At 50.1% G+C, this 115,343-nt stretch carries 104 protein-coding genes, 1 tRNA gene, 3 rRNA genes, 1 other RNA gene and 1 other annotated feature (2 of these 110 running past the window's edge); of the genes, 54 read left to right on the top strand and 55 right to left on the bottom strand.

All coding sequences use genetic code 11. The annotated features are described in order from the left end of the window. Positions 1-1,019 carry the 3' portion of a glutamate--cysteine ligase gene (gene gshA, locus AB3G37_RS20485; RefSeq protein ID WP_369788935.1) on the top strand. 538 nt of this gene lie to the left of the window's left edge, so the window shows 1,019 of its 1,557 coding nt (coding positions 539-1,557); the start codon falls outside the window, past its left edge; it ends in the stop codon at positions 1,017-1,019. Between the two features lie 172 nt (positions 1,020-1,191). Next, the gene (luxS, locus tag AB3G37_RS20480; RefSeq protein WP_009639229.1) at positions 1,192-1,707 is read left to right on the top strand and encodes an S-ribosylhomocysteine lyase; all 516 of its coding nucleotides are present in this window, start codon (positions 1,192-1,194) and stop codon (positions 1,705-1,707) included. Positions 1,708-1,837: 130 nt separating this feature from the next. Here the strand turns inward: luxS and AB3G37_RS20475 are convergent, their stop codons facing one another. Together AB3G37_RS20475 and AB3G37_RS20470 are read right to left on the bottom strand one after the other, a co-directional pair. Beyond that, complete coding sequence (locus AB3G37_RS20475) at positions 1,838-3,124, bottom strand: HlyC/CorC family transporter (protein ID WP_009639228.1); 1,287 nt, start codon at positions 3,122-3,124, stop codon at positions 1,838-1,840. A gap of 84 nt (positions 3,125-3,208) precedes the next feature. Then, positions 3,209-4,000, bottom strand: a complete 792-nt coding sequence (locus tag AB3G37_RS20470; RefSeq protein ID WP_009639227.1) for an inner membrane protein YpjD — start codon at positions 3,998-4,000, stop codon at positions 3,209-3,211. Between the two features lie 179 nt (positions 4,001-4,179). On the opposite strand from AB3G37_RS20470, the gene ffh reads away from it, so the two are divergent. The 7 genes from ffh to tyrA all read left to right on the top strand — a co-directional run bounded on the left by ffh (position 4,180) and on the right by tyrA (position 10,333). Beyond that, positions 4,180-5,541, top strand: a complete 1,362-nt coding sequence (gene ffh / locus AB3G37_RS20465; RefSeq protein ID WP_009639226.1) for a signal recognition particle protein — start codon at positions 4,180-4,182, stop codon at positions 5,539-5,541. A 181-nt stretch (positions 5,542-5,722) separates the two neighbouring features. Beyond that, positions 5,723-5,971 carry a 30S ribosomal protein S16 gene (gene rpsP, locus AB3G37_RS20460; RefSeq protein WP_009639224.1) on the top strand — a complete coding sequence of 83 codons (249 nt, stop codon included), beginning with the start codon at positions 5,723-5,725 and terminating at the stop codon, positions 5,969-5,971. A gap of 18 nt (positions 5,972-5,989) precedes the next feature. After that, complete coding sequence (gene rimM, locus AB3G37_RS20455) at positions 5,990-6,538, top strand: ribosome maturation factor RimM (RefSeq protein ID WP_009639223.1); 549 nt, start codon at positions 5,990-5,992, stop codon at positions 6,536-6,538. Positions 6,539-6,604: 66 nt separating this feature from the next. Then, positions 6,605-7,348, top strand: coding sequence for a tRNA (guanosine(37)-N1)-methyltransferase TrmD (trmD, locus tag AB3G37_RS20450; RefSeq protein WP_009639222.1), 744 nt, complete (start codon positions 6,605-6,607; stop codon positions 7,346-7,348). Between the two features lie 77 nt (positions 7,349-7,425). Then, positions 7,426-7,788, top strand: coding sequence for a 50S ribosomal protein L19 (gene rplS, locus AB3G37_RS20445; protein ID WP_009639221.1), 363 nt, complete (start codon positions 7,426-7,428; stop codon positions 7,786-7,788). Positions 7,789-8,127: 339 nt separating this feature from the next. Continuing rightward, entirely contained in the window at positions 8,128-9,204 is a 1,077-nt protein-coding gene (locus AB3G37_RS20440) for a 3-deoxy-7-phosphoheptulonate synthase (RefSeq protein ID WP_009639220.1), read from the top strand. 7 nt (positions 9,205-9,211) lie between these two features. After that, a complete protein-coding gene (gene tyrA, locus AB3G37_RS20435) occupies positions 9,212-10,333 on the top strand; it encodes a bifunctional chorismate mutase/prephenate dehydrogenase (RefSeq protein WP_009639219.1) in 1,122 nt (373 codons plus the stop codon). A 72-nt stretch (positions 10,334-10,405) separates the two neighbouring features. Here tyrA and pheA read toward each other — a convergent pair whose 3' ends face one another. From pheA to bamD, 4 genes are all read right to left on the bottom strand, one after another. Further along, positions 10,406-11,563: a bifunctional chorismate mutase/prephenate dehydratase gene (gene pheA, locus AB3G37_RS20430; protein WP_009639218.1), complete on the bottom strand. Its 1,158-nt coding sequence runs from the start codon at positions 11,561-11,563 to the stop codon at positions 10,406-10,408. 70 nt (positions 11,564-11,633) lie between these two features. Continuing rightward, positions 11,634-11,756 (bottom strand) — a sequence feature (Phe leader region). Beyond that, positions 11,708-11,755 carry a hypothetical protein gene (locus AB3G37_RS20425; protein ID WP_193791627.1) on the bottom strand — a complete coding sequence of 16 codons (48 nt, stop codon included), beginning with the start codon at positions 11,753-11,755 and terminating at the stop codon, positions 11,708-11,710. (Overlaps the previous feature by 48 nt.) A 139-nt stretch (positions 11,757-11,895) precedes the next feature. Further along, positions 11,896-12,234 carry a ribosome-associated translation inhibitor RaiA gene (gene raiA, locus AB3G37_RS20420; RefSeq protein ID WP_009639217.1) on the bottom strand — a complete coding sequence of 113 codons (339 nt, stop codon included), beginning with the start codon at positions 12,232-12,234 and terminating at the stop codon, positions 11,896-11,898. Positions 12,235-12,477: 243 nt separating this feature from the next. Further along, a complete protein-coding gene (gene bamD / locus AB3G37_RS20415) occupies positions 12,478-13,209 on the bottom strand; it encodes an outer membrane protein assembly factor BamD (RefSeq protein WP_009639216.1) in 732 nt (243 codons plus the stop codon). Positions 13,210-13,338: 129 nt separating this feature from the next. Here bamD and rluD point away from each other — a divergent pair, with 129 nt between their 5' ends. The 8 genes from rluD (at position 13,339) to AB3G37_RS20375 (ending at position 25,057) form a co-directional block, all read left to right on the top strand. Next, positions 13,339-14,316, top strand: coding sequence for a 23S rRNA pseudouridine(1911/1915/1917) synthase RluD (gene rluD / locus AB3G37_RS20410; RefSeq protein WP_369788934.1), 978 nt, complete (start codon positions 13,339-13,341; stop codon positions 14,314-14,316). Beyond that, positions 14,316-15,050 carry a purine nucleoside phosphorylase YfiH gene (yfiH, locus tag AB3G37_RS20405; protein WP_369788933.1) on the top strand — a complete coding sequence of 245 codons (735 nt, stop codon included), beginning with the start codon at positions 14,316-14,318 and terminating at the stop codon, positions 15,048-15,050. Before rluD ends, yfiH begins: the two co-directional genes overlap by 1 nt. A gap of 131 nt (positions 15,051-15,181) precedes the next feature. Then, positions 15,182-17,755, top strand: coding sequence for an ATP-dependent chaperone ClpB (gene clpB / locus AB3G37_RS20400; protein ID WP_369788932.1), 2,574 nt, complete (start codon positions 15,182-15,184; stop codon positions 17,753-17,755). A gap of 528 nt (positions 17,756-18,283) precedes the next feature. Continuing rightward, positions 18,284-19,826 (top strand): 16S ribosomal RNA (locus tag AB3G37_RS20395). Between the two features lie 139 nt (positions 19,827-19,965). Continuing rightward, positions 19,966-20,041: transfer RNA gene (locus tag AB3G37_RS20390), tRNA-Glu, on the top strand. A 257-nt stretch (positions 20,042-20,298) separates the two neighbouring features. Then, positions 20,299-23,205 (top strand): 23S ribosomal RNA (locus AB3G37_RS20385). A gap of 123 nt (positions 23,206-23,328) precedes the next feature. Then, positions 23,329-23,444: ribosomal RNA gene (gene rrf, locus AB3G37_RS20380) — 5S ribosomal RNA — on the top strand. The 16S, 23S and 5S rRNA genes sit together here with 1 tRNA gene alongside, the layout of an rRNA operon. 314 nt (positions 23,445-23,758) lie before the next feature. Further along, the gene (locus AB3G37_RS20375; RefSeq protein WP_369788931.1) at positions 23,759-25,057 is read left to right on the top strand and encodes an MFS family transporter; all 1,299 of its coding nucleotides are present in this window, start codon (positions 23,759-23,761) and stop codon (positions 25,055-25,057) included. Positions 25,058-25,134: 77 nt separating this feature from the next. On the opposite strand, the gene pssA is transcribed toward AB3G37_RS20375, so the two are convergent. From pssA to trxC, 4 genes are all read right to left on the bottom strand, one after another. Next, positions 25,135-26,490 carry a CDP-diacylglycerol--serine O-phosphatidyltransferase gene (gene pssA, locus AB3G37_RS20370; protein WP_037378319.1) on the bottom strand — a complete coding sequence of 452 codons (1,356 nt, stop codon included), beginning with the start codon at positions 26,488-26,490 and terminating at the stop codon, positions 25,135-25,137. A gap of 127 nt (positions 26,491-26,617) precedes the next feature. Next, the gene (locus AB3G37_RS20365) at positions 26,618-29,266 is read right to left on the bottom strand and encodes a bifunctional acetate--CoA ligase family protein/GNAT family N-acetyltransferase (RefSeq protein WP_369788930.1); all 2,649 of its coding nucleotides are present in this window, start codon (positions 29,264-29,266) and stop codon (positions 26,618-26,620) included. Between the two features lie 30 nt (positions 29,267-29,296). Beyond that, the gene (locus AB3G37_RS20360) at positions 29,297-30,001 is read right to left on the bottom strand and encodes a tRNA-uridine aminocarboxypropyltransferase (protein WP_369788929.1); all 705 of its coding nucleotides are present in this window, start codon (positions 29,999-30,001) and stop codon (positions 29,297-29,299) included. A 158-nt stretch (positions 30,002-30,159) separates the two neighbouring features. Continuing rightward, on the bottom strand, positions 30,160-30,579 hold the full coding sequence (gene trxC / locus AB3G37_RS20355; protein WP_037378341.1) for a thioredoxin TrxC: 420 nt from the start codon (positions 30,577-30,579) through the stop codon (positions 30,160-30,162). A gap of 223 nt (positions 30,580-30,802) precedes the next feature. On the opposite strand from trxC, the gene AB3G37_RS20350 reads away from it, so the two are divergent. Further along, the gene (locus AB3G37_RS20350) at positions 30,803-31,939 is read left to right on the top strand and encodes a tRNA/rRNA methyltransferase (protein WP_369788928.1); all 1,137 of its coding nucleotides are present in this window, start codon (positions 30,803-30,805) and stop codon (positions 31,937-31,939) included. Positions 31,940-32,038: 99 nt separating this feature from the next. On the opposite strand, the gene AB3G37_RS20345 is transcribed toward AB3G37_RS20350, so the two are convergent. Beyond that, on the bottom strand, positions 32,039-32,980 hold the full coding sequence (locus AB3G37_RS20345; protein ID WP_369788927.1) for a cupin domain-containing protein: 942 nt from the start codon (positions 32,978-32,980) through the stop codon (positions 32,039-32,041). A gap of 116 nt (positions 32,981-33,096) precedes the next feature. On the opposite strand from AB3G37_RS20345, the gene AB3G37_RS20340 reads away from it, so the two are divergent. Further along, positions 33,097-34,110, top strand: a complete 1,014-nt coding sequence (locus AB3G37_RS20340) for an NAD(P)-dependent alcohol dehydrogenase (protein WP_369788926.1) — start codon at positions 33,097-33,099, stop codon at positions 34,108-34,110. Positions 34,111-34,167: 57 nt separating this feature from the next. Here the strand turns inward: AB3G37_RS20340 and emrB are convergent, their stop codons facing one another. The 5 genes from emrB to AB3G37_RS20315 all read right to left on the bottom strand — a co-directional run bounded on the left by emrB (position 34,168) and on the right by AB3G37_RS20315 (position 40,695). After that, positions 34,168-35,706, bottom strand: coding sequence for a multidrug efflux MFS transporter permease subunit EmrB (gene emrB, locus AB3G37_RS20335; protein ID WP_369788925.1), 1,539 nt, complete (start codon positions 35,704-35,706; stop codon positions 34,168-34,170). 17 nt (positions 35,707-35,723) lie between these two features. After that, positions 35,724-36,902, bottom strand: a complete 1,179-nt coding sequence (gene emrA, locus AB3G37_RS20330; protein WP_369788924.1) for a multidrug efflux MFS transporter periplasmic adaptor subunit EmrA — start codon at positions 36,900-36,902, stop codon at positions 35,724-35,726. Between the two features lie 26 nt (positions 36,903-36,928). Continuing rightward, positions 36,929-38,383: an efflux transporter outer membrane subunit gene (locus AB3G37_RS20325; protein ID WP_009636945.1), complete on the bottom strand. Its 1,455-nt coding sequence runs from the start codon at positions 38,381-38,383 to the stop codon at positions 36,929-36,931. A 27-nt stretch (positions 38,384-38,410) separates the two neighbouring features. Then, entirely contained in the window at positions 38,411-38,926 is a 516-nt protein-coding gene (gene mprA / locus AB3G37_RS20320) for a transcriptional repressor MprA (protein ID WP_009636946.1), read from the bottom strand. Between the two features lie 566 nt (positions 38,927-39,492). After that, the gene (locus tag AB3G37_RS20315) at positions 39,493-40,695 is read right to left on the bottom strand and encodes an MFS transporter (RefSeq protein ID WP_369788923.1); all 1,203 of its coding nucleotides are present in this window, start codon (positions 40,693-40,695) and stop codon (positions 39,493-39,495) included. Between the two features lie 124 nt (positions 40,696-40,819). Between AB3G37_RS20315 and AB3G37_RS20310 the strand changes: the two genes are divergently transcribed. Further along, positions 40,820-41,704, top strand: a complete 885-nt coding sequence (locus tag AB3G37_RS20310) for a LysR family transcriptional regulator (RefSeq protein WP_009636948.1) — start codon at positions 40,820-40,822, stop codon at positions 41,702-41,704. Positions 41,705-41,767: 63 nt separating this feature from the next. Here the strand turns inward: AB3G37_RS20310 and proX (AB3G37_RS20305) are convergent, their stop codons facing one another. The 6 genes from proX (AB3G37_RS20305) to AB3G37_RS20280 all read right to left on the bottom strand — a co-directional run bounded on the left by proX (AB3G37_RS20305) (position 41,768) and on the right by AB3G37_RS20280 (position 49,157). Further along, a complete protein-coding gene (gene proX / locus AB3G37_RS20305) occupies positions 41,768-42,763 on the bottom strand; it encodes a glycine betaine/L-proline ABC transporter substrate-binding protein ProX (RefSeq protein WP_369791004.1) in 996 nt (331 codons plus the stop codon). Between the two features lie 90 nt (positions 42,764-42,853). Continuing rightward, complete coding sequence (gene proX, locus AB3G37_RS20300) at positions 42,854-43,870, bottom strand: glycine betaine/L-proline ABC transporter substrate-binding protein ProX (protein ID WP_369788922.1); 1,017 nt, start codon at positions 43,868-43,870, stop codon at positions 42,854-42,856. Between the two features lie 11 nt (positions 43,871-43,881). Next, positions 43,882-45,075, bottom strand: coding sequence for a glycine betaine/L-proline ABC transporter permease ProW (gene proW, locus AB3G37_RS20295; RefSeq protein ID WP_369788921.1), 1,194 nt, complete (start codon positions 45,073-45,075; stop codon positions 43,882-43,884). Then, entirely contained in the window at positions 45,072-46,271 is a 1,200-nt protein-coding gene (gene proV / locus AB3G37_RS20290) for a glycine betaine/L-proline ABC transporter ATP-binding protein ProV (RefSeq protein WP_009636952.1), read from the bottom strand. Before proV ends, proW begins: the two co-directional genes overlap by 4 nt. Before the next feature lie 521 nt (positions 46,272-46,792). Next, a complete protein-coding gene (locus tag AB3G37_RS20285) occupies positions 46,793-47,506 on the bottom strand; it encodes a response regulator (RefSeq protein ID WP_369788920.1) in 714 nt (237 codons plus the stop codon). After that, complete coding sequence (locus tag AB3G37_RS20280; RefSeq protein ID WP_369788919.1) at positions 47,499-49,157, bottom strand: ATP-binding protein; 1,659 nt, start codon at positions 49,155-49,157, stop codon at positions 47,499-47,501. The genes AB3G37_RS20285 and AB3G37_RS20280 overlap by 8 nt, the downstream gene beginning before the upstream one ends. Before the next feature lie 205 nt (positions 49,158-49,362). Here AB3G37_RS20280 and AB3G37_RS20275 point away from each other — a divergent pair, with 205 nt between their 5' ends. Next, positions 49,363-50,754, top strand: a complete 1,392-nt coding sequence (locus AB3G37_RS20275; RefSeq protein ID WP_369788918.1) for a 2-hydroxycarboxylate transporter family protein — start codon at positions 49,363-49,365, stop codon at positions 50,752-50,754. 74 nt (positions 50,755-50,828) lie between these two features. Here AB3G37_RS20275 and nrdF read toward each other — a convergent pair whose 3' ends face one another. From nrdF to AB3G37_RS20250, 5 genes are all read right to left on the bottom strand, one after another. Then, positions 50,829-51,812: a class 1b ribonucleoside-diphosphate reductase subunit beta gene (nrdF, locus tag AB3G37_RS20270; RefSeq protein ID WP_009636956.1), complete on the bottom strand. Its 984-nt coding sequence runs from the start codon at positions 51,810-51,812 to the stop codon at positions 50,829-50,831. Positions 51,813-51,838: 26 nt separating this feature from the next. Continuing rightward, positions 51,839-53,989, bottom strand: a complete 2,151-nt coding sequence (gene nrdE, locus AB3G37_RS20265) for a class 1b ribonucleoside-diphosphate reductase subunit alpha (protein WP_369788917.1) — start codon at positions 53,987-53,989, stop codon at positions 51,839-51,841. Continuing rightward, a complete protein-coding gene (nrdI, locus tag AB3G37_RS20260; RefSeq protein ID WP_009636958.1) occupies positions 53,971-54,375 on the bottom strand; it encodes a class Ib ribonucleoside-diphosphate reductase assembly flavoprotein NrdI in 405 nt (134 codons plus the stop codon). The genes nrdE and nrdI overlap by 19 nt, the downstream gene beginning before the upstream one ends. A gap of 7 nt (positions 54,376-54,382) precedes the next feature. Next, entirely contained in the window at positions 54,383-54,622 is a 240-nt protein-coding gene (gene nrdH, locus AB3G37_RS20255; RefSeq protein WP_017491423.1) for a glutaredoxin-like protein NrdH, read from the bottom strand. A 458-nt stretch (positions 54,623-55,080) separates the two neighbouring features. Further along, on the bottom strand, positions 55,081-55,392 hold the full coding sequence (locus AB3G37_RS20250) for a DUF883 family protein (protein WP_009636960.1): 312 nt from the start codon (positions 55,390-55,392) through the stop codon (positions 55,081-55,083). A gap of 358 nt (positions 55,393-55,750) precedes the next feature. Between AB3G37_RS20250 and AB3G37_RS20245 the strand changes: the two genes are divergently transcribed. Both AB3G37_RS20245 and AB3G37_RS20240 read left to right on the top strand, forming a co-directional pair. After that, positions 55,751-56,947 carry an MFS transporter gene (locus AB3G37_RS20245; RefSeq protein ID WP_009636961.1) on the top strand — a complete coding sequence of 399 codons (1,197 nt, stop codon included), beginning with the start codon at positions 55,751-55,753 and terminating at the stop codon, positions 56,945-56,947. A 141-nt stretch (positions 56,948-57,088) separates the two neighbouring features. Continuing rightward, positions 57,089-57,424, top strand: coding sequence for a DUF2002 family protein (locus tag AB3G37_RS20240; protein ID WP_009636962.1), 336 nt, complete (start codon positions 57,089-57,091; stop codon positions 57,422-57,424). A gap of 67 nt (positions 57,425-57,491) precedes the next feature. On the opposite strand, the gene AB3G37_RS20235 is transcribed toward AB3G37_RS20240, so the two are convergent. Continuing rightward, positions 57,492-57,935, bottom strand: a complete 444-nt coding sequence (locus tag AB3G37_RS20235; RefSeq protein ID WP_009636963.1) for a DUF1198 domain-containing protein — start codon at positions 57,933-57,935, stop codon at positions 57,492-57,494. Between the two features lie 147 nt (positions 57,936-58,082). Between AB3G37_RS20235 and AB3G37_RS20230 the strand changes: the two genes are divergently transcribed. Further along, on the top strand, positions 58,083-58,610 hold the full coding sequence (locus AB3G37_RS20230; protein ID WP_369788916.1) for a class IV adenylate cyclase: 528 nt from the start codon (positions 58,083-58,085) through the stop codon (positions 58,608-58,610). A 53-nt stretch (positions 58,611-58,663) separates the two neighbouring features. Beyond that, the gene (locus tag AB3G37_RS20225) at positions 58,664-59,548 is read left to right on the top strand and encodes a PhzF family phenazine biosynthesis protein (RefSeq protein ID WP_369788915.1); all 885 of its coding nucleotides are present in this window, start codon (positions 58,664-58,666) and stop codon (positions 59,546-59,548) included. A 1-nt stretch (position 59,549) separates the two neighbouring features. On the opposite strand, the gene AB3G37_RS20220 is transcribed toward AB3G37_RS20225, so the two are convergent. Continuing rightward, positions 59,550-60,827, bottom strand: a complete 1,278-nt coding sequence (locus tag AB3G37_RS20220) for a lysine N(6)-hydroxylase/L-ornithine N(5)-oxygenase family protein (RefSeq protein ID WP_369788914.1) — start codon at positions 60,825-60,827, stop codon at positions 59,550-59,552. Between the two features lie 66 nt (positions 60,828-60,893). Then, positions 60,894-61,748, bottom strand: a complete 855-nt coding sequence (locus AB3G37_RS20215; protein ID WP_009636967.1) for a LysR family transcriptional regulator — start codon at positions 61,746-61,748, stop codon at positions 60,894-60,896. Between the two features lie 188 nt (positions 61,749-61,936). Here AB3G37_RS20215 and AB3G37_RS20210 point away from each other — a divergent pair, with 188 nt between their 5' ends. The 3 genes from AB3G37_RS20210 (at position 61,937) to AB3G37_RS20200 (ending at position 65,678) form a co-directional block, all read left to right on the top strand. Beyond that, positions 61,937-63,124: a M20 family metallopeptidase gene (locus AB3G37_RS20210; RefSeq protein ID WP_369788913.1), complete on the top strand. Its 1,188-nt coding sequence runs from the start codon at positions 61,937-61,939 to the stop codon at positions 63,122-63,124. A 62-nt stretch (positions 63,125-63,186) separates the two neighbouring features. Beyond that, on the top strand, positions 63,187-63,984 hold the full coding sequence (locus tag AB3G37_RS20205; RefSeq protein ID WP_369791003.1) for a transporter substrate-binding domain-containing protein: 798 nt from the start codon (positions 63,187-63,189) through the stop codon (positions 63,982-63,984). Further along, positions 63,984-65,678, top strand: coding sequence for a M28 family peptidase (locus AB3G37_RS20200; RefSeq protein WP_369788912.1), 1,695 nt, complete (start codon positions 63,984-63,986; stop codon positions 65,676-65,678). The genes AB3G37_RS20205 and AB3G37_RS20200 overlap by 1 nt, the downstream gene beginning before the upstream one ends. A gap of 6 nt (positions 65,679-65,684) precedes the next feature. On the opposite strand, the gene AB3G37_RS20195 is transcribed toward AB3G37_RS20200, so the two are convergent. Both AB3G37_RS20195 and AB3G37_RS20190 read right to left on the bottom strand, forming a co-directional pair. After that, complete coding sequence (locus AB3G37_RS20195; RefSeq protein ID WP_009636972.1) at positions 65,685-66,155, bottom strand: GNAT family N-acetyltransferase; 471 nt, start codon at positions 66,153-66,155, stop codon at positions 65,685-65,687. Between the two features lie 9 nt (positions 66,156-66,164). After that, positions 66,165-66,719, bottom strand: coding sequence for a helix-turn-helix domain-containing protein (locus AB3G37_RS20190; RefSeq protein ID WP_369788911.1), 555 nt, complete (start codon positions 66,717-66,719; stop codon positions 66,165-66,167). 74 nt (positions 66,720-66,793) lie between these two features. Here AB3G37_RS20190 and AB3G37_RS20185 point away from each other — a divergent pair, with 74 nt between their 5' ends. Together AB3G37_RS20185 and ada are read left to right on the top strand one after the other, a co-directional pair. Continuing rightward, the gene (locus AB3G37_RS20185) at positions 66,794-67,315 is read left to right on the top strand and encodes an N-acetyltransferase family protein (protein WP_369788910.1); all 522 of its coding nucleotides are present in this window, start codon (positions 66,794-66,796) and stop codon (positions 67,313-67,315) included. A 76-nt stretch (positions 67,316-67,391) separates the two neighbouring features. Beyond that, positions 67,392-68,486: a bifunctional DNA-binding transcriptional regulator/O6-methylguanine-DNA methyltransferase Ada gene (ada, locus tag AB3G37_RS20180; protein WP_369788909.1), complete on the top strand. Its 1,095-nt coding sequence runs from the start codon at positions 67,392-67,394 to the stop codon at positions 68,484-68,486. Between the two features lie 59 nt (positions 68,487-68,545). On the opposite strand, the gene AB3G37_RS20175 is transcribed toward ada, so the two are convergent. Further along, positions 68,546-69,259 carry a GNAT family N-acetyltransferase gene (locus AB3G37_RS20175; protein WP_369788908.1) on the bottom strand — a complete coding sequence of 238 codons (714 nt, stop codon included), beginning with the start codon at positions 69,257-69,259 and terminating at the stop codon, positions 68,546-68,548. Between the two features lie 151 nt (positions 69,260-69,410). Between AB3G37_RS20175 and AB3G37_RS20170 the strand changes: the two genes are divergently transcribed. Continuing rightward, on the top strand, positions 69,411-70,190 hold the full coding sequence (locus tag AB3G37_RS20170) for a 2OG-Fe(II) oxygenase (RefSeq protein ID WP_369788907.1): 780 nt from the start codon (positions 69,411-69,413) through the stop codon (positions 70,188-70,190). A gap of 54 nt (positions 70,191-70,244) precedes the next feature. Here the strand turns inward: AB3G37_RS20170 and AB3G37_RS20165 are convergent, their stop codons facing one another. Together AB3G37_RS20165 and AB3G37_RS20160 are read right to left on the bottom strand one after the other, a co-directional pair. Further along, positions 70,245-71,348 (bottom strand): DUF2817 domain-containing protein, encoded by a 1,104-nt coding sequence (locus AB3G37_RS20165; RefSeq protein ID WP_369788906.1) that lies wholly within the window; start codon positions 71,346-71,348, stop codon positions 70,245-70,247. A 59-nt stretch (positions 71,349-71,407) separates the two neighbouring features. Further along, positions 71,408-72,187: an ABC transporter substrate-binding protein gene (locus AB3G37_RS20160; RefSeq protein WP_009636979.1), complete on the bottom strand. Its 780-nt coding sequence runs from the start codon at positions 72,185-72,187 to the stop codon at positions 71,408-71,410. Positions 72,188-72,397: 210 nt separating this feature from the next. Here AB3G37_RS20160 and AB3G37_RS20155 point away from each other — a divergent pair, with 210 nt between their 5' ends. Beyond that, the gene (locus tag AB3G37_RS20155; protein WP_369788905.1) at positions 72,398-72,874 is read left to right on the top strand and encodes a GNAT family N-acetyltransferase; all 477 of its coding nucleotides are present in this window, start codon (positions 72,398-72,400) and stop codon (positions 72,872-72,874) included. Positions 72,875-72,915: 41 nt separating this feature from the next. Here the strand turns inward: AB3G37_RS20155 and AB3G37_RS20150 are convergent, their stop codons facing one another. From AB3G37_RS20150 to AB3G37_RS20130, 5 genes are all read right to left on the bottom strand, one after another. Beyond that, entirely contained in the window at positions 72,916-74,256 is a 1,341-nt protein-coding gene (locus AB3G37_RS20150; RefSeq protein WP_369788904.1) for a histidine-type phosphatase, read from the bottom strand. A gap of 61 nt (positions 74,257-74,317) precedes the next feature. Further along, positions 74,318-74,752 carry a GNAT family N-acetyltransferase gene (locus AB3G37_RS20145; RefSeq protein WP_369788903.1) on the bottom strand — a complete coding sequence of 145 codons (435 nt, stop codon included), beginning with the start codon at positions 74,750-74,752 and terminating at the stop codon, positions 74,318-74,320. Positions 74,753-75,140: 388 nt separating this feature from the next. Beyond that, a complete protein-coding gene (locus AB3G37_RS20140; protein WP_369788902.1) occupies positions 75,141-75,905 on the bottom strand; it encodes an isocitrate lyase/phosphoenolpyruvate mutase family protein in 765 nt (254 codons plus the stop codon). Beyond that, positions 75,889-76,980, bottom strand: coding sequence for a bifunctional transcriptional activator/DNA repair enzyme AdaA (locus AB3G37_RS20135; protein WP_369788901.1), 1,092 nt, complete (start codon positions 76,978-76,980; stop codon positions 75,889-75,891). Before AB3G37_RS20135 ends, AB3G37_RS20140 begins: the two co-directional genes overlap by 17 nt. Before the next feature lie 214 nt (positions 76,981-77,194). Further along, on the bottom strand, positions 77,195-77,443 hold the full coding sequence (locus tag AB3G37_RS20130; protein ID WP_369788900.1) for a hypothetical protein: 249 nt from the start codon (positions 77,441-77,443) through the stop codon (positions 77,195-77,197). A gap of 611 nt (positions 77,444-78,054) precedes the next feature. Between AB3G37_RS20130 and AB3G37_RS20125 the strand changes: the two genes are divergently transcribed. Beyond that, a complete protein-coding gene (locus tag AB3G37_RS20125; RefSeq protein ID WP_369788899.1) occupies positions 78,055-78,315 on the top strand; it encodes a DUF1471 domain-containing protein in 261 nt (86 codons plus the stop codon). Between the two features lie 493 nt (positions 78,316-78,808). Here the strand turns inward: AB3G37_RS20125 and ssrA are convergent. Together ssrA and smpB are read right to left on the bottom strand one after the other, a co-directional pair. Continuing rightward, positions 78,809-79,189: a transfer-messenger RNA gene (gene ssrA, locus AB3G37_RS20120) on the bottom strand. A 49-nt stretch (positions 79,190-79,238) separates the two neighbouring features. After that, complete coding sequence (gene smpB / locus AB3G37_RS20115) at positions 79,239-79,721, bottom strand: SsrA-binding protein SmpB (RefSeq protein ID WP_009636986.1); 483 nt, start codon at positions 79,719-79,721, stop codon at positions 79,239-79,241. A 156-nt stretch (positions 79,722-79,877) separates the two neighbouring features. Here smpB and AB3G37_RS20110 point away from each other — a divergent pair, with 156 nt between their 5' ends. Together AB3G37_RS20110 and AB3G37_RS20105 are read left to right on the top strand one after the other, a co-directional pair. Further along, entirely contained in the window at positions 79,878-80,312 is a 435-nt protein-coding gene (locus tag AB3G37_RS20110; protein ID WP_009636987.1) for a type II toxin-antitoxin system RatA family toxin, read from the top strand. Then, positions 80,305-80,589 carry an RnfH family protein gene (locus AB3G37_RS20105; RefSeq protein ID WP_009636988.1) on the top strand — a complete coding sequence of 95 codons (285 nt, stop codon included), beginning with the start codon at positions 80,305-80,307 and terminating at the stop codon, positions 80,587-80,589. The genes AB3G37_RS20110 and AB3G37_RS20105 overlap by 8 nt, the downstream gene beginning before the upstream one ends. Positions 80,590-80,670: 81 nt before the next feature. Here the strand turns inward: AB3G37_RS20105 and bamE are convergent, their stop codons facing one another. The 3 genes from bamE to nadK form a co-directional block, all read right to left on the bottom strand. Then, positions 80,671-81,012 carry an outer membrane protein assembly factor BamE gene (gene bamE / locus AB3G37_RS20100; protein WP_009636989.1) on the bottom strand — a complete coding sequence of 114 codons (342 nt, stop codon included), beginning with the start codon at positions 81,010-81,012 and terminating at the stop codon, positions 80,671-80,673. Between the two features lie 112 nt (positions 81,013-81,124). Next, positions 81,125-82,786, bottom strand: coding sequence for a DNA repair protein RecN (recN, locus tag AB3G37_RS20095; protein ID WP_009636990.1), 1,662 nt, complete (start codon positions 82,784-82,786; stop codon positions 81,125-81,127). A 98-nt stretch (positions 82,787-82,884) separates the two neighbouring features. Next, positions 82,885-83,763, bottom strand: a complete 879-nt coding sequence (gene nadK / locus AB3G37_RS20090; RefSeq protein ID WP_009636991.1) for an NAD(+) kinase — start codon at positions 83,761-83,763, stop codon at positions 82,885-82,887. A gap of 137 nt (positions 83,764-83,900) precedes the next feature. On the opposite strand from nadK, the gene grpE reads away from it, so the two are divergent. Beyond that, positions 83,901-84,488: a nucleotide exchange factor GrpE gene (gene grpE / locus AB3G37_RS20085; protein ID WP_009636992.1), complete on the top strand. Its 588-nt coding sequence runs from the start codon at positions 83,901-83,903 to the stop codon at positions 84,486-84,488. Positions 84,489-84,578: 90 nt separating this feature from the next. Here grpE and ung read toward each other — a convergent pair whose 3' ends face one another. Beyond that, entirely contained in the window at positions 84,579-85,259 is a 681-nt protein-coding gene (ung, locus tag AB3G37_RS20080; RefSeq protein ID WP_009636993.1) for a uracil-DNA glycosylase, read from the bottom strand. A gap of 440 nt (positions 85,260-85,699) precedes the next feature. Then, the gene (srmB, locus tag AB3G37_RS20075; protein WP_009636994.1) at positions 85,700-87,016 is read right to left on the bottom strand and encodes an ATP-dependent RNA helicase SrmB; all 1,317 of its coding nucleotides are present in this window, start codon (positions 87,014-87,016) and stop codon (positions 85,700-85,702) included. Between the two features lie 160 nt (positions 87,017-87,176). Between srmB and AB3G37_RS20070 the strand changes: the two genes are divergently transcribed. After that, positions 87,177-87,920 (top strand): tRNA1(Val) (adenine(37)-N6)-methyltransferase, encoded by a 744-nt coding sequence (locus AB3G37_RS20070; RefSeq protein WP_369788898.1) that lies wholly within the window; start codon positions 87,177-87,179, stop codon positions 87,918-87,920. Here the strand turns inward: AB3G37_RS20070 and nadB are convergent. Next, the gene (nadB, locus tag AB3G37_RS20065; RefSeq protein WP_369788897.1) at positions 87,914-89,548 is read right to left on the bottom strand and encodes an L-aspartate oxidase; all 1,635 of its coding nucleotides are present in this window, start codon (positions 89,546-89,548) and stop codon (positions 87,914-87,916) included. The two genes, AB3G37_RS20070 and nadB, sit on opposite strands and share 7 nt — an antisense overlap. Before the next feature lie 214 nt (positions 89,549-89,762). Here nadB and rpoE point away from each other — a divergent pair, with 214 nt between their 5' ends. Genes rpoE through rseC form a run of 4 tightly spaced genes read left to right on the top strand, consistent with a single transcriptional unit; the run spans position 89,763 to position 92,473 of the window. Continuing rightward, the gene (gene rpoE, locus AB3G37_RS20060) at positions 89,763-90,338 is read left to right on the top strand and encodes an RNA polymerase sigma factor RpoE (RefSeq protein ID WP_009636997.1); all 576 of its coding nucleotides are present in this window, start codon (positions 89,763-89,765) and stop codon (positions 90,336-90,338) included. A gap of 30 nt (positions 90,339-90,368) precedes the next feature. Further along, on the top strand, positions 90,369-91,016 hold the full coding sequence (gene rseA / locus AB3G37_RS20055) for an anti-sigma-E factor RseA (protein WP_369788896.1): 648 nt from the start codon (positions 90,369-90,371) through the stop codon (positions 91,014-91,016). Further along, positions 91,016-91,972, top strand: coding sequence for a sigma-E factor regulatory protein RseB (rseB, locus tag AB3G37_RS20050; protein WP_009636999.1), 957 nt, complete (start codon positions 91,016-91,018; stop codon positions 91,970-91,972). The genes rseA and rseB overlap by 1 nt, the downstream gene beginning before the upstream one ends. 21 nt (positions 91,973-91,993) lie before the next feature. Then, positions 91,994-92,473, top strand: coding sequence for a SoxR-reducing system protein RseC (gene rseC, locus AB3G37_RS20045; protein WP_369788895.1), 480 nt, complete (start codon positions 91,994-91,996; stop codon positions 92,471-92,473). A 153-nt stretch (positions 92,474-92,626) separates the two neighbouring features. Here rseC and AB3G37_RS20040 read toward each other — a convergent pair whose 3' ends face one another. Both AB3G37_RS20040 and AB3G37_RS20035 read right to left on the bottom strand, forming a co-directional pair. Continuing rightward, a complete protein-coding gene (locus tag AB3G37_RS20040; RefSeq protein WP_369788894.1) occupies positions 92,627-93,448 on the bottom strand; it encodes a DUF6585 family protein in 822 nt (273 codons plus the stop codon). 217 nt (positions 93,449-93,665) lie between these two features. Beyond that, complete coding sequence (locus tag AB3G37_RS20035) at positions 93,666-94,052, bottom strand: carboxymuconolactone decarboxylase family protein (RefSeq protein WP_369788893.1); 387 nt, start codon at positions 94,050-94,052, stop codon at positions 93,666-93,668. Between the two features lie 114 nt (positions 94,053-94,166). Here AB3G37_RS20035 and AB3G37_RS20030 point away from each other — a divergent pair, with 114 nt between their 5' ends. The 8 genes from AB3G37_RS20030 (at position 94,167) to acpS (ending at position 101,767) form a co-directional block, all read left to right on the top strand. After that, positions 94,167-95,066, top strand: a complete 900-nt coding sequence (locus AB3G37_RS20030) for a LysR family transcriptional regulator (RefSeq protein WP_369788892.1) — start codon at positions 94,167-94,169, stop codon at positions 95,064-95,066. Positions 95,067-95,203: 137 nt separating this feature from the next. Beyond that, positions 95,204-97,003, top strand: a complete 1,800-nt coding sequence (lepA, locus tag AB3G37_RS20025; RefSeq protein ID WP_009637004.1) for a translation elongation factor 4 — start codon at positions 95,204-95,206, stop codon at positions 97,001-97,003. Positions 97,004-97,033: 30 nt separating this feature from the next. Then, on the top strand, positions 97,034-98,011 hold the full coding sequence (gene lepB / locus AB3G37_RS20020) for a signal peptidase I (RefSeq protein ID WP_009637005.1): 978 nt from the start codon (positions 97,034-97,036) through the stop codon (positions 98,009-98,011). A 212-nt stretch (positions 98,012-98,223) separates the two neighbouring features. Next, positions 98,224-98,904: a ribonuclease III gene (rnc, locus tag AB3G37_RS20015; RefSeq protein WP_009637006.1), complete on the top strand. Its 681-nt coding sequence runs from the start codon at positions 98,224-98,226 to the stop codon at positions 98,902-98,904. Further along, entirely contained in the window at positions 98,901-99,806 is a 906-nt protein-coding gene (era, locus tag AB3G37_RS20010; protein ID WP_009637007.1) for a GTPase Era, read from the top strand. The genes rnc and era overlap by 4 nt, the downstream gene beginning before the upstream one ends. Positions 99,807-99,817: 11 nt before the next feature. Continuing rightward, positions 99,818-100,555, top strand: a complete 738-nt coding sequence (gene recO, locus AB3G37_RS20005; protein WP_009637008.1) for a DNA repair protein RecO — start codon at positions 99,818-99,820, stop codon at positions 100,553-100,555. A 100-nt stretch (positions 100,556-100,655) separates the two neighbouring features. Continuing rightward, positions 100,656-101,387 (top strand): pyridoxine 5'-phosphate synthase, encoded by a 732-nt coding sequence (gene pdxJ, locus AB3G37_RS20000; protein WP_369788891.1) that lies wholly within the window; start codon positions 100,656-100,658, stop codon positions 101,385-101,387. Then, a complete protein-coding gene (acpS, locus tag AB3G37_RS19995) occupies positions 101,387-101,767 on the top strand; it encodes a holo-ACP synthase (RefSeq protein ID WP_009637010.1) in 381 nt (126 codons plus the stop codon). Before pdxJ ends, acpS begins: the two co-directional genes overlap by 1 nt. Before the next feature lie 39 nt (positions 101,768-101,806). On the opposite strand, the gene AB3G37_RS19990 is transcribed toward acpS, so the two are convergent. From AB3G37_RS19990 to AB3G37_RS19980, 3 genes are all read right to left on the bottom strand, one after another. Further along, positions 101,807-102,067, bottom strand: a complete 261-nt coding sequence (locus AB3G37_RS19990; RefSeq protein WP_369788890.1) for a YfhL family 4Fe-4S dicluster ferredoxin — start codon at positions 102,065-102,067, stop codon at positions 101,807-101,809. A 124-nt stretch (positions 102,068-102,191) separates the two neighbouring features. Continuing rightward, complete coding sequence (locus tag AB3G37_RS19985; protein WP_369788889.1) at positions 102,192-104,171, bottom strand: acyltransferase family protein; 1,980 nt, start codon at positions 104,169-104,171, stop codon at positions 102,192-102,194. A 141-nt stretch (positions 104,172-104,312) separates the two neighbouring features. After that, the gene (locus AB3G37_RS19980) at positions 104,313-105,161 is read right to left on the bottom strand and encodes a MurR/RpiR family transcriptional regulator (RefSeq protein WP_369788888.1); all 849 of its coding nucleotides are present in this window, start codon (positions 105,159-105,161) and stop codon (positions 104,313-104,315) included. Positions 105,162-105,284: 123 nt separating this feature from the next. Here AB3G37_RS19980 and murQ point away from each other — a divergent pair, with 123 nt between their 5' ends. The 4 genes from murQ to tadA all read left to right on the top strand — a co-directional run bounded on the left by murQ (position 105,285) and on the right by tadA (position 108,945). Further along, positions 105,285-106,178 (top strand): N-acetylmuramic acid 6-phosphate etherase, encoded by an 894-nt coding sequence (gene murQ, locus AB3G37_RS19975; protein WP_369791002.1) that lies wholly within the window; start codon positions 105,285-105,287, stop codon positions 106,176-106,178. Positions 106,179-106,199: 21 nt separating this feature from the next. Then, on the top strand, positions 106,200-107,639 hold the full coding sequence (locus AB3G37_RS19970) for a PTS transporter subunit EIIC (RefSeq protein ID WP_369788887.1): 1,440 nt from the start codon (positions 106,200-106,202) through the stop codon (positions 107,637-107,639). 4 nt (positions 107,640-107,643) lie between these two features. After that, positions 107,644-108,282: a phosphatidylglycerophosphatase C gene (yfhb, locus tag AB3G37_RS19965; RefSeq protein WP_009637016.1), complete on the top strand. Its 639-nt coding sequence runs from the start codon at positions 107,644-107,646 to the stop codon at positions 108,280-108,282. An 81-nt stretch (positions 108,283-108,363) separates the two neighbouring features. Beyond that, the gene (tadA, locus tag AB3G37_RS19960) at positions 108,364-108,945 is read left to right on the top strand and encodes a tRNA adenosine(34) deaminase TadA (RefSeq protein ID WP_369788886.1); all 582 of its coding nucleotides are present in this window, start codon (positions 108,364-108,366) and stop codon (positions 108,943-108,945) included. A gap of 21 nt (positions 108,946-108,966) precedes the next feature. On the opposite strand, the gene mltF is transcribed toward tadA, so the two are convergent. Then, positions 108,967-110,433, bottom strand: coding sequence for a membrane-bound lytic murein transglycosylase MltF (mltF, locus tag AB3G37_RS19955; RefSeq protein ID WP_369788885.1), 1,467 nt, complete (start codon positions 110,431-110,433; stop codon positions 108,967-108,969). A gap of 281 nt (positions 110,434-110,714) precedes the next feature. Here mltF and purL point away from each other — a divergent pair, with 281 nt between their 5' ends. Next, entirely contained in the window at positions 110,715-114,605 is a 3,891-nt protein-coding gene (gene purL, locus AB3G37_RS19950) for a phosphoribosylformylglycinamidine synthase (protein ID WP_369788884.1), read from the top strand. 20 nt (positions 114,606-114,625) lie between these two features. Here purL and AB3G37_RS19945 read toward each other — a convergent pair whose 3' ends face one another. Beyond that, positions 114,626-115,343 carry the 3' portion of a hypothetical protein gene (locus AB3G37_RS19945; RefSeq protein ID WP_369788883.1) on the bottom strand. The gene runs 197 nt beyond the window's last position, so the window shows 718 of its 915 coding nt (coding positions 198-915); its start codon lies beyond the right edge, outside the window; its stop codon occupies positions 114,626-114,628.

Raw genomic sequence — 115,343 nt, 5'->3', positions numbered from 1 at the left:
ACTTGAATGTGATCCGCAATTATTACCGTTTTGGCTGGGTTATCCCCTATTTGTTCGGCGCTTCTCCGGCGATCTGCTCTTCATTCCTTAAGGGACATGAAACAAATCTGCCGTTTGAGTATACCAAGAACGGATTATGTTACCTGCCTTATGCGACTTCACTGCGCCTGAGCGATTTGGGATATACCAGTAAATCGCAAAGTAATCTGGGCATTACTTTTAACGATCTCGATACTTATATCGCTGGCGTTAAACGTGCCACGCGGACTCCCTGGGAGGAGTATGCGGCGATAGGCCTGAAAAAAGACGGAGAATATCTGCAACTGAACACCAATGTGTTACAGATTGAGAACGAGCTTTATGCTCCTATTCGTCCTAAACGCGTCACTAAATCGGGCGAAACGCCTTCAGATGCTTTGCTGCGCAGTGGGATCCAGTACATCGAGGTTCGTTCACTCGATATTAACCCATTCACCCCGATTGGCATTGATGCCTCGCAGGCACGTTTCCTCGACCTATTTTTGATATGGTGTGCATTGGCGGATGCGCCGGAAATGAATAGCGAGGAGATTCTTTGCACGCGTCAAAACTGGAATCGTGTGATTCTGGAAGGGCGCAAGCCGGGCCAGACGATTGGTATTGGCTGCGATGATGTCAGAGAGCCGCTTGAAAAAGCCGGTAAATCTCTTTTTGCCGATCTGCGTCGCGTGGCTGAGGTTCTGGATACTCAGAATGGCAATAAAGAATATCAAGATGTCAGTGATGAGCTTGTTGCCGCATTCGACAATCCTGAACTGACTTATTCGGCGCGCATCCTCAAGGCGATGAAAGCTGAGAGCAATCTTGGTGTGAAATTGGCCGAAAAATACCGTCAGATGCTGATTGAGGAGCCGTTGGAGGTTCTGAGCGAGCAGCAATTGGATAATGAGCGTGATGCGTCCTGGGAGCGTCAGCGCACCCTTGAAGCAAATGATAAGCTAAGCTTTGATGAGTATCTGGCCGCTCTCGCCGCAAAATAGGGCAGGGTGCCAGAAAAGAAAAAGGCCACAATCAATGTGGCCAAAACAAACATCTCTGTTTACAGGGATGATGATAACAAATGCGCGTCTTTCATATATTCAGACTCGCGTTATGGGAAAAGGTTTCCTGAGTTCGATAAAAAAATAATTTTTTTTAGGAGAGGTGACGATTATGCCACTGTTGGATAGCTTTACCGTAGACCATACTCGAATGGCCGCCCCTGCTGTTCGCGTTGCTAAAACCATGAAAACCCCTAATGGGGACACCATCACCGTGTTCGATCTGCGCTTTTGCCGCCCGAACATTGAAGTGATGACCGAGCGCGGTACTCATACTCTTGAGCACCTGTTTGCTGGTTTTATGCGTAACCACTTGAATGGTAACGGCGTTGAGATTATCGATATTTCTCCAATGGGTTGCCGTACCGGTTTCTACATGAGCCTGATCGGTGTGCCTGATGAGAAGCTGGTTGCCAGTTCCTGGAAATCGGCGATGGCTGACATTCTGAAAGTTAAAGATCAGAATCAAATTCCTGAGCTGAACATCTATCAATGTGGTACTTGCGATATGCACTCATTGAAAGAAGCTCAGGAAATCGCTCAGCACATCGTTGATAGCGAAATTGGCGTTAACCACAACGATGAGCTGGCGCTGCCACCTGAAAAACTGACTGAACTGCACATCTAGCAATAGCAGTTTTAGCTTCACTAGCACGTTAACCGACAGGTTAACGGCATAAAAAAAGACGCGATGATTGATTATCGCGTCTTTTTTATTGGCCGTTGGTCTTGGATAGGCAGTTACCTATCCTGGCCTTTTAATGATCTTTATTGCTACGCAACGTTTTCAACGGCCTGACTTTAACCTGTTTGATCATGTTGTCCTGCACGTCGAGTATCTCGACCTCGTAGCTTTCAATGCGCAGGCTAACGCCAATCTTCGGAATGTCTTCCAGCACTTCAAGCAGCATGCCGTTAATTGTGCGCGGTCCGTCGGTAGGGAGGTTCCAGTTGAAGGCCTTGTTAAGTTCGCGCACGTTGGCGCTGCCTTCAATCAGCACGGTACCGTCGCTCTGCGGCGTGACTTCTTCTGCAAGCGTAGGAGACATCGAGGTTGTAAAGTCCCCGACGATCTCTTCAAGAATGTCTTCAACCGTTACCAAGCCCTGAATATCGCCGTATTCATCGACCACAATCCCGACTTTCTTCTTGTTACGCTGGAACTTTACCAACTGAATATTCAGCGGCGTACCTTCCGGAATATAGTAAATCTCGTCGGCAGCGCGCAGCAGATTCTCTTTGGTGAACTCACGCTTTTCCGTCATCAGGCGATAGGCCTCGCGCAGTCGCAGCATGCCAATCGCATCATCGAGCGAACTCCGATAAAGCACGATGCGGCCATGCGGGGAGTGAGTCAGCTGACGAATAATCGATTTCCAGTCATCGTTGATATCGATACCAACGATTTCATTACGCGGCACCATGATGTCATCAACGGAGACTTTTTCGAGATCCAGTACAGACAGCAGCATGTCCTGATTGCGACGGGAAATCTGCGAGCGTGACTCGTTAACAATCGTGCGCAGCTCTTCTTTGCTCACCGCGTCGCTGATACCGACGTTGGTTTGGATACCAAACATGCGCATCAGGATCTTCGACAGGCTGTTAAGCAGCCACACCAGCGGCATCATGATGGTTTGTAACGGGCGCAACAGCACGCTGCTGGGAAAAGCCACGCGCTCAGGGTGGAGCGCAGCATAGGTTTTAGGCAACACTTCGGCGAACAGCAGAACCACAAAGGTCAGGATACCGGTAGCGATCGCCACACCTGCATCGCCATAAAGGCGCATGCCCACGATAGTTGCAAGCGCAGAGGCAAGAATGTTAACCAGATTATTGCCAATCAGCACCAGGCTGATTAGCTGATCGGGACGCTTGAGCAGCTTCTCCACGCGGCGTGCTGCGCGATTGCCCTGCTTGGCGAGATGGCGCAAACGATAGCGGTTGAGGGTCATCATTCCGGTTTCGGAGGCCGAAAAATAGCCGGAAACTACCACCATGACAACCAGGATGATAATGAGGGTAGTTGTAGAGACGTGCTCCAACGGGTAATTCCTTATAGATTAAAAATGCTGCTTTGGTGAATAACGGTATCAACCCACGAGTGCAGAGGATACCGATTCTTGAGATTAATGCGTCGTGAATTGCTGGATCAGACGGCTGCCAAAATAAGCCAGGGTCAGCAAGATGGCACCTGCCATGCTAAACCACACCACGCGGCGACCGCGCCAGCCTTCGTGGTAGTGTCCCCACAGCAGAACGATATAAACCAGCCAGGCTAGAATTGATAACACGGCTTTGTCGATATTTTCACGGCTGAACAGGTTTTCCATGTACAGCAGGCCGGTACAAAGCGTCAGGGTAAGCAAGATAACGCCGCCCTGAGTAATGTGGAACAGCTTGCGTTCGATGCTCATCAAAGGAGGCATATCCGCAGAGAAAGACAGTTTTTTGTTTTTCAGCTGGTAATCAAGCCAGGCCAATTGCAAGGCATAAAGTGCCGCGATGATAAGTGTCGCATAAGAAAACAGCGCCAGACCTATGTGTACCAACAGCCCTTTGCTGGCTTCAAGATGGGTGATGAACTCGCCCGGCAAAAAGGCAACCAGTGCCAGATTGATTAATGCAAAGCAGTAAACGATCGGCAAAATAAACCAGCCGCGGCTGCGCGATGCGACAATGGTCATCACGGTACAAATGATCAGGCTGACTATCGAACCAATATTGACCAGACTGAGATTTTGCCCGGTACTGACGTCAAACACCCGTTGCTCAAGGGTTATCGCGTGGCAAACCAGAGCAACCACAGCTGAAAGTAACGCAATGCGCCGATAGGTGCCATTCTTGCGGATCAGGCTGGGAATGATCAATGAAAGGCTTAACAAATAGGCGATCATGGCGACAAGAGCGAAAGCTGGCATATTGTGTCATTTGCGTTGAAAAATGAATGAGAAAGCCAGTATAGCGTCCCCTGCGTCGTGCTCCAACAACTCTCCTGATTTTACCTTTATATATCGGGCAGAGATTGTGCGGACATCTCGTGTTATAATCCCGCAATTGTGTCGCAAAGGCGGCCTGTCATTACGTTGAGCAAGAGACGATGTTTGATAATTTAACCGATCGATTGTCGCGCACACTGCGCAATATCAGCGGCCGTGGGCGGCTGACCGAAGAAAATGTAAAAGAAACCCTGCGTGAAGTTCGCATGGCGTTGCTGGAGGCTGACGTTGCCCTGCCGGTAGTGCGCGACTTCATCAACCGTGTGAAAGAAGCGTCGGTTGGCACTGAAGTCAACAAGAGCCTTACACCGGGTCAAGAATTCATAAAAATCGTCCAGAAAGAGCTGGTTACAGCGATGGGCGAGGCGAATTCCGAGCTTAACCTTGCCGCGCAACCGCCAGCAGTGGTGTTAATGGCCGGTTTGCAGGGTGCGGGTAAAACCACCAGCGTTGCCAAGCTTGCGAAATTCCTGCGAGAAAAACGCAAGAAAAAAGTTTTGGTCGTCTCTGCCGACGTTTACCGTCCTGCGGCGATTAAACAGCTGGAAACCTTGGCCGAGCAGGTTGGGGTTGAGTTTTTCGCCTCCGATGCCAGCCAGAAGCCTATTGATATCGTTAACGCTGCGTTGCAGCACGCGAAACTGAAGTTCTTTGATGTGCTGCTGGTGGATACCGCCGGCCGTTTGCACGTTGACGAAGCGATGATGGACGAAATCAAGCAGGTTCACGCGGCTATCAAGCCGGTTGAAACGCTGTTTGTAGTCGATGCCATGACCGGTCAGGATGCGGCCAATACTGCAAAAGCCTTTAACGAAGCGCTGCCGCTAACCGGTGTGATTCTGACAAAAGTAGACGGCGATGCGCGCGGTGGTGCGGCATTGTCTATTCGTCATATCACGGGCAAACCTATTAAATTCCTGGGCATGGGTGAAAAAATCGATGCTCTTGAGCCTTTCCATCCGGACCGCGTGGCTTCACGTATTCTGGGGATGGGCGACGTGCTTTCCCTGATTGAAGATATCGAAAGCAAGGTAGACCGCGCACAGGCCGAGAAGCTGGCCAACAAGATGAAGAAGGGCGACGGTTTTGACCTCACCGACTTCCTCGATCAGCTCAAGCAGATGCGTAATATGGGCGGTATGGCGAGCATGATGGGCAAGCTACCGGGCATGGGTCAACTGCCTGACAACGTCAAGTCTCAGATGGACGACAAAGTTCTGGTGCGCATGGAAGCAATCATCAACTCGATGACTATCAAAGAGCGCGCCAAGCCTGAAATCATCAAGGGTTCCCGCAAGCGCCGTATCGCGCTGGGTGCCGGAATGCAGGTGCAAGACGTCAACCGACTGCTCAAGCAGTTTGACGACATGCAGCGCATGATGAAAAAAATGAAGAACGGCGGCATGGCTAAAATGCTGCGTGGCATGAAAGGTATGATGCCACCAGGTTTCCCTGGCCGTTAAGACGCTGTTCAACATGATAATAAGTACCGCGAATTAGCCGCTGGCCAAAAGTAGTTTGAGCTTATCTACGCTTTCGATTGCTTTTTGCGCCAAAATGAGTAAAATTTTCGGGCTTTTTATATAGCAACCAGACCCCGTTCCCCGATGGGGTCTGGTTGTTTTATTCACTAAAGAGGATGTTATGGTAACAATTCGTTTGGCACGTGGCGGCGCAAAAAAGCGTCCGTTCTATCAAGTAGTAGTGACCGACAGCCGCAATGCTCGTGATGGTCGCTTCATCGAGCGCGTAGGCTTCTTCAACCCATTGGCTTCTGGCCAGGCTGAAGCACTGCGTCTGGACCTGGATCGTATTGCTCACTGGCAAGATCTGGGTGCAACCGTTTCTGATCGCGTTGCTACGCTGATCAAAGACGCTAAGAAAGCAGCTTAATCCGTCGCGGTGGTGACAATGAGCAAGCAACTCAATCCAGTGACGCCTGAAGAACCGATAGTTCTCGGTAAAATGGGCTCAACTTACGGTATTCGCGGTTGGCTCAGAGTGTTTTCATCCACCGAAGACGCTGAAAGCATTTTCGAATACCAGCCGTGGTTTATCCAGCAGGCAGGTAAGTGGCAAGCTGTAGAGCTGGAAAGCTGGAAGCGCCACAATCAGGACCTGATCATCAAAGTCAAAGGCGTTGAAGATCGGGATGCGGCTAATCTTCTGACTAATCGCGAGATTGTTGTAGATTCAAGCCAGCTGCCAGACCTCGGCGATGGTGATTACTACTGGAAAGACCTGTTCGGTTGCCAGGTAGTAGCCTCCAACGGATACGAACTGGGTAAAGTCATCGATATGATGGAAACCGGTTCTAACGACGTCATGGTAGTTAAAGCAAACCTGAAAGATGCATTTGGCATCAAGGAGCGGTTGATTCCGTTCCTCGATGGGCAGGTTATCAAGAAAGTCGATCTCACTACTCGTATTATCGAAGTAGATTGGGATCCTGGTTTTTGACCTCCGTAATGTCTATTCGTTTAGATATCCGAGGGATGAGTGGAACAGCGTTATGAGGATTAGGCTATGTGGATTGGTATAGTTAGCCTTTTCCCCGAGATGTTCCGCGCAATCACCGATTACGGGGTAACTGGCCGGGCAGTTAAGAATGGCCTGCTGAGCGTAGAGTGCTGGAGTCCTCGTGACTTCGCCTACGATCGGCATCGTACCGTGGACGAACGCCCTTACGGCGGCGGACCGGGAATGCTTATGATGGTGCAACCTTTGCGGGAAGCGATTCATACAGCTAAAGCAGCGGCAGGCGAAGGCGTGAAAGTGATTTATCTTTCACCACAAGGACGCAAACTTGACCAGCAAGGCGTTTGCGAACTGGCGGCTTACCAGAAAATTGTTCTGGTATGTGGTCGCTATGAAGGGATCGACGAGCGCGTAATCAAAACCGAAATTGATGAAGAATGGTCAATTGGCGATTACGTACTTAGCGGTGGGGAGTTGCCAGCTATGACGTTGATTGATTCAGTGTCCCGTTTTATACCGGGCGTTCTGGGTCATCATGCTTCGGCAGAAGAAGATTCTTTCGCCGATGGATTGCTGGATTGTCCCCATTATACCCGTCCTGAAGTGTTGGAGGGCATGGAAGTACCGCCGGTTTTACTGTCGGGAAACCATGCAGAAATACGTCGCTGGCGTTTGAAGCAGTCGTTGGGTCGTACCTGGCTTAGAAGACCTGAACTTCTGGAAAACCTAGCTCTGACTGACGAGCAACAGGTGTTACTGAAAGAGTTCCAACGGGAACATCGCATCAGTTAACAAAACTAATAAGAGAATATTTGAGCCTGGCTCAGGATTCTCTCGATTATCAGTTTACCTAGGGTAAGAGATATATTATGAGCAATATCATTAAGCAAATTGAACAAGAGCAGATGAAGCAAGACGTACCTTCATTCCGTCCGGGTGACTCGGTCGAAGTGAAAGTATGGGTTGTTGAAGGAAGCAAGAAGCGTCTGCAGGCATTCGAGGGCGTGGTTATCGCTATCCGTAACCGCGGTCTGCATTCTGCATTCACTGTTCGTAAAATTTCCAACGGCGAAGGTGTTGAGCGTGTATTCCAGACTCACTCACCTGTAATTGACAGCATCACTGTTAAACGTCGTGGTGAAGTTCGTCAAGCGAAACTGTACTACCTGCGTGAACGTACCGGTAAATCAGCGCGTATCAAAGAGCGTCTTAACCGCGTTAACGCACGATAATATTCTCAAGTGTTATATAAACGGCCCGCCTAGCGGGCCGTTTTTTTTTGCCTGAAAAGCATAAAGTTGAGGATGAGGTAGTGATGTGTAATGATTTATTTACACGCAGTGTGTGGTTGAAATTAAATTCAAGTCCGATAAATGGGTTTTATTGCTATTTTGGTGCTGTTTTATATGGTTTTTTGAGTTTTTCGCCCTGCTGTAAACTTTGTCGCGTATTTTTGGCTTGTTGGTAATTTAAAGTTTACACCTGATGTTTGAAAAGTTTACAGGCTGTGTTATCTTTGACCGCAGTGCTGCACAACAGCAAAAAATTTAAATTTCTCGTGGATATCCATCATGCAAAAAGACGCCTTGAACAACGTGCACATCAGCGCAGAAGAAATACTCATCACGCCGGAAGAGCTGAAAAACAAGTTTCCATTAAGTGTGGAAAACCAAACCAGCATCGAGCAGTCACGCCAGACTATCGCCAACATCATCCATGGTCGCGATCCACGCCTGCTGATAGTTTGTGGTCCGTGCTCCGTTCACGACCTTGATGCCGCAATAGATTACGCACGTCATTTGAAAACCCTTTCTGAAGAACTCAGCGATCGCTTGTACATCGTAATGCGCGTTTACTTCGAGAAACCGCGCACTACCGTGGGATGGAAAGGGCTAATCAACGATCCGCACATGGATGGCACCTTCGACGTCGAAGCCGGTTTACACATCGCGCGTAATCTTTTGCTGCAACTGGTGAGCATGGGCCTGCCAATCGCGACAGAAGCGCTGGATCCGAATAGCCCGCAGTACCTGGGCGATCTGTTCAGCTGGTCCGCTATTGGTGCGCGAACTACCGAATCACAAACGCACCGCGAGATGGCCTCGGGCCTGTCGATGCCGGTGGGCTTTAAGAATGGCACTGACGGTAGCCTGGGTACCGCAATCAATGCCATGCGTGCAGCCGCAATGCCGCACCGTTTTGTGGGCATTAATCAGGCCGGTCAGGTTTGTCTGTTGCAGACGCAAGGGAATCCAGACGGTCACGTGATCCTGCGCGGCGGTAAAACACCAAACTACAGCGCCGAAGATGTGCAAGACTGTGAAAAACAGATGCAGGATGCGGGACTCCGCCCGTCCTTGATGATAGATTGCAGCCATGGCAATTCAAACAAAGACTATCGCCGCCAGCCGCTGGTTGCCGAATCGGCCATCAGCCAGATTAAAGCCGGAAATCGTTCAATTACCGGGTTGATGTTGGAGAGCCATCTTAATGAAGGCAATCAATCTTCAGAGCAACCGCGTGCCGAGATGCGTTACGGCGTATCAGTGACCGATGCCTGCATTAACTGGGAAACCACGCAAACCCTGTTGCGTAAAATGCATCAGGAACTGGGTGATTCGCTGGCAGCAAGAATTTCAGGAGAATAAACGTTTTATGGTGGCCGAACTAAACGCATTGCGTGACCAGATAGATGAAGTCGATAAGGCGCTATTGGATCTTTTAGCTAGACGCTTGCATCTGGTTGCAGAAGTCGGTGAAGTTAAGAGCCGCTATGGCTTGCCGATTTATGTGCCCGAGCGTGAGGCTGCGATGCTGGCTTCTCGTCGCCAGGAGGCGGTTAATCTTGGCGTTCCGGCCGACCTGATTGAAGACGTTTTGCGCCGCGTGATGCGCGAATCTTATTCCAGTGAAAATGATAAAGGTTTTAAAACGCTTAATCCTGCGCTGCGCCCTGTGGTTATCGTTGGTGGCAAAGGGCAAATGGGGCGTCTGTTTAACCGCATGCTCGAACTTTCCGGTTATCAGGTGAAAATTCTGGAACAGGAAGACTGGCCGCAGGCTGAAAGCTTACTCGCCGATGCGGGGATGGTGATTGTCAGCGTTCCCATTCATTTAACTGAAAAGGTCATTGCGCGCCTGCCGAAACTGCCGGGCGATTGTATTCTGGTTGATTTGGCCTCGATCAAGAATAAGCCGTTGCAGGCGATGCTTGCTGCGCACGAAGGTCCAGTCGTTGGACTGCACCCGATGTTTGGACCTGATGTCACCAGTCTGGCTAAACAGGTGGTGGTCTACTGTGATGGACGCGAACCAGAAGCTTACCAATGGCTACTTGAGCAGCTACAGGTTTGGGGCGCGAGACTGCATAAAATCAGCGCCGTTGAACACGATCAAAATATGGCATTCGTGCAGGCATTACGCCACTTTGCAACTTTTGCCTATGGCCTGCATTTGTCGGAAGAGAATGTCGAGATTGAGCAACTGCTAGCGCTGTCTTCGCCAATTTACCGATTAGAACTCGCAATGGTAGGGCGGCTATTTGCGCAGGACCCTCAGCTTTACGCAGACATTATTATGTCATCAGAGAATAATATCTCGTTGATTAAACGCTACTATCAGCGTTTTGGTGATGCGCTGGCACTGCTGGAAACTGGCGACAAGCAGGCATTTATCGAGAAATTCCGTAAGGTTGAAGACTGGTTTGGCGATTATGCGCCGCGTTTCTTGAAAGAGAGCGGTTCATTGCTGCGTCAGGCCAACGATATTCGTCGTTAATGCTCCGCATGTGATAAATAAAAAGGCCAGGCGATTAAACGTCTGGCCTTTTTGCTTTTAATTTTTCAAAGATTATTCTGGGTTGACCGCGACCACGTTTTCACTCGGATAGCAGCCCAGTACCTTGAGCGAGCGGGTAATTGGACTCAGATTACGTAGTGCTTTTTCCATGGCTTCGGAACGCAGATTGGCCTGCACATCGACATAAAACATCTCTTCCCACGGGTTACCGTTGATTGGGCGTGATTCCAGCTTAGTCATGATGATCCCTTGTTCGCGGAACACCATCAAAGCATCAACCAGCGCGCCCGACTGTTGTCCGGTGGCCATAATTAGTGTGGTTTTTGCCGGAACTTGCTCCGTCACATCGATAGATTTGCGCGCCAGCACGATAAAGCGGGTGATGTTCTGCTTCTGGTTAGCCAGGTTATGCTCAAGCACTTGCAAGCCATACAAAGCGCCACCGGCTTCACTGCCCAGCGCCGCAACGTGAGGTGATTTAGCCGCGGCCACTTTTTCCATTGCTGCTGCGGTACTCTCGCAGTATTCAATTTTCCAGTGTGGGAAGCGATTAATAAACTGGCTACACTGCTGAAAAGGCTGAGGATGGCTATAAACGGTTTCAATTTTCGACAGGTCGGTGTCGGCAGATACCAGCACGCAGTGATCTATAACGTTAGTTAGCTCGCCGACGATAGATAGGCTGGTGTGTTGCAGCAAGTCGTAAACGTCATTGATAGAACCTGAGCTGGTATTTTCAATTGGCAAAACGGCATATTCCGCCTGGCCGGTTTCGACTTGGGTAAAGATGTCCTGAAATTTCAGGCAACCGCATTCGATAAACTGGTCGAAATGACGAGCGGCGTATTGGCGGGCAGCCAGATGAGAGTAAGAGCCTTTTGGACCAAGAAATGCGATACGCGCGGAGCCGGAAGCTGTGTTGTTCAAATGTTGTTGCAGCAACGCCTGTTGGGTCAGCACCGAATCTTCAATGATCAACTGAAATACGCGAGTGATGTAATGGCCATCGAGATCGTGCTGCTTTCCCTCAATAATCAGTCGGTTAAGCAGTTCGCGTTCGCGTTCAATATCACGAATAGGGCGGTGGGTATGCATTTTAGCCTGGGCAACTTCAATTGCCATGCCGCGTCTCTCGGCCAGCAACGCCAGCAGCTTGACGTCGAGGGCGCTGATGCGCTCACGCAGATCCAGTAACGGGTTTTCACTCATCGGTTATGCCTTTTTAATTGTCTGGTCTGAAGGCGATTAGCGCTTCAGTTTTACCTGTCTCAAAACATATAAAAAAAAAGCCTCCCGGTGGGAGGCTTTTTGTTCGTCTTCGCATTCTTTCTTATACGACGAAACGCCTCCCAGTCAGGGGAAGGTAAAAAAGAATGCGAAGAAAAACGGTTTGATGCTCATCTGCTGCTGGCGACTCTATAGGTTGTAAGCCTTTAAGGTACCCTCTGGCTTTAAATGCTGTCAATAAGATTTAAAAAAAACGCGCTCGTGTGAGCGCGTTGGTTTCATTGCAGGGCCGTGACCCGGTCGAGCGTAGAGAGCTATTCCTCCTCTAATGGCAGCAAGTTGATGTCTTTGACACAACTTTCAGCTCTGCGTGCTTCGCCTTTATGCTGAACCTTGTTCAGTTGGCGCTCGAGTTTTGCAATCAGCTCATTCACCGCGGCATACATGTCGTCGTGTGATGCGCTGGCAACCAGAGGGCCATTGGCGGTGCCAATTGTCGCATCTGCAACAAAACCCTGTGGTTCTTTAGAAAGAACGATGTGTGGATTAATTAACTGAGTCTGCCACTTTTCCAGTTTTTTTAGACGGTCTTCGACGTGTTCCCGAATCGCAGTAGTGATGTCCATTTGCTTGCTGGTAATGTTTACGATCATATTAACTTCCCTCTTTGTCTTTCCGTCTGGGTAGAACCAGCATACCGTCCTTGGCGACAAAATGTGTGATCTTAATCACACTTTTTTGTCACTTTTTGTCAATAACAACTAAATTGTGATTTCGGTAAGTTATGTGGTGAAAGGGGGTTGAAGACGCTGGCAGATTGCCGCATTATCAAAGAGATAAATGCAAAAAAAAACGGCAGCCGCGGCCACCGTTTTAAACACACAGGGGAAAAATTATCAGGCAGGATTCTGCGCGATGACTTTAGCAACCTTGTCTGCTTCGGTATTCAATTGCAATTCTCTGTAAGCATTTTCCATCAGCGGCAGCGCATCACGCGTTGCTTTAGTATCCGGATAATTCTTCATCATTTGCTCAACACGATTAACAACGGCGACGTAAGCCTGACGTTTAGTGTAGTATTGCACCACTGACAATTCATATTTAGACAAACGGTCTTTCAGGAACACCAGACGCTTGTTGGCATCTGCTGCATACTGACTGTTTGGATATGAATGGAGCAGCTGGCTAAAATCGCGGAACGCAGCGATAGCATGCTGCGGATCACGGTCTGAGCGATCGACACCAAAGAATCCTTGCAGTGCATTTTCATCCAACGCCATATCTGTCAGGCCACGCATGTATATGACGTAGTCGATGTTTGGATGAGTTGGATTCAAACGCATGAAGCGATCGATAGAGGCTTGGGCAAGTGGCAAATCTGGCGACTTGTAATAAGCATAAATCAGATCCAGCTGCACTTGCTGTGAGTACGGCCCAAACGGATAGCGGTTATCCAACGCTTCCAGTTGCGCAATCGCACCTTTGAAGTTACCGTCCTGCAATTTCTGCTGGGCGGTCGCGTAAAGGACGTTTGGCGGGTTATCGGGGACCGCTTCTTTGGTACTGGAGCAACCTACCAGCGCCAGACTCAACGTGGCTGCTGCCACCAGATATTTCACACGCGTCATGACGTTTTGATTATCCTCAGGTGTTATTCTGGGAGACTGTCCGTTAAGCTCCCGACAAAGACCAGCTACAATAGCACATTATTTTAAACGGCATCGCCGTGAAAACCCAAGGTTACCCAAGAGCACCATATGGCACAACAAGTAGAACTCACGGCGACGGTTGCCGAAACACAACTCGGTCAACGGTTAGATCAGGCTTTGGCCGAATTGTTCCCTGATTATTCAAGATCTCGAATAAAAGATTGGATTCTTGAAGAAAGGGTCACAGTTAATGGCAAAACTGTCTCGAAACCTAAAGAAAAAGTGTTGGGTGGCGAGATTATCGCAATCAATGCACAAATTGAAGAGGAAGCTCGCTGGCTGCCTCAGGACATTGCGCTTGAAATCGTTTATGAAGATAGCGATATTTTAGTCATTAACAAACCGCGCGATCTGGTTGTACACCCTGGTGCCGGTAATCCAGATGGTACCGTGCTTAATGCTTTGCTGCACTACTATCCCGAGATAATTGATGTCCCTCGTTGCGGTATCGTTCATCGTCTGGACAAAGATACTACTGGCCTGATGGTCGTAGCGAAAACCGTGCCGGCACAAACTCACTTGGTTGATGCTTTGCAACGTCGCGAAATTACCCGCGAATATGAGGCCGTGGCGATTGGTAACATGACAGCAGGGGGAACGGTGAATCAACCTATCTCCCGCCACAGCACCAAGCGCACGCACATGGCAGTCCACCCGATGGGCAAACCGGCCACCACGCACTACCGCATTATGGAGCATTTCCGGGCACACACGCGTTTGCGTTTGCGCCTGGAAACTGGCCGTACTCACCAGATCCGTGTACACATGGCGCACATTGACCATCCTCTGGTCGGCGATCAGCTTTACGGTGGCCGTCCTCGCCCGCCGAAAGGCGCATCCGATAACTTTATCCAGCAGTTGCGTACCTTTGACCGCCAGGCGCTGCACGCGACTATGCTGCGTCTATTCCACCCGGTTACAGGTATCCAGATGGAGTGGCACGCGCCATTGCCACAGGATATGGTTGATCTGATCAGTGCACTAAAAGCCGATACCGAAGAGTTCAAGGACCAGATGCATTGGTAATGCCTGCATTGATCTTTCCCCAGTGGCCGCAGCCAGATTCGGTGCGGTCCTGTTCAACGACGCGACAGGGCGGTGTGAGTTTGCCGCCTTACGCGTCATTGAATCTTGGCTCTCACGTTTCCGACGTCCCCGAACATGTGGCAATTAACCGCCAACGTCTGATTGAACTCGCCTCGTTGCCTGCAGCGCCCCATTGGCTTGAACAGGTTCACGGCACCGACGTGGCTCGCCTGACTCGACAAACTCCTCATCAAAACATTCGTGCTGACGCGGCCTATACCGATGAACCGGGCGTAGTTTGTGCGGCAATGAGCGCAGATTGTCTGCCGGTACTGTTTTGCAGCAGGGAAGGGGATGAAGTTGCCGCGGCGCATGCCGGATGGCGGGGGCTTAACGCAGGCGTGCTCGAAAACACTATTTCGGCATTTCGCGCCAAACCCGAGCATCTCATGGCCTGGTTCGGTCCGGCGATTGGCCCACAGCAGTTTGAAGTGGGCGGCGAGGTCAAAGAAGCGTTTATGGCTTCCGATCCTCTTGCGGCTTCGGCCTTCACGCCTTTTGGTGAAAAATATCTAGCTGATATCTATCAGTTGGCTCGCCTGAGGTTACAGGCTGCAGGTGTCTCACTAATCTTTGGCGGCGATCGCTGCACCGTTGGCGAATCCTCTCATTTCTTCTCTTATCGACGCGATGGTATTACCGGACGTCTGGCAAGTTTGATTTGGCTGAGATAACCTAATAAATCAAGGCGATCCAGAAAAGCATGACGTTGTATTCATAATATACTGACAAAATAACCTTGAAATCGTGAGGGATGACCTCATCTAATCTCCAGTAGCAATTTTGTTCAGTATTTGGAGGTGTTATGCGTCTGGATCGTCTTACCAGTAAATTCCAGCTTGCCCTCGCCGATGCCCAGTCTCTCGCACTTGGGCGCGACAACCAATTCATCGAACCTGTCCACCTGATGAGCGCTCTGCTCACGCAGGAAGGGGGAACTGTTCGTCCTTTATTGACCTCTGCGGGCGTTGACGCTCAACGAGTTCGCACGGACGTCGATCAGGCATTGGCGCGTTTACCGCAAGTTGAAGGAACCGGTGGTGATGTTCAACCATCAAGCGAACTGGTTCGTGTTTTAAATCTGTGTGACAAATTATCGCAGCAGCGTGCTGATAAATTTATCTCTTCCGAGCTTTTCCTGCTGGCGGTGTTAAAAGACCGCGGCGTATTGACTGACCTGTTGAAGGCTAGCGGTGCAACGGCAGAAAAACTCGACGCGGCTATCGATCAAATGCGAGGTGGTGACAAAGTGGATGATCAGGGAGCCGAAGACTCGCGTCAGGCTTTAAAGAAATTCACCATTGATCTGACCGAGCGTGCCGAGCAAGGCAAGCTGGATCCGGTTATTGGTCGTGATGAAGAAATTCGTCGCACCATTCAGGTCCTGCAGCGCCGTACTAAAAACAATCCGGTGCTGATAGGTGAGCCGGGAGTCGGTAAAACTGCGATCGCCGAAGGTCTCGCACAGCGCATCATTAATGGTGAAGTGCCAGAAGGCCTGAAAAATAAACGTGTCCTTTCTCTGGACATGGGCGCGCTGGTGGCTGGTGCCAAATACCGCGGTGAGTTCGAAGAGCGTCTGAAAGGGGTGCTTAACGATCTGGCCAAGCAGGAAGGCAATGTCATTCTATTTATAGATGAACTGCATACTATGGTCGGCGCGGGTAAGGCAGACGGCGCGATGGATGCCGGTAATATGCTCAAGCCTGCACTGGCGCGTGGTGAACTGCACTGTGTCGGCGCGACTACGCTGAACGAGTATCGTCAGTTTATCGAGAAAGATGCAGCGTTAGAGCGTCGTTTCCAAAAAGTGTTTGTAGCCGAGCCATCTGTCGAAGATACCATTGCGATTCTGCGTGGCCTGAAAGAGCGCTATGAGCTTCATCACCATGTGCAAATAACTGACCCGGCTATTGTGGCGGCAGCAACCTTGTCTCATCGCTATATTTCCGATCGTCAGTTACCCGATAAGGCTATCGACCTTATAGATGAAGCGGCATCCAGTATTCGCATGCAGATGGACTCCAAACCAGAATCTTTGGATCGTCTTGACCGTCGTATCATTCAGCTGAAGCTTGAACAGCAGGCATTAAAGAAAGAGTCGGATGATGCCAGCATCAAGCGTCTTGAAATGCTGAATACCGAACTTGAGCAGAAAGAGCGCGAATACTCGGGGCTTGATGAAGAGTGGAAAGCCGAGAAAGCATCTCTGACCGGCACGCAGAATATCAAAGCCGACCTCGAGCAGGCGAAAATAACGCTCGAGCAGGCACGCCGCGTTGGTGACCTTGGGCGCATGTCCGAGCTGCAATACGGCAAGATCCCTGAGTTGGAGAAACAGCTTGCGGCGGCTACCCAGGCTGAAGGCAAAACCATGAAGCTGCTGCGCAACCGCGTAACGGATGTGGAAATTGCCGACGTGCTGGCGCGTTGGACCGGGATTCCCGTGGCAAGAATGCTGGAAAGCGAGCGTGAAAAACTGCTGCGCATGGAAGATGATTTGCATAAGCGCGTCATTGGCCAGAACGAAGCGGTTGATGCGGTTTCGAATGCTATCCGCCGTAGTCGCGCGGGGTTGTCGGATCCGAATCGCCCAATCGGCTCGTTCCTGTTCCTCGGTCCTACCGGGGTCGGCAAAACCGAACTCTGTAAAGCTTTGGCGACATTCCTGTTTAACAGTGATGACGCGATGGTGCGTATCGATATGTCAGAGTTTATGGAGAAACACTCAGTTTCACGGCTGGTGGGCGCGCCTCCGGGATATGTCGGTTATGAAGAGGGCGGTTATCTGACTGAGGCAGTCCGTCGTCGTCCTTATTCTGTCATTCTGCTGGATGAAGTAGAAAAGGCGCATCCTGATGTATTTAACATTCTTCTTCAGGTCTTGGATGACGGACGTCTGACCGACGGGCAAGGTCGCACTGTTGATTTCCGTAATACTGTAGTGATCATGACCTCGAACCTTGGTTCTGATGTCATCCAGCAGCATTTTGGTGAAGCAACCTATGCGCAGATGAAAGAATCGGTGATGGAAGTCGTGACCAATAACTTCCGCCCTGAATTTATCAACCGTATAGATGAGGTGGTGGTATTCCATCCACTGGGTCACGCGCATATCAAACATATCGCGGAAATCCAGTTGCAGCGTCTTTATAAACGTCTGGAAGAGCGCGGTTACAGTGCACACCTCACGGATGCAGCTCTGGAACTGCTGGGTAATACCGGGTTTGACCCTGTATATGGTGCGCGTCCGCTTAAACGTGCCATCCAACAGGAAATCGAGAATCCGCTGGCTCAGCAAATTCTCTCTGGCAAGCTGATTCCAGGCAAACCGATTACTATAGATGTAGAGAATGACCATATAGTTGCTAAACAGTAACTCTCTAATAAGGAGATCTCAGGTTTTCTGTCCTGAGTAATTCCTGATAAAAAGGGGCCGAATCACAATTTGGCCCCTTTTTTGTTGCTTTATTATCCGAAATCAAACGAATCGTTGAATTAATGAGCGGTCAGTAATTTATTTCGAATAAACGCTTGCGGCTCCTCAGAAACTCCCTATAATGCCGCTCCATCGACAGGGAACAACGCAGCAGCAACGCGGTGTGAACAAGTCGGAAAGCATTAAAAATGATGATGACCGCGAAAATAAACGGTTGACATCAAAAGAGGAAAGCGTAGAATACGCCACCTCGAGTTAGCAAGCGAAAGCGCGTAACTCACTGCTCTTTAACAATTTATCAGACAATCTGTGTGGGCACTCACAAGACGATATCAGCCACTTCGGTGGCAACAGAATATCAAAGGCAGCAATGCCAAGTCTTAGAGTGACCAAGCAGTAATTCATTTTTGAATTATTACGAAAGTAAACTTTGAGCACCGCTTAACTTGTTTAAGCAAATCGAACTTTTAATTGAAGAGTTTGATCATGGCTCAGATTGAACGCTGGCGGCAGGCCTAACACATGCAAGTCGAGCGGTAGCACGGGAGAGCTTGCTCTCTGGGTGACGAGCGGCGGACGGGTGAGTAATGTCTGGGAAACTGCCTGATGGAGGGGGATAACTACTGGAAACGGTAGCTAATACCGCATGATGTCGCAAGACCAAAGTGGGGGACCTTCGGGCCTCACGCCATCGGATGTGCCCAGATGGGATTAGCTAGTAGGTGGGGTAATGGCTCACCTAGGCGACGATCCCTAGCTGGTCTGAGAGGATGACCAGCCACACTGGAACTGAGACACGGTCCAGACTCCTACGGGAGGCAGCAGTGGGGAATATTGCACAATGGGCGCAAGCCTGATGCAGCCATGCCGCGTGTGTGAAGAAGGCCTTAGGGTTGTAAAGCACTTTCAGCGAGGAGGAAGGCGTTGTTGTTAATAGCAGCAGCGATTGACGTTACTCGCAGAAGAAGCACCGGCTAACTCCGTGCCAGCAGCCGCGGTAATACGGAGGGTGCAAGCGTTAATCGGAATTACTGGGCGTAAAGCGCACGCAGGCGGTTTGTTAAGTCAGATGTGAAATCCCCGAGCTTAACTTGGGAACTGCATTTGAAACTGGCAAGCTAGAGTCTTGTAGAGGGGGGTAGAATTCCAGGTGTAGCGGTGAAATGCGTAGAGATCTGGAGGAATACCGGTGGCGAAGGCGGCCCCCTGGACAAAGACTGACGCTCAGGTGCGAAAGCGTGGGGAGCAAACAGGATTAGATACCCTGGTAGTCCACGCTGTAAACGATGTCGACTTGGAGGTTGTGCCCTTGAGGCGTGGCTTCCGGAGCTAACGCGTTAAGTCGACCGCCTGGGGAGTACGGCCGCAAGGTTAAAACTCAAATGAATTGACGGGGGCCCGCACAAGCGGTGGAGCATGTGGTTTAATTCGATGCAACGCGAAGAACCTTACCTACTCTTGACATCCACGGAATTTGCTAGAGATAGCTTAGTGCCTTCGGGAACCGTGAGACAGGTGCTGCATGGCTGTCGTCAGCTCGTGTTGTGAAATGTTGGGTTAAGTCCCGCAACGAGCGCAACCCTTATCCTTTGTTGCCAGCACGTAATGGTGGGAACTCAAAGGAGACTGCCGGTGATAAACCGGAGGAAGGTGGGGATGACGTCAAGTCATCATGGCCCTTACGAGTAGGGCTACACACGTGCTACAATGGCGTATACAAAGAGAAGCGAACTCGCGAGAGCAAGCGGACCTCATAAAGTACGTCGTAGTCCGGATTGGAGTCTGCAACTCGACTCCATGAAGTCGGAATCGCTAGTAATCGTAGATCAGAATGCTACGGTGAATACGTTCCCGGGCCTTGTACACACCGCCCGTCACACCATGGGAGTGGGTTGCAAAAGAAGTAGGTAGCTTAACCTTCGGGAGGGCGCTTACCACTTTGTGATTCATGACTGGGGTGAAGTCGTAACAAGGTAACCGTAGGGGAACCTGCGGTTGGATCACCTCCTTACCTAAAGATACGCATTGTGCAGTGTCCACACAGATTGTCTGATGAAATTAACGAGCAAGAGCACCTGTTGATGCAGTGGGGGAAACCCTGCGCTGATACGAAAACGTGTCGAGTCAGTGATTCGAGACGGCATTTTCGTGTCCCCATCGTCTAGAGGCCTAGGACACTGCCCTTTCACGGCTGTAACAGGGGTTCGAATCCCCTTGGGGACGCCATCCGATAATGTGTGAAAGACATTATCACTCTGCACCTTCACGGGTCAGAAACTATCGTAAAGATGACTTTATTGAGTCGTGTTTACGATATTGCTCTTTAACAATCTGGAACAAGCTGAAAAATTGAAATGATACAGCTGAACATAACTCTCCGTAGAAGTTTTGAGTTATGCGCACCTGTATTAGAGTCTCTCAAATAATCACGGCTACGAACGGCGTCACTCTTTATGAGTTTAAAAGACACCTTCGGGTTGTGAGGTTAAGCGACTAAGCGTACACGGTGGATGCCTAGGCAGTCAGAGGCGATGAAGGGCGTGCTAATCTGCGAAAAGCGTCGGTAAGGTGATATGAACCGTTATACCCGACGATACCCGAATGGGGAAACCCAATGTGATACGTCACATTATCGCATGGTGAATACATAGCCATGCGAGGCGAACCGGGGGAACTGAAACATCTAAGTACCCCGAGGAAAAGAAATCAACCGAGATTCCCCCAGTAGCGGCGAGCGAACGGGGAACAGCCCAGAACCTGAATCAGTTTGTGTGTTAGTGGAAGCGTCTGGAAGGTCGCACGGTACAGGGTGATAGTCCCGTACACAAAAATGCACAGATTGTGAGTTCGATGAGTAGGGCGGGACACGTGACATCCTGTCTGAATATGGGGGGACCATCCTCCAAGGCTAAATACTCCTGACTGACCGATAGTGAACCAGTACCGTGAGGGAAAGGCGAAAAGAACCCCGGCGAGGGGAGTGAAATAGAACCTGAAACCGTGTACGTACAAGCAGTGGGAGCCTACTTTGTTGGGTGACTGCGTACCTTTTGTATAATGGGTCAGCGACTTATATTTTGTAGCAAGGTTAACCGTATAGGGGAGCCGTAGGGAAACCGAGTCTTAACTGGGCGTCAAGTTGCAAGGTATAGACCCGAAACCCGGTGATCTAGCCATGGGCAGGTTGAAGGTTGGGTAACACTAACTGGAGGACCGAACCGACTAATGTTGAAAAATTAGCGGATGACTTGTGGCTGGGGGTGAAAGGCCAATCAAACCGGGAGATAGCTGGTTCTCCCCGAAAGCTATTTAGGTAGCGCCTCGTGAACTCATCTTCGGGGGTAGAGCACTGTTTCGACTAGGGGGCCATCCCGGCTTACCAACTCGATGCAAACTCCGAATACCGAAGAATGTTATCACGGGAGACACACGGCGGGTGCTAACGTCCGTCGTGAAGAGGGAAACAACCCAGACCGCCAGCTAAGGTCCCAAAGTCATGGTTAAGTGGGAAACGATGTGGGAAGGCATAGACAGCCAGGATGTTGGCTTAGAAGCAGCCATCATTTAAAGAAAGCGTAATAGCTCACTGGTCGAGTCGGCCTGCGCGGAAGATGTAACGGGGCTAAACCATGCACCGAAGCTGCGGCAGCGACGCTTAGGCGTTGTTGGGTAGGGGAGCGTTCTGTAAGCCGTTGAAGGTGGTCTGTGAGGGCTGCTGGAGGTATCAGAAGTGCGAATGCTGACATAAGTAACGATAATGCGGGTGAAAAACCCGCACGCCGGAAGACCAAGGGTTCCTGTCCAACGTTAATCGGGGCAGGGTGAGTCGACCCCTAAGGCGAGGCCGAAAGGCGTAGTCGATGGGAAACAGGTTAATATTCCTGTACTCGGTGTTACTGCGAAGGGGGGACGGAGAGGGCTAGGCTAGCCGGGCGACGGTTGTCCCGGTTTAAGCGTGTAGGGGTGTAGACTTGGTAAATCCGGTTTACTTTAACCCTGAGGCGTGATGACGAGCCACTACGGTGGTGAAGTAGTTGATGCCGCACTTCCAGGAAAAGCCTCTAAGCATCAGGTAACATTGAATCGTACCCCAAACCGACACAGGTGGTCAGGTAGAGAATACTCAGGCGCTTGAGAGAACTCGGGTGAAGGAACTAGGCAAAATGGTGCCGTAACTTCGGGAGAAGGCACGCTGTCGCTAGGTGGAGGAACTTGCTTCCCGAGCCGAAGACAGTCGAAGATACCAGCTGGCTGCAACTGTTTAATAAAAACACAGCACTGTGCAAACACGAAAGTGGACGTATACGGTGTGACGCCTGCCCGGTGCCGGAAGGTTAATTGATGGGGTTATCCGCAAGGAGAAGCTCTTGATCGAAGCCCCGGTAAACGGCGGCCGTAACTATAACGGTCCTAAGGTAGCGAAATTCCTTGTCGGGTAAGTTCCGACCTGCACGAATGGCGTAATGATGGCCAGGCTGTCTCCACCCGAGACTCAGTGAAATTGAACTCGCTGTGAAGATGCAGTGTACCCGCGGCAAGACGGAAAGACCCCGTGAACCTTTACTATAGCTTGACACTGAACATTGAGCCTTGATGTGTAGGATAGGTGGGAGGCTTTGAAGCGTGGACGCCAGTCTGCGTGGAGCCAACCTTGAAATACCACCCTTTAATGTTTGATGTTCTAACTCGGCCCCGTGATCCGGGGTGAGGACAGTGTCTGGTGGGTAGTTTGACTGGGGCGGTCTCCTCCTAAAGAGTAACGGAGGAGCACGAAGGTTAGCTAATCACGGTCGGACATCGTGAGGTTAGTGCAATGGCATAAGCTAGCTTGACTGCGAGAGTGACGGCTCGAGCAGGTACGAAAGTAGGTCATAGTGATCCGGTGGTTCTGAATGGAAGGGCCATCGCTCAACGGATAAAAGGTACTCCGGGGATAACAGGCTGATACCGCCCAAGAGTTCATATCGACGGCGGTGTTTGGCACCTCGATGTCGGCTCATCACATCCTGGGGCTGAAGTAGGTCCCAAGGGTACGGCTGTTCGCCGTTTAAAGTGGTACGCGAGCTGGGTTTAGAACGTCGTGAGACAGTTCGGTCCCTATCTGCCGTGGGCGTTGGAAGATTGAGAGGGGCTGCTCCTAGTACGAGAGGACCGGAGTGGACGCATCACTGGTGTTCGGGTTGTCATGCCAATGGCATTGCCCGGTAGCTAAATGCGGAAAAGATAAGCGCTGAAAGCATCTAAGCGCGAAACTTGCCTCAAGATGAGTCTTCCCTGGGACTTCGAGTCCCCTGAAGGGACGTTTAAGACTAAGACGTTGATAGGCTGGGTGTGTAAGTGCAGCGATGCATTGAGCTAACCAGTACTAATGACCCGAGAGGCTTAACCTTACAACACCGAAGGTGTTTTAGAGAGACGAGACGAAAGTTTCAATGAAAATCAGCTTGTTCAAAGATTGATTCTGATGGCTGCCCTGAATAATGGGGAGAGCGGTTGGAATGAAACAGAATTTGCCTGGCGGCAGTAGCGCGGTGGTCCCACCTGACCCCATGCCGAACTCAGAAGTGAAACGCCGTAGCGCCGATGGTAGTGTGGGGTCTCCCCATGCGAGAGTAGGGAACTGCCAGGCATCAAATTAAGTACGAAACCTCAGCGCAAGCTGGGGTTTTTTGCTGTCGATGATTTAAGAAAAAAAGCGCGAGGGCGGGTCAAGAGCCGGTCAGGAACGCAAAAAAAGAGGGCCCCTGTCTGACGACAGGGGCCCTTTTGCTGTTGCAATTTACGCCGAGATTGCTCACAAAACAGTTATTTAATCTAATAAATAGGCAATAATTCTCGCCTTTACCCCCTGTTTCCTGCTTAACTAGATACTCATATTGCATAAAAAATCATATAAAGAAGTCCTTTTATCCTTTGGACTGAGAAAAGCAGGAGATAATAATAATGACCGAAATTACACGTTCAACATCGCAGGAGTTGGCAGATAAGGATAAGAAAAGCCGAATATTTGCCATTGTCGGAGCCTCATCCGGCAACCTGGTAGAATGGTTCGACTTTTATGTTTATTCATTTTGTTCAATTTACTTTGCCGCATCATTCTTCCCAAGCGGAAATAGCACTACACAGTTGCTACAAACGGCAGGCGTATTTGCCGCTGGTTTTTTTATGCGCCCAATAGGCGGCTGGTTATTTGGTTATATTGCCGATAAACACGGCCGTAAAAGCTCTATGCTGATCTCCGTATGCATGATGTGTGCTGGATCGCTGGTGATCGCTTGCCTGCCAACCTACGAGGCGATTGGTGCCTGGGCTCCGGCCTTGTTGCTGTTTGCTCGACTGTTCCAGGGGCTGTCGGTTGGTGGCGAGTACGGCACCAGTGCAACCTATATGAGTGAAGTTGCCATCAAAGGACGCCGCGGTTTTTATGCCTCATTCCAGTACGTCACACTAATAGGCGGTCAATTACTGGCGTTAGTGGTACTGCTCGGCCTGCAACAGTTACTCTCAGGAGACGAGCTGAGAGCCTGGGGATGGCGTATACCTTTTGCTCTTGGCGCGCTACTGGCCGTCGTTGCACTATTTTTACGCCGTTCACTGAATGAAACGTCTGATGAGAAAACCCGTGCCCACAAAGACGCAGGCAGTTTAAAGGGCCTATGGAAACACAAGAAAGCCTTCCTGATGGTGTTGGGTTTCACCGCTGGCGGATCGCTGAGCTTCTATACTTTCACCACATATATGCAGAAATATCTGGTGAATACTGCAGGAATGAATGCAAAGACTGCCAGTGGATTAATGACTTTGGCACTGTTCGTCTTTATGTTATCGCAGCCGATTGTCGGGGGATTATCCGATAAAATAGGTCGGAAGAACTCAATGTTAATATTTTCTGGCTTTGCAACGTTGCTGACAATTCCTATTCTATATACTCTGCAAAGTGTCACTAACCCTTATTTAGCGTTTACACTCATTGTTATTGCGCTGGCAATTGTGACCTTCTATACCTCTATTAGTGGCTTATTAAAGGCTGAGATGTTTCCTGCAGAAGTACGAGCATTGGGAGTCGGATTATCTTACGCGGTTGCGAATGCTGTATTTGGAGGATCGGCCGAGTTTGTTGCACTAAGCCTAAAGTCATGGAATATCGAAGAAGTCTTTTTCTGGTATGTTTCTGGCATGAGCCTGATTGCGTTTATCGTATCGATGCGCCTGAATGCCAAAGGTAAAGAGATTCAGTTATAGTGGGTTAACTATCTGATATAAAAGTATTTATAAAAAGGGCCTCTTTGCAGGCCCTTTTTAAATTGGAGACGGTTTTATTACAAAATACGGCTGATTAAGCGGTCAATACGAATACGACGCAGTCGACGAATCAACTTACGCACCTTAACCGGATAATTTGGAATACTCTCAAGCTCCATATAATGTGAAACAATCTCAGTATGTTCACGGATATTATCTAGTTCTTTCTGGCGTTGGACTCGCATCTCTTTATTAGGATCGTGGATTAAAATCGCATTTTCCAGATCGAGACGCCAGGCGCGCGGATTAAGGTTATTACCTGTAATAAGCTGCCAGCGGTCGTCCACCCATAGACCTTTAAGATGATAACTATTGTCGCCATCTTTCCACAGTCTGACAATTAATTGGCCGCTGTCGATAAAGCGTTGCAGTCGACTCAAGAAGCGGCGAAGGTTTATTTCATAAAGATAAGGCAGGGCACCAATAATCTTGAACGGCTGATCCTGAGGTATATAAAAATCATTAGCGGTTTTATCGCCGACGATAATTTCCACCTGTTTACCGCGACGCAGCAGACCCATAATATTGCGAGCCAGCAAGGCGGGCATATTGAAGTAAGGCGTACAGAGCGTCAGTTTCTCGTCAGTACTGGCCATCAGATGAAAAATAGTCTGGTTAAGATTATTTTGTTTGCCTAAACCTACCATCGGCGTGACTGCCAATTCATTCTCTGAGGCAGCATCTTTGAAATGATAGCTGCAATCGCGCAGATTTTGACGGAACTGGCGAGTCTCATTTTTGATCTCCGGACTTTTCGGACGATCTTCACGATCCAATCGCTGCACAGCATTGTCGCTAAGCAATGACTTCTTGATATAGTCGACCATGCTGTTTGCCAGCTGCGGATTGGTCAGCAGGTGATAGCGGTCAAAACGGTATTTATCATGCCGATGAAGATAAACGTCATTCATGCTCGCACCGCTGTAAACCACGCAATCATCAACGATATTGCCTTTTAAATGCAGTACGCCCAGCGCTTCACGAGTATTGACCGGTACACCATAAACCGGAACAGATACGTCAGGATTTTCCTGCGCCATACGGCAATACCAGTCAGCATTGGTGTTGGTTGCGGCCGCGCCGATACGGCCACGCTGAGCGCGATGCCAGTCAACCAGAATGCAGACCTCCAGCTCGGGACGCTGACGTTTTGCTTCATAAACTGCTGATAACACATCTCGCCCGCCGTCATCGTTCTCCAGATACAGAGCAACCAGATAAATCCGTTGGGTAGCGTTGGCGATGACCTCAAGCAGCGTCGTACGGAAATCTGTGGCACTGTACAGTGTTTTTACAGCATCAATCGATTGGGGGAGTTTGGGTAATTGAGCAAGATGTTGTTGATGTTTGTTTCGTTTAAATTTAGACAACATCACAGTGCGCTTCTTCTCTCTTAATGAATGGCAATTGCGGTGCAAAATTGATAAAACTGACCGCACAATCGGTCGATAATACCATTAGTCTCCACCGATGTGCGCAAGTTTTGCCTGCAACGCCGTCTTAAATCTGTAACGGAAGGGAAAGACTCACGATCCCCTCAGATAACTGGACGTCCACTTCAAAGCCTAATTTTCGGGCCAGCGCCAGCATGCCGCGGTTGTTTGGCATAGTGATTCCAGCTAAACGTTGGATTCCGTGCTCGGTGGTATAGGCAATCATTTTCGACAGCAGTCGACCGCCAAGACCCAGACCTTTTAAGTCGGAACGGACCAGTACAGAAAACTCGGCATCAATATTGTCGGGATCAGAGATGGCGCGCGTGACGCCAATAATCTCGATTTCGTGAGTCTGTCCGCGAACCGCAACAAACGCCATTTCACGATCGTAGTCGATTTGCGTCATATTCGCTAAATCTTCGTGGGTAAACTCATTGATTTCGCTAAAGTAGCGATAATAAAGATCCTCTTTGGTAACCTTCTGGATAAACGCTTTCAGCAGCGGCTCATCTTCCGGCAGAATCGGGCGGAACAGACAGGTCGAACCGTCTTTCAGCTCGACTCTTTCCTCAAGACGCTGTGGATAAGGTCGAATTGCCAGCCGCGACTGCTGGCGGTCGGTGTCCGGACTGAGTTGCAGAGCCACATCAAGAAGAGTCAGTTCATTACCCGAGGCCAACAGAGGATGAATAGTCAATTCGGTGATTTGCGGGCAGTCGATAATCAGATTGGAAACCTGCACCAATAAACGGCTAAGTGCAGGAATATCCAAGGGGCGCAGGGCGTTACGTTCGCGGATCTTGCCGCTTTTTAGCCCTTGAAGGACAAGATAACTTGCTAACGCCATATTGAGCGGCGGCAGCGCAACAACTGCGTGCTGTTCAGGAAGCCATTCGATGCCGCCTTCACCCAGCATAATTAGCGGGCCGAACACGGCATCATACTGCACAACAATTCTCAGCTCTTGAGCACCGGGCCTGTTAGCCATAGTTTGTACTAACAAACCATTGATACGTGCCTGCGGAAAAGCCCGCTTGGCACGGTCAAATATGGCGTCTGCAGCCTGGCTAACCTCTTCAGGCGTACGCAGATAAAGCATGACGCCCTGCACCTCGGAATTGTGGTCAATATCCGGCGATCGCAGCTTCAGCGCTACCGGATAGCCCACGCGGCCGGCAATTTCTACCGCTTCGCTGCTGTCGCTGGCAATCCAGGTCGGCAATACCGACATGCCATAATCTTTGAATATTGCCCGTACTTCGTGGGTATCAAGTCTGTTAGCGCCGTCTCGCAATGCCTGATCAATCAGCCTATGCGCGCCATCGGTGTTCTTATTAAGGTCCAGTGGCAGAGAAGGGGTCTCTTTTAACTGTTTCTGGTTGCGGCGATATTCAACCATGTGCATAAACGCCGTCACCGCGCCCTCGGGGGTGCGATAAGTTGGCAGACCTGCCTCGGTAAAAAGCTTACGGGCTTCGATGGAAGAAAACTCGCCACACCAGTTGGTCAACAGAGTGACCCGTTTACCGCGAGGATGCTGATTAATCGTCTCGATAGCTTTTTCGGCAGTGATAGTGCCGGGAGATGCCGCACTTGGGGCATGAATTACCAGCAGTGCGTCATAATCCTGGGAATCTAGAAGTGTAGTAAGCACTAACTGATAAAGCGCAGGGCTGGCGTCATCGCGCAGGTCCAGGGGATTCCCAACCACAATATTATCGGGTAACAGACTGTGCAGCCGTTGCACGGTTTCATCGTCAAGAGTCGCCAGCTTACCGTGATTGCTTAACAGCTGGTCTAACGCCATTGCAGCCGGAGCAGCTCCGTTACTAAGGATAAGCAAGCGCTCACCTCGCAGCGGGCGCATGTGACTCAGCGTCTCTACTGCGGAGAACAGCTCATGTGTGTCTTGCACGCGCAGCAGGCCCGCACGTTGGATGGCCGCGTCGTAGGCGGCATCAAGGCTTAACGGGCTGTTCAATAGTTGTTGCGCCTGGGCGCTGCGCCCGCTTTTGATCACCAGAATCGGTTTATTACGAGATGCGCTGCGGGAAGCCGAAAGGAATCGCCGCGCATCGCTGACATGTTCGACATAAAGCAGGATAGCGCTGGTTTTGCTGTCGCGGGCGAGAAAATCCAGCAGATCGTCGACGTCGATATCCAGACTATCGCCGAGAGAAATAAAGTAGGAGAAGCCGACTGAACGCTGCTGTGCCCAGTCCAGAATAGTATTCGCCACCGCGGCTGACTGGGAAATAAACGCCAGTTTGCCGGGTAAAATCGGCACCGGTGAGAAGCTGGCATTAAGCCCCAGCCACGGTGCTAAAATGCCCAGACTGTTAGGCCCCAGCAGGCGCATTGAATAACGCTGAGCGGTGCTTTTCAGCTCGGCAAACTGCTGTTGATGGGAGGAAAGGACGATGACTGTCTTGCAACCGCGTTCGCCGAGTTGTTCGAGCAATGGCAAGTTTCTATCAGCGCGGGTACAAATCACTGCCAAATCGGGAGTCATCGGCAAACTGGCGACATCGGGATAGGCCAGCACGCCGCAAACCGCCTGCCATGAGGGAGTGACTGGCAACACCGGTCCTTTGAATCCTCCCGCCAGCAGGTTTCGCATCATCAGATAACCGGCGCGCCCGGGTTTATCCGATGCCCCCAGTACTGCAATCGATTTTGGTCGTAATAAAGCTTCTAACCCGCGCTGGCTCATCCTACCTCCTGTTAAAGATATAATGGGATTCTAGAGGCTTTCTTCGCAATTTGCTGTGAGTTGATGCACCGGATGATGAGGTTTTCCGGCTAAATATTTAGTCCTAAACAGTTCGAATAGCGCTGACATGCTCTCAGAGGCCTGAATATCACCGGATTTTTCCAGTAAAGCTGCTGCGACCTCTACCGTACAATGCTGATCTGCGCGCGGCGATTCGCGCAATACATAGTTAGATTTTGCGCTGACATCGAGTGAAAACACCGGTAAGCCGTCCAAATATGGACTTTTGCGAAACATTTTTCTCGCCTCGTTCCAGGTTCCATCAAGCATGATAAATAGCGGTGGCTTGCTGTTCTGAGGCAGTTCGGTAAATACCTGGCGTGGTGCTTTGACAAAAGAGGCCGGGAATACCACATAAGGCTGCCGCGCAGGATCGGCAATGGCCGCCAGCAAAGCTGGATCGGTTTCCATCCGTGACCACATAAATGCCTGAGTATCCGGCAGTATATCGGCAATCAAGCGCCCGGTATTGCTCGGTTTAAGCGGCTCGGTATCGAACATCACCAGACAAAAGCGGCTTTTCGCCAGCTGTGGTGCGATTGTGCCGCACAGGCAGTTGCGCATCGGAAGCAAACACGATTGACAGCGGATCACGCGTGAGCCACGTGCCAAATAGGGGCGAGTTGATTTTGCGAGGCGCTGGGCGCGCAAGCGCAGTACGGCATTGTCCGGCATTGAAGATCCTGCAGCGGTAAATCGGACTATTGTAATCGGATGTGGTGTTGACCGGTAGTGTCTGGCGACTTGGATGATAAAAATGCGAGGCATCGCGGAGGATGGGGATAAAAAATGGCCCCGGCAGACAATGCAGGGGCCGAGCAGGTCGTTATGCGTTACAATGATTCATTGAGCCATTGGTTAAACGGCGCTTTAGGCATTGCACCGCTTAACTGATCAACCATTTTACCTTGGTTGAACACCATAATGGTCGGAATGCTGCGAATACGAAAACGCGCGCCAAGTTCAGGTTCGGCTTCAGTATTAATTTTGATAAAGCGCACTTTACCTGCACGTTCGCCTGCAACATCTTCAAAGATGGGCGCGAAGTTAACGCAAGGACCACACCACGGTGCCCAGAAATCAATAACTACCGGCAAATCATCTTGCAGGTATTTATCCAGAGTTGCCGCCGTGGCATGGACCACTTCACCTTCAAACAGCGGGTGACCACAACGGCCACATTTGGCACCGTCGTCAATGCGTTCTTCAGACAAGCGGTTAGTCGCTTGGCATGATGAGCAAATCGTATTAATAGTCATAGTTAAGCCTCTGTCATTGAGACCGTATCCTGTCACCAAAAAACTTGATTGATGGCTAAGATACGAAAATATTCTGATAATTATGCGGTTTGCCTGCAATGTGAACAATGCGATTTACCCAATGAATACGATAGTTTTAAGCTTTTGGTCCAAAGCAGGTGGCTTACCACTCAGACATCAGGTAATCTTCGCGCCCAGCGCGTAGGTGGAGAGAAAAATGAACGATTCATTCAGTGGAAAGAACGGCAAAGTCAAAGTGATGTACGTCCGCAGTGACGACGACGGCGATAACCGAAATAAAGATCAACGTCCTTCGAACAATAAAGGACGTCCAGGTGATAAAGCTCGCCCGGGTTCCCGTCCCTTTGAAGGTCGCAACAATGAACGTCGCGGCAGTGACTCACGCGGTGAATCGCGCGGTCCTGATGCACGTCGCGGTGACTCGCTTCCGAGTCGCCCGGCAAGCCGACCAGGCCGTGATACTGAAGGCTCAGGTTCATCTTCCCCGTGGGAAAATTCCTCACCGTGGAAAACCGTTTCTCGTGCACCTGATGATGAGTCAGTGCCGGATCACGGTGGCATCAGCGGTAAGAGCTTTATAGACCCTGAGCAGCTGCGTCGTCAGCGTCAGGAAGAAACCCGTGTCTATGGCGAAAACGCCTGTCAGGCACTGTTTGCAAGCCGTCCGGACTCAATCGTTCGCGCCTGGTTTGTGCAATCGGTCACGCCGCGCTTTCGTGAAGCCCTGCGTTGGATGGCGGCTAACCGCAAAGCGTATCACGTAGTTGAAGACGATGAGCTGGCAAAAGCATCAGGCACCGAGCACCACGGTGGCGTATGTTTCTTGATCAAAAAGCGTCAAGGTCTGGATGCAGAGACTTATCTGCAAACCGCACCGGCCAAAGACTGTGTGCTGGCGTTGGAAAACGTCGGTAACCCGCATAACCTCGGCGGTATCATGCGTACCTGTGCGCACTTTGGTATCAACGGAATGCTGGTTCAGGACCCCGCTCAGCTGGAGTCCGGTGCAGCAGTGCGTACCGCTGAAGGTGGTGCAGAACACGTTAAAGCGATTGTTGCAGACAACTTTATTGATGTGCTGGACAGCTTCCGTAAAGCCGGTTACACCATCGTAACCACTTCCAGCCACAAAGGGACTGCACTCGGTAAAGCCGAATTGCCGGCCAAAATGGTGTTGGTATTAGGTGAAGAGAGCGACGGTTTGTCTGATAGCGCATGGCAGCAGGGTGACCTGAACGTCGCTATCGGCGGCACCGGTAAGGTCGAAAGCCTTAACGTTTCGGTTGCGACCGGCATTTTGCTGGCCGAATGGTGGCGTCAGAATCAGGGCTGATTTTTCAATGGCCTGACTTAAAACCTCTCATCGTTTGATAGTGGCGAGGTAAATAGAATGGACGCCAGGTGCGTCCATTTTTGCTTTTAAACCTCTGAGCTATTGTTGTTCTATGGCGTTTGCTGACAATCTCAGGCCGAGCTGTTGGCGATATTCCCCCGGTGTTATTCCAGAAAAACGTTTAAACGCCCGACCTAAAGTAATCGCCGAGTCATAGCCAACACGGTCTGCAATGTTAGTAAGCGTTAACTGGGGATGGCGCAAGAAACAGCGCGTTCGATACATTCGCCATTGTGTCAGGTAATCTCCCGGTGTTTCGCCGGTTACTGCCTTAAAGTGAACGGCAAAAGACGATCGCGACATTCCTGCCTCAGTTGCCAACGTTTGCAGACTCCACTGTTGAGCAATATCTTGATGCATACGTTTAACCACGCTGCTGAGCCTGGCATCTGCCAGTGCCGCAATCCAGCCACGTTGTGTTTGCTCACGCAGACAGTGCGCTCTGATAGCTTGTACAAACAGCACATCGGCCAGTCGGCTAATGACAATGCGCGATCCCAGATTTTGCTCAACCGTCTCAATTGCCAGCAGTTTCAGCGTTGCCTCGAGCAGTGGTGAGCGTGTCGCATCAGCCGGAATAGCGATTGCAGGGGGCAATAATGACAGCAGCGGTTCTGCTCCTGCACTGTCAAAAGTGAAATAGCCGCAGAGAATATCGGCGGCCTCGCCTTCACCACCAAAGCTGAGATTCTTGCCCTGACAATCGGCAAATATATCTTCACACCATCGCGTCGGGCTGGCGGGGTTATCGGCCAGAGAAAATAAAATATTAGGCTGGACCAGAAAACCTTCACCCTGGCGCAGTTCAATAGGCTGATCCTGACCTTCAACTATCAGCCAGCCATGGCCAGAGACAATAAAACCGAAACGAATAGAGGCGCTTTTAACAAAGCTAACGCCCCATGGCGCACAGGGTATCAGGCGAGAATACAGCGCGGATTGCAGGCGCATGGCGGCAAATACGTCGTCGAGAGGATCCATAGCAGGCTCAATAATGTGGACGATAAGTCAGTAAAAATACGCTTTGAGTCATTTTACGTCCAGATGAAAATCTCTAAGGTAGAGAGACATCCACATCAAAATGAAAGGGAATCGCTATGCAAAGCTATCGTTTTGAACATTTTGAAAGTCTCGAAGGGCTGAAACGAGTTGAAGAAGAAAAACCGCTGCCGGGGCGTAATCAGGTATTAATCAGGGTTCGGGCCTGTAGTCTTAACTATCGCGACCTGGCGATTTTCCACGGTACCGGCACGATAGCGCGCAAGGAAGGCGTTATCCCGTTATCAGACGGCGTGGGCGAAGTGGTCGAAATTGGCGACGCGGTGAAGCTGTTTAAAATTGGCGATCGCGTGGCGGGCAGCTTTTTCCCCTATTGGATAGGTGGCGCAAGAGATGCCCATTCTAATCGAGGTGTCTATGGTGCTCAGACCGATGGCTGGTTAACTCAATATAAAGTGGTTGATGAAGAGACTCTGGTCTCGATCCCTGATTATCTTAGCTGGGAGCAGGCTGCGACCTTGCCGTGCGCGGCTGTTACGGCGTGGAACAGCCTGCAACAGCTGCGTCCGTTAAAGCCGGGTGAAACAGTGCTGACACAGGGAACCGGCGGTGTAGCGCTGTTTGCAGTGCAGTTTGCCAAACTGATGGGGGCGCGCGTGATTGCGCTGACTTCGAGTGATGAAAAAGCTCAGCTGCTGACTTCGTTGGGTGCCGATCATGTCACTAATTATCGTCAACACCCTGAATGGTCAGGCATAGTGCGTGAGTTAACTCATGGTCAGGGCGTAGCACGGGTCGTAGAAATAGGTGGTCCGGGCACGCTGACTCAGTCATTGCTTTCGACAGCACCGGGCGGCGAAATCGCTTTGCTGGGATTCGTTGCAGAAGGCAGTCCATCGGTTGATTTTATGACGCTGTTTAGAAGTGGTGTAACCGTCAAACCTTTCAGCGTCGGTAGTCGAGAAGACTTTATCGCCATGAATCGTGCGCTGACCCTTAGCCAGCTTCAACCTGTGGTGGGTAAGATATTTAGCTTTGAAGATTCGCTAGAAGCCTGGCGCTATTTCGACAGTCGCCAGCAAACGGGCAAGGTAGTTATTTCGATTAATTAAAGCCAATAAAAAACGGACGCATCGCGCGTCCGTTTGTCGTTAATGCACAGAGAAAGATTAATGTGCGCCGCCGCCATCGCCGCCTGCGGTAAAGGGTGCTCGGGCAAACCATACCAGAATCAGCAACAGCAGGAATACGCCGCCAGCCGCCCAGAAAACCTCATTGGCGGAAATAATCAGCCCCTGATTGGTTATCTGCCTGGCAATATAGCCTGATGCCTGCTGGTGGCTCATACCTATGCCCTCTAGCTGGCTGTAAGCCTGCTGGGTTGCCGGATCAAACGGCGTAATGCTTTCCGTCAGATGCGAATGGTGCAGCGATTCGCGATTACTCCACATGGTGGTGGTGATCGAGGTGCCAATCGAACCCGCCAGAGTTCGGGTAAAGTTAGACAGACTCGATGCCGCCGCCATTCTGGAAGGAGGTAATCCTGATAAGATGATAGTTATCAGTGGCATAAAGAAGCAACCCACCGCGAACCCTTGAATAAACTGTGGCAAGGCCGAGGCAGCAAAGTCCATTGCTGGTTCAAACGTATAGGCGCGCCAGTAGAAGCACACTGCATACATAATGAAGCTGAATGTGACCAGCCAGCGCATATCCAGCTTGTGAGCAAAGCGCCCGATGATCGGCGACATCAATACCGGCAGGATCCCCACCGGTGCCGACGCCAGACCCGCCCAGGTTGCGGTATAGCCAAATACCTCCTGCAATAGCTGCGGCAAAAGCACAATCGAGCCGAAGTAGAGCATGTAGGCAAGGCTGATACACAATGTACCGATGGTAAAGTTGCGCGATTTGAATAACGATAAATCGACTATCGGGTTGTCGTCAGTCAGTTCCCAGACAATCAGGAACGCTATGCACACCACGGCGACAATGGTTAGGGTAATGATCTCCGGCGAGTTGAACCAGTCCAACTCTTTGCCTCGGTCGAGCATCACCTGCAAACAGCCGATCCCCAGCACCAGCAGCACCAGCCCCACACTGTCGATTGGCCTGATCTGAGTCTCGGTTTCGCGACCCTTCAGCGTTCTCAGCGTCAGCAGCACCACCACAATACCGATCGGGATGTTGATAAAGAAGATCCATCCCCAGTGATAGTTATCGCTGATATAGCCGCCAAGGATCGGACCGCAAATTGGCGCAACGATGACCGTCATCGACCATAGCGCCAGCGCGGTACTTCGCTTGGCGGGGGGATAATTGTTTAACAGCAGACTCTGCGACAGCGGGATCAGCGGACCCGCCACCAGCCCCTGAATCACACGGAAGAAGATCAGCATTTCCAGGCTGTTGGACACGCCGCACAGCCAGGATGCAAGGGCAAAAAGCCCCGTCGCCCACAGGAAAAGCCTAACTTCACCGATACGTTTGGCCAGCCAACCGGTGATCGGAATCGAAATGGCGTTGGCCACCCCGAACGAGGTAATAACCCAGGTGCCCTGCGAGTTGGATGCCCCGAGGTTACCGGCAATGGTCGGGATCGCTACGTTGGCAATGGTCGAGTCCAGCACTTGCATGAAGGTGGCCATAGCCAGCGCCACCGTCATCCAGGCGAGTGGCGCGCCCTCCAGCGGTTTTCTAACAGCCATGAAGACCTCCGGACAGCTTAGCCCGCATTGGCATTGATAACGTCATTAATAATGGCGTTAACCGGTGCCAGATTTAATGTCAGGGCCGATGTCTGATACAGCGGTTCAGAACGCACTTTATCCGCCAGGACCAGGCCATCAAGATTCTGCGTGTCAACGGTCACCAGTGTGGATAATCCAATGCGCAGCGGATGCTTTTTCACTTCGTTGTTATCGAGTTCGATACGTACCGGCAGGCGCTGAACCACTTTGATCCAGTTACCGGTAGCATTCTGGGCTGGCAGCAGTGAGAACGCGCCACCGGTACCCATGTCCATGCCGACCACTTTACCGTGATAAGTCACGTCATCACCGTAGATATCGCTGACCACGGTTGCCGATTGGCCAATACGCATATTTGCCAGCTGAGTTTCTTTAAAGTTGGCATCGACCCAGATGTGATCGGCTGGCACCACGGCCATCAGTGCGACCGATGGGTTAATCTGCTGGCCGACCTGAACAGTACGGCGTGAAACATAGCCATCAACCGGGCTGACAATTTTAGTTCGTTGCAGTGCCAACCAGGCATCACGCACCTGCGCGGCGGCCTGCATCACCTGCGGCTGTTGGGCAACCGGCGTGTTCAGCACCATTGCCTGATTGGCATTAAGTTGCTGAATAGCCACGTCAAGCTGCGCTTTGGCGCTGTCTACCGCGTCATGGGCGTGTTGCAGATCTTCACGACCAATTGCATCGACTTTGCCCAGAATCACTCGGCGTTTCAGGTCGGCCTGAACCTGACTAAGCTGGGTCTGACGCAGCACCACATTGGCCTGATACTGTTTGCTATTGATCATCAGCTGATGTGTCTGGCGCACGCTGCTTGCCAACGCTGTTTTGGATCGTTCAAAAGCCTGCTCGGCATCGGTAGGATCAAGCTGAACCAGCGTATCGCCTTTTTTGACGAAGTCGGTGCTGTCGAAATTAACGTCGGTAACGCTGCCAGAAACCTGTGCCATCACCTGTACCTGATTGCCAGAAACGTAGGCATCATCGGTATCCTGGAAGTGACGCAGCACTAAAAACCAGTAGATCAGGTATGCAATTGCAATGATCACAAAGATCCCGGTCAGAAGCAGCAAGGCAACTTTACGAGATTTCTTTTTCTTGTTCACTGGTGGCGGGGTAGGTTGTTGAACTTCCGCATTCGCGCTCATGTTTTTCTCCACGCTGGGTCTTGTTATTATGCTTTTGTGTCCGCAGCAGGGGCTTGATAACCACCACCTAACGCACGGATTAAACTGATTTTCGCCTGCAGTACGTTGCTCGATGCTGTCAGTGCAGCCTGCTGCTGTTGCAGTAGTGCAGCCTGACTGGTGAGCAACTGGTCGCGTCCGATGGTGCCAGCGGAATAACGAGCGTTGGCAACGCGATACACTTCTTGCAGGGATTTCTCAGCGGATAAAGACTGTTGAAGCTGTTGGGCAGAGCTTTTCTGCACCGTAAGAGCATCGGCAGTTTGCTGAATTGCGTTCAACAATGTCTGGTTATAGGACTCGACAGACTGGTCGTATAACGCCGACTCTTCACCCAGCTTGCTGCGCAATGCGCCCGCGTGGAAAATAGGCAGCGAAATAGCCGGGGCGAGGTTCCACGCCTGGCTTGCTGCTTCAAACAGATTGGGGCTGGTGCTGCCATAGTTGACCGTGCTCAAGCCTGCGAAAGCGCTAATCGACAGGCTTGGATAAAAGTCTTTTTTCGCTGCGGCAATGCGCTGCGAGTAAGACTCGACCAGCTCGCGTTGCGCGACGATGTCTGGGCGTTTACCCAGTAAATCAATGGTTAAATCACCCTTGGGTGCCAGAATATCGTCACCTGGCAGCGCGACGGCGTGCAAATTGTTCATCGCATCCGGGCCTTTGCCTGCCAGTGCGGCCAACTGGTGTTTCTGCTGGTCGATCTGCGACTGTAGCTCAATAATTTGCTGCTTGGCTCCGTCGGCCTGTGCCTGAGTTTGTTGCGGAATATCTACGCCATAAACCCCTGCCTCATATTGCGCCTTGCGCAAATCAGCTAAATGTTGATTGTTGTCGACTTCTTGCTGCAGAACCTTTTGCACCGCAAAATTGGCCTGCAGCTGGTAATAGGTTGATGCCACCGAGCTGGACAGCGTCAGAGCTGCCTGCGCCTGTTCCGCACGTGCCGAATCGACCTGGGCCTTGGCGGCGTTGACCTGATTGCGATATTTACCCCACCAGTCAAACTCATAGCTCAGGTTGAGGCCCAAAGTATTGGTGGTCTCATACACCGGATTGCCAGGATACCCGTTAAGGAAAGGCTGGTAGGTATTCTGCGATATTTTCTGGCGATTGCTTGAAGCGTTAAGATCAACGTAAGGGCCGTTAGCCGCATTGGCTTCACCCATCACACTTTGAGCTTCGCGTACGCGCGCAGCTGCCTGACGTAAAGAGGGTGAATTTTGCAGAGTTTCAGTCATTAGGTTGTCGAGTTGCGAGTCTTGAAGACCACGCCACCACTGAGGGCTGATTGCTAATGAGCTGACTTGTTGCTGTTTCAGTTTAAGCTGTTGATTATTCAGCAGCGTAGACTGAGGGGCAATATTATTGCTGGAGGCGCAACCCGCCAGCAACAAGACTGCAAACAGCGGAGTAAATCTCCAGCTGAGTGGAAGAAACATGGGTAAATTACCTGAACAATTATTCGATTATAATGTTGAGGTTGCATCCATCTGGTCAAGGCGTGTCAGCAGTTTGCGGGTTAGTGTTTCCAGCTCTTTCTGTTCTTCTACATCCAGTGTGGACCAGAGGAAATGCAAACTTTTATGTTGAGGCGGCAAAAGCTTCTGAATAAAGGCTTCACCGTCCGCCGTCAGGTGTAAATGCAGGCAGCGACGATCGTTGTCGCTCTCACGCCTTTCAATCCATCCGCGCTTTTCTAACTCATCGGCAATACGGGTCGCGTTGGTACGAGATGACCCTAACGCAGCGCTTAGCTCTGAAGGTTGAATGCTATGCGATTCCCGAGCATCCAGCGTAATCAACGCCATAAACAGTGTCTCGTTGATCCCTTGCGCTTTCAGCATCTTGTTTCGATTTTCCAGCAACTTGCTATGCATGTGCATACATAGGCGAGTGAGCAGTATCTCCTGGTAAGGGAAATCTTTTTGCTTTTTTGCTCGGAAATTCAACATGTGTTCAATAGGTGCGAATGAACTTTCCATCGTAAGAAACCTCATTAGTTACATTTGAGATAGTAACCAGTGTAATTAATAATGTAAATGTCATAAGCCAGCAAATAGTTAGCTATTCGTGTGGTCCTATAACGGTTGCAGGTGTGAAATCTTTTTTATTGGCGGACAAGGTAACTGCCCGCTGGGTAAAGCAAAGTTTTGCAGCCCAATCGATTGCGCAAAAAAACGCAAAAAGTTAGGCATGGGGATGGGTCATGTAGGGAAAAAGCAGTGGTTACGAAGGTAAAATTCGAGTTTTACCGCACCTGGCCGGAAGGTATAAGTGGCAGGTGGGGTGCCAATCACTGTTGGCATAGTTTTAAATGCAGCCGGGGCAAGATCTGCCCCAACGGCGACTAAAAAGTTTTCTAACAATGTGCGGCTGTGCATAAGAATTTTGTTGCTGAATAAAAGCAATATGTTTCGTTAGCGTATAATTTATGGAAAAAATAATATCAGACTGTTAGTAATCTTTATACCCTTTGGTTCAAATAAATTTCTCTCATAACTATTTGCACGCTAATTAGACGCGTTATCATCACGCCGGAAACACTTTCTCAGCCTATTCTGTGCTTGTGTCCAGAAAGCCAAACTAACAAGTTGATTGCACAGAAAATAGCCCCGGCTGTACAAACGCCATACCATCCGGCCATCTGAAAAGCCGACGCTGATACCACTGAGCCAATAGCACCGCCTATAAAATAGCTGGTCATATAACCGGCCGTAAGGCGGTTGCGCGCCTCGGGCATCGATTTGTAGATAACACTCTGATTAGTGATATGTACGCCCTGAACACAGAGATCCAGCACAATAATTCCCAGAATAAGTGCAATAATCGAGTGCTGGCCATAGGCGACAGGGAGCCACGAAAGTAGCAGCAGGATTAGCCCATAGGTAGTCACTAAATGTGCCTTGCCTTTATCGGCAAGATGTCCCGCGCGGGTTGCAGCCAAAGCTCCGGCAGCACCAACCAGACCAAATAACCCAATCACGCCTTCGGAATAATGGTAGTCAGGGCCAGCCAGCAGGAATGCCATTGAGGTCCAGAGTGCGCTGAAGTTAGCAAAGATAAACATGCCTATTAGCGCACGAGTTCGCAGTACCGGGGTTGAGAAGAACAGGGTGAAAATTGATTTCATTAATTGCAGATAGTTGAGATGCGTTTCCTGCTTGTGACGAGGAAGCACACGCCACATTACCAGCGCCATTAATACCATCAGTACGCTGGCCACCCAATATACCGTGCGCCAACCGCCCAGCGAGGCGAGTAGCCCCGACACTGTTCGTGCCAGCAAAATACCCAGCAGCAGTCCCGACATGATCATGCCGACAATTTTCCCTCGGCGTGCCGGTTCGGCAAGCGTTGCAGCCAGAGGAACCAACACTTGTGCCACCACTGAGAACAAACCTGTCAGCGCGGTGCCGACCAGCATCATTGAAATTGAGGTCGAGTTGGCGGTGATAAGCAAACCTGCAGCCGCGAGCAGTGTCATCACCACAATCATGGTGCGACGTTCAAACATATCACCGAGTGGCACCAGGAACAGCAGCCCCATGGCGTAGCCCAACTGGGCGGTTGTCACAATAAATCCGGCCTGATTCACCGACAGGTGGAAGGCTCTGGCGATGGTTTCCAGCAATGGCTGGGCATAATAGTTACTGGCAGCAGCCAGTCCTGTTGCAACTGCCATTAACAGGATCAGGCCCGGACTGAGTACCGGATGCGACTTTTTATCAGAAGATATTGTTGAGGTTGTCATAAGATTCATTTTTATAAATTAAAGGATTTGATTTAAGTAAGTACTCAGGGGGAGTATCTGTTAATTAAAAGTTATAAACCAATGTATAATTAGCATCCCACCTATCTCATTTTGAGATGATTAAATGAATTTGAAGCAGATCCGTTTTGCTTTGGCAGTTGCGCATGAAAAGAATTTTACTCGAGCAGCCAGGCGTTGCCATACCGTGCAATCCGCCTTAAGTCACCAGATAGCAAGGCTTGAAGAAGAGCTCGGCAATCAGTTGTTCGAGCGCACATCCAGACAGGTGCAACTTACCGCCGCCGGAAGGGCATTTCTGGCACCTGCAGAACAGTTGCTGGCTGCGCATAACCACTTGCTCGATACCATGGAAGCATTGAAAGGTGAGATTGGCGGTACCCTGACGGTGGGGACGATATCAACACTGAAAACGATAGATCTCATCGGACAACTTGCACGATTCAATCAACGCTATCCGCTGGTAAATATTCGTTTATACGTGGCGATGAGCGAAAAATTGCTCGAGGATGTTCAGCAATCGCGGACCGATGTAGCCTTTGTCGGACTTTGGCCCGGCGACAGAGCATCATTAAGCATGCCGTATAAATTATTGACCGATGAGCCTTTGGTTGCGTTAGTCAGTCGCGATCATCCTTTTGCCGGGCGTGAACGCCTGCGATTATCTGAATTGTCACAAGTGCCTTTGGTCGATTTTTACCAAGGTTCAGGAGCCAGGAGACAAACGGATAAAGCTTTTCTGGCCGAAGGCGTGACACGTCACGTCAGCTTTGAAATCGATCACGTTGAATGGCTGGAAAATATCGTGCGTAAATCGCTGGCGGCGGGAATAGTGCCGCTATCGACCGCCGAGCAGGCCAAAGGATTGGTGTCAATTCCGTTAGAAAGCGGCATTCGGCGTCAGGTGTTTTGCGTTTGGCAACATAGTCTGTCAACCGTGGCGGAGCGATTTATGGCTTTTTCGCAGGAAGAGCTGCGGGCGATTCCCTAACCCATAAAAAAGGGGCAATAAAAATATATTGCCCCTTGTTCGAGTCATTCAGCGCGGTGAATATTATTTCGCAGCCGCTGCCGCTTCTTTCACCCAGCCATCGAAGGTTGCCTGATGTGCCTTGATCCAGCCGTCGGTCTGCGTGTTGATATCCGCTTCCGAGCTTTGATTGTTGTGCATTGCGGCATTCTGCGCGTTGATGTCGGCCAGTGGCAGTTGCATGATGGCAAACAGCTTGGCAGCGGCAGGGTTGGCCTGCGCCCATTTCAGGTTGGCGACAATGTGCATGGTGCTTATCGGGAATCCAAAGTTTTTGCCGTCGGAAAGCTGGGTATTGGCATTCTTGTCGCCAGGCACTACCGAGAACGGCACCTGTAGCCACACGGTATCTTTGCCCGGAACCAGCACGTTGCTGACCCAGTAAGGCGTCCACGTGTAATAGAAGATCGGTTTGCCTTCCTTGTAGCGCGTGATGGTGTCAGCAATCATTGCCGAATAGTTACCCTGATTGTGTTCGACTGTATCTGACAGGCCATAAGCTTTAATCTGCTCGTTCAACGCAGCTTCACAACCCCAGCCCGGCGTGCATCCTGTCAGATCCGCCTTGCCGTCGTTATTGGTATCAAAAAGTTTGGCGATTTTAGGATCTTTCAACTGCGCTATGTTGGTGATGTGATATTTGACGGCAGTTTTTTTGTCGATGAGGTAACCCTGGGCAGCACCGGTAACATAGGTGCCTTGACGATAAAACACTTTATCGCCACCGGCAGCGGCGTACATGCTGTCATGCAGTGGTTGCCAGTTGGCGGCCATAAATGTGCCATCGCCTTCGGCAATCGTGGTATACCCGACGTTGTAATCGACTTCACGAATGGGTTGCACGTTGTAACCCAGCTTTTCCAAAGCTTTATCAACCAGCAGGGTCTGGAAAGTTTCTTCGCTGATAGTGCTTTGAATGGGGGTAACAGTAACGCCTTTGCCCGGTAAGTCAGCGGCGAATGCAGAGGTAGAACCCAGAGTAGCCAGGGCGGTTAACGCCCAAATTGAAGTCTTGTTCATCATCATTATTATCCTTTTGATCCCCTCTCGAAACTCAGGCAGCCAGTTTTTCAGCCACACAAAATCGAAAGGGGATGAATTACTTTTTTATTATTTTTTCGCTGCGGCTTTCGCAGCATCGATCCAGCCGTTATAGGTATCTTGATGCGCCTTGATCCAGCCACTGAACTGATCCTGAATATCTTGTGCCGAAGATTCGCCGTTGTGCATGCTCAGGTTCTGGGCATTGACGTCGTTCAATGGCAGCTTCATGAGCGCAAACAGTTTTGCAGCAGCCGGGTTGGCGGCGGCCCACTGTTTGTTGGCGACGATATGCTCGTCGTTAAGCGGGAAACCATAGTTCTTGCCATCAGGCAGTTTGGTATCAAGATCCTTTTGTGAGCCGCTATTGGCGGAGAACGGCACCGTCAGCCAAATCACATCTCGGCCCGGCTTGAGCACATTGCTGACCCAGTAAGGCGTCCAGGTGTAATACAACACCGGTTTACCTTCTTGGAAGCGCGTCATGGTATCTGCCATGATCGCCGCATAGTTGCCGGCGTTCTGCTGAACCGTGTTACTCAGGCCGTAAGCTTTGATCTGTGCGCTAATCACTTCACCGCAGCCCCATCCCGGATCGCAGCTGACCATATCCGCCTTGCCGTCGCCGTTAGAATCAAACAGCCTGGCAAGTTTTGGATCCTTTAACTGCGACAGGTCGTGAATGTGATATTTGTCGGCAGTTTTCTTGTCGATCAAATAACCCTGAGTTGCGCCGCTGATGTAGGTGCCTTGACGATAAAACTTCTTGTCGCCACCGGCAGCGTTGTACATATCGGTTTGCAGCGGGTCCCAGTTAACGGCCATGTAGGTCGAGTCACCGCTGGCAATAGTGGTGTAGGCCACGTTGTAATCTACCTCGGCGGTAGGCTGCACGTCGTAGCCCAAATCTTTCAGCGCACGGTTTACCAGCTCGGTCTGAAACGTCTCTTCGGCCAGCGTACTTTGTGCTGGTTTGACCACCACGCCTTTACCTGGAAGATCTGCAGCCATCGCCTGAGCGCCCATGAGGGGGCTCAGAGTAAGAGCCAGCAGGCCAGCGCGGCATAATTTTTTTGAATTTGTCATCGGCGCGCTCCTCAGGCTTTTTTAATGAAAGGTTTGGTTAACAGACCCACAGGGCCGTGCGCGTACCAGTGCTGTACGCCTTTGCTACGGCGGTCGCGGCCTAAAGCCTGGGTCAGGCGGTCGAGAATGATCGCCAGAATAACGATACCGACACCGCCGATAGAGGCGAGGCCCATATCCAGTCGACCAATCCCGCGCAGCACCATCTGGCCCAAACCGCCTACGGCGATCATCGAGGCAATAACTACCATCGACAGCGCCAGCATCAGCGTCTGGTTAATACCGGCCATGATGGTCGGCATTGCCAGCGGCAGCTGAACTTTAAACAGCATCTGGCTCGGGCTTGAACCAAACGACTCAGCCGCTTCAATCAAATCTTCCGGTACCTGGTTGATACCCAGAATAGTCAGACGCACGATAGGAGGCAGGGCAAAGATGATGGTGACCACGACGCCCGGTACGTTACCGATGCCAAACAGCATCACGATAGGCACCAGATAGACAAACGCAGGAGTGGTCTGCATCGCATCCAGCAGCGGGCGAATAATTTTCGCCGCGCCTTTGCTGCGCGCCAGCCATATTCCCAAGGGGAGACCTATCAATACGCAGAAGAACAGCGACGTTAATACCAGTGCCAATGTCACCATGGCCTGCGACCAGGCACCGATTGCACCGATAATTACCAGCGAAACCAGCGTGGTGACACCCATGCCGAAGCCAGCCATCTGCCAGGCGATTAACGCGAAAATAATGATAGCCAGCGGAGCAGGCAAGGACTCAAGGCCGTGTTGGAAGCCGCTTAATATAAAATCGACGGGCACGCGGATCCCCTGAAATACCGGGCGGAAATGCGTAACCAGCCAATCGATCCCTTCAGTAACCCAGCGGTCAAGCGGGATCAGAGTATTGTGAAACGGATCGAGAATATCGAAATGCCGATGCTGCTCAGGCGCGATGTGCAGCCAGCTATCACCGGTCTGTGCTGCGGCCTGATGGCTGGCATCTGGCGTGCTGGTGGCGTAACTATTGTTGGCTGCGGTCCACGGATCGGTGGTTGCATTGTTGGTTGCCGAGTCGGCTGAAGCCGCAGCCTGGTTGGCAACATCGCTGCTGCCAGCGGCCCAGGGATCGCTCGCCGCATCGGTTTGTGCCGCCTGCGCATGTTGAATAATATCGTGTGCTGCATTCATTAACTGCTGACTCATTCTGTCGCCCCTTCTTTATCCAACGCCTGCAACAGCATGGCCTTGGAGATAATTCCGATATAGTTGTTCTCTTCGCTGACGACCGGCACCGCGCACGGAGCGGCGGCTACCTGAGAAATCAGTTCGCTGAGTGGCATATCTGCCGGTACCGGAGCAGGTAACTCAAGCAGGGCACTTTCCAACGGCTGATTTTCTTTCAACGCGCGTTTCAGTGAATCGGCAGACACTACGCCAATAAACTTTTGACCACGCTCGAGGACATAACCATATTCGCGGTCTTCGTCTTCGAGCAGCTTCAGCGCGGCACGAGGACCAAAACCAGGGGTCTTGCGGATTAACGTCACCGGACGACGACGGGCAATATCTTTGGCGCTGAATACCTGACTGATATCCACGCCGCGGAAGAAAGTGCGCACATAGTCGTTGGCCGGATTATTCAGGATCTCCTCCGGCGTGCCGACCTGCACCACTTCGCCGCCTTGCATAATGGCGATGCGATCGCCGATGCGCATGGCTTCGTCCAAATCGTGGGAAATAAACACGATAGTGCGCTGATGCCGGGATTGCAGTCTTACCAATTCGTCCTGCATTTCGGTGCGGATTAGCGGATCGAGGGCGGAGAATGCTTCATCCATCAGGAGAATATCGGGGTTATTAGCCATTGCGCGAGCAAGGCCGACGCGCTGGCGCATACCACCGGACAGCTCATCGGGATAAGAATTGGCATAGTTTTCAAGGCCAACCTGGCGCAGTGCATCCAGCGCATTTTCTTTACGCTCGTTGGCAGGCACACCGGCCAGCTCCATTCCGAACGCAGTATTATTCAATACAGTAAGATGCGGCATCAGGGCGAAGGACTGAAAAACCATGCTGATTTTGCTTCTGCGCACCTGGCGCAGCTTGGAGGCAGAGATTTTGGCAATGTCTTCGCCATCAATCAGCACTTCGCCACGGGTTGGTTCTATCAGACGATTGAGAAGGCGTACCATGGTGGATTTTCCGGAACCGGAAAGCCCCATGATGACAAAAATCTCGCCTTCTTCAATGGCCAGACTGGCGTTCTTCACACCAAGTGACAGACCCGTTTTCTCGAAAATCTCTTCTTTACCCTTGCCGGAATCAATCAGCTTAAAGGCTCGCTCTGGATGCTCACCGAATACTTTATATAAGTTCTTAACTTCGATTTTAATTGCCATGCAATTTTTCGTTTCCTTGGTCGTATTTTAAATACTGTTATTTGAATGGGGATTATAAATTTTTCCTGTCGACGGAATATCAAGCGGTCTATACCCTAACACACTCAGAATCTGAGACAAGTCTCACGCCATAAGGCTTGTAATTAGGAGGGGTCCGATTATTATCGAAAATTTTCACGCTGAGCCCTTGTGGCTTAAGGGATATTTACACTCTCGTTGAGATAATTATTATTTGTCATATTTATATGAAAATAAGAACTTATTATAATAATTTTAACGGGTTTTAAATAATATTACTTATCATTTAAATTATTGATTTTAAATAACTTATTGGTGGGTTTCTTGCTCGTGATACATTCAGTGTAAACATCCATGACGAAGCTATTTTAAGACGATGGTGATTTTTAGGAATTTAACACTAAAATAATCATTATCAATGAAGATGTGACAGTGGGGAATTGAGCTGTGAGTAGGTGAAAAATAGCCAGTTGGCAAGGTGCCGCGAGCGGAAAAATACGCCGCTATTCGGCGGCGTTTTTCGATGGATTAGCTTTGCGATACAGGCGGCGTGGATGGCCAATATTTCCGTACTGCATCTCGACCATAATGAAGGCGCTTTCGACGCAATATTCCAGATAACGGCGGCCGGTAGTTTTGCTGATCCCGACCTGCTCCACCACCTGATCCACGGACCAGTTACGCTCGGGGTGGTTAATAAAAACCTGCTTTACCAGCTCCAGCGTATTCGGCTCTATTCCCTTGGCTAACGGAGCTTCCGGCTGTTCACTGCCCGGCAGATTAAACAGTTTGTCGAGACTCTGCTGGTCGATGGTTTTTACGTGGCGCAGCGTTTGGGCAAGTTGTAAAAACCGAGTCAAAGAACTTTGTAACCGTTGGAAGGAAACGGGTTTGATAATGTAGTCAAAAGCCCCGGCGCGCATCGCCTGGCTGCAGGTGCTCATATCGCTGGCGGCGGTAATGAAAATCACTGAGCAATCGATGCTCTTGAGCAACGAAGAGTTGATAAGCTCGATGCCCTGGCCGTCAGGCAGAAAATTATCCAACAACACCAGCCGAGGTTGGTACGCCTCCAGCAGTTTTTTCGCCTGTGACAAAGTTGGGGCAATACCCACCACGCGCAGGTTAAAATTTTGCTCGATAAATTCGCGGTGTAACTGCGCAAGATGACTTTCATCTTCGACGATCAGCACGTCCATCGCGATGGGATTATTCATTTACAGACTCCAGGGTGTTCTGGGACGATGACGCTGACTGATAGGGAATAAACACAGAGAACACCGCGCCCGTAGGGCGGTTATCGGATATTTCTATCATCCCCTGCGCCTGACGGACATAACTCGCTACCACATAAAGGCCGATGCCATGTTCGCTGCCAGTGTGCTCAGAATGGCGGACAGGCTTGCTGCTGACGCCTTGCTCAAACAGCTGCGGGCGTATTTCAGCGTCGATCCCCGCGCCGCAATCGGCAACCTCAATAATCAGCTGGTCGCTGGTCTGGGTCAAATACAGTTCCACCGGCGCGTGCGGCGCATCAAGTTTCAGCGTTGCTTCCACTGCGTTATCCAGCAAATTACCGACAATCGACATCAACTCGTTTTCGCCCAATCTTTCAGGTAGATGGGTCAACTGGCAGGCGGGATCAAAGCTTAGCTCGATGCCTTTCTCGCGTGCGCTGACGTATTTGCCAAGCAGCAAACCGCACAGCGCCGGGGAATGAAAACGCCCGGAAACAAAATCCAGCACCGCCTGTGCGCCCGCCGACTGCGCCTGAATATATTCCAGCGCCTCGTCGTAACGCTGCATTTGCAACATTCCGGCCAGCGTCGCGGTCCAGTTAAGCTGTTCGTGACGCATTATACGAAGATTGTCGGCATAGCGTGTCACCTGGCTGAGCTGGCTGCTGAGAGTGTTGATATCATTTTTATCGCGAAAGCTATACACCCAGCCGTGCAATGACGGAGCAGGCAGTTCAATAGGCACGCGGTTGACAATCACCTGTCGCTGATTGAACTGCGCGATTTCATCGTGATGTTCGTGCTGCACGTTGTCAGAATTGAAAAAATCATCATGAGTTACAATGACGTGATTAATCTGCTGGCCGATAAGCTGCTGCTCCGGCTGAGTCAGCCCTAGCAACTCGCGCGCGGCGCGGTTGATGGTTAAAATCTTCAGCCGATCGTCAATGGCGATCACCCCTTCATAAATCGCCTCCATCAGCGCTTTTTGCTGCCGCACCAGCAGTGCGATTTCACGCGGCTCAAGCCAGAACATCTGCTTCTTGAGATTTTTACTGAACAGCCAGGAAAAGCCGAATAGCGCCAGCAGCAGCAAGACGCCAAACAACAGTGCCTGCGCCAGCTGGTCCAGCGTGATGTCATTAATATAAGAGGTGAGGTAGCCGACGGAAACAATACCGATCACTTTGCCGCTGGTGTCTAGTATCGGCGCCTTGCTGCGTAGAGAAACGCCAATCCCGCCCTTTCGCTCGGAAATAATGGTTTTACCGGCGAGTACCTCGGCGTTATCGCCACCGATCATCGGATGATCAACGCTTTGCGGCTGGCTCGAGTGGTAAAGGTGAATTTCGTGGCTGTCGCCAATGACGATATAGCTGGCATCGCTATGATGGCTGAGCGGGTTGATTAGCCGGGCGATTGCGGCGGTGTCGCGGGTCGCGACCAACGGCGGCAGGTCGGGGATTAGTGCGATTTCACTGGCCTGAACTTTGGCGCGATTGCCCAAATCATGGTGCAGCTGCCTGTCGACGATGTGATAAACCAGGCCGCCCAATACGGCTAGAAGCAGACAGGAAAAGGCCACCAGGCAGAGGAATAATTTTATCTGGAAGCTAAGTTTTCTCTTCATTCATCTGACCTGATTTTTTCCATGGTTATTACCTATTTTTACTAAAAAACGCTAAAAATTATACGATTATTAACATTAACTCCATAAAAACCATTACAACCTTTAACACTGCGGTTTTAATTTGAATGCTGTCACAGCTCGGCGGCCCCTCGATTCATATCCTCTATCTCTATCAAGACCTACAACAAAAAAAGAGGACGAGGCTATGAGCACAACCGATGATTCCTACATTGTCGTAAAAGAGAAAGATCCTGCGGCAAAGGAGCTCGCTGCTGCCCGTCAAATCGCCGCTAAAACCGCCATGCGTGATAAATGGTGGCGCGTCTTGGACAACTACAAAGTCGGCATTATCCCGCTGCCGTTCTTTATTTTGGCCGGAGTATTGATTCTGCTGGACTGCCTCGGCGGCAAACTGCCCAGCGACATCGTGGTGATGGTGGCAACGTTGGCGTTCTTCGGATTTGCCTGCGGTGAGTTTGGTAAACGACTGCCGCTGCTCGGCAAACTCGGCGCGGCGGCGATTTGCGCCACTTTTATTCCTTCTGCCATGGTGCATTACGGCCTGCTGCCTGACGTTGTTGTCGAATCAACGACCAAGTTCTACAAGTCGACCAACATCCTTTACCTTTATATCTGCTGCATTATCGTCGGCAGCATCATGAGCATGAACCGACAGGCGCTAATCCAGGGTTTCCTGCGAATTTTCGTTCCGATGCTGTGTGGTGAAATTGTCGGCATGCTGGTGGGAATGGGCGTAGGCATGGCGTTGGGTCTGCCGCCGTTTCAGATTTTCTTCTTCCTGATCTTGCCGATCATGGCTGGTGGCGTTGGTGAAGGCGCGATCCCACTGTCGATGGGTTACGCGGCTATCCTGCACATGGAACAGGGCGTGGCATTGGGCAAGATCCTGCCGATCGTGATGCTGGGTGGGCTAACGGCGATAGTACTGGCGGGTATCCTTAACCAGTTAGGCAAACGCTTCCCGCATTTGACCGGTGAAGGCTCTTTGATGCCGGCTAAAAAGGGCGCGATTGCCAACGGTAACGATGAGTTTGAAGGAACGCCGGGTGTGAATGCTTTGGCCTGTGGCGCGCTGCTGGCGATCCTGCTTTATATGGTCGGCATGCTTGGGCAACGACTCATTGGCCTGCCTGCTCCGGTTGGGATGTTGTTCGCCGCAGTAGCGGTCAAGCTGGTGCACGGCGTCTCTCCGACTATTCAGCACGGTTCAATGGCGGTGTATAAATTCTTCCGTACCGCAGTGACTTATCCGATCCTGTTTGCCGTCGGTGTGGCGATCACGCCGTGGCAGGAGTTGATGGACGCCTTTACTATTCAGAATTTGGTCGTGATCGTCTCGACAGTTTGCGCGCTGGTAGGGACTGGCTTTATTGTCGGCAAGAAAATTGGCATGCATCCTATCGACGTGGCGATTGTCTCCTGCTGCCAGAGCGGGCAGGGTGGAACCGGTGATGTTGCTATTCTGACCTCGGGTAACCGCATGACTTTGATGCCGTTTGCGCAAATTGCGACGCGCATTGGCGGGGCAATCAACGTTTCGGTCGGGCTATTGGTGCTGGCGAAATTCTTCTCCTGATCCTGACTTTAGGCAATAAAAAAACCGCCGCTCTGTGTTAATAGGGCGGCGGTTTTTTTTAAGGCGAGGAATAGTTAGAAATCCCAGTCATCGTCTTCAGTATTAACCGCTTTACCGATCACGTAAGAAGAACCAGAACCAGAGAAAAAGTCGTGGTTTTCGTCGGCGTTTGGCGACAATGCCGACAAGATAGCAGGGTTTACCTCTGCCATGCTGGCCGGGAACAGCGCTTCATAACCGAGATTCATCAGCGCCTTGTTGGCATTGTAATGCAGGAACTTTTTAACGTCTTCGCTCCAGCCTACGCCGTCATACAGCTCTTCGGTATAACGAATTTCGTTGTCGTACAAATCCTGAATCAGATCAAATGCCTGCTCTTTAACCTGGCGCTGGCGCTCCGGGCTTTCCAGCTTCAAAGCCTGCTGGAATTTATAGCCGATGTAGTAACCGTGCACCGCTTCGTCGCGAATGATCAGGCGGATAAGGTCAGCGGTATTCGTCAGCTTGGCGCGGCTTGACCAATACATTGGCAGATAGAAGCCAGAATAGAACAGGAACGATTCTAAAAACACGCTGGCGACTTTCTTCATCAGCGGATCTTCGCCGTTGTAATAAGAAAGCACGATTGCTGCCTTGTTCTGCAACGCAACGTTTTCCTCACTCCAGCGGTAAGCATCATCGACGTCCGTCGTCATGCACAGCGTCGAGAAGATTGAGCTGTAAGAGCGGGCGTGAACGGCTTCCATAAAACAGATATTCGAATATACCGCTTCTTCATGTGGCGTCACGGCGTCTTTCATCAGCGTCGGTGCGCCGATAATGTTCTGCACCGTGTCCAGCAGCGTCAGGCCGGTAAACACGCGAATGGTCAGCTGCTTCTCTTTGGCACTCAGCGTGGCCCAGGAAGGGATGTCATTGGATAGCGGCACCTTTTCCGGCAGCCAGAAGTTAGAGGTCAGACGGTTCCAGACCTCTAAATCTTTATCGTCCTGAATTTTGTTCCAGTTAATGGCTTTGCTGATTGGCTGTGCCGGCAGCAGTTGTTTAACCGAGCTCATGCGATTTCCTTAAATTGTCTCTTGAGTTACAGCGTGCACGAAACACAGCCCTGAACTTCGGTGCCTTCCAGCGCCATCTGACGCAGGCGGATGTAGTAAATAGTCTTGATGCCTTTACGCCAGGCGTAGATCTGCGCCTTGTTGATATCGCGAGTGGTGGCGGTATCACGGAAAAACAGCGTCAGCGACAGGCCCTGATCCACGTGCTGCGTGGCCTCGGCGTAGGTATCGATGATCTTCTCGGGGCCAATCTCGTAGGCGTCCTGGTAATACTCAAGATTGTCGTTATCCATAAACGCTGCCGGATAATAAACGCGGCCGATTTTACCTTCTTTACGGATTTCCACGCGCGAAACTATCGGGTGAATGCTTGAAGTCGAGTTATTGATGTACGAGATAGAACCGGTTGGCGGCACTGCCTGTAGATTCTGATTGTACAGCCCGTGCGCCATCACCGATTCTTTCAACGCGGTCCATTCCGCCACGCCAGGGATCGGAATGCCAGCCTGCTCGAACAGCTCACTTACGCGCTCGGTTTTTGGATGCCAGATATCCTGCAAATATTTATCGAAATACGCGCCGCTGGCATAAGTCGAATCTTCAAAACCTTTAAATGCCTTGCTGCGTTCGATAGCCAGCAGGTTTGAGGCGCGTACCGCATGGTAAACCACGGTATAAAAATAGATGTTGGTGAAATCCAGACCCGCTTCAGAACCGTAATAGATATGTTCGCGTGCCAGATAGCCGTGCAGGTTCATCTGACCCAGACCAATAGCGTGCGAGTCATTGTTGCCTTGTTCGACTGACGGTACTGAACGAATATTGCTCATATCAGAAACGGCGGTCAGCGCGCGGATTGCCATCTCGACCGACATGCCGAGATCCGGTGAATCCATTGCGGCGGCAATATTCAGCGAACCGAGGTTGCAGGAAATATCCTTGCCCACTTGCTGATAAGACAAATCTTCGCCGTAAACCGTCGCCGAGTTGACCTGCAAAATCTCCGAACACAGGTTACTCATGTTAATACGGCCCTTGATCGGGTTAGCCCGATTGACCGTATCTTCAAACATCATATAAGGATAGCCAGATTCAAACTGAATCTCGGCCAACACCTGGAAGAACTCACGGGCGTTGATTTTGGTTTTATGGATGCGCTTGTCGTTGACCATCTCGCGGTACTTCTCGCTGATGCTTATCTCCGACATCGGTTTGCCATAGACTTTCTCGACGTGGTAAGGCGAGAACAGATACATGTCTTCGTTATTTTTCGCCAGCTCAAAGGTGATGTCTGGAATAACTACGCCCAATGACAGCGTCTTGATGCGGATCTTTTCGTCGGCGTTTTCGCGTTTGGTATCCAGAAAACGCAAAATATCCGGGTGGTGCGCGTTTAGATAAACCGCGCCCGCGCCCTGACGAGCACCTAGCTGATTCGCGTAGGAAAAGGCATCTTCCAGCATTTTCATAATCGGGATCACGCCCGAAGACTGGTTTTCGATACGTTTGATTGGCGCGCCGACTTCGCGAATGTTGGTCAGCATAAAGGCGACACCCCCACCTCGCTTGGACAGCTGCAGGGCTGAGTTCACCGAACGGCCAATCGACTCCATATTGTCTTCAATACGCAACAGGAAGCACGAGACCAGCTCGCCGCGCTGTTTTTTACCACAGTTAAGGAAGGTCGGAGTCGCAGGCTGGAAGCGGCCACTGATGATTTCGTCTACCAGATGGCTAGCGAGCTTGATATCACCTTGCGCCAACGTCATTGCCACCAGGCAGACGCGGTCTTCATAACGTTCGAGATAGCGCTTGCCGTCAAAGGTCTTCAACGTGTAGCTGGTGTAATACTTGAATGCGCCCAGGAAAGTCTGGAAGCGGAATTTTTTGGCGTAAGCCTGTTTGAACAAATTTTTGGTCGACTCAAAATCGTATTGGTCGAGCACGGCGGCGTCGTAATAGCCTTCTTCCACCAGATAACGCAGCTTCTCCGCAAGGTTATGGAAGAAAACAGTATTTTGGTTTACATGCTGCAAGAAGTACTGTCGCGCGGCCAGTTTGTCTTTATCAAACTGAATTTTTCCATCGGCATCGAACAGATTTAACATCGCGTTAAGCGCATGATAGTCCGGTGTGCCGACACCCGGATCGGTGATTGCTAGTTCTGTCGCTGCCAAAATTCAGTTACTCCCTGTTTGACCTTTGCAACGTCTTCCGGTGTGCCCAGCAATTCAAAGCGATAAAGGTATGGGACCTTACACTTCTGCGAGACGATTTCACCGGCAATGCAGTACGCTGCGCCGAAATTAGTGTTACCGGCGGCAATGACGCCGCGGATGAGTGAACGATTATGTTCATCGTTGAGGAAGTGGATCACCTGTCTTGGGACCGCCCCGGTGGCTGTTCCGCCGCCGTAGCTGGGAACCAGCAATATGTAGGGGCAATCCATCCGAAGCTTTTCGCCTTGTGCTGCTATCGGTATTCTGACGGCCGGCAAACCGAGTTTGCCGACAAAGCGATGGGTGTTTTCCGACTTGCTCGAAAAGTACACCAGGCTGTTCATTGCTGCCTCAGTGTGTTTCTTGCAGCTGGCGCAGTGCAGTAATTTTGTCTGGACGGAAACCTGACCAGTGATCGTCACCGGCGACAATTACAGGAACCTGCTGATAACCCAGCGCCCGAACCTGGCCCAATGCTTGCGCGTCCTGCGTCAGATCGACAACTTGATAATCGATGCCATGTTTGTCCATAGCGCGGTAAGTGGCGTTGCATTGCACGCAGTCTGGTTTGCTGTAAATGATTATGCTCATGATTCGCATTTACCTTTAGGGTAAGATGACTGAATTGTTTACGGCTCGTGTTCTGCGTGTTATGCAGGAGATCAGCCGTAAGATGAGTATCGCAGGGTTATCCGCTGTCGATGGGTTGAATACTAGATGTAGTGCCATAACTTTTCAAGTCGCCTAGATATAGGTATTTCCAATGACTGATTATCATTTGGGCGTAATGGGCCGCGAGGCCGCGTAGAATCTGGCTTAGCTTTTTTTCGATTTTTTAAAGAATTTTTGTAAAGGCGAGGTTGGTTGAATTTTGGACAAAATTCTTTGAAAAATAAAAAACTTGGCACGAAAAAATATTTTGAATAAAAAAACGCCCCAACGTGGCGTTAATCACATTGGGGCGTTTATCAGGAATTTTAACTGTCTTGCTGCTGGCTTTTAAGGCCAGTTAGCGGGTTTAATGCGCTAAAAAATCTGTGCCTGATGGGTTATTTACGCCCCAGCAGAATACCTACGACCAAACCTACGGCAGCACCAACACCCACACCGTGCCATGGATTTTCTTTCACATAATCTGTTGCCTGGTTGGCTGCATCACGTGCGTGCTGCGTCAAATTGGTGTTGCCGGTAAACCGAGCGCGAGCGTCGCGTAAAATGCCTTCTGCCTTGCCGCGAATTTTTTCAATTTCTTCTTTGGATTTTAAATTGCCTGATTTCAGCACTTCATCCAGAGTATCGGCCAGCAAAGAAATGTCCTCATCGGCATCACGTTCGATTTTATCTGTCTTTTTATTAAACATTAAGCTCTCCTTGTTTGAACATTTGGGGACATTTTTTCAATGAGCAATTAATATTTTCTTCACTCAGTGACGTCCTTCTAAAAGCATAGCCCAATATCCCGCTCTGTGACCGATATCACGTGTGATCGCGCATTATCTGCGCAATATGAAGTGGAAAATCATTTCTTTTAGCGATTGGTTAGTGTGATTTTCTTCAGAGCTGGCGCGGATTGTTGGCGCGATGATCGGATTTGTCTGCAAAAACAGCGCCAGTGTGACAAATGATGACATTTTTATAGCGTATTTTTAATTTGCAGCGCGGGAAAACCTGTTTATGCTGTGAACTCCTCAAAACTGTGATCTATATCCAGGCTAGTCCATGTCACCCACTAAGTTTCAAACTAATTTACAGTTGAATAAACGCATACTGTCGATAGTTATTTTTACTTTCGTTTGCTATTTAAGCATCGGTTTACCTTTGGCGGTTTTGCCAGGATTTGTCCACGGCAAACTCGGATACAACTCCGTTCTCGCAGGCCTGATTATCAGCGTGCAGTATTTCGCCACGCTTGCCAGCCGTCCCCACGCCGGTCGATTTGCCGATAATATCGGCCCCAAAAAAGTCGTTATTTTTGGATTGGCCTGCTGTGGCATAAGCGGGCTGATGTACGTTTTGGCCGACCTTAGTGACTCTTCATCGCTGCTTAGCCTGATATTACTCTGTGTTGGCCGCGTATTTCTCGGGGTTGGTGAAAGCTTTGCCGCCACCGGAACCATTCTGTGGGGCATTGGCGCAACCAATCCTATTCACACTGGTCGCGTCATTTCGTGGAACGGTGTTGCTACTTACGGTGCCATGGCGGTGGGGGCGCCTCTGGGAGTTATGCTAAACGTGCATTTCGGTTTAATGGGCGTGGCTGTGACCATTCTGATTATTGCCGCGCTGGCTATCGCTTTGGCGACCTCGAAAGAGGCGATTACTGTGGTAACCGGCAAACGGATCGCCTTCCGCGCCGTGGTGGGTAAAATATGGATGCACGGGCTGGGGCTGGGCTTCGGAACCATCGGTTTTGGCGTGATTGCGACCTTTATCACGCTCTATTACGCCGACAAAGGCTGGGCTGGCGCCGCCTTTACGTTGACCCTGTTTAGCCTGGGATTTGTAGGTATGCGCCTGATTTTTGGCAGCAATATCGCGCGCTTTGGCGGCTTGAAAGTGTCTATCGTTTCGTTTGCGATTGAGATTGTTGGTTTGCTGATGATTTGGCAGGGGCACAGCCCGCTCAGCGTGGAAATTGGCGCGTTCCTGACCGGTTCTGGCTTCTCGCTTATCTTCCCTGCTTTGGGGGTCGAAGCGGTTAAGCAGGTTCCACAGCAGAATCAGGGTACTGCGCTTGGCACCTATTCGGCGTTTCTGGATCTCGGCCTTGGCCTTACAGGCCCGATCGCCGGTCTGGTCATTTCGCATTTCGGTACGCCGTCGATTTATCTGGCCGCCTCTTTTATGGTGCTGCTGGCAATGATGATCACCATCAAAATGCTGCGCAACGAAAAACTGCAACAACAAAATCCATAACCCCTGCATTCCCGGCAGATTGAGATCTTGCCGGGAAAAGCTTAGATAAATCCTAAATTCCCCAGATTTGGACGTAAATGCATTGTTTGGCAGAGTTATTGCGGTAAGGTCGCCTTGCGGTTTTGAGAGCGAGGAAAAACTATGTATTTACGGCCCGATGAAGTGGCAAGAGTGTTGGAAACATCTGGATTTGAGCGCGATTTCGTTGATGACAAAGCCTATGGCTATCGTCGCGGCGAGCATTACGTCTATGTTAATCGTGAAGCGCGGTTTGGTCGCACGGCGTTGGTGATTCACCCTGCCATGAAAGAACGCAGTGAGCGTTTCGCAGAGCCGACGGCATCTTTTCGTAGCAGTCAGGTTTACACCCAGTTCCCTTTGGATTTGGAAAGCGAAACTGCTGCATATTATGGCATTTGCCACGGTTTCAGTTCACGCCAGTTGCTGACTAACTATTTGGATAATGTATTCAGATAATAGTCTTCTGTGCCTTCCCCCATTTTCGGGGGAAGCCAGTCATAGGCAATTCGTCAGCGCGAAGGAATTACGACACCAGATGCAGTTGGTTAAAGGTATCGTTATAACTGCGGCGAAACTGGGCCAGCTCGAAAGGTTCGATATCCAATTCGGAGAAATAAAATAACGCCAGCTCGGCGTGTTCGCTGGTCAAAACTGGATTCAGGTGCGCGCGCACCAGCACATTGCGCCAGGTTAAAATATTCTCGTCTGATGCATCTTTAATAAATGTCTGATAAATAAAAACGATATAGGCAGCCTTACGGATCTCCTCCGCATAGCCTCCGCTAATCGAGCGGATAAACATCGCACTTTGGCGTTTCCCCATTTCCAACAGCATTGACTCAATGTAAACCGGCTTGATTTTCAACAGGCTGGCAAGCGAATCGTTCGCCTTTCTGGTGTCCGCCGTCATAAACCAATAGCCAATGACAAAAACGACAACCAGTGCAGCAATCATAATCCATATCATTATTGACTCGGGCCTCCGGCCTTGGTGCGTAATGGCAAAGAGTTTATAGGGTTACTGAGCTTTATCAACTGCAAATAATTGTTGAAACTAATAGCATCATATTGCAGTAATAGACTAAAAATCCCTTTGCTGTTTATGGAGTTTGTGATGGCTCGCAATGTTGAAATCAAAGCACGGATTGATGATTTTTCTGCCCTGTATGCAAAAATAGCCCTTCTGGCAGACGGCGTGCCTGACCTTATTGATCAAGATGATACCTTCTTTGTTTGCCCCCATGGACGACTTAAGTTGCGCAAGCTGGCGGCGGATCGCGGAGAGCTGATTTTTTATAAGCGTGATGATAAGGCCGGTCCGAAAACCAGTTTCTATTCTATTTCTGAAACCCAGGATCCCGACGGGCTGCGCGAAACTTTGACACTCGCCTATGGCAGCGCCGGAAGGGTAATCAAGCAGCGCACGCTATTTATGGTGGGGCAAACTCGCCTGCATCTGGACCGCGTCAAAGATCTGGGGGATTTTCTGGAGTTTGAAGTCGTGCTGGAGGAACATGAGACAGAGGCGCAGGGTATTGCTATTGCAGAAGAATTATTAGAATGCCTTGAAATCCAGCGCCAGGAACTGGTCGATCAAGCATATGTTGATTTGCTCAGGCAGCAGCATCATTCGTCTACGTAATTTAGTTTTATTGACGTAATTTCATTTTCCCATTTTTTCTAAAAGGCAAGTTTATGTCAGTTAAACGCCGTTTTAAGCAGGTCGATGTTTTTACTGCTCAACCATTGAAAGGTAACCCTCTGGCGGTAGTTCTTGATGCAACAGGGATGAGCGATGAGCAAATGGCGGCTTTTGCCCGCTGGACCAATTTGTCTGAAACGACGTTTGTTTTACCCGCCACCGAGGCGAACGCCGATTACTGGGTGCGAATTTTCACGCCGGGCGGAGAATTGCCTTTTGCCGGGCACCCTACGCTGGGTACGGCACACGCACTGCTTGAGTCTGGTTTGCTGCCAAAAACGGCGGGCCAGCTGATTCAGCAATGTGGCGTGGGGCTGGTGAAAGTAAAATTGCTGTCCGAAGGAGGACTGGCGTTTGCCGCGCCGGATGCCACCATCAACGTTTTAAAAAACGAGCATTATCCGTTGCTTGACGACGCGATACACCATGCGGCTCGTGCGGCAGACAGCGAGGCTTTTGTCGTTGATATGGGTATCCGTTGGCTAGTGGTGAGAATTAACAGCGCTGAAGAATGTTTGCAGGTTAAAGCCAACAGTGCGGCGCTGGCAGAGCTTCAAGAGCAGGCCGGAGTCAATGGACTGGCAATTTACGGCCCGCACCCGCAGGGAGCTGAATTGGACTATGAAGTCAGGGCATTGCTGGTTGAACAATCGCAGCTGGTGGAAGATCCCGTGACGGGCAGCGCCAATGCTTGTCTGGCCCGCGTGCTGTCACAGCAAAATTTCCCGGACGGTGGGTCAACGTCCAGTCAGTATCGCGTTCGCCAAGGTACGGTGTTGCAACGCGATGGCCGGGTGTTCGTTAACTATGACTGTCAGGACCAGCCGTGGATTGGCGGTGAAACGCGTACCTTGATCGACGGCTCGCTGAATATTTAATTCATTTCCCCGGCCACCACTGCACCAGCGACTGGCAAGGGGTTATGTCATAGTACGGCTTGCCGAGCAGGTGATTGACGATTTTTGCCGATCGCCAAGCGGTTAGAGTCAGTTGCCCCTCGGCACTGCCGTGGCTGTGAATTCCGGCATTAACCGCGTAAATTCGATTACACTCCGGGCCATGCCAGCGCAGGTTAAAATTCGCCTCCAGCGGCAGGTGCTTCTCGTTATCATAGGGAATGCGGTCGAGCAGTGGTTCCAGATATTTCGGCAATGCGGGGCGATAGCCGGTAGCTAAAATCACAATATCGGCCTCAAAATGCTCATCGCACTGACTTAATCCGTGAAGTGCCTCGAGGGTAAAGCGACTTTCGCCAATGCGGGTAATATTTTTCAGCGTGCGATGCGGCAACAGAGAAACGTTTCTCGGTTCCTGCAACACGTCAAACTTGTGGTAAAGATGGTGATAAATTTTTTCCAGCGTGTGATAGCTAATGCCGTCAGACGGCAGTTTCTGCGTTTTAATTTCGCGCTCCCGCACTTCAACCGGCAGGGTATAAAAATAGTTAACGTATTCTGGGGTGAAGTATTCGTTGGTGAAAATTGATTCATCCAGCGGCTGGAAGTTGGGGCGGCGCGATAACCAGCTCAGCTGCGCCGGTTGGCCCCAATGCCCGTCCAGCGTGTTAAGCATAATATCGGCACCGCTTTGTCCACCGCCGACAATCATCACCCGCTTGCCGGTAAAATCCGGCTCCAGCAGCTCAATTTCAGCAGCGTGGAAACAGTTTTTCCCTACCGCAGAACGTGCAGACAGCGGCGTCCACGGCGCGTGACCTGAGCCAAGGCAGATATGTCGCGACTGATATTCACCTTTGGCGGTCTGTACGCGAAAAAACTGCTGGCGATCGTCAAAGTCAATCTGTTCAACCGGCTGCGAAAAGTGCAGATTCGGCATCTTTTCACAGGCCCAGCGCAAATAGTCTGAAAACTCATCGCGGCTGATAATTAGCTGTTCGGTGGCTAAAAAACGATAAATCTTCTTCCGCTCCACCAGATAATTGATGAATGAAAACTCACTGCGCGGTGCAACGGTGGTAACCAGATCCTGCAAAACGTAGGTCTGCATTGTCGCGGTGGGTAACAACATGCCGGGATGCCAGCCAAATTCATGATGGGTATCAAAAAAAGTGCTTTGAATCAGGCCCGTCTCCTTCGCCAGAGCCGCGAGACTGAGGTTAAAAGGGCCAATCCCGACACCAATAAGATCAAGAGTCATATCCGTTGCTCGATGATTAAGATGACTTAAGCATAGACGATAGAAAACGGATTTCTTGGTGATTGTTTAAAGCTGATGCCCTTTGAGAATGTGCATAAAAGACTGCATCACCGGCGAAGTTTGCAGATTATGTCGATAAAGTAGCAGGGTGCGATTTTTAATGTTTTGCCCGTCAAGAGTAATGGGGCGGCGATAGAGGCTTTCCGGCAGCGGCAGATAGCTCGAAATGATCGCGTAACCCAGCCCGTGAGTCACCATGCCCAGGCACACTTCGAGTTTATCGACAGTCATGGCGATATTCGGCGTCTGCGAGAAATGAGCGTTCCACCAGCGCTCCAATAATTGGGTAACGTGCTGGCCATGAATAATGCGGATCTGCGGCAAATGCGGCAGAAGTGCAAAATCAAAATCGTGCTGACTAATCAGCAGGTAATCGTCTTCATCAATTAATTCTTTGCCTTCTTTCCAGCTGTAATCATCTTTCACGATGGCGAAGTCAATTTCCCCGCGTTGCAATAAAGTAAAAATTTCCTCGCTGAGCCCGCTCATCAGATTAATGCGTATTCCCGGATGAAGCTGACGAAAACGATTTAACAGCGGCGGCAGACGATAAGCCGCGTAATTACTGGATACCCCAATCGATATCTCGCCCTGCTGGGCATGATCCAGACTGTGCAGATTTTCTTTCAGCTGCTGTAAGTCGCGTAAAACTTTTTGGGCGTGCTGGGCCAAATATTCGCCCTGAGCACTGAACACCAGTCCTTTCTGATTTTCATCAAACAGCTTTACCGCCAGCTTGCGCTCAATTTGTTTGAGTCGATAACTCAGGGCCGGCTGGGAAGTGTAAAGCTGCTCTGCTGCGCGAGTGATATTTTTATGTTGATAGACGCTGTGAATAATCAGCCAATCTTTTTCATTCATGATCTATTGCCACCGCCAGTCAGTACCATAAAAGAATTTTTGCATGAAACGCCGCGCAGATAAAAACACTTAATTGGACGTTGACGTGAAAATCTCCTATTTGTGGAGGTACTAGCAAATAACTACCTAATTAATTGAGAGATAACTCGCAGTTTAAGGGTTTATCTGCACCAGCTCAGGGAAAAATCATGTCTGAATGCACCAAGATAGATCAAAAGAATAAAATTATTTATAGCGTCGACCAATTAGCACCAGCAATGAAAGCACTGGCGCTGAATATTCATGCCAATCCCGAGCTAAGTTTTGAAGAGGTCAGATCGGCAGCCGCACTAATAGCTCCGCTGCGTGAAGCGGGTTTTGAGATTGAAGAACAGCTCGGTGACATGCCGACCGCTTTTCGCGCTACCTTCGACAGCGGAAAACCAGGGCCAACTATTGCGCTGCTCGCCGAGTATGACGCGCTGGTGGATCTTGGCCATGCCTGCGGCCATAACCTGATTGGCACGGCTTCAATCACCGCTGCCTTGGCGCTGAAAAACGGCTATGCGGATTTAACCGGGCGTATTGAAGTGATTGGCACTCCGGCAGAAGAAGAGGGCGGCGGCAAAATTATCCTGGCGAACAAAGGGTTTTTTGACCATCACGACGCGGTAATGATGTTCCATCCGCGTGATAAAACTATGGTGATCCGCGGCGGTCTGGCCTGCGTCGATGCAGTGTTGAAATTTTACGGCAAGGCAGCGCATGCCGCTTCGGCCCCGCAAAATGGCATTAGTGCGCTGGATGCCGTAATCCATACCTTTGTCGGCATCAACGCGCTGCGCCAATTTTTTACCGACGACGTGCGCGTCCACGGCATTATCACCAACGGCGGCAGCGCCACCAACATCGTGCCTGCCTACGCCGAAGCCAAATTCTTGCTGCGCGCCAATACGGTGAAAGGCTTGGGCGTGGTACGCGATAAGGTCTTTGCTGCGGCACAGGGCACGGCTGATATGAGCGGAGCGCGATTAGAGATTGAAGAAGGTCTGACTTACGCCGAACGCAACAACAACCTGACGCTGGCTGAGTTCTTCAAGCAGAATCTCGAAATTCTCGGCGTTGAAGTTGTGCCACCGCCACGCAGCGGCGGCATCGGTTCCTCCGATATTGGCAACGTCAGCCAAATCACCGCCGCTATCCATCCTTATCTGCGCATCGGCGATGTCATGCCACACACCCCAGAATTTGCCGCCGCTGCCGGTTCCGAAGCCGGATTAGAAGCGATGCTCAATGCTGCCAAGGCGCTGGCAATGACCGCGGTAGACTTGATTGCAAGCCCGGACATGCTCGCCGCGGTGCGCCAGGAATTCCTAAGCTGGAAAGCGCAGAACTAATTGCTTCATTCAGAGTGATATAAAACCAAAAACGACAAGATGGGAAAACAATAATGAAAACGATGCTGAAAAATTCTTTGCTCCTGACTGTGCTGGGCCTCGCCATCACCAGCGGTGCAGCCCATGCGGCGGGCGAAACCCTGCGCGTTGCGGCTGATTTAAGCTATCCACCTTTCCAGTTTCGCGATACTCAGGGCACGCCAAGCGGCTATGAGATTGACGTCACCAATGCGATTTGCAAAGAGATGCAGGTTAAATGTGATTACGTGGTGACGAGTTTTGACGCCGAAATCCCGTCGCTGATTGCCAAAAAAGTCGATTTTATCTCACCGCAGGGTGCGACAGAAAAACGCCGAAAAGTCATCGACTTCAGCGATTTCGTTTACCACATTCCAACCAAACTGGTCGTGCATAAAGGCAGTCCGCTGCTGCCGACGGCTGAATCACTGAAAGGCAAACGTGTTGCGGTACAACAAGGATCGATTCAGGAAATGTATGCAAACGCCTATTGGCTGCCGAAAGGTGTGGACGTGGTGGCCTATGCCGATCAGGACACCATTTATCAGGATCTGATTGCCGGTCGACTGGATGCGGCGCTCAGCCCGGCGGTAGCCGTGACTTACGGCTTCCTCAATAAACCAGAAGGCAAAGATTTCACCCTGACTGGCCCTGAGGTGCGCGACGACAAACTCTTCAGCATCGGTTCCTCTTTTGGCCTGCGCAAAGGCGACGAAAAAACCAAGGCATTGCTCGATCAGGGTCTGGCGAAGATTATCGCTGACGGCACCTGGGACAAGATCCGCATTAAATACTTTGGCGATTTAGATATCGCGGTACATCAGGCTGCGGTAAGCAAATAATGACTTTTGCCCCCCCACGGCACGATCAATTGATGCCGGTTATGAATGAGTTATTACTGGCATACTCAAAGCTGCACAGATTATCTGGCAGCGAAGACGCCGAGCAGGCGGCAGGTTTGTTGGTCGAGATGCTGCGCGAGCACGGGCTGGAGGCGGATTTGGAATCTTGCCCTCTGTTGCTGAGTGATCCGCTGGAAGGCAGCCTGTTGCTGCCGGACTTCCCTGAGTGGCAGGTTAGGGCGAAAACACGTTCTTTTTCCGCGCACTGTCCGCAGGGCGTTAAAGCCCCTTTGTACTATGACAATGCTTCAACACAGACGCGCAGTGACCTGGAATGGCAACAGTGGTCGCAGCAGGTGCGTGGCAAGATTGTGATTGCCGATCAAGGCTTTGAGGACTATGTGCAACGTCTTGATGCTGCTCGGGCTGTGGGACTTATTCACCTTTGGGGCTCGGCTGAAACCGCGCTGCATGAAGAAACCGTTGGACCGATTTGGGGCACTCCGACGCCAGATGATCAGCAGCGCTATCCGCGATTGCCAGTGATTTCTATCAATCAGCGCGACGGCCAACGGCTGTTAAATCTTTACCACGGCGAGCAGCGGATTGAGGCACAAATGCGCACGGTACTCAACCGCCACGTCCGCCCCTGTAGTTTGCCGATAGTCGAGATTGGCGGGCAAACGCCAGAATTTGTACTGTTGTCATCGCATTATGATTCCTGGCATGAAGGAGTGACCGATAATGCCACCGGCAACGCGCTGTGTCTGGCGATGGCGCTGCATTTTCAACAGCAGGCAGGCACTTTGCGACGCGGGCTGCGTATCGCCTGGTGGCCCGGGCATTCCAACGCCCGCTACGGCGGTTCGACCTGGTATGCCGACAATTATCGTCAGCAGCTCGGCAAACATTGTGTTGCGCATATCAACGTTGATTCGCCGGGCTGCCTTGATGCGGTTCAGGTGGTGATTAATGCCAGCGGTGCCGAGTCCAACGATTTCCTCAATCAGGCAGTGGCAGCGGTTACCGGAAAACCTGCGCTGCGCATCACGCCGTTGGGCAAGGGCGGCGATCAGTCATTCTGGGGCAGCGGCGTGCCAATGCATTTTGCCTTGCGCGAGGTGCCACTTGAGAAGACCAGCGATTCGCCGGGCAGCGGAGGCGGCTGGTGGTGGCATACTGAGGAAGATAGTTACGATAAGCTCGATCTGAATATTCTGTGGCGCGACTGCCAGATCCACGTGCATTGGCTGGATCGGCTGCTGCATCAGCCAGATTTGCCGCTGGCGGCTGGTGACTATCTGGAATCGATGCTGGCGGCTTTAGAGCAGCTTCAGGATCGATTGGATCCGCAATTCAGCCTTAAGCCAATTAAACAACGGCTACTGAATTTATGTGAGCCGATAACGGCGTTAAATCGGCGAGCAGCGGCAGAACCCGCCAGCTGGCAACCGTTGCTTACCAATATTGTGGCGGATTTTCATCGGTTGCGTTACAGCTCCACTGACGATTTTCACTATGATTTAAGCTATCGCGGCGGCGCTTTTCCTGGTTTTCAGGAGCTTGCGGCGGATTTGCAGCAGACTTCAGCGGAAAGCCGCCTGATGATGATCACCCAATATCGACGTCAGCGGGATAGAGCAATAGCCCTGTTACAGCAGATTGGCGACGCGCTCCATCGCGCAGGTCTTTGAAATCACTCAGGCGCGTTGCTGATACGCCAGTGGCTTAACCATATAAACGCTTAACGGATCGTATGTGTACTCGCCAAAACAGTCGGTGATAACGAAACCACGTTTCTTATAAAGGCCGATAGCGGCAAGATGATCGACACCGGTTTCCAGATACAGGCTCGGCAGTTGCAGTTGTAGAGCCTGTGCTTCCACAGCGGCCATCAGCCGATCGGCAATGCCCAGTCCGCGAAACTGCGGATTGACATAAACCCGTTTGATTTCGGCCAGACCGTCGTCGCAGATATACAGGCATGCACAGCCGGCCGCAACGCCGTTTACTTCGGCGATAAACGCGTAATGTTCATTGGCAAGCATCTCTTCCAGCGGCATGCTGTAATCACTTTCGGCGGGATACATCGCACTCTGATAGGCATCAAGCTGGCGGACCAGTTCAATAAAATGGGCGTTATTTAGAACGGTAGGTTTGATTATCAGCACGTAGTTTCCTCATCCCTGATTGATAACTAACAGATAGCGACATGATTCGTTTCTGACATTATCAAAGGTCACGGCTAAATCAACGCCAAAACTTAATACGTCACCGGTATAAAGCTCATAATGTTCATCGCCATAGTGAATAATTAATTCTCCTTCAACCAGCCATAACCGCTGCAAATAGGCCTTGTTTCCCCAACTCGGATAGCTTACTCGCGCCTTGGCGGGCAGCGTAACCTCGATCATTTCCAGCCCGCTGTGCGCCTCGGGTGGCAAGACCTGCCGGCGCAGATAGCCGATGTCAGGGTCTTGCCATACCTCTTGTTCATTGAAACGACGCAGACGGTTGGGCGTTGCACTTTCCTCTGACAATAACTGAGTCACCGAGACACCTAAACCAGCGGCAAGCTTGCCAAGCAGGGTTGCGCTCGGACTGCTTTCCTGCCGCTCGATTTTTGAAATCATCGCCTTACTGACGCCCGCCAATTCAGCCAGCTGTTCCAGATTGAGGCCTTTGCTCTTGCGCAGCAGCAGCAAACGGCTGGCGATTAATTCATCTATTGACATTGGGATACGCCTTTGTTTACTTTTGTGGAATTAATTCTACTATATTAGAAATTAAACCAGCAAGGGGAAATACCATGAAAATGATCGACTGCACTGAACAGCATCACGCTCACGCTATACTTGAGATCTTTAACGAGGCGATCGTCAACTCGACGGCGCTGTACGATTATCACGAACGCTCGATTGCGTCGATGGCACCTTGGTTTGCCGCCAAACGCAACGGCAATTTCCCGGTGATAGGCCTGGAAGACGACAACGGCAAACTGTTAGGGTTTGCCAGCTATGGCACTTTCCGCGCCTGGCCAGCCTACAAGTATTCCGTTGAGCATTCGATTTATATTCATCCGCAGCATCGCGGGCAGGGGCTGGGAAAAATCTTGCTCGATGCCGTTATTGCCGAAGCCCGGCAGCGACAGGTACATACGCTGATTGGCGGGATCGATGCCACCAATGCTGCCAGTATCGCGCTGCACACAAAGGCAGGATTTGCCGAGGCCGGGATCATCAAGCAGGCCGCCTACAAGTTTGATCGCTGGCTGGATCTGGCGTTCTATCAGCTTGTCCTGACCACGCCTGATCAGCCGCGAGCAGAATGAGAAAGCAAGCGGCAGAGTGCTGCGGTGGCGCAAAAGTTTTAGGCTGGGTTGAATTAATCAGACAAGTGAGAACACCATGAAACGTGATCCGAAAGACAGTGTGTTCGCCGACGAAGACGCGCGCTGGCAGGCAGTAATCGGTCGCAATCGCGAGGCGGACGGGCATTTCGTTTATGCAGTAAAAACGACCGGAATTTACTGTGCGCCCTCATGTCCGTCACGCCAGCCGAATCGCCAAAACGTTGAGTTTTTTGCCGATGCCGCACAGGCCGAAGCCGCAGATTATCGACCATGCAAACGCTGCCGACAGGGGCGAATATCTTTGCAGCAGCAATACAGTCAGCAGATTGAGCAAGCCTGTCGTTTGCTGGAAGACGCAGAGAAAACGCCGACTTTGGAAGAAATTGCACAGCAGGTTGGAGTCAGTGCCTGGCACTTTCACCGTATCTTCAAAACTTTCACTGGTTTGACGCCGCGCGCTTATGCCATCGCCAAAAGACAACAGCGGGTGCGCGAGGCGCTGGCGGATAATCCATCGATCACTGATGCTATTTTAGATGCAGGTTATGCTTCCAATGGTAACTTTTACGCCAGCTCCCCTGCCAGTCTGGGGATGACGCCGAGCGCCTATCGGGCCGGTGGTAAGGGCATGGCGGTGTGGTTTGCCGTTGGGTATTGTTCGCTGGGGGATATTTTGGTAGCGGAAAGCTCGCGCGGGATTTGCGCGATCCTGCTGGGTGACAACCCGCAGACTCTGGTCGAAAGTTTGCAGGATAACTTCCCGCATGCGCAACTGCTGGGCAATGATCCTGATTTTGAGCAGCGCGTTGCAACAGTGGTTGGTTTTGTAGACCGGCCAACAGCAGGGCTAAATTTGCCGCTGGATATTCGCGGTACGGCTTTCCAGCAGCGGGTCTGGCATGCTTTACGGGCGATTCCGGTGGGCGAAACGCTGAGCTATTCCCAGGTTGCGGAAAAAATCGGCTCACCCAAAGCGGTTCGCGCCGTTGCCGGAGCCTGTGCCGCTAATTTGCTGGCAGTGGCTATCCCTTGCCATCGGGTAGTCCGCAATGATGGCAATATCTCAGGATACCGCTGGGGCGTGGCGCGCAAAAAGAGTCTACTGGAGAAAGAGCAAAAACGCGAAGCGCAGTTAATCCAATCTCGTTAATTTAGTTAGCAAAGGCGCGGGTTGAACCGGGTATTTTACTGTTAAACCCGCGGGAAAAGTTATTCCGGTCTGGTTCTGAATGCTTCAAGTTTCTGTTTTTGCTGGCCTTCAGGGGAGAAGTTGTCTGCACTTAACCATTGTCCAAATGCGGCTTTGATAGGCGACCATTCCTGATCGATGATCGAATACCAGCAGGTATCGCGGTTATTACCTTTGGTCAGCAGTGCCTGACGGAAAGTACCTTCATATTGAAAACCTAAACGTTTGGCGGCCAGATTTGAGGCATCGTTCAAACTGTTACATTTCCACTCGCAGCGGCGATAGCCAAGAGAATCAAAGAGATAACTTAGCAGCAGAGAGATAGTTTCGGTGCCAAAGCGTGAGCGCTTCATCAACGGTGACCAGTTAACCCAACCAATTTCCGCTACGCCGTTCACGGCATCAATACGCATTAATGATACGCCGCCGATGGCGCGCTGCGTTTCTTTATCAACCACAGCAAAGTACAGCGGGTCTTTAAGAGTAGAAATTTTTGTTATGTAGTTGTCGCACTCTTGCTGAGTTGCAGGGCGGTCGATAGAGAAGTAAGTCCAGTCGCGGTCATCATCAATACTGTGCCAGGCGTTAAACAAGGATTCGCTGTGTTTATTAACCTCCAGCGGTTCCAGGTAACAGTACAAACCTTCCAGCGTAATGCGTTCCGGCAGTGGGCGAGGTTGCCATCCTTTAACTTCATCGCCAATCGGTTGTCCAAAATGATTCAAGGTTGTCATCTTAATTCCGTTTTACCTGTGTGGTTGATGAATGAACATTTATAAAATCAAAACTTTCGCGAATTCGCAATCGATTCTATTTCCCAGTATTGGGAAGCTTGGATAAAGTGAATGCAACTGAGTTTTTCCTGATTAATTCCTGAGGGCCGTCATGCAACATCTCGACAAGATCGTTAATTTCGCTGCTAACCCGATTAAGGACGCAGATTTCCTCGCTCGCTGCAAAGAGACGCTAGATAACAAAGGGGCATTGGTGCTGCATCGCTTCCTTAATCCCACGGCGCTCACGGAGATAAAACAGGAAGGCGATGAAAACCGGCATTTGGCTTATTACACCAGCAGCAATCACAATGTCTACCTGCTTAAGCCCGATGAAAGTCTGCCGGCTACGCATCCGCGCAATCGGCAGATAGTGTCTTCCAAAGGCTGTATTACCGACGAAGAGATCCCACCAAATTCTGCACTGCGGGCGCTCTATGATGCTCCAGAGTTTCGCGCATTTTTGTGTGCAGTATTGGGAGAGCAGCAGCTTTATCCGTATGCCGATAAACTTTCTTCAATTAATCTGCACTATGCCAGCGAAGGTCAGGAATTGGGCTGGCATTTTGATAACTCTTCTTTTGCCATCACCTTGTTGATACAAAAACCCGAAGCGGGCGGGGTGTTTGAGTACGTCGAGAATCTGCGCGATGCCGATAACGGCGACATGAACTACGACGGCGTCGAAAAACTGCTGGATAAGCAAATTCAGCCGAAGAAACTAGGCATTGAGGCCGGTGATTTAGTGCTATTCAGGGGACGCAACGCTATTCACCGCGTTACACCAACCGAGGGAAACACCACCCGTATGCTGGTGGTGCTGGCCTATAACTCGAAGCCCGACATCTCGCTTTCAGAAACCGCGCGACTGACTTTTTACGGCCGCGTCTGATAAAAAAGCTCATTCAGCCAGCGCAGAATGAGCCTTTTCGCTCATGGCAATGCCTTAGAGTGTTGCCAGCGCATTAAATCCGCGATTAAAAATCTGCTGGGTGCGCAGCTGAACCAACTGCTGCCAGTCTTTATCCTGCGGATAAAACCCTTCGAACAGCTCGCCTTTAATTTTCTTACCCTGTGGGCTTTGTGGATCGCCGTAAAGATGCAGCCAGTGATCGTCACGAACCAAATGATGCATGGTTTCACCGTCGTAAGTCCCGCATTCGATCACCAGCTGAATCAGCTGCGCGTCAGGCAGATTATCAAGCATAAATTGTGACAGGTAGCCGGTGGCCGTAGCCGTCACGCCAGTGTCACTGCCAATATTTTTACCGGTTACCAGCACATACAACCAGGGACCAAACACCTCGCGCGCCTGTTGCAGCGAAGGATAAGCCTGTTGAGCAATCGCCATGAGCATCGGATGGCCATAGGCGCCCGCACCCGTGTGCAAATCGAAGCTGATTATTGCCTTGGCGTGTGCCAAATGGGTGTGGATAATCTTCAGTAAAGTTTGATTAGACCAGCTTGCCTGCTTGCCGCCAAAAAAGATCCCGTCTTCATGCCGATACTGGCCGGCCTCGACTATTTTTTTCACTTCAGCCCAGCCCGCTTGTTGAGCGCGATGATCCATAAGATCGTCCGCAGCCGCGCGCTCAGGCCCATTCAGATCTTTACTCAGATAAATATCATGCAAATCTTCATAACGATCATTGGCCGGAAGTGGTTTGCTGAAATCAACAAAGTTGCGATTCAGATCCATATTATCTTCATTGACCCGCCGCAGGTGCGCAGTCCCCCACGGGTTGATCAGATGGATCATGACCAATGCAGTGTCGGCAGGCAAGGTGTTGGCATGATTCACTTTCATCCAGTCTATCTGCGATTGCGAACCATAGTAGCCTTCAACACCGTGCGTGCCCGAAACCACCACAAACAGCCGCGACGAAAGAGGATTGCCTAGCACCGCCACGTCAGTCGCCAGGTCCTCACCTTTTGGGCCTTTTAAGGGATGTGGATAATGTGTGATTGTCGCCCCGGCATCTTGTGCAGCGGCAAGAAAGCGAGCGCGTTGAAAGCTAAAATCGGGGAGCTGGGCATAACCTTGCAGCATCCTTATCTCCTTGCAATCAGGTTAAGATTACCGGCCATCCTAAGAGTAGCCGGCTGCTGTCATGGCTTTTTATTGTAGACTTCAAAGCTGAAATATTTTTTCTCAATCTTCTCAAAGGTGCCGTTCTGGTGAATAGCCGCCAGTGCATTATTGATCATTTCCTGATGTTCTTTATCGCCTTTACGCAGGCCAATTGCGGTCCCCGCGCCAAGATACTTTGGATCAGTCAGCATGCCGCCGCTGAAGGCAAAATCTTTTCCCGCGGCGGTATCAAGGAAACCGGACTGTGCTGCGGCGGCGTTGGTCAGGGTGGCATCAACACGGCCGGACTCTAGATCCTGATTCACCAAATCCTGATTCTGATAGGAAACAACGTTGATTCCCTTGCTCTGCCACAGTGCCTGTGCATAAGCTTCCTGAATCGTCCCCTGCGCGACGCCAATAGTTTTGCCTTTCAGCGCTTCTGGAGTGGGTAAGATCCCGCTGCCTTTTTTAGCCACCAATACACTTGGAATGTGGTAAAGCATATCGGAGAAATCAACCTGTGCCTGGCGTTTTGGCGTCACGGACATTGCAGAAAGTACTGCGTCGAATTTTTTAGCATCCAGCGCCGGGATAATGCTGTCAAAGCCGGTTTCGACCCATTGGCATTTAACTTTTAATTGCTGGCAGATAGCGTTTCCAAGATCAACGTCAAAGCCGACCAGGCTGCCGTCTGGCGCTTTGGTTTCAAAAGGAGCAAAAGTAGGGTCAACACCAAAGCGCAGTACTGATTCGGCGTTCGCCAATGAGCTAAACGAGGCCAGAGCCAGTAAGGTAAATAACGCGCTTTTTTTCATCAGATATTCCTCAGGGTAAATTTATGGTTCATCACAGCAAGATGTGTACCATCTTTATCAATATCTAATGAGAATACCTGACAGACAGGGCTAACTAAACATGCAGAATGAAAACAGGTTAATGCACCAGTCTGTAGTGTTGCCACAACAGAAACATAGGGTTTACAGTGAAATGCAGGGCGACTTTGTCTGACATACTCAGGGGGATAAATGGAGATAAGAATAGCCAGCAGAGATGATGCGCTAGGGCTTTGGCAGTTGCGTAATCGGGCGTTAAGGCACGGTTGCGCGGGCGTTTATGAGCCAGCAATTTTAAGCGCCTTCACGCCTGAGAAAATGCCGGATGGGATGAATAAGGCTGTGGCTGAAAATCAGGTTTTTATCATAGATTCCTCAGACGAGAATGTGCCTTGTGCCTGTGGTTATCTCGACTTGGTAACCGGGCACGTTGAAGCAATTTTTACCTTACCGGAATATCAGGGTAAGGGGCTGGCATCGTCGATCATTAATGCTATCAAACAGCAGTCTCGTAATTTAGGAATGACACAACTAACGTTGTCTTCAACGCCAAACGCCGTGGGGTTTTATCAAAAGCAGGGTTTCACGATTGTGTCGAAGGGAAAATATTTTTCGAAGTCAGTGCAAAGCGATCTCGATTGCTTCGAAATGATCTGGCTGGATAACTGAACTGCACAAGCGGCAGTGAGTTATCCAGCCATTACATAATTTTAAATTTTACACTGCGGCAACTGAGCTTTCTCAATCACTTGATGGAAAGTACCGATCGCACAGAGTTTATTATCACCAATATTCTCGCAGCCCGGAATACTTAGCGCCACGGTCATCGGCGGATGCTTGAGGGTTAGCTTGTGCTGCGTGCGCATCTGATCTTGAGTCTGATAGACCATTCTCAACGAAATATATTGTTGATGCGTGGTCTTATCCTGCCAGCGTTCAAACATCAATGCGCCAGCAGGTGGCGTATGGTCAGGCTGGTCAGTTAGAGTCCAGTCAAGGCCTAACGCTCCAGCGACATTCTCAATATTAGTGTCGTGTCCGCCAAGAATTAGGACCTTGTTACCCGATGGCAGGCTAAACCCTGACGAGGCTGGAGCGGCGGCTCCGAATGCGTTATCAATCACTTGCAAGACCGGCGTGCCGTTTGATTTGGCAATATAAGGCGTGCCCGACATCAGGCGGAATTGCAAATTATGCAATTCGAGCAGCGCCTGCCAGGTTTTTTGGTCTTTAATTCGCCCCCAGGCCACGTCCTGCATACCTTGAGCATCTTCCAGCAGGAAGTTTTCGGCAAAGGTAGACGACATTCCGATCCCGCCTTCCAAAGTCGCCTCGGTGCCCTTTTTCTTCATCTTTATCGAGGAAGGTATGTCGATGACGGCACTGCAAGTTTGACCGGTTTGTTTCATCTGCTGGCAATAGCTAGATTGAGGATAATTTAATACCTGACTCATAAGCTTTAGCTGCGGAGCGTAGGTTTGATCTAATGCGTCCAGCGAGCCGCCAGCTTCTTTATCGATGGCCTTGATTGCGGTTGCCTTATCCAGCGTACAAATCCCGGCTTTTAAAGGATGAAATACAGGATCGGGCTTTTTAAGATCGGCCTGATTTTTGGCCATCACGTGGCAGTGCGGTGCGATGGCGCTTAACAGTGTTTGAGTCGTTAGGCGCGTGCGCTGGTCAGTATCACCCCAGCCGAATACTTCACTGTCCCCAGGGCATTGCTCAGACGAAAGTAGCCCTTCTTTTTTAAAATAATCACCATAATAAGTGCCCATCAGAGAGACTAATTGTTGACCTCGCGGCGTAAGATATCCCGGTTTTACAGGCCACTTAGGCCAGTCCTGACCTGCCAGATCCTTCATCTCTTTAGTTTGCCTGGTTGGCGAGCGTACACCGTGGCGACTTAAAATAACCGCCTGTTGCAGTTGAAGATCTTGTGGGGCTGGGATTACAGTTGTCACCGCATCACTGGCGGCAAAGGAGCTTGCCGGTAAAAACAGGCTGGTGATTACCGCTGAAAAAAGAAAGGTATAAGGCTTTACTGACATCGGGTGGGCATCCTTCTAAAATTTAGAATGATTTTCTCTTAAAAAAATGAGGAATATATGATTATTGTGTAATTAAGAGTTTGCTCATAAACACTCTACTGCTACCTGCTGGCAAACATGGAACCTCGCCAAAACGCTTCCAGCCATATTTGGCATAAAAATCAGGTGCCTGAAAGCTCAAGGTATAAAGTACTGCAGCGGAGCATCCGCGTCTTATCCCTTCCTGTTCAAACTGGCGCAGCATTTCGGAACCTAAACCAGAACCTCTCAGCTCTTCAGGTAAGTAAAACAGTTCGAGAAATAGCAGGCCGAGGGAAGAGCGTCCAAGCATGCCGCCCAGCACTTTTCCTGTCTCGGGGTCTTTAACTACGATGGCTAATGCTTGTCGATCCTGGAGCCCGGCAGTATCCACATTGAATTCGTCGAGTCCTTCTCCAATGATATTTCTCGTTTCTTCATCAATGATATCGGTCATTTGCAGCTGATACTTTTCCATCACCACCTCAGTCAGTACATCACGATTGAATTCTTGCCTGATGATGAGGTTGAGTCCGAGTGAAGGTCAAGTGAAACTAATGCGTCAAAGCAAGTCGAAAGTAGATGATATCGCTATCATTATTGAGCTATGTCTACGTTGTGGTGGCTGAAAACGTGCGGCTTATTACCTTCTGGATCGAGAAAATAGGCGCCTTAAAAGCTCGGGTGATAACCCAGGTGCAGATCCGGTTTGCCTTAACAACTCACGCCTAATGAAATGGCCATTTCATCTACTTCATCTACTTCATTTACTTTGGTCATACAGCGCCGCAAATTTGTTTTATCTTTGTTACCTTTGCCACTCATTTTGGTTTGCTACTTTTCTGTATGAGGCATCTTTTAACAATTCATTCTGTGACTTGATACAGCACTCGCGATTGTTTCTTTATTTTTTCCATAAGGCTGATAAAAGGATAGGGGCCAAAACTGATGCGACTTACACCTAACTGAGTGAACTGTGACAAAGAGGTGTCGCGATCATTCATCATGATATTAATAGGTAAAGGTGAGAAGTCACAGAGTTCCGCAATTAACTGCGGGTGAGTAAGGCCTGGCACGAAAATACCATCGGCGCCGGCTTCCTGATAGGCCAAGATGCGTTTTTTCGCCTCTGTCATCAATTGAGGATGTACTGCCACATCTGGCTGTTGCAAGAAAACATCGGTTCGAGCATTTATAAATAAACCAGTTCTTTCAAATTCCGCCACTTTTACCAGTGCGGTAATATCTCTGCATTGGTCATTTACTGAATTTAATGTTTGCTGACCCAGAAGCTGATCTTCAAAATTAATTCCGGACACCCCTACTTGCAGCAGCGCCCTCAGATTGTCGCACTTACTCGCCCCGTACCCTGTTTCAAAATCAATAGTTAGTGGGAGATTCACCGTTTCAGCAATTCTTTTAGCGGTTTGCAACAAAATGCTGAACGGCATCTCTTCACCGTCCTGATATCCCTGAGCGGCTGCTAAAGCCCAACTGCCTGTGGCGATGGCTTTTGCTCCGCCGGTTGCTACGGCCTGTGCGCTTCCCACGTCCCAAATATTATACAAAATCAATGGATTGGCTTTGCTATGCAAGTTCCTGAATTCAATTGTTTTATTTTCCTGATTCATTTCCCCACTCCTTTTTAGATGATTTCATGGCTATTCTTCTTTCATGTTCAATTAACCAACGCTTGCGCCATAGGCCGCCGCCATAACCCGTTAACGAGCCGTCAGCGCCTATGACTCGGTGACAGGGGATTAGAATTGAAATCTGATTAGCGCCATTTGCTCTTGCTACGGCTCGTGAAGCCGAAGGCTGGCCGATGTCTTTGGCTAAATCTGAATAGCTGCGTAATTCCCCTGTGGGGATCTCTCTGAGAGCATCCCAGACTTTTCGGGTGAATAAGGATCCAAACTCAGCTAAATGGGTCTTAAAAACCTGATTTTTTCCTGAAAAATAACTGATTAGTTCTTCATTAAGCAGTTCCAAAGCCGCGGTGCGACCAAAGATAATTTCTGAACTTGTTAACTTCTTAAGCTTATCTATTTCATTGGCTAATGCTGGACGATCGACAAACTCCAGCAAATACAGAGTCTGCTCATCGGCAATTGCCAGCATTGTACCGATGGGAGTATCAAGCCATTCGGCCTTAAGAAACAGATGTCTATGGGCATGGCTTGGTTTAAGGCCGATTTGACGAGTTATCGCCGCCCTAAACCCACTGGAAGATTCATAGTTGGCATCAAGCTGAGCCTCTATGACCTGATTACCCTTGGTAAGTGCATCGACGCCTTTTCCTAATCTTCGTAATCGTGCCATTTCAAGAAAGGTAATACCGAATTGGCGTTTAAAGGCACGGCGAACCGTTGAAGGATCCATTTTCATTGCTTGAACATCATCTTCACTCCATCTTTTATCGGGAGAGTTTTCTAATGCGGTCAGTAAATTATCAATTAATGGATCTTTTTGCCCGCCGAGCATAAGTGGGCAGCATCGTTTACACGGTCGATATCCAGCTTCCATAGCGCTCGCGACTGACGAATAAAAGACAGAGTTTTCACGTTTGGGCTTTCGTGCGGGGCAGGTTAGGCGGCAAAAAATACCCGTGCTTTTTACGCCTACAAAGGCAAAACCGTCAAAGGAAGGGTCACGTTCAATTAGGGCACGGTAAAGGATATCATCGTCGGGTAAATCGAAAAGCATGATTCAACTCTCAGCCGGGATAAGTGAGCAAAGCATAAGGGATTTATATCATTGAGTACGACGATTTTCGGGCGTTGATTTTGCTGATTTGGAATTAAAATTTACTATTGGAATAAAATCTAGCGCGGTATGGCTGATAGTTATTTCTGATATTTTTGAGCGATTAAAGCCGAGCCTGTGAGTAGTGGTTAATCAGGCTCCGGCTGTTGATTGATTAACGATCCTTAGTCGACTGTGAAACAACTGAACCTGCTAAAGTTTTTGTTACCTTATCTGATTTAGGGTCTCTTAGCGCCTTCGAAGCAATAGCCTGCAATTCTTCTCCTGTTTGATTTCCTGTTCCTGTTTGCGAAAGCACAGACCCCGCCAAACTTTTTTCAATAGGAGAAGCTAGAGGATTTGAAAGAGTTTTGGCTGCTAGATGTGAGGCAAGCCTTGATGATTTCTTGGTATTCTTCGACATATTCATTTCGCCTATATAAATGAGGGAAAGATATAAAATATTTATATGTATTTGAATATTATAGATATATTCGATATTTAAGTTATAGGTGAAGGCGAGTGAGAGCAATCAGATGAGGGGAGTAAATTGAGCTAATTTATTCTTTTCAGATTAAATGAAGCTTGGTTAAATGCTTTTAAATTCATAAGGTTAAAGTATTTTAAAGAAGTTAAATTAAATTTCTCCTAAAAGCAGTGTTTGGCGCGGATGTGATTGGAAATTAAGGAAAAATTTTTTTGTTGGCATCTTTCGCCGTTATACCGCTTTAGTTATGGTCCGTGGGTTTAGCTTTGCATATTTCTGGACGGTGAGAGGACGCGTAGTTCCTGCCATGTACGAATCCTTTCATGATCAGGTTTAGGGTTTTGGGACAACATTTTCGCAATGCACAGCCATATCGCTAACAGATTGCATTCTTATGGTTAGAAAATATAAGCACAATATGTTAACGACTGTTAAACAAACGCCTTGCACAGAATTCCTCCGAGGCATACCATTTGTTTAACGAACGATAAATAAATTTATCCACCCAAACCTGCAAGACTAAATTAAAGAGATTTGAAGGAATTATTATGAAAAGCCTGACTAAAGCATTTGCCGTTATCGCACTGACTACTGCTTCATTTGCAACATTCGCTGCTACCGAAGTGAATTCTGCTCCAGCTGGCGAGCACAGCATTGGTACAATAAGTGAGTCTGTAGACAGTGGAGATGTTGGTGTGCTTCACGAAAAATTAGCGGCTAAAGCGGCGCAAGAAGGTGCAAGTTCATACCAAATCATCTCTACCATTGGTCAAAATAACGTCTCTGGTTCAGCAGAAATCTATAAATAATTTTTTTGCCCAATCAATGAAGTATTGAGAGTAAAAATATGGCGAAAGACCGGCTTAGATATAATATCTGTCTGATAAAAATTAGCTGATCGTTCCCCCATATCATGAAGAATTCCGGAGCAACCAATGTCTCCGGTTTTTTTATGGCAAAATCCCAATATATTGACATGTTTAACTCTGCAAACATTCCCTCTGCTAGCACTTGTTGATGTTTTTCCCCGTACTAATTAAGCAGCTTCTCGCTGAAACCAGCAACGTGATTTTTGTAAACTCTGTCTTCGATAAGGTTTGCCCTGCCACATTCGGATTTTTCAATTAATAGGCCTGCAGTTTTGAGATTAAATCGTAGCGTAGGCTTAAAGGTGGGCTAACAAACGCTGGATATTAGAGGAGGGCATTGGACTATTATGGACACAAAAAAGCCCGCAGACCTTGTGGGTTGCGGGCTCTTCGTACTTCTCCGGACTTATCTGGTAATAACCGGAGTACTATTTGGTGGAGCTGGGGGGATTTGAACCCCCGTCCGAAATTACTACGCCGTTGGCACTACATGCTTAGTCCAGTCATCACATTCACCGGTTAGCTGCGGACGGACACGCCACTAACAAACTAGCCTGATTGGTTTTAACGCTTTCACCCCAGGCAGGATGTCCACGCGAGCTCTTTTGGGTTTGACCTTTCTTGATCCCCGTCCTAAGAGCGGAGGCTAGGGAGAAAGGGAACCTTCAGTGTATTAGACTGATTAAGCTGCTAAAGCAGCAGATTCGAATTGCGAGTCGTTTGCAATTATTTTTTTTGCGGTTTTTTACGAGGCCTCCGCACCTCGGCATGCACCTTGGGTTTCGCAAATCCCGTCGAATCCAGAATCAGCCCCAAAGAACTGTTAGCAGTATATCAGAACTTTACCCCGATAAGCCAGAGACTTAACGGTTGGAGCCTTTCATAATACGTGCTTTATCTACTGCCCATTCGCGATCTTTGGCGGAATCGCGTTTGTCGTGATCTTGTTTACCTTTGGCCAAGCCGATTTTGACTTTAGTCCAGGCGTTTTTCCAATACATTGAGAGAGCAACTACCGTATAGCCATCGCGATTTACCTTGCCAAACAGCTTATCAAGCTCGCGTCTGTTCATTAAGAGTTTACGGGTACGCATCGGCTCGCAGACAACATGACTTGAAGCAACGCTCAGGGGTGTAATGGTAGCACCAAACAGGAAGGCTTCCCCGTCTCTGAAGGTCACATAACTATCAGCAATGTTGGCTTTGCCCGCACGCAGTGATTTTACTTCCCATCCTTGCAAAGAAATACCAGCCTCAATTTCATCTTCGATGAAATATTCATGGCGTGCGCGTTTGTTCATTGCAATGGTTGCGGAACCGGGTTTATGTGCTTTTTTCTTTGTCATAGTGACACTTATTATACTGTAAGCATTGCCGAATGAAATCCCCTGAGGGTTGAGAGTGACTGTTTTTCACAGCTTGTGCTGTATCTATCGTGAGATTTTTGCCGCAGGAGCGATAAATGATATGATCTGTATGTTTTATGACACTTGGAAAATGATATGCCTCATATAAGCCGTTCTGCGCTCGTCCCATTCAGCGCAGAACAGATGTACTCTCTGGTAAACGACGTGGATGCTTATCCTAAATTTCTTCCTGGCTGTACGGGGAGTCGTGTATTGGATAAAACTGATAACACAATGGTTGCTGCGGTAGATGTGGCAAAAGCGGGTATCAGCAAAACCTTTACCACTAAAAACACGTTAACCAGCAATCAGAGCATCGATATGCAACTTGTCGACGGGCCATTCCGTAAATTGTTGGGGGGCTGGAATTTTACGCCGCTTAGCCCTGAAGCCTGCAAAGTTGAGTTGAACCTGGATTTTGAGTTCACTAACAAATTAATTGAATTGGCATTCGGCAAGATTTTCAAAGAGCTTGCAGGCAGTATGGTTCAAGCTTTTACGCAACGAGCGAAAGAGGTTTACAGTGTCTGAAGTTTCCGTTGAGGTGGTTTATGCCTTACCTGAACGTCAGTATCTGAAAACGGTGCGCCTTGTTGAAGGCAGCAGTGTCGAGCAGGCTATTCAGGCTTCAGGTTTGCTGGAGTTACGTCGAGAGATAGATCTTAAAGTTAATAAAGTGGGTATCTATAGTCGACCTGTAAAGCTGGGGGATGCTGTCAGTGATGGTGACCGAGTTGAAATTTATCGGCCATTGATTGCGGACCCGAAAGAGCTTCGCAGAATAAGAGCTGAACGCTCTAAAAAATAAGGCGCTATGAGCGCCTTATTTTTTTACCCTGAAAAGGATCCTTGCCAGATGCTTTGGAGCATCAGTCTGGAAAATTCAGGATTACTGGTTGTCTAATTTTGGCTTGTTAACAATATTAATCAGCACGCCAGCCTCGTTGAAGGTCAGAGTCAGGGTCTGCTGAGTCACGCCAGAATGGCTTGGCTCCTGACGGAACACGTAGAACCAGGTATTGTTGCCGAATGGATCATCCATCAATGGAGTACCCAGAATATAAGCAACCTGTTGCTTGGTCAGCCCGGTGTGGATCTTCTGTACATCAGCAGGAGCCAGGTAGTTTCCCTGATTGATATCAGGACGATAAACTACCTTCTCAATAGTGGAACAACCGGCAGTCAGCATCAGTAGTACTCCAGCGACGGCAGTTAGCGTTTTACAGCGCATAGTCTTTACATTCCTTTAGGGCATAAGATGCCGATGATAATCGACCTTTCATCAGTTTGAAACCTTTGCAGGGCACCAGTATGACCGCTGAAATGTAAAAAAGTTGAGGTTTTTACGCTGCTAACAACTCTTTTGCATTGGCAAGGGTGTTCCTTGTCACTTCACTCCCGCCCAACAGACGAGCTAGTTCCTGCAAACGCGCTTTTTTATCTAACCGGTTCATCTGCGTTTCAGTTACTTCGCCATCGGTTTCTTTACTGACGAAATAGTGCTGATGTCCGCAACCGGCAACCTGAGGTAAGTGAGTAACACACATCACCTGCGTGGACTCACCTAACTGGCGCAGTAGTTTACCGACAATCGCAGCGGTTGGGCCACTGATACCGACATCGACTTCATCGAAAATTAGCGCCGGGGTTTCCATTTTTTGCGCGGTAATCACTTGAATCGCCAGAGCGATGCGTGAAAGCTCACCGCCTGAGGCTACCTTCGCCAGTGCCTGTAATGGTTGACCCGGGTTGGTAGTGACCTGGAACTCGATACGGTCAGCGCCTTCAATGCTCAAATTCTCTGGCACAAACTGTACCTGAATATTAAATTTCCCGTGAGGCATTGAGAGGGTTTGCATGCTTTGCGTAATCAGCTGGGTTAACTCGTCGGCAAAATGCTGACGCTGATCGTGCAGAGCTCGAGCAATTTCAATCGCCTGCTGATGGTGAACCTGCACGGCTTCGCTGAGTTCTGCCTGATTGGTTTCTTGATCGTCCAGCGCCTTTTGTTCTTCAAGCAGCTGACGATGCAACTCAGGTAACTCTTCGGCCGTGACATGGTGCTTACGCGCTAATGCCATTTGGCGTGAAAGTCGCTGTTCCAGCTCGAATAAACGGTTTGGATCCATTTCAAGCCGTTCGCTGTAATGGCGTAGTTCATCGCTGGCTTCGCTGATTTGAATTGACGCATCATCCAACATGATGATCAAATCATTCATTTTTGGGTCAAGCTCTGCCAGTTCCGTCAGCTTGTTTTTGGCAGTGTAAAGCAGGCTGCTGATGTTTTGATTCTCACCGTCGCTGAGTAAATACAGTGCGCTCTGGCTGAGAGACAGTAGTTGTCCACTGTTAGCCAGAAGTTTGTATTCTTCGTCAATTTGCTCGTATTCCCCCTGAACTGGAGAAAACTCGTTTAGCTCTTTCAACTGATACTGCAGCAATTGACGGCGCGACTCACGTTCAGTGACTTGTTGCTGAAACTGCGCGAGCAAGCGGCAGCTTTGGTGCCAGTTTTGGTATGCGGTCCGCATCTGTGACAGTAAAAATGACTGTGCCGCGTAGGCATCCAAGAGCTGTTTTTGATGTTCAGGCTTAACCAGCATCTGATGAGCATGCTGGCCATGAATCTGAATCAGGTGATGGCCGAGTTCACGCAGCTGTGACAACGGAACGGGCGTTCCGTTAATAAAGCCACGAGAACGCCCGTCTGCACTGATGGTACGTCGCAGAATGCAGTCGTGGCCTTCATCAAGCTGATTATCGATGAGCCATTGTTTGGCGGAAGGTGTATCTGCCAGCGTAAAGCGCGCGCAAACATCTGCCCGGCTAGTGCCCAGACGAACCGCATTGCCATCGGCTCTGCTGCCTAAACAGAGACCCAGAGCATCAATGGCGATGGATTTACCTGCACCGGTTTCACCGGTTATTGCCGTCATACCCGCATGAAAATCAATTTCTAACTCGCGAACAATGGCAAAGTTATTGATGGTTAATTGCGCTAGCATGATCACCTTCCTGTATATAACAACAGACCTGTAATTTCATACAGTATAAACTGGTTTTATATACAGTAAAGCCCTGATCATCTGAAATCAGAAAAAAATCAGAATAATTTTTTAGACCAGCCAAGTTTTGTGCTCAATGTATTGAAATAGCTGTAGTCTTTTGGATGTATCAAATTCAGATGATAGTCGCTTCGCTTGATTATGACCTCTTCCCCTTGCTGGATGGGCAGGGCGATTTGTGAATCACAGCTGATTTCAAGATCTGTGCTCATGTGTGAAAAACGTAGGCAAATCGTACTGGTGCTGTTAATTACCAGCGGTCGGGCCGACAAGGTATGCGGGAACATCGGTACCAGCGCTATCGCGTCCAGAGTCGGCATCAGTATTGGGCCGCCACCAGAAAGTGAATAGGCCGTCGAGCCGGTCGGCGTTGAAATAATCAAGCCATCAGAACGCTGGGAAAACGCGAAGCGGTCATCGATATACACTTCGAATTCGATCATGTGCGCGACTTTGCCCGGATGAAGTACAACTTCGTTGATAGCAGTGCTCACGCGGCACTGTTTTTCACCACAGCGAACCATCGCCTCAAGCAGGAAACGCTGTTCGCTGATATATTCGCCCTTTAAGACGTCATCAAGCTGCTGCAATGCGTTGTCGGGGTCCAAATCGGTAAGAAAGCCCAAATTCCCGCGGTTAATTCCAATAACTTTTATGTCATAACGCGCCAAAACTCTGGCTGCACCTAGCATATTCCCGTCACCGCCTACTACCACAGCGAGATCGGCAAGTTTGCCAATCTCAGCCAGCGTACCGGTTTGTGCGCCCTCCAGAGACAGCTCCTGCGCCACCTGACGCTCGACAATCACCTGATGACCTTTTGACACCAGCCAGTGATACAGCATCTCATGGGTAGCCAGAGCGGAAGGATGGCGAGGGTGTCCAACAATCCCGATACACTCAAATTTTTTATTCATTGCTTTGGTTATCCTCGATACCGCATGTATGACACCTGGAGTATGGCTTGTAAATGAGATAACAGGCCTTGAATCCCCGGTTTTGATCCCCATAATAAGCCAACTAGCAAGACTAAAGCTAAAACGCGGAGATATTCATGAGTAGTAAAGAACATAAGACGCCTAACGAGCAAGCCTCGGATGAACTGAATCAGGAACAAGAGCTGCATGCGGAAGCGGAAACTGAGGCGGCTGACGTCGTTGACCCGCGTGATGCACGTATTGCTGAATTGGAAGCTGAGCTGAAAGATGCCCAGCAACGCGAGCGTGATAGTTTGCTGCGTGCGAAGGCAGAAATCGAGAATCTTCGCCGTCGTACCGAGCTGGATATCGAAAAAGCGCATAAATTTGCCCTTGAGAAGTTTTCAGGCGAGCTGCTGCCGGTAATCGACAACCTGGAGCGTGCACTGGATCTGGCTGACAAATCCAACGCCGAACTGACTTCTCTTATCGAAGGTGTTGATCTGACACTGAAATCCCTGATCAATGCTGTGCGCAAGTTTGGTCTGGAAGTGGTTGCTGACGTTCATGTACCGTTTAACCCGGAACTGCATCAGGCAATGACGCTGATGGAGTCCGAAGAGCTTGCTCCAAACCATGTAATCATGGTGATGCAAAAGGGTTACACCCTTAACGGTCGCTTGCTGCGTCCTGCGATGGTTGCGGTTTCTAAAGCGAAAGCTTAAGTCACCAAAAGCTGGTTCATCGTGAGTTAGATGCGATCAGGCAAACACTAAAGGCACCCTCGGGTGCCTTTTTGCTATCTCGCGGGGTGACTATTTCGGGAGCTGCGGCATCCAGTCGATGGGCTCCAGGCCTTGCTCTTCCAGCAGCTGGTTGGCAGTCGAGAAATGCTGACATCCCAAAAAACCACGATGTGCCGAAAGCGGGGAAGGGTGTGGGGCTTTCAACACTCGATGGCGAACCTGGTCGATAATGCTGCCCTTTTTCTGTGCGTGAGATCCCCAAAGCAGAAAAATAACCCCCTCACGATGGGTGTTGAGCATTGCAATGACTTTATCGGTGAAGGCTTCCCAGCCCAGTTTTGCATGGGAATGCGCCTGACCAGCTTCAACAGTGAGCACGGTGTTGAGTAACAAAACACCCTGATCGGCCCAACTTTGTAAATATCCATGACCAGGGCGCACGAAACCAGGAATATCCGTAGTCAACTCTTTGTAAATATTAACTAGAGATGGAGGTGCAGGGATCCCGGGTTTAACCGAGAATGACAATCCGTGAGCCTGGTTCGGGCCATGATAAGGATCTTGCCCCAGTATAACGACCTTAACCTGTGAGAATTCCGTCGAGCGGAAAGCGTTGAAAACCTCTTCCTGCGGTGGATAAATTGTTTTGCCTGCTGCACGCTCGGCAGCAACAAATTTAAGAGTATCCACAAAGTAATTCTGCTGTTTTTCCTGGCCAATTACATCGTGCCAGGTGAGTGGGGCCGCCATATGCGCTCTCCATCTATCCGTAATTTCAATGCGCGTAGCTTACCTTTTCAGGCCCGTCAGCGATACTGTCTGCAACCCTGAATTAGTTTTTATCGACACTCTTTCTTTGTGTGCTGCTATTCAAGGGAAAATCGCGCAATATGGCCCGATAATCACAAAAACTCAGATTCTCCTCAGATTAAATATGAGCAAATTTAAGATCTCAGAACAAACTCAGAGTTAAATCATTTATTCTTCATAGCGTTAACACGATGAGTTATTTATCTTGGCTCGGTCTACGCAGTTTAAGATATTCCATTGGTGTTAGCGCTATTATCGCGCGTCCCGGCTAGCTTAATACGGCCGGGATTTTTTTTGGCTTATTTTCAGTTTTCATTGCTCTAGAAATAGAAAACCCCGCCATGTGGCAGGGTTTTAAGTATGAGGCAATCAATTAACGCTTAGCTTGCTTCAGTATTCGGCTTGCGGCGCTTACCAACGTTTTTAGCATCACGATGGCGTACTTTAACCTTAACCTTGGATTTCTCGCTCTCTTGCTTCTGCTTCTCTTTACGCTTGGCCAGCACCTTCTTGGAAGGTTTGCCGGTTGTTTTCGCGCTAGGAGCCTTGGTTGTTGGGCGCAGCTCGTCGATGACACGAGATTTCAGAGGCTGATCGAGATAACGCTCGATTTTACCCAGCAGCAGGTGGTCATGCGCTTCTACCAGAGAGATCGCCGTGCCTTTACGTCCTGCGCGACCCGTTCGGCCAATGCGATGCAGGTAGGTATCTGCGGTCAACGGAATATCGAAGTTGAAAACGTGGCTGATATCGTTGATATCCAGACCGCGTGCGGCGATATCGGTCGCAACCAATACATTAACGCGATCTTCAACCATGCGTTTAACTGCTTCGGTACGTTTAACCTGAACCATCTCGCCTTCAAGGTAGCAAGAGTTGATCCCAGCTTCACGTAACCAGCCTACCAGCTCGTGAACACGCTCGCGCTTACGCACAAAGATAACGGACTTGGTCACGTCTTCTTGTTTCAGTAAATGGCACAGCAGAGCGGTTTTATGCTTCAAATCATCTGCGCGATAATACCATTGCAGGATTTTCTTGCGCTCGCGGCGTGAGGGGTCAGCTTCAATCTCAACCGGTTCAGTCAGAATGCGTTCGGCAAATTCGCGAATAGCTTCGCCTTCCAGCGTTGCAGAAAACAGCAATGTCTGTTTGCGCCAGCGGGCTTCTGCAGAAATGGTTTCGATATCCTGCGCAAAGCCCATGTCGAGCATGCGGTCGGCTTCGTCGAGGATCAGTGTTTCAATCGCGCGGCAGTCGAAGTTTTCTTCTTTAATGTATTGAAGCAAACGGCCAGTGGTGGCGACGACGATATCCTGATTCTCGCTGAAGACTTCTGCGTGATTCATATACGCTACACCGCCGGTAATTGTGGCGATGTCTAAATCGGTATGTGCTGCCAGTTCACGGGCCTGATCAGCCACCTGCATTGCCAGCTCGCGGGTTGGCGTCAAAATCAAGACACGCGGTGGACCAGACTTTTTACGCGGAAAGTCCAGCAAGTGTTGCAGCGCGGGCAACAAAAATGCTGCGGTCTTGCCGGTGCCGGTAGGCGCCGAACCCAACACATCGCGTCCGTCCATCGCGGGCGGAATGGCCTCTGCCTGAATAGCAGTCGGGCGGCTATAGCCTTTATCGGTCAGTGCCTCGATTAGGCGTTCATCGAGTTCGAGTTCGGAAAAATTCGTTACAGTCATGGTCTACCTCTACTTGGGGCGCCGATTATAGACGTGTTGGCCGCGATCTTCACCTATTTAAGCGTAAAGGCTCGCTTTTACTCCGCAAGGCTTTGTCTTATGCTTACGCCATTATGACATTAGTACCCCGACTCTCGGGTAATTATCACAGGAAAGCGTAGTGACAGAAGCCGCCACCAACAAGCCTTTGCGCCGTAATGGGTTCACTTTTAAACAATTTTTTGTCGCTCACGATCGCTGTGCGATGAAAGTCGGAACCGACGGCGTACTGCTCGGTGCCTGGGCACCGATAAGTCAGGCTTCTCGCATTCTTGACATCGGTAGCGGAACGGGGCTGGTGGCATTGATGTTGGCGCAGCGAACTGCGGAAGAGGTATTGGTGGATGCCGTCGAGCTGGAAAGTGAGGCCGCCAGTCAGGCTCTGGAGAATTTCGCCGAGTCTCCGTGGCAACAACGCCTGAGAATTTTTGCCGAAGACATAAACCATTTTTCCCGGCGCAGTGCTCATCAATACGATTTAATCGTGAGTAATCCGCCTTATTTTGAGTCTGCGGTCGCCTGTCGGGATCAAGCACGCAACGCCGCGCGGTATACCGAAACGTTAACTCATGACGCATTGCTGCGCTGTGCCGAGCAACTTATTACCGCGGCAGGAACGTTTTGCGTGGTTTTACCCTTTGAAATTGGACTGGCATTTGAACAGTCAGCGCAGCAACAGGCTTGGCATACCCGGGCGCGGATAGATATTCGTGACCGGCCGGGAAAACCGTTAAATCGCATGCTTCTGGCTTTGTCAAAACAGTGGCGAGAGCCTGAGCATCACGAACTGGCTCTCCGCGAGCAGCTTAACGTCTACAGCACGGAGTTCCGAGAACTGATTGCTGATTTCTATCTGAACTACTGATTTTTTCCTGATTTATTCATGAGGATTAATGGTTGCAGAATGGTTGGTTGCGAGTTCTCTAGCAGGTCAGGATAGTCGAGAGTAAAGTGCAATCCACGGCTCTCTTTTCTTGCCATCGCGCTGCGTACAATCAGTTCGGCAACCTGAACCAGATTACGTAGCTCAAGTAAATTATTAGAAATCCTGAAATTAGCGTAATACTCGTCAATTTCGTGTTGAAGAGTATTGATACGACGCAGGGCACGTTCCAGTCTTTTGGTGGTGCGCACAATGCCTACATAGTCCCACATAAATAGTCGCAGTTCGTGCCAGTTGTGCTGGATGACGACTTTCTCATCTGAGTTATCGACTTTGCTTTCATCCCATGCCGGTAAACTTTTCGGCATTTTTGTGCGCGGCAGCCGCTCCAGAATATCTTCGGCAGCCGACCAGCCGTACACCAGGCATTCGAGCAAAGAGTTTGATGCTAACCGGTTCGCACCGTGCAATCCGGTATAGCTGACTTCGCCGATAGCATAAAGCCCGTCGAGATCGGTTCTGCCGTGCTGGTCAACCATCACTCCGCCACAGGTATAATGTGCAGCAGGAACAATCGGGATCGGTTCGCGAGTGAGATCAATGCCCAACGACAGCAGCTTTTCGTCAATCATTGGGAAATGATGCTTGATGAACTCAGGCGGGCGATGGCTGATATCCAGATACATGCAGTCGGCACCCAAACGTTTCATTTCATGATCGATGGCGCGGGCAACGACATCACGCGGTGCAAGTTCGCCACGTGGATCAAAATCGGGCATAAATCGCGTGCCGTCAGGACGTTTAAGATAGGCCCCTTCTCCGCGCAGTGCCTCGGTCAGCAGAAAATTACGCGCCTGCGGATGAAAAAGACAGGTTGGATGAAACTGATTGAATTCGAGATTGGCGACACGACAACCAGCACGCCAGGCCATTGCAATACCATCACCTGAAGCGACGTCCGGGTTCGTCGTATATTGATAAACTTTTGCTGCGCCGCCGGTTGCCAGAACTACCGCTTTGGCACGAAGCGTTTCAACTTGTTCGATCTCACGATTCCATACATAGGCACCGACTACTCGTTGAGTGCCGGGCAGTCCGAGTTTGCTTGAGGTAATTAAATCAACCGCGTTATATCGCTCTTTTACGCTAATATTGGGGTGGGACCTTGCTTTCCCCACTAACGTGGTTTCTACTTCTTTACCAGTAGCATCAGCAGCATGCAAAATACGGCGATGGCTGTGGCCCCCTTCCCGGGTCAGGTGATAGCGTTCATCTGAACTTTTGCCGGTTTCTGTGTCAAAGAGTACGCCCTGGTTAATCAGCCATTCAACGCAGTGTTTGGCGTTGCTGGCAATGAATTCGACGGCTTCTTTATCGCACAGTCCAGCGCCGGCGATGAGTGTATCGTCGACGTGAGAGGCGATGCTGTCGGTTTCATCAAAAACGGCAGCAATGCCACCCTGGGCATAGAACGTAGAGCCTTCATTCAGCGGCCCTTTGCTAAGTACGGTGACTTTACAGTGGTCGGCAAGGCGTAAAGCGAGTGACAAGCCTGCTGCGCCACTTCCAATAATCAATACATCACTAACAAAGTCTGATGAAGGTTGCATAACGTATGATGTTTGCGGAAGAAGAGGGAAATTCATGTTAGCCTAAATGGACTGGCAAAAGCCACGTGCGCAACCAACAGTTTAAAAACTTTGTGTTTTATGGAACTTAACATTCTGTTTGAACTCCAAGCAGGTACTTGCTCAGGAAAATAATGATGATAGCTGGCAGTACGACTTTTAGCGTGGAGATGGCTTTGGGGAGAGATTACCTCGAATGAGCGAGCAGTTAGCAGATCAGGTTCTGGTCGAGCGGGTCCAGAAAGGTGATCAAAAGTCGTTCAATTTACTGGTTGTTCGCTACCAGCATAAGGTGGCGAGCCTTGTTTCCCGCTACGTTCCACAAGGCGACGTGCCTGACGTGGTTCAAGAATCATTCATAAAAGCCTATCGTGCACTAGACTCTTTCCGCGGAGATAGCGCTTTTTATACCTGGCTTTACCGTATCGCCGTTAACACGGCCAAGAACTATTTAGTCGCACAGGGTCGCCGTCCACCTTCAAGTGATGTTGATGCCAATGAAGCTGAAAACTTCGAAAATGGCGGTGCGCTAAAAGAAATTTCGAACCCTGAGAACTTAATGTTGTCAGAGGAATTGAGACAGATTGTTTTTCGGACTATTGAAGCGCTTCCTGAGGATTTGCGGATGGCAATTACCCTGAGGGAGTTAGATGGTTTGAGCTATGAAGAGATAGCCGCCATCATGGATTGCCCGGTGGGCACGGTGAGATCGCGCATATTCCGTGCTCGAGAAGCTATTGATAATAAAGTTCAACCGCTGATTCAGCGTTAGCGATGGCGGATACTTAAAGGGTACTAAGGCATGCAGAAAGAAAAGCTTTCGGCTCTGATGGATGGTGAGGCTGTTGATTCCGAACTGTTAAGTTCGCTTTCAATTGATAAAAAGCTTCAGGAAAGTTGGCAGAGTTATCACCTGATCCGTGATTCAATGCGCGGTGACATGGGAACTGTTGTGCATCTGGACATCGCAGACAGAGTGGCTGCTGCTTTGGCAAATGAACCTGCCAGGCTTGTACCTGGTGCAGCAAAAGAATCGCAACCGATGCCACATACCTGGCAGAAGATGCCTTTCTGGCACAAGGTCCGCCCGTGGGCGAGCCAGATAACTCAGGTCGGCGTTGCCGCTTGTGTATCATTGGCTGTTATCGTCGGCGTGCAACATTATGGTCAGCAGAATGCGACCGGCGCGTCGCCTGAAACTCCGGCTTTCAACACGCTTCCGATGATGGGGAAAGCTTCTCCTGTCAGTTTCGGTGTGCCAAATGAAGGCAGCACGGTTAGTGGCCCGCAAAATATGCAAGAGCAGCGTAAGCGCATCAATGCTATTTTGCAGGATTATGAGCTGCAGCGTAGATTGCATACCGATCAACTTCAGCTAGACTCGATTGTGCCACAACAGGCCGCTATTCAAGTCCCTGGTAACCAGTCTTTAGGAACGCAAACGCAGTAATGAAGCAAATTTGGTACGCTGTTTCCTTAATGACATGCAGTTTGCTCGCCACCCACACCGCCTCGGCTGAGACTCAATCTGCTCCCGAGGCGTTGTTGCAACAGATGAGCAATGCCGGTCAGTCATTGAACTATGAAATTGCCTTTATCAATATCACAAAGCAAGGCATTGATTCATATCGTTATCGTCACGCAAAATCGCAAGGAGTGCAGCTCGGTGATCTGCTTCTGATGGATGGCCCTCGCCGCGAAGTTGTGCAGCGTGGCAAAGACATCAGCTATTTTGAAACGGGACTCCAGCCTTTCACTTTGACCGGCGATCATATTGTTGATTCTCTGCCAGAGCTGGCATTCAGCGACATTCCAACGCTATCTAAATACTATGACTTTATTTCGGTAGGCCGTGCACGAGCCGTTGATCGTAACTGTGAAGTGATTCGCGTAGTTTCCCGTGACGGCACTCGATTCAGTTATATTGTCTGGATTGATGAGGAAAACAAGCTGCCTCTGCGCGTTGATTTGCTGGATAAAGATGGTGAAACTCTTGAGCAGTTTCGCGTGATTTCCATTACCGTTGATCCCGCTGTTGCCGAGGCTTTCAACGGCCTTGATAAAGCGAAATTACCGCCAGTATTAAGTATCCCGGATGCAAGCAAAACACAATTCAACTGGGAGCCAAAATGGCTGCCAGAAGGGGTGAAAGAAGTTTCGCGCAGTAAACGAAACTTGCCAAATCTGCCCGTCAGCATCGAATCAAGACTTTATAGCGATGGCGTATTCAGCTTCTCGATTAACGTAAATGCTGCCACTGACGCGACCAGTGGGCAAATAGTCCGGCAGGGGAGAAGAACGGTTGAAACCGATGTTCGCAACGGCGATGAGATAACCGTAGTTGGCGAGTTGCCACCTTCCACAGCTAAGCGAATTTCTGATAGTATTGTCTTCTCCGGACAATAGCGTAACAGTAGGATAGCAGCGATGATGAAAGAATGGGCCACCGTAGTTTCGTGGCAAAATGGCGTTGCAGAACTGCGTTGTGAAACGCAGGCAGGTTGCAGCAGCTGTCATTCGCGTTCGGGCTGTGGTTCTCGCGTTCTTAACGAGCTGGGGCCACAAACTGAGCATAATCTGCAAGTTAACAGTGCCGAACAGCTTGAACCTGGTCAGAAGGTTGAATTAGGCATCACTGAAGGCGCAATGCTTCGCTCTGCACTGTTGGTGTACATGACGCCGCTGTTTGGTGTGATTGTTGGCGGTGGTGTTCTGCAATCGCTGTTGAAGGCAGATGTTTACGCGTTGATTGGCGCGATAGCCGGTGGGGCGCTTGGCTTCCTTATTGCGAGATTTTTTGCCGCCAAGGTTGCCGAAAAAGAAGCTTATCAGCCAGTAATACTGCAGGTTGGCTTACCTCCGAACGCTTTTCGCTTTCAGCCAGAATCAACTGAATTGCCGCGCTAAATCTGCTCAAAATTTTCTCTTCGTCTGAGATGAATTCAGCAAGAACTTATTCAAACCTGCCTGAAATCTCCGATGATACAAAAAACGCCTTGTGCTCTGCATAAGGCGTTTTTTGTATCATCGTCGAGATAATTGGCTTGAGAAACGGGTTGCCTAGCTGCGGATTGGGATGCGGTTCTGGATCATATGTTCGATCAAGGCGATGAACAGATCGGCACTGAAAAGAGAAGTGTAGGGCACTGAAAATAGCGACCTGCCGTGCATATCCAGCAGCTTGATAGTTTGGCTGTTGCTGCCGCCGCTAATAAAATGTACTTCTTCAATCGGAATGTGGTGCCCATCGTCAGAATCTAGCGTACGTGCAGATAGCCGCAGCTTTTTCTCACTCATTAGTAAAAAATTACCACGAAGAAAGTGCCTGATACGGCTCTTGCTTTCATTTATGTAGCTAAATCCTACCTCTCCGTCATGCGCCAGGGTAACGAGCGCTTGCGGGCCGCGCAATAGCAGTTGTTCATTTTTAATTACTTCAATCAGGCGATCGGCATGGGCGATATTCGGCGAGATTTTATACCACGGCTTTTCCGAACTTTCGCGAAATGCCATGGTGTTTAATATTTTTCGGGTATATTTTCCGGTACGGTAACGGTAAATATCACTTATTCTTTCGAACGGAATAAATTTATTTTTGTTGTCAGGTTTTGAAATAACTAAAACTCCATTTTCATAGAGTTGGAATATTTGTCTTGGCTTAATGAACTGCCGCAAAATAATAAGAATTGTGCCTAAAGAAATGCTGAAGATGGTTGACATTAGAATGGCGTGTTGTTCGAAATAGCCGGACTTTCCTAATGTTAGCAAAAAAACAAGCTGCACCGCCCCGGCTATCATAAGTAGCGTTGCGAGGACTAGGGTGATCCACGAGTTTGCTTTTGCAAAACCATGCCGGCTGAGCAGCCGACCTTCATTGATCATGACATTAACCTTGTGACCGATTGTTTTAAAATAGGGTAAACAGTTAAATTATTTAATAATTAATTTAAGCACTACGTCAGACAACTTTATTTTTTATAACAGTTAGTTAATGGTATTTCCCCCGCCCAGTAAATGAGCATTTTCCTAATCTGTCGAGAGTGCTTCCAGGGCGGAGGAATAGGATTAAATCTAATAATTCAAAATGATATAATTCAAGTTATTGGTTAGATTTCCCGACAATATCACGAATGTTGACCAGTGCATTTCGCACCGCAGCTCCTCCGGCATAGAATAAAATTTGCAGGATGGACTCGATAATTTGCTCTTTTGATGCACCCGCATTCAGTGCCGCCTGTGCATGAGCACGCAACTGTGGCGTTGCGTGCCCCAGAGTGACGCAGGCCGCAATAACGACCAGCTCCCGAGTAATAAGATCGAGCCCGGGCCTCGCAAGAATTCCACCCATTGCCCATTCGATAGAAATATCGGTGAAATCCGGACATAAGTCTGCCATATCACTCCTTAAAGCCTCCCCCGCGCCATCGCCATAAAGTGAGTTAAATAACTCCAGCCCTTGCTGATACTGCTGTGGATTGATGATCATCTTTTTCTCCCGTTGTTGAGGTTTAATTAAACTCGGTTGGGCAGCGCAGATAAACGACGTTATAGTTGGATAATTACCAAGGATGGCTTGCCAATTGAGGTGTGATTATAAAGTATGGATAAGCTGGAAAGCATGATGGTGTTTGTTCAAGTTGTTGAGCGGGGGAGCTTTACTGCGGCTGCGAACGAGTTAGGCATCACCGGAACTATGGTGGGTTTACATGTGCAATCGCTGGAAAGACTGCTTGGCGTGCGCTTGCTCAACAGGACCACGCGTCGACAAAGCCTCACTGAGTTCGGGCTATTTTATTATGAGAAGAGCAAGCAAATTCTGTTGGAGATCAGTCATGCCGAGGCGATGGCTGAAAGCCAGACGCCCATACCCAGAGGCGTTTTACGGATCATTTCCCCTGTGTCATTGGGAGTGCATTCTATTGCGCCGATTTTGGAAAAGTATCGGAAACTTTATCCCGATGTAACGGTTGATCTCATTCTCAGCGACAAGCCGTTGGATATGATCGATGAGCGCGCCGATATGATGATTAGAATTGGTGAGTTGCAGAACGTATTTTCAATGATAGCCAGACCTTTGATGCCTTATCGATCAATAATCTGCGCCGCCCCCCACTATCTCGAAAAAAATGGGCCCTTGAGCGTGCCAGCCGATCTCGTTAATCATCGCTGCCTGGGGTTTGCTCACCCTGTTGCAGGAAATGAATGGCTGTTACAGGGGTTGGATGGGCCAATTAGTGTGCCGGTTAATCTGGCTTTGTCAGTTAACAATGGAGAAGCGCTAAGAACGACCGCGATCAGTGGGTTAGGCGTTATTATGCAACCTGAGATTTTACTGGCTGAAGATATTAATTCCGAACGATTGATTCCCGTTTTGCAAAATTATTCTCCATTGCCCAAGCCAGTTTATCTGCTGACTCTTGCAGACCGGTCCCCTACACCTAAAATACGCACGTTTATCGATTTTTTAGTGTCACAACTTGCCGCTCGGAAAACACTGTAAAGCTATCGCATCCTTTCGTGTAACCGGCATACAGTGTAAGATGCGCCCATATTTGCGTGGGCAGTTTGGCAATTAAAGCTGATGCTGTGTCCATGAAAAAGTTTTAAGCGCTATCAATTAGAGAAAATCATCTATAAATGAAGAACATAAGAAACTTCTCCATTATTGCCCACATTGACCACGGCAAGTCGACACTTTCTGACCGTATCATCCAAATTTGCGGCGGTTTGTCCGATCGTGAAATGGCCGCTCAGGTCCTCGATTCTATGGATCTTGAACGTGAGCGCGGCATCACCATCAAAGCCCAGAGCGTAACGCTGGATTATAAAGCGCTGAACGGTGAAACCTATCACCTCAACTTTATCGATACGCCGGGACACGTGGACTTCTCCTATGAAGTTTCTCGTTCGCTTGCAGCCTGTGAAGGCGCATTGCTGGTGGTTGACGCAGGTCAGGGCGTAGAAGCTCAGACACTGGCTAACTGCTACACCGCGATGGAAATGGATCTTGAAGTTGTGCCGGTTTTGAACAAAATCGACCTGCCGGCTGCCGATCCTGACCGCGTTTCTCAGGAAATTGAAGACATCGTTGGCATTGACGCCACTGATGCCGTGCGCTGCTCGGCAAAAACGGGCGTTGGCGTGCCTGATATTCTTGAACGTCTGGTGCGTGATATCCCGGCTCCGGAGGGTGATCCTGAAGCACCACTTCAGGCGCTGATCATCGACTCGTGGTTTGATAACTACCTTGGCGTTGTGTCTCTTGTCCGTATCAAAAACGGCACTATGCGCAAAGGCGACAAAATCAAGGTGATGAGCACCGGCCAAACTTACAATGCCGATCGTCTGGGGATTTTCACTCCTAAACGTGTCGATAAAGACGTGCTGCACTGTGGCGAAGTTGGCTGGTTGGTCTGTGCGATTAAAGACATCCTCGGTGCTCCGGTGGGCGATACTTTGACTCTGGCCCGTAATCCAGCTGACAAAGCGCTGCCGGGCTTCAAAAAGGTTAAACCACAGGTTTACGCAGGCCTGTTCCCAATCAGCTCTGACGATTACGAAAACTTCCGTGACGCACTGGGCAAGCTGAGCCTGAACGACGCTTCGTTGTTCTATGAGCCAGAAAGTTCTACCGCGCTGGGCTTCGGCTTCCGCTGTGGTTTCCTGGGCTTGCTGCACATGGAAATTATTCAGGAACGCCTTGAGCGTGAATACGACCTTGAGCTGATCACTACTGCGCCAACGGTTGTGTATGAAGTTGTTACCACCGCGGGTGAAACCGTCTACGTTGATAGCCCTTCCAAGCTGCCAGCGCTGAACAACATCGAAGAGCTGCGCGAGCCTATCGCCGAGTGTCACATGCTGATGCCTCAGGAATACCTCGGCAGTGTGATCACCCTGTGTATCGAGAAGCGTGGCGTGCAGACCAACATGGTTTACCACGGAAACCAGGTAGCGCTGACTTATGAAATTCCAATGGCCGAAGTCGTGCTGGATTTCTTTGACAGACTGAAATCCACCTCACGCGGTTATGCGTCACTTGATTACAATTTCAAACGATTCCAGGCTTCTGACATGGTACGTGTTGATGTTTTAATCAACGGTGAGCGTGTTGATGCCCTGGCACTGATCACGCACCGCGACAACTCGCATTACCGTGGTCGCGATCTGGTCGAAAAAATGAAAGAGCTGATCCCGCGTCAGCAATTTGATATCGCCATTCAGGCGGCTATCGGCAACCACATTATTGCCCGTGCGACCGTGAAACAGCTGCGTAAAAACGTTCTGGCCAAGTGCTACGGCGGCGATGTTAGCCGTAAGAAGAAACTTTTGCAGAAACAGAAAGATGGTAAGAAACGCATGAAGCAGGTGGGTAACGTTGAGTTACCACAGGAAGCGTTCCTGGCTATTCTGCATGTCGGTAAAGACAGTAAGTAAGTCTTTGAATTAGTTTGTCAAGGAGTAGGAATGGCTAACATGTTTGCCCTGATACTGGCAGTTGCAACGCTGGTAACCGGGATAATCTGGTGTTTGGATCGTTTTAAACTGGCTCCTGCGCGTCGGGAGAAAATTGCTCGCCTGAAAGTTGAAACGGCGGGTGCGGTGGACGACAAAACCCTGAGCAAGGCTGCTAAACAGCCGGGCTGGGTAGAAACTTGTGCTTCCGTATTTCCGGTATTGCTGGTGGTATTTGTTGTTCGTTCCTTTATTTACGAACCTTTCCAGATCCCATCAGGCTCAATGATGCCGACGCTGCTTATTGGCGACTTTATTGTGGTCGAAAAATACGCTTATGGACTTAAAGATCCGATTACCCAGACCAAGCTTATCCCTACCGGTGAGCCGAAACGTGGTGATGTCGTGGTGTTTAAATATCCTCTGAATCCTCAAGTGGATTATATTAAGCGTCTGGTGGGTTTGCCGGGTGACCGCATAACTTACGATCCAATGAGTAAAGAAGTTACCGTTCAACCGGCGTGTGATAATGGTCAGGCGTGTGATAAAGCGCTGCCGATTACTTATACTCCTAATGAACCGAGCAATTTTGTGCAGACCTTCGGCCAGTCTTCTGGCAGTGAGGCTACCAGTGGTTTCTATGAAACGGATCCTACGGCTCCAGTCCCACAGGACGGCGTTCGTCTGATTGCGCGTAAAGAAAATCTGGGGGGGGTTACTCATAATATTCTTATTGTTCCCGGCGCTCGCGATCAGCTTGGTGCTTATTACCAACAACCTGGTCAACCGCTGGCAACCTGGGTTGTTCCCGCCGGTCATTATTTCATGATGGGTGATAACCGCGATAACAGCGCTGACAGCCGTTATTGGGGCTTTGTGCCGGAAAAAGATCTGGTAGGCAGAGCATCAGGTATTTGGATGAGCTTTAAGAAGCAAGAAGGCGAATGGCCAACGGGCATCCGGATTAGCCGTATTGGTGGAATTCATTAATATTATGCCCGTCCTGCAAGGGGCGGGCATATTAACGCAGCATTATTATTCCACTCGTTGTAGAATATCCCTTCGAGCGATAAAAGTTGGCGACCCTCTTTTTAAAATAAAGGGAGCTACTGCAAACGAAACAGCTTTGGATCGATTTTTGGTGAAGCAGGCCTGTTCCGTATGCTGAAGTTTTTGACGCATTCTTGATCTATTGGTAACTCATGAATCCCATCGTAATAAACAGGCTTCAGCGAAAGCTGGGCTACACTTTTCAACAGCAGGAGCTTTTATTGCAGGCACTGACTCACCGCAGCGCCAGCAGCAAGCACAACGAGCGATTGGAGTTTCTTGGAGACTCGATCCTCAGTTTTGTTATTGCAAATGCGCTGTATCATCGCTTTCCTCGCGTAGACGAGGGCGATATGAGCCGGATGCGTGCAACATTGGTGCGCGGTAATACCCTGGCTGAAATGGCGCGTGAATTCGATTTGGGCGAGTGTTTGCGTTTGGGCCCAGGCGAATTGAAAAGTGGTGGTTTCCGCCGTGAGTCTATTCTCGCGGATACGGTGGAGGCACTCATTGGCGGCGTGTTCCTGGATAGCGATATTCAGAACGTCGAAAGGCTGATCCTCGAATGGTACCGTAGTCGTCTCGATGAAATCAGTCCCGGTGATAAGCAGAAAGACCCGAAAACCCGTTTACAGGAGTTTTTGCAAGGTCGTCATCTGCCGTTGCCTTCTTATCTGGTCGTGCAGGTTCGCGGTGAAGCGCACGATCAGGAGTTTACCATCCACTGCCAGGTCAGTGGCTTGAGTCAACCGGTTGTAGGAACCGGATCAAGCCGCCGTAAAGCCGAGCAGGCGGCAGCGGAACAAGCGCTGATACAGCTGGAGCTTGAATGAGCGAAGAAAAGAATTACTGTGGTTTTGTAGCAATCGTCGGCCGTCCTAACGTCGGTAAATCGACCTTGCTGAATGAACTGTTGGGGCAGAAAATCTCCATCACTTCTCGCAAACCACAAACCACGCGTCACCGGATTATGGGTATCCATACCGAAGGTCCATTCCAGGCTATCTACGTCGATACCCCTGGGCTTCACATGGAAGAAAAACGAGCGATCAACCGCCTGATGAACCGTGCAGCAAGCAGTTCAATTGGCGACGTGGAGCTGGTTATCTTCGTCGTTGAAGGAACTCACTGGACCCCCGACGACGAGATGGTCGTCAACAAATTGCGTGACCTGAAAAGCCCGGTGATACTGGCTATCAACAAAATCGACAATGTCACTGACAAAGCCAAGCTGTTGCCGCACCTGCAATTCTTGAGCGAGCAGATGAACTTCGCCGATATCGTGCCTATTTCTGCCGAAAAAGGGACTAACGTTGACACTATCGCTGCTCTGGTTCGCAAGCAGCTGCCAGAAGCGATTCATCATTTCCCGGAAGATTACATCACCGACCGTTCTCAGCGCTTTATGGCGTCAGAGATCATTCGTGAAAAGCTGATGCGTTTCCTCGGGGAAGAACTGCCTTATTCCGTGACCGTAGAAATCGAGCGTTTCGTGACTAACGAACGTGGCGGCTACGACATTAACGGTTTGATTCTGGTTGAGCGTGAAGGCCAGAAAAAAATGGTTATCGGTAATAAAGGCTCGAAGATCAAGACTATCGGTATCGAGGCACGTCAGGACATGGAAAACATGTTTGAAGCGAAAGTGCATCTTGAGCTGTGGGTTAAGGTCAAATCCGGTTGGGCAGATGACGAACGTGCGCTGCGTAGCCTGGGTTACGTAGACGACTTATAAGGTCTGCGCCTATGGAAGGCTGGCAACGCGCATTTGTCTTACATGGGCGGCCTTACAGTGAAACCAGCCTGATGGTTGATTTGTTCACTGAAGGGCAAGGGCGGGTGCGCATACTGGCAAAAGGTGCGCGTGGCCGCCGATCCAATTTAAAAGGCTGTTTGCAGCCGTTTACCCCGCTGCTGGTCCGTTGGACCGGGCGGGGTGAAGTCAAAACCCTGCGCAATGCTGAAGCGGTTTCTCTGGCACTCCCTCTTTCCGGTTCAATCGTTTACAGCGGCCTGTACGTCAACGAGCTAGTATCGCGCGTGCTCGAACAGGAAACTAACTACTCCTCGCTGTTTTTCGATTACCTGCACTGCCTGCAAAACCTGGCCGCGGCCTCAACCTCGCCTGAACACGCCTTACGGCAGTTTGAACTGGCGTTGCTGCAACATCTTGGCTATGGCGTGGATTTTTTGCACTGCGCGGGCAGCGGTGAAGAAGTCAGTGAAACCATGACTTATCGTTATCGTGAAGAGAAAGGTTTTATCGCCAGCCTGGTGATCGACAACACTAGTTTTACCGGTCGTGACCTGATGGCACTCGCTACCCGTGAATTCCCCGATGCCAATACTTTACGCGCCGCCAAACGTTTCACCCGCATCGCATTAAAACCCTATCTTGGCGGTAAGCCGCTGAAAAGCAGAGAACTGTTTCGTCAGTTTGTATTGAAAAAACCTGCACCCGCTGCTGAAAATCCTACCGACTGATTTTGTCTGTGTGCGCGTAAGCGTGTAAACTGCCGCCTATATCTGCTAAGTTCTGCTGCGTTTCGAACCCTTATGGGTATCACAAAATTAGGAGTGTTTCATGGCTGAGTTACTGTTGGGCGTCAATATCGACCACATCGCGACCCTGAGAAACGCGCGCGGTACTGCGTATCCGGATCCTGTTCAGGCGGCTTTCGTGGCTGAACAGGCGGGCGCTGACGGTATCACCGTACACCTGCGCGAAGATCGTCGCCACATCACCGATCGCGACGTGCGAATTCTGCGCGAAACTATCCAGACTCGCATGAATCTCGAGATGGCCGTGACTGACGAAATGGTCGGTATTGCCTGTGATATCAAACCGCATTTCTGCTGTCTGGTACCGGAAAAGCGCGAAGAAGTGACTACCGAAGGCGGGCTGGACGTGGCTGGCCAGAAAGACAAAATGACCTTTGCGGTTGAGCGCTTATCACAGGCTGGCATTCTGGTTTCTCTGTTTATCGACCCAGACGTGCGCCAGATTGACGCCGCTGTTGCTGTCGGCGCGCCATATATTGAAATTCATACCGGTGCCTACGCCGAAGCCCCAGAAGGCATTCATCGTGATGCTGAGTTTAAACGTATTAAAGATGCTGCCATCTATGCCGCATCGAAAGGCCTGAAGGTTAATGCGGGTCACGGTCTGACCTATAAAAATGTTCAGCCGATTGCTGCGCTGCCAGAAATGCACGAACTGAACATCGGCCACTCAATTATCGGTCAGGCGGTGTTTGACGGTTTAGCCGGCGCAGTCAGTGAAATGAAAGCCTTGATGCGGGAAGCGCGCCGATAATGGCGATTCTTGGGCTGGGCACCGATATTGTCGAGATTATCCGCATCGAAGCGGTAGTTGAACGCAGTGGCGACAGGCTGGCTAAGCGTATTTTAAGTGCCAACGAATGGCAGTTATACCTTAACCATCAGCAGCCGGTACGTTTTCTGGCTAAGCGATTTGCGGTCAAAGAAGCGGCGGCAAAAGCGCTGGGAACGGGTATTCGCAACGGTCTGGCGTTTGAGCAGTTTGAAGTCGTTAATGACGCGTTGGGCAAGCCGAGCCTGGTTTTTCACGACCGCGCGGCGGAAATGGTGGCTGAGTTCGGTGTTAAAGCGGTCCACGTGACGCTGGCCGATGAACGTCACTATGCCTGTGCTACGGTTATCATCGAAAACTAGTGATTAACGATGATTTTATAGCTGCATCACTCTGCTGACTCAAAGCTTTGTGGAATGGTGCAGCAGCACAAATTTATCCCACAGCTGGTCATTGGCTTCGCGGCGTTGCGGGTCGATGATAATCGTATGGTCGATCGGGCAGACTTTCTGGCAGGTCGGCGTATCGTAATGGCCGACACACTCTGTACAGCGCTCGCTGTCAATCTGGTAAAATTCATCGCCCATCGTGATAGCCTGATTCGGGCATTCTGGCTCGCACATGTCGCAATTGATGCATTTATAAGTAATTAGCAGCGCCATGACTTTCTCGGCATCAGAAGAAAAGGGCAGGGATTATAGCAACCCTATTTCTTCCTACGCCGATAGCTGACAGGAATCTGATATAGATCAATAAAAACACTGTTAACAGATATCGAAAGGTAATTTATTCCGCAATTTCTTTCAGTGGATTGCCTTTGATCTGTAAATACAGCTTGCCCAACTTGTGTGATGCATACGCGGTAATATGATTATCATCTGCAAAAAGCGGGATGCCATCGAACTCCATCAAGCATTTTTTGCCGTTACATCTTGCATCCTGTGGGTCGATAAAGATAAGGGTAGGGTACTTGACCTGTAGCTGATTAAAAATAGGAATGAACCAATCAGTGTTTTGGTTTCTAATCGGCACTGTTTCACAGCTATTAGGGATATATTCTGTTCTTAAAATAGTATGCTGCTTGAAACAGCCGGGATAGTGACTGTTTAGAGGAGCAATCTGTTTCATAATCACGGGAGTTGAACCCGCTTTGACGATAATATCCAGCGCCTCATTAAGCGCTGTAGAGATTTTTTCTCGAGATTCTACAACGGAATAAATTTTCCCCTTGTCATTAGTGCTGATATCAGCACCGTACAAGTCCCATCGTTGAGCAATAATAATATAGTTATATTTCTTGTTTTTTACCATGGCATAATATTTTTTTGACTCATCGTGACAAGAGAAATTAATCTGATCGTATTGACCACTAGTTTGAAACTGATAATAATTTGGCAGTGACAGACAGGCACCTCGGCTCAATGTCGTTATTGCCAGATGGGCATCTTTACCCAGGATGTTAAAGAAATTGAAGAAATGACCAGCATGGGAATCACCAATCAATAAGGCAGTTTTTATTGCCTTATTATCACCCATAATACATTTTTTATTATCTCCATCTGTTTTGATATCATAACAATATTTTCTTTGAGCAGAGTTGGGTTCATTGGATTTAGCCAGAACCGTAGCGTACTCCTTACCGAAGCGATCTGTAAATCCTTCATTGTTTCTTACTAAAGTGCGCAGCAGCATCGTTATAATAAGGGGAGTTAAGACTAGCAAGATGACCGTTTTTAATAAGCCGACTTTTTTAATACGATAAGGTTTTTCTATATAAATGAAAGAGAGGTAAGCAGTGATGCCTGTTAGTACAAAACAAACTACTATAAAAGTGGCGTTTTCTCTGATATCTAAATAACGTGCTGTGGCAAAAATAGGCCAGTGCCAGAGATATAGTGAATAAGAAAGTGTACCAATAAATACCAGCACGGGATTAGACAGTAACTTGGTGGTAACTCCTTTCCCCGTACTGCCAATAATAATCAATGCGGCGACGGCTATTGATACGATAACACTCGTATAATTGGGGTAACCATAAACAATATTCGTCCGCGTGGTGCAATAAGCCAGTGTGGCTAGCGAGGCCAGACCAAGTAGAGAGCCAAGGTGCTTGTTAAGTTTTAATTTTTGGTAATTTAGAACCGCTAAACAACTCCCCGTCATTAGTTCAAATAGGCGACAGCTCAAGAAATAGTAGCTTTTGCTCGGGTAGTGTGCAGAAAGGAATAGGCAAATTATCAACGTTAATAGGGTGAGGGCAATAGTTATGACACCAATGAATCTTTTAGGTACAAAGCGATGGACAAGTAATAGCCCAGGTGGCAGGAATAAATACCATTGCCATTCAATAGAAAGAGACCAAGTGTGCAGTAGCAAATGGGTCATGGTATCGCCAGCGCCATATTGCACAGCATTGCGGGCGGAATATATGTTAGACATAAATGAAGCAGCATATTTAGCGCTGGTCATGTATTCTTTGAAGTCGCTTGGTAAATACAGTATGACAGCGATAATCATGGTGAAAATGAGTGCTGCAATAAATGAGGGTTGCAGTCGCCAAAGACGACGGCTATAAAATTCGGATAATGAAAAATTACCTTTGTTGATTGAAGTGTTAATTATTGAAGTAATTAAATACCCTGAAATCACGAAAAAGATATCGACACCGATAAATCCTGATGAAAAGAAAGTAAATCCCGCATGAAAAAATAAAACAAATAAAACCGCGATGGCACGAAGCCCGTCGATATCAGAGCGATAATTCATTTCTACGCCTTGTTCAATAAATTGACAAATACAAAATATTTATTTAAGACGCAGATTATATCAGCAAGGATTTTTTACATTGGTCAACACAAGCCACTTTTTCCTTATTTTACCCTGATAATCCCTTAATTCATCTGAGTATTAACTGATTTTTTTAACTAAAGCCTCACTATGTTTTATTCTTTCAGGCGCTTTTTCAGTATCCTGCTGAATTAACGCCATAAACAGAATGTCAGTTAATGAATACTGTGCCGTGCTGGCAGAAATTGCTGCGCCGCGCGTTACCGGTAATTCTGCCAGTGTATAAAGGCAGTGATCGCTTTGCTGTTGCAGCGTGTTGGGGGAGAAGCTGGTCAGTGCCAGCGTTTTCGCTCCGGCCTTGCGCGCCACCTCGGCGGCCAGATTAATCTCCCTCCGTTCACCGCTAAACGAAATTGCCAACAACAGATCCTCTTCACTGAGCGCCTGAACCGTTGCCAGCAGCACGTGAGTATCCGATTCGGCAATCGCCGTTAGCCCAATCTTTAACAATTTATAAGCAAAATCCTTTGCTACCAGACCTGAAGCGCCAATGCCGGCAATAATGATTTTTCGTGCCTGCGTGAGCATAAACAGCGCCTGCTGCAAACGCTGCTCACTGTTGACATCCAGCGTGGCGCGAAGGGCGGCGTGTTTCTCTGCCAGCAGCTTTTCGCCTACCGTCAACAGACTATCAGTGCTAAGAATACGGTTATGTACAGTGACCGCCGCATCAGTCTGCGGAACAGACAGCGCCTCGCTCATTGCCAGTTTAAGCGCTGGAAAGCCTTTATAACCCAGCTTCTGGGCAAACTTGACGACCCCGGACTGGCTAACGCCTGCCAACTCGGCCAATTTTTGCGAGCTTAAGTGCCGCGCCTTGTCCGGCTGGGCGAGAAGGAAATCGGCCAGTTTCCTATCGTTTTCAGCAAACTGGGGGTACATCTGACGGATGCGGATCATACTGCTCATGATGCTGAGTCCTGTCGAAAGTTATGTCCTGATGTCTCTAAGCTAGCAAAAAAAACTCGCTTTGCTGAATAAACTATTCAAATATGAGAAATGAATTTCGAATTAAATATTCCAGAGGTCATGATGAATTTAGGCGCACTTGTATCTGAAACCCGTAACGCTGCCACTACCCGCCTCGACGAAATGTCGACGCTGGAAATGGTCACTTGCTTTAATGAGGAAGACAGTAAAGTCCCCTTGGCTATCAAGGCAGTACTGCCGGAAATCGCCGTGGCGGTAGAACTGGCCGCGAAATCCTTTATGGCCAATGGGCGACTGATTTACCTTGGTGCTGGCACTAGCGGACGCCTTGGCGTGCTTGACGCTTCGGAGTGTCCGCCGACCTTTGGCGTACCGCACGGCATGGTGATTGGGCTAATTGCCGGTGGGCCGGGTGCTTTACTGAAAGCAGTAGAAGGGGCTGAAGATAATGCTGAACTTGGCGCCGAAGATTTAAAAAGTCTCAATCTTACTGCTGCCGACACTGTGGTCGGGCTGGCTGCCTCTGGACGCACGCCTTATGTGATTGGTGCGCTGCGTTATGCTCACAGTCTGGGCTGTGCCACGGTGGCTATCTCTTGTAATCCAGATTCGCCGATTGCCCATGAGGCGCAGGTTGCTATCTCGCCAGTGGTAGGACCGGAAGCACTAACCGGTTCCACTCGCCTGAAATCAGGCACCGCGCAGAAGCTGGTGCTGAATATGATTTCGACCGGCGCGATGGTCAAAATTGGCAAGGTGTATCAGAACCTGATGGTCGATGTGAAAGCGACAAACGTCAAGCTGGTGGATCGCGCCTGCCGCATTGTGGTCGAAGCTACCGGAGCGCAGCGCGCCGAGGCTGAAGCGGCCTTGCAGCAAACCGCGTTTGAGGTAAAACCGGCTATTTTGATGATCCTCGCGCAAATCAATGCCGAGCAGGCGATCGTACGTTTGAGTCGGCATCAGGGCTTCCTGCGCGCGGCATTGGTGGAGTAAAAACCAGTTTCAGGAGAATAAATGGCAACGGATAAAACTCAGATATTGGCGACGCAGATCCTTAACGGCGTTGGCGGAGCAACCAATATCATTAAACTTGAAAATTGCATGACCCGGGTCAGGATTGAAGTTGAAAATGAGCAGTTGCTGGATCTCCCGGGACTTAAAAAGCTGGAAGGGATTAAGGGTTACGTCAAGCAGGGTCAACAACATCAGTTGGTAGTCGGGCCGGGCGCTGCGGGCAGGGTAGTTGAGGCAATGCAGAGTTTGTTGGCCGACGGCATTAAACAGCCGGAGACTTTCGATGCCAGTCAGCGGTTCACCGGCGCTGTTCTTGACAACGATGTCGCTAACAAAGACTTCGTTAACAATGACATTACTCAGAGTAAAGCCCAGGCCAAGGCAAAATATTCAGCACCGATGAGTGGCGCGCTGCGCCAGCTCGCCAACGTTTTCATTCCTCTGATCCCGGCGTTTATCGCCTCGGGCCTGATCACTGGCATTATCAACCTGCTTAAGCGGCCTGATATCGCCGGGCATCTGGCGCTGGATTATCCCAACGCGCTCGCGCTGCTCGGAGTTTTCGGCGGTGCGGTGTTTGCGATCATGAATATTCTGGTTGGCGTTAATGCCGCTCGAGTCTTTGGGGGATCTCAGGCGATGGGCGGAGTGATGGCTGGTATTCTTTCCAGCCCGCAGCTGGCGCAAATTACGCTGTTTGGCGAGGCGCTGCAGCCGGGGCGCGGTGGTGTTATTGCTGTGCTGCTGGTGGTGGCGCTGATGTGCTGGGTTGAAAAACGTCTGCGGCGTCTGTTGCCGGAATCGGTGGAACTGATCCTTAATCCGCTGTTTACCACTCTGATTACTGCAACACTGGCGATAGTGATCCTCCAGCCGTTGGGTGGCCTTATCTCTGACGGGATTGCTCAAGGAGTAAATATCGCCATTGATCGCGGCGGTTTGGCCGTTGGAGCGGTATTGGCAGGATTGTTTCTGCCGCTGGTGCTTTCCGGTTTACATCAGGGACTGGTGCCTATCCACGTTGAACTGATTCAGGCGCACGGTTCTAATCCTTTGTTGCCGATACTTGCCATGGCCGGTGTCGGGCAGGTCGGGGCGGCCATCGCGGTGCTCATTAAAACTCGCAATCCAAGGCTTAAAAAGGTCATCAAGGGCGCGTTGCCGGTGGGGATCCTGGGTATCGGTGAGCCGCTGATCTTCGGCGTCACGCTGCCTCTGGGGCGACCTTTTATTGCCGCCTGTCTGGGTGGTGCGGTTGGCGGTGCGCTAATATGTTATTGGAAAGTGGCGACAGTCATTACTTTCGGTATTTCTGGTCTGCCTTTGGCGTTGACCATTATCTCCGGTAAAGTCATGCTCTATCTCACTGGGGCCCTGATCACTATGGTGGCCGGTTTTATTTTTACCTGGATTATGGGGTTCAACGATCCCGAGGAGTAACGCATTGGGCGCGAAGACGGATCGACGAATAGTTTTTTTTGATCTCGATGGTACGCTGCATCAGCAGGACATGTTCGGCACCTTTATGCGTTTTCTATTATGGAGAATGCCACAAAATCTGCTGCTGGTGGTTCCGATGCTGCCGGTTATCGGCCTGGGAATGCTGCTCTGTGGACGCGCGCAGCGCTGGCCGATGAGCCTGCTGTTGTGGTCAATTACCTTTGGCCATAGCGAGGCGCATTTAAAAGGACTTGAGCTGCGCTTCGTCAACTGGTTCCGCCAGAAAGTAGTGGCATTTCCGGTGGTGCAAATGCGCCTGCGTGATTATCTCGACCGCGACAACGCCGAGGTGTGGCTGATAACCGGCTCCCCCGAAAATCTGGTGCAGCAGGTGTATAATTCCTCTCCTTTTCTGCCGCGTGTCAGGCTGGTTGGCAGCCGAATTGCGCGTCGTCATGGCGGCTGGGTCCTGGCTCTGCGCTGCCTTGGCGAAGAGAAAGTATCGCAGCTGGAACAACGTATCGGCTCGCCGCTGAAACTGTACAGCGGGTACAGCGACAGCAAGCAGGATAACCCGCTGCTGTTTTTCTGCGAGCATCGTTTTCGAGTTAGCAAGCAGGGCGAGTTACAGCAGCTGGAATAATGCGCCGCTGTTTGGCTATTCCTCTTGCTCAAGTCTAACTTAATAAATCGGCTGGCTACACTGGGTCTGCGAGGGAGAGCAGTGTATGATGGCCGCCGTTTTGGAGAGGGTGAGGTTTACGTGACAGAGCAATACAGCGATCAATACTGGATGCAGCATGCCATGGCGCTGGCAGTTAAAGCGCAGGATGCAGGTGAAGTGCCGGTGGGCGCGGTGTTGGTGTTAGGTAATCAGGTTATTGGAGAAGGGTGGAACCGTTCGATTGGGTTTCACGATCCGACCGCTCACGCCGAAATCATGGCGCTGCGACAGGGCGGGCTGGTGGTGCAAAACTATCGGCTGCTCGATGCGGTGCTGTACGTCACGCTAGAACCCTGCGTAATGTGTGCCGGGGCCATGGTCCACAGTCGCATTAAACGCCTGGTCTACGGGGCCGCAGATTTAAAAACAGGTGCTGCGGGGTCGTTGTTGGACATCTTGCGCCATCCTGGGATGAATCATCACTTGGAGATTACCTCTGGCGTGATGGCCGAAGCCTGTTCTACCCAGCTCAGTGACTTCTTTCGCCTGCGCCGGAGTCAGCAAAAGTTATTACGTCAGGCTCGGCGCATGGCAAAAAATTGCGCCGATCCCGCCTCTACTGATCCTTCATCTGCAGATTGATAATTTATTACGCGAGAGAACTCAGCCTCCCGCGTTTTTCAATTCATCAGCGCTGACTGCCGGATAACCTGCTCCAAGCTGCGCCTGTAATGCCAAAGCTTGCGCTTTCTGCTTTTCTTTCTCCATCAAATATCCCACCAGGCTTATCTGATATTTGCGGATGTTCTCGACGTAGTTAAACGCCTGAGTGCCGCTGGCATAGCCGTAAGTCGTTTTGCTGTAATAGCGTTTTTGGTTGAGCAGCGGCAGGCGCTGTTTTACGTCAACCCAACTATCTGGATTACCTTTTTGCGCCGCAGTGATCGCCCGCGCATCCAGCATGTGGCCATAGCCCATGTTATAGGCGGCCAGTGCAAACCAGATCTTGTCATCGTCATCAATGGTGGCCGGCAGTGTATCTATAATGTTGTTGAGATACAGCGCGCCGCCGCGAATGCTTTCTTCGGTATCAAGACGATTCTCCACCCCCAGGCCCTGCGCGGTCGCGCGGGTCAGCATCATCATGCCGCGTACGCCGGTTGGCGAGGTTGCGCTCGGGTCCCAGTGCGATTCCTGATAAGAGATAGCCGCCAGTAAACGCCAGTCGATTTTGCCTGCATACTTCTCAAACATCGGTTGCAGAGTAGCAAGTTTGTCATCGATGCTATTAAGGAAGGCGCGGGTGTCAACAAAGTCAAAGCCTCCGACGTGGCCGAGATATTTTTCCTCGAGCCTTTCCAGCGTGCCGTCTTCGGAAATCTGGCTATAGAAGTCGAGCATCGCCGCATAGAGGCTGTCGTCATCGCTGGCTTTGTTGAAATACCAGGTCACCGGCTCGTCTTCGGTGGCGTCAAAGGCAACTGCCAGGCGTGGATAAACCCGCTGTAACAGTGCGACCGTCACGGAATCGCCCAGCGTATATTTCAGCTTGCCGTCAGCCACCTGCTGCATCAGTTCTGCCGGAGAATAGCGATGAGTAATGCCCCAGCCGAGGTTCGGGTACTTCTTTTTGGCCTCTTCCAGCGTGGTGATATGTGCCGCCCCGGCGGAAACCACCAAATTACCTTTGATATCATCATAGGTTTTTGGGCGCACCGAGCCTTGCCGATAAAGTACCTGTTGAGAGACGGTGTAGTACTCCGGCCCGGTACGAAATGACTTTAAGCGCTCGGGATTATAGATAAGCCCGGATGCCAGAATGTCGGCTTTGTTGCTTTTGAGATCGCCAAACAGGCTTTCAATGTCTTTGTGCGGTATCAATACCAGCCTGACGCCAAGGTAGTCGGCGAAACGGCTGGCTAATTCATAATCAAATCCCCGGTCACCGGTGGTGCCGTTAAAATATGTTTGCGAAGAATCGAGCGTGCTCACGCGCAACTCACCACGAGAAAGGATATTTTGTAGCTGATCTCCAGACCCACGTTGCCAGGGAATGCTCGGCCACAGGGCCAACGCCAGCAACAGGGTGATCAGACCTACAATTAAGTAGGTAAATTTTATGCGCTTCAAATAGTTATCTCTCTACCGCGCTATTTTTTTAATAAGATAAAACAGTGCTAAAAATGGGGGTAAGCCCCTGGTGCCGACGCATTTTGCTCAACAAATCGTCAGTCTGCAACTTTATTCCCAATAACCCATATAAACTGTAAGGTTAAAGGTATTATCAATATTCCCTGCGCAAACGGTTTCGTCGCGCTCGAGGATTCTCTATAATAGCCCGCGTTTTCCCCCCTGTTGCGCCCAATGAAGCACCTACGGTCAGTTGCTTCGAAGACGAGAGATATTTGATTATGGAAATACTGCGTGGTTCGCCCGCTTTGTCGGCTTTTCGCATTAACAAACTGCTTTCCCGTTTTCAGGAAGCACAGCTTCCAGTTAACGACGTCTACGCCGAATTCGTACATTTCGCCGATGTCAGCGCTCCTCTGACAACGGATGAACAAACCAAGTTGCAGCGCCTGCTCAAATATGGTCCTTCTCTCGCCGAACATGCTCCCGTTGGTCGACTGATTCTGGTTACTCCGCGTCCGGGTACAATATCCCCGTGGTCTTCAAAAGCCACCGACATTGCCCATAACTGCGGCCTGTCACAGGTTATTCGTCTCGAGCGCGGCCTGGCGTTTTACGTTCAGGCTCCACAACTGACCGAAGCCCAGTGGCAAACTCTTGGCGCGCTATTGCATGACCGCATGATGGAAACTGTCTTCACCGACCTTTGTGATGCGGAAAAACTGTTTGCCCAGCACCAGCCGGCACCGGTTCAGCACGTAGACCTGCTCGGTGAAGGCCGCGTGGCGCTGGAGCAGGCAAATATCAAATTAGGTCTGGCACTGGCAGAAGATGAAATTGACTATCTGGTCAACGCCTTCACCAATTTGGGCCGTAACCCGACAGACATCGAGCTGTACATGTTCGCGCAGGCCAACTCCGAACACTGCCGCCATAAAATCTTTAACGCCGACTGGGTTATCGATGGAGAAGTACAGCCAAAATCGCTGTTCAAAATGATCAAGAACACCTTTGAGCACACTCCTGACCACGTATTGTCTGCTTATAAAGACAACGCCGCGGTAATGGAAGGTTCGAAGGTTGGCCGTTTCTACGCCAATGCCGAGTCCGGGCTGTACAATTTCCACCAGGAAGATGCACATATCCTGATGAAGGTAGAAACCCACAACCACCCGACCGCAATCTCCCCATGGCCGGGCGCCGCGACAGGTTCAGGCGGTGAAATCCGTGATGAAGGCGCAACCGGTCGCGGAGCCAAGCCAAAAGCTGGCCTGGTCGGTTTCTCGGTTTCCAACCTGCGTATACCTGGGTTTGAACAGCCTTGGGAAGAGAACTTCGGCAAACCGGATCGTATCGTGACCGCGCTGGAAATAATGACCGACGGTCCTCTGGGTGGTGCAGCCTTTAACAACGAATTTGGTCGCCCGGCGCTTCTGGGTTACTTCCGTACCTATGAAGAGCAGGTCAACAGTCATAATGGACCAGAACTGCGCGGATACCATAAGCCAATAATGCTGGCGGGCGGAATTGGGAATATTCGTGCCGACCACGTGCAGAAGGGGGAAATCACCGTTGGCGCCAAACTGATCGTGCTTGGCGGACCGGCAATGAACATTGGCTTAGGCGGCGGCGCAGCTTCTTCCATGGCTTCTGGCCAGTCTGATGCCGACCTGGACTTCGCCTCCGTGCAGCGTGACAACCCGGAAATGGAACGTCGCTGTCAGGAAGTTATTGACCGCTGCTGGCAATTGGGCGAAGCCAACCCGATTCTGTTTATCCACGACGTGGGCGCGGGCGGTTTGTCCAACGCTATGCCAGAGCTGGTCAGCGATGGCGAACGCGGTGGCCGCTTCCAGCTGCGCGATATCCTTAACGACGAGCCGGGCATGAGCCCGCTGGAAGTCTGGTGTAACGAATCTCAGGAACGCTACGTGATGGCAGTTGCTCCGGCTCAGCTGGAGCAGTTCGATGCTATCTGTAAACGTGAGCGCGCACCTTATGCGGTGATCGGTGAAGCCACTGAAGAAATGCACCTTTCGCTGGAAGATAGTCACTTTGGCAACCAGCCGATTGACATGCCGCTTGACGTGCTGCTCGGCAAAACACCAAAAATGACCCGCGACGTGGAAACCTTGAAAGCGGTGGGTGACGAGCTTAACGGTGAAAATATTCAGATTGCCGAAGCGGTAAATCGCATTCTGCATCTGCCGGCGGTTGCCGAGAAAACCTTCCTGATCACCATTGGTGACCGCACCGTGACCGGCATGGTAGCTCGAGATCAAATGGTGGGTCCATGGCAGATCCCTGTTGCCGACTGTGCAGTCACCACTGCCAGCCTCGATAGCTATCACGGCGAAGCAATGTCACTGGGCGAACGTGCGCCGGTAGCCTTGCTGGACTTCGCTGCGTCTGGCCGTTTGGCCGTGGGCGAAGCGCTGACCAACATTGCGGCCACCGAAATTGGCAGCCTCAAGCGCGTGAAACTTTCTGCAAACTGGATGTCTGCAGCGGGCCACCCGGGCGAAGACGCAGGTTTGTATGCCGCGGTTAAAGCGGTTGGCGAAGAGCTGTGTCCGGCACTGGGCATTACTATTCCAGTGGGCAAAGACTCAATGTCGATGAAAACTCGCTGGCAGGAAGGCACTGAGCAGCGCGAAATGACCTCGCCATTGTCACTGGTAATTACCGCCTTTGCCCGTGTCGAAGATGTTCGCCACACTGTGACGCCTGAGCTGCGTACCGACAAGGGCGATAGCTCCTTGTTGCTGATTGACCTTGGTGTCGGCCACAACGCACTCGGTGCAACGGCGTTGGCACAGGTTTATCGCCAGTTGGGCAATACTCCGGCTGACGTGCGTAGCGCCGATCAACTGGCAGGTTTCTTCAACGCAATGCAGAAACTGGTTTCCGAACAGAAATTACTGGCTTACCACGACCGTTCAGACGGCGGCCTGCTGGTTACGCTGGCGGAAATGGCCTTTGCTGGTCACTGCGGCCTGACTGCTGATATTGCCTCTCTGGGTGATTCCGCGTTGGCAGCTCTGTTTAACGAAGAGCTGGGTGCGGTGATTCAGGTTCGTGACGAACAGCGCGCCGAGGTTGAGCAGATTCTGGCGCAGCACGGTCTGGGCGACTGTACACACTTCCTGGGCAGCGTAAATCAGGGCGATCGCTTCGTGATAACCTCTGGCGACAAGCCGGTTTACAGTGAAAGCCGCAGCACGCTGCGTACCTGGTGGGCGGAAACGACCTGGCAGATGCAGCGCCTGCGCGATAACCCTGAGTGTGCCGATCAGGAACATGAAGCCAAGAAAGACAACAGCGATCCGGGACTGAACGTCAAACTGACTTTCGCACCGGATGAAGACATTGCCGCGCCATACATCGCGACAGGTGCGCGTCCAAAAGTTGCCGTTCTGCGTGAGCAGGGCGTTAACTCTCACGTTGAAATGGCCGCTGCGTTCCACCGCGCCGGTTTCGATGCGGTAGACGTTCACATGAGCGACCTGATTGCAGGCCGTCGTGACCTGCAAGACTTCCACACGCTGGTAGCCTGTGGCGGCTTCTCCTACGGCGACGTGCTGGGTGCCGGCGAAGGCTGGGCGAAGTCAGTGCTGTTTAACGATCGCGTTCGTGACGAGTTCGAAGACTTCTTCCATCGTCCACAGACCTTGGCGCTGGGCGTGTGTAACGGCTGCCAGATGATGTCTAACCTGAAAGACATTATTCCAGGCACCGAGCATTGGCCGCGCTTCGTGCGCAACCTGTCCGACCGCTTTGAAGCGCGTTTCAGCCTGGTTGAAGTTACTGCAAGCCCGTCGCTGCTGTTGCAGGGGATGGCCGGTTCACGTATGCCAATCGCCGTATCGCACGGTGAAGGTTTTGTAGAAGTGCGTGATGCAGTGCATTTGTCTCAGCTAGAGCACGCGAATCTGGTCGCACTGCGCTTTGTGGATAACAACGGACGCGTGACCGAGAACTATCCGGCGAACCCTAACGGTTCACCGAACGGTATCACGGCGGTAACCAACCTCTCAGGCCGCGTCACCGTGATGATGCCGCATCCTGAGCGCGTATTCCGTAGCGTGAGCAACTCCTGGCATCCGGAAAACTGGGGCGAAGACAGCCCTTGGATGCGCATATTCCGCAACGCCCGTAAGCAGCTTGGCTAATTAATGCCCTCAGGCTGACTCTAAAAATCCACAGTACTTCGGTCTGTGGATTTTTTTTGCCAAATTTCCGTATTGGCCAACTCGATATGCTCGATTAGCATTTCGCGACAGGTGCCGATCAGGTTGCCGCGATGCATACTTACTCCGTCATAGGCAGTATCTGCCAACGCAGGAAAGGTCGGATATTTAATATCGCTATTAAACAGAGGTCGGCAATCGTTATTGAAGCGATTTTTTTTAAGAGTTGAACTGGCAATATTTTTCGCTTCTTTATCCAGCACTGAATCACACTCGTCCTGAAGTTGATAAATCTCGTCACGCGTTTTTTGCACTACCGCCAGTTTGCCGTCAATAATGTTGCGAACCTGCTCGGCGTCGTCAGCAATAGGCAGATTATTTTCCAGCGTCCGAAGTTCGAAATTTAGATGACCCTCGCGAAAGCCCAGATTGTCCAAATTCTCATTAAGTTGCCTGTTTGTTTCTTCACAGAACTTCAGGCAGCTGGTGGGAGAAATCTCGGCGAGTTTGATTGACAGTTTATTCTCGGCGGCGCTATTTATCTCGGCCATATGGCTGCAGGTTTCGCTCTCAAATATTTGAGGTTTGATAATTTCGTCCAGTGAATACAGGTCGTTAATGACTTTTTTTAGGCATTCGCGTTGACCCTGATATTTTATTTTATTTGGCGAAATACCTCGTCTGGATTTATTCCCGTCATATTCTTGATGATTTAAAAAT

The organism is Rouxiella sp. WC2420 (assembly GCF_041200025.1).
In the GTDB taxonomy this organism is placed as follows: domain Bacteria; phylum Pseudomonadota; class Gammaproteobacteria; order Enterobacterales; family Enterobacteriaceae; genus Rouxiella.
Note: the sequence above shows the minus strand (reverse complement) of the source record. Positions and strands in the feature narration are given on the sequence as shown.

Bases quoted from the DNA above. Each gene is read 5' to 3' on its own strand.
- rimM (WP_009639223.1), top strand. From the start codon at position 5,990: ATGAGCAAGCAACTCAATCCAGTGACGCCTGAAGAACCGATAGTTCTC.
- rpoE (WP_009636997.1), top strand. From the start codon at position 89,763: ATGAGCGAGCAGTTAGCAGATCAGGTTCTGGTCGAGCGGGTCCAGAAA.
- AB3G37_RS20125 (WP_369788899.1), top strand. From the start codon at position 78,055: ATGAAAAGCCTGACTAAAGCATTTGCCGTTATCGCACTGACTACTGCT.
- proX (WP_369788922.1), bottom strand. From the start codon at position 43,870: ATGACAAATTCAAAAAAATTATGCCGCGCTGGCCTGCTGGCTCTTACT.
- raiA (WP_009639217.1), bottom strand. From the start codon at position 12,234: ATGATCGTAAACATTACCAGCAAGCAAATGGACATCACTACTGCGATT.
- smpB (WP_009636986.1), bottom strand. From the start codon at position 79,721: ATGACAAAGAAAAAAGCACATAAACCCGGTTCCGCAACCATTGCAATG.
- bamE (WP_009636989.1), bottom strand. From the start codon at position 81,012: ATGCGCTGTAAAACGCTAACTGCCGTCGCTGGAGTACTACTGATGCTG.
- AB3G37_RS19985 (WP_369788889.1), bottom strand. From the start codon at position 104,171: ATGAATTATCGCTCTGATATCGACGGGCTTCGTGCCATCGCGGTTTTA.
- AB3G37_RS20315 (WP_369788923.1), bottom strand. From the start codon at position 40,695: ATGACAACCTCAACAATATCTTCTGATAAAAAGTCGCATCCGGTACTC.
- AB3G37_RS20245 (WP_009636961.1), top strand. From the start codon at position 55,751: ATGTCACCCACTAAGTTTCAAACTAATTTACAGTTGAATAAACGCATA.
- acpS (WP_009637010.1), top strand. From the start codon at position 101,387: ATGGCGATTCTTGGGCTGGGCACCGATATTGTCGAGATTATCCGCATC.
- tyrA (WP_009639219.1), top strand. From the start codon at position 9,212: ATGGTGGCCGAACTAAACGCATTGCGTGACCAGATAGATGAAGTCGAT.
- lepA (WP_009637004.1), top strand. From the start codon at position 95,204: ATGAAGAACATAAGAAACTTCTCCATTATTGCCCACATTGACCACGGC.
- recO (WP_009637008.1), top strand. From the start codon at position 99,818: ATGGAAGGCTGGCAACGCGCATTTGTCTTACATGGGCGGCCTTACAGT.
- AB3G37_RS20170 (WP_369788907.1), top strand. From the start codon at position 69,411: ATGCAACATCTCGACAAGATCGTTAATTTCGCTGCTAACCCGATTAAG.
- rnc (WP_009637006.1), top strand. From the start codon at position 98,224: ATGAATCCCATCGTAATAAACAGGCTTCAGCGAAAGCTGGGCTACACT.
- lepB (WP_009637005.1), top strand. From the start codon at position 97,034: ATGGCTAACATGTTTGCCCTGATACTGGCAGTTGCAACGCTGGTAACC.
- grpE (WP_009636992.1), top strand. From the start codon at position 83,901: ATGAGTAGTAAAGAACATAAGACGCCTAACGAGCAAGCCTCGGATGAA.
- AB3G37_RS20030 (WP_369788892.1), top strand. From the start codon at position 94,167: ATGGATAAGCTGGAAAGCATGATGGTGTTTGTTCAAGTTGTTGAGCGG.
- clpB (WP_369788932.1), top strand. From the start codon at position 15,182: ATGCGTCTGGATCGTCTTACCAGTAAATTCCAGCTTGCCCTCGCCGAT.
- ada (WP_369788909.1), top strand. From the start codon at position 67,392: ATGAAACGTGATCCGAAAGACAGTGTGTTCGCCGACGAAGACGCGCGC.
- AB3G37_RS20150 (WP_369788904.1), bottom strand. From the start codon at position 74,256: ATGTCAGTAAAGCCTTATACCTTTCTTTTTTCAGCGGTAATCACCAGC.
- AB3G37_RS20215 (WP_009636967.1), bottom strand. From the start codon at position 61,748: ATGAATGAAAAAGATTGGCTGATTATTCACAGCGTCTATCAACATAAA.
- rpsP (WP_009639224.1), top strand. From the start codon at position 5,723: ATGGTAACAATTCGTTTGGCACGTGGCGGCGCAAAAAAGCGTCCGTTC.
- purL (WP_369788884.1), top strand. From the start codon at position 110,715: ATGGAAATACTGCGTGGTTCGCCCGCTTTGTCGGCTTTTCGCATTAAC.
- AB3G37_RS20110 (WP_009636987.1), top strand. From the start codon at position 79,878: ATGCCTCATATAAGCCGTTCTGCGCTCGTCCCATTCAGCGCAGAACAG.
- AB3G37_RS20165 (WP_369788906.1), bottom strand. From the start codon at position 71,348: ATGCTGCAAGGTTATGCCCAGCTCCCCGATTTTAGCTTTCAACGCGCT.
- AB3G37_RS20285 (WP_369788920.1), bottom strand. From the start codon at position 47,506: ATGAATAATCCCATCGCGATGGACGTGCTGATCGTCGAAGATGAAAGT.
- AB3G37_RS20250 (WP_009636960.1), bottom strand. From the start codon at position 55,392: ATGTTTAATAAAAAGACAGATAAAATCGAACGTGATGCCGATGAGGAC.
- AB3G37_RS20130 (WP_369788900.1), bottom strand. From the start codon at position 77,443: ATGTCGAAGAATACCAAGAAATCATCAAGGCTTGCCTCACATCTAGCA.
- AB3G37_RS20310 (WP_009636948.1), top strand. From the start codon at position 40,820: ATGAATTTGAAGCAGATCCGTTTTGCTTTGGCAGTTGCGCATGAAAAG.
- AB3G37_RS19970 (WP_369788887.1), top strand. From the start codon at position 106,200: ATGGCAACGGATAAAACTCAGATATTGGCGACGCAGATCCTTAACGGC.
- AB3G37_RS20220 (WP_369788914.1), bottom strand. From the start codon at position 60,827: ATGACTCTTGATCTTATTGGTGTCGGGATTGGCCCTTTTAACCTCAGT.
- AB3G37_RS20145 (WP_369788903.1), bottom strand. From the start codon at position 74,752: ATGGAAAAGTATCAGCTGCAAATGACCGATATCATTGATGAAGAAACG.
- nadB (WP_369788897.1), bottom strand. From the start codon at position 89,548: ATGCAACCTTCATCAGACTTTGTTAGTGATGTATTGATTATTGGAAGT.
- rseC (WP_369788895.1), top strand. From the start codon at position 91,994: ATGATGAAAGAATGGGCCACCGTAGTTTCGTGGCAAAATGGCGTTGCA.
- AB3G37_RS20365 (WP_369788930.1), bottom strand. From the start codon at position 29,266: ATGAGCCAGCGCGGGTTAGAAGCTTTATTACGACCAAAATCGATTGCA.
- rseA (WP_369788896.1), top strand. From the start codon at position 90,369: ATGCAGAAAGAAAAGCTTTCGGCTCTGATGGATGGTGAGGCTGTTGAT.
- pssA (WP_037378319.1), bottom strand. From the start codon at position 26,490: ATGTTGTCTAAATTTAAACGAAACAAACATCAACAACATCTTGCTCAA.
- AB3G37_RS20185 (WP_369788910.1), top strand. From the start codon at position 66,794: ATGAAAATGATCGACTGCACTGAACAGCATCACGCTCACGCTATACTT.
- AB3G37_RS20240 (WP_009636962.1), top strand. From the start codon at position 57,089: ATGTATTTACGGCCCGATGAAGTGGCAAGAGTGTTGGAAACATCTGGA.
- AB3G37_RS20200 (WP_369788912.1), top strand. From the start codon at position 63,984: ATGACTTTTGCCCCCCCACGGCACGATCAATTGATGCCGGTTATGAAT.
- AB3G37_RS20280 (WP_369788919.1), bottom strand. From the start codon at position 49,157: ATGAAGAGAAAACTTAGCTTCCAGATAAAATTATTCCTCTGCCTGGTG.
- proX (WP_369791004.1), bottom strand. From the start codon at position 42,763: ATGAACAAGACTTCAATTTGGGCGTTAACCGCCCTGGCTACTCTGGGT.
- AB3G37_RS20035 (WP_369788893.1), bottom strand. From the start codon at position 94,052: ATGATCATCAATCCACAGCAGTATCAGCAAGGGCTGGAGTTATTTAAC.
- AB3G37_RS20440 (WP_009639220.1), top strand. From the start codon at position 8,128: ATGCAAAAAGACGCCTTGAACAACGTGCACATCAGCGCAGAAGAAATA.
- AB3G37_RS20350 (WP_369788928.1), top strand. From the start codon at position 30,803: ATGAACGATTCATTCAGTGGAAAGAACGGCAAAGTCAAAGTGATGTAC.
- AB3G37_RS20325 (WP_009636945.1), bottom strand. From the start codon at position 38,383: ATGTTTCTTCCACTCAGCTGGAGATTTACTCCGCTGTTTGCAGTCTTG.
- AB3G37_RS20225 (WP_369788915.1), top strand. From the start codon at position 58,664: ATGTCAGTTAAACGCCGTTTTAAGCAGGTCGATGTTTTTACTGCTCAA.
- AB3G37_RS20155 (WP_369788905.1), top strand. From the start codon at position 72,398: ATGGAGATAAGAATAGCCAGCAGAGATGATGCGCTAGGGCTTTGGCAG.
- rseB (WP_009636999.1), top strand. From the start codon at position 91,016: ATGAAGCAAATTTGGTACGCTGTTTCCTTAATGACATGCAGTTTGCTC.
- bamD (WP_009639216.1), bottom strand. From the start codon at position 13,209: ATGACGCGTGTGAAATATCTGGTGGCAGCAGCCACGTTGAGTCTGGCG.
- AB3G37_RS20140 (WP_369788902.1), bottom strand. From the start codon at position 75,905: ATGAATCAGGAAAATAAAACAATTGAATTCAGGAACTTGCATAGCAAA.
- ffh (WP_009639226.1), top strand. From the start codon at position 4,180: ATGTTTGATAATTTAACCGATCGATTGTCGCGCACACTGCGCAATATC.
- AB3G37_RS20235 (WP_009636963.1), bottom strand. From the start codon at position 57,935: ATGATATGGATTATGATTGCTGCACTGGTTGTCGTTTTTGTCATTGGC.
- proV (WP_009636952.1), bottom strand. From the start codon at position 46,271: ATGGCAATTAAAATCGAAGTTAAGAACTTATATAAAGTATTCGGTGAG.
- murQ (WP_369791002.1), top strand. From the start codon at position 105,285: ATGAATTTAGGCGCACTTGTATCTGAAACCCGTAACGCTGCCACTACC.
- AB3G37_RS19980 (WP_369788888.1), bottom strand. From the start codon at position 105,161: ATGAGCAGTATGATCCGCATCCGTCAGATGTACCCCCAGTTTGCTGAA.
- luxS (WP_009639229.1), top strand. From the start codon at position 1,192: ATGCCACTGTTGGATAGCTTTACCGTAGACCATACTCGAATGGCCGCC.
- AB3G37_RS20275 (WP_369788918.1), top strand. From the start codon at position 49,363: ATGAGCACAACCGATGATTCCTACATTGTCGTAAAAGAGAAAGATCCT.
- AB3G37_RS20230 (WP_369788916.1), top strand. From the start codon at position 58,083: ATGGCTCGCAATGTTGAAATCAAAGCACGGATTGATGATTTTTCTGCC.
- emrB (WP_369788925.1), bottom strand. From the start codon at position 35,706: ATGGCTGTTAGAAAACCGCTGGAGGGCGCGCCACTCGCCTGGATGACG.
- nrdH (WP_017491423.1), bottom strand. From the start codon at position 54,622: ATGAGCATAATCATTTACAGCAAACCAGACTGCGTGCAATGCAACGCC.
- srmB (WP_009636994.1), bottom strand. From the start codon at position 87,016: ATGACTGTAACGAATTTTTCCGAACTCGAACTCGATGAACGCCTAATC.
- nrdI (WP_009636958.1), bottom strand. From the start codon at position 54,375: ATGAACAGCCTGGTGTACTTTTCGAGCAAGTCGGAAAACACCCATCGC.
- rluD (WP_369788934.1), top strand. From the start codon at position 13,339: ATGGCACAACAAGTAGAACTCACGGCGACGGTTGCCGAAACACAACTC.
- AB3G37_RS19990 (WP_369788890.1), bottom strand. From the start codon at position 102,067: ATGGCGCTGCTAATTACTTATAAATGCATCAATTGCGACATGTGCGAG.
- AB3G37_RS20345 (WP_369788927.1), bottom strand. From the start codon at position 32,980: ATGGATCCTCTCGACGACGTATTTGCCGCCATGCGCCTGCAATCCGCG.
- AB3G37_RS20470 (WP_009639227.1), bottom strand. From the start codon at position 4,000: ATGCCAGCTTTCGCTCTTGTCGCCATGATCGCCTATTTGTTAAGCCTT.
- nrdF (WP_009636956.1), bottom strand. From the start codon at position 51,812: ATGAGCTCGGTTAAACAACTGCTGCCGGCACAGCCAATCAGCAAAGCC.
- AB3G37_RS20375 (WP_369788931.1), top strand. From the start codon at position 23,759: ATGACCGAAATTACACGTTCAACATCGCAGGAGTTGGCAGATAAGGAT.
- AB3G37_RS20160 (WP_009636979.1), bottom strand. From the start codon at position 72,187: ATGAAAAAAAGCGCGTTATTTACCTTACTGGCTCTGGCCTCGTTTAGC.
- AB3G37_RS20210 (WP_369788913.1), top strand. From the start codon at position 61,937: ATGTCTGAATGCACCAAGATAGATCAAAAGAATAAAATTATTTATAGC.
- rplS (WP_009639221.1), top strand. From the start codon at position 7,426: ATGAGCAATATCATTAAGCAAATTGAACAAGAGCAGATGAAGCAAGAC.
- trmD (WP_009639222.1), top strand. From the start codon at position 6,605: ATGTGGATTGGTATAGTTAGCCTTTTCCCCGAGATGTTCCGCGCAATC.
- nadK (WP_009636991.1), bottom strand. From the start codon at position 83,763: ATGAATAAAAAATTTGAGTGTATCGGGATTGTTGGACACCCTCGCCAT.
- AB3G37_RS20135 (WP_369788901.1), bottom strand. From the start codon at position 76,980: ATGCTTTTCGATTTACCCGACGATGATATCCTTTACCGTGCCCTAATT.
- pdxJ (WP_369788891.1), top strand. From the start codon at position 100,656: ATGGCTGAGTTACTGTTGGGCGTCAATATCGACCACATCGCGACCCTG.
- era (WP_009637007.1), top strand. From the start codon at position 98,901: ATGAGCGAAGAAAAGAATTACTGTGGTTTTGTAGCAATCGTCGGCCGT.
- yfiH (WP_369788933.1), top strand. From the start codon at position 14,316: ATGCCTGCATTGATCTTTCCCCAGTGGCCGCAGCCAGATTCGGTGCGG.
- pheA (WP_009639218.1), bottom strand. From the start codon at position 11,563: ATGAGTGAAAACCCGTTACTGGATCTGCGTGAGCGCATCAGCGCCCTC.
- AB3G37_RS20360 (WP_369788929.1), bottom strand. From the start codon at position 30,001: ATGCCGGACAATGCCGTACTGCGCTTGCGCGCCCAGCGCCTCGCAAAA.
- AB3G37_RS20205 (WP_369791003.1), top strand. From the start codon at position 63,187: ATGCTGAAAAATTCTTTGCTCCTGACTGTGCTGGGCCTCGCCATCACC.
- ung (WP_009636993.1), bottom strand. From the start codon at position 85,259: ATGGCGGCCCCACTCACCTGGCACGATGTAATTGGCCAGGAAAAACAG.
- proW (WP_369788921.1), bottom strand. From the start codon at position 45,075: ATGAGTCAGCAGTTAATGAATGCAGCACACGATATTATTCAACATGCG.
- emrA (WP_369788924.1), bottom strand. From the start codon at position 36,902: ATGAGCGCGAATGCGGAAGTTCAACAACCTACCCCGCCACCAGTGAAC.
- mprA (WP_009636946.1), bottom strand. From the start codon at position 38,926: ATGGAAAGTTCATTCGCACCTATTGAACACATGTTGAATTTCCGAGCA.
- AB3G37_RS20340 (WP_369788926.1), top strand. From the start codon at position 33,097: ATGCAAAGCTATCGTTTTGAACATTTTGAAAGTCTCGAAGGGCTGAAA.
- AB3G37_RS20190 (WP_369788911.1), bottom strand. From the start codon at position 66,719: ATGTCAATAGATGAATTAATCGCCAGCCGTTTGCTGCTGCTGCGCAAG.
- AB3G37_RS20040 (WP_369788894.1), bottom strand. From the start codon at position 93,448: ATGATCAATGAAGGTCGGCTGCTCAGCCGGCATGGTTTTGCAAAAGCA.
- recN (WP_009636990.1), bottom strand. From the start codon at position 82,786: ATGCTAGCGCAATTAACCATCAATAACTTTGCCATTGTTCGCGAGTTA.
- AB3G37_RS20175 (WP_369788908.1), bottom strand. From the start codon at position 69,259: ATGACAACCTTGAATCATTTTGGACAACCGATTGGCGATGAAGTTAAA.